Genomic DNA, 115,343 nt, shown 5'->3' with positions numbered 1-115,343 from the left:
TGCGCTGGCCGCCAACATCCTCGGTCAGTTTGTTGATCATATTGTACGGCATATTCACCGTCTTGCGACTGAGGATATGCTCGAACAAATGCGAGAAACCGGAGCGGCCCTCTGGGTCATGCTTGGAGCCAACCTTGTACCACAGCGATGTCGTGACATTCGCCGTCGTGTTGTCTGGCAGGGCAATCACGGTCAGGCCGTTATCGAGCTGCCAGCGGGTGTATTCAATCTTCGGGGCAGAGAGCGTTGGAGCCGCCTGCGCGCCGTCACCGGAATGGTCATCGGCAAAGGCGGGCGCGCCCATGGCCAGAGCAGCGGTTGCAACGCTGGCAAGAATAGTGCGGCGAAATGTCTGAGTGATCATGCTTTCAGTCCCCAATCGTGAAAGTTGTTGGGCACCGTTAAAGCGTTCTTAGCGCGCGAGCTCAAGCAATGATCGTAGGCTCGCTCGCCGAAGGGTTGAGAATCATCGACCTGCGTCGTTGGCGAGCCGCTTGAGGATATCCATTGCCTCGACGCGACTGTCCCATGGGACAAACAGATGATCATGGTGAAACGCCGCGACGACATTGCAAGAGATACCAGCCCCCGCGAGTGCCGAGGATACAGCGGCAGTCAGGCCAACGCCTTCCAGATCAGAGTGAACTTGCAAGGTAATGCGCGCGAACTCTGGGTTAACACCATCATGCAAATCGCGATCATCACCAGGCCGAATCTGCGTCACTCCATCCTTTTCAGTAACAATGGGAGACAGAAGACGTAACGTCCCAGTTGGTACGATGAATGTGACGCCTTCATCCTCTTGGATCATAGCGAAAGGATCATCTATCGATGCGCCAAGGCCATCTTCTGGCTTGAGACTAACGAAACTATATGATCCCTCCGAAAGAAGCGGATCCATGCCAGCCAGCATCGCGGCCAAATCGCTGACAGGCCCTTCCGTCACAGGATATATTTCGACAGATCGCTATTGCCAGCCAGCTCGGTCAGGCGGCCGCGCACATATTCGGCATCGATTGTGATAGTCTCGCCTTGGTGCTCTTCGGCCTCAAAGCTGATCTCTTCGAGCAGTTTTTCCATCACGGTTTGCAAACGCCGTGCACCGATATTCTCGACGCTCTCATTCACTTGCGCAGCGATCTTAGCGATTTCGCTGACCGCATCATCCTTGAAGTCCAAGGTGACATCTTCTGTGCCGATCAGCGCGCGATATTGCTCGACCAGATTGGCCTTGGTCTCACCCAGAATGCGCACAAAGTCCTCTTCGGTCAGCGCGCGCAGCTCGACCCGGATCGGCAAGCGCCCCTGCAATTCAGGCAGCATGTCCGATGGCTTGGCAAGATGAAACGCGCCGCTGGCGATAAACAGCACGTGATCGGTTTTCATCGGGCCATATTTGGTGCTGACCGTCGTTCCCTCGATCAGCGGCAAAAGGTCACGCTGCACGCCCTCTCGGCTGACGGAGCCGCCGCGCACATCAGAGACGGCGATCTTGTCGATCTCGTCGAGGAACACGATCCCGTTGGTTTCCGCATTGCGCAAAGCCGTTTGCGCAACATCGTCATCATCGAGCCGCTTGTCCGCCTCTTCATCGACAAGCTTATCCCACGCCTCTGGCACGCGCATTTTCCGGCGTTTCGTTGGCGTTTTGCCGAGCGCTTTGCCCATCATGTCCGACAGGTCGATCATGCCCATATTGCCGCCCATATTGCCCATATCAAACGGCATGTTGGGCGCCTCGGTCACGTCGATTTCGACCTCTACTTCGTTCATCGCGTCTTGAATGATGCGCTGGCGGAAGCTCTCGCGGGTCGCCTCTGAGGCGTTGTCGCCGACCAAAGCGTTGAGCAGGCGCTCCATCGCCGCATCAGAAGCGGCTTCGCGCACGGCCTCGCGCTCGGCGCTCTTTTTCAAGCCTGATTGCTTCTTCGGCGAGATCGCGCGCAATCTGCTCCACATCGCGGCCAACATAGCCGACCTCGGTGAACTTGGTCGCCTCGATCTTCACGAATGGCGCTTCAGCCAGCTTCGCGAGCCGCATGGCTGATCTCCGTTTTACCGCAGCCAGTTGGCCCGATCATCAGGATGTTCTTTGGCGTCACCTCATCGCGCAAATCCGCGTTCAGCCTCTGCCTGCGCCAGCGATTGCGCAGCGCGACCGCAACGGCGCGCTTGGCGTCCTTTTGGCCAATGATATGCTCATCGAGCGCAGCAACAATTGCCTTGGGTGTAAGATTGTCTGTCATGATTATCCGTTAGGAAGAAAGAGGAAGCTCAGCGGTCAGCGAGCTCAAACCGTTTCGAGTGTCACATTGCCATTGGTGAAGACGCAAATGTCCGCCGCCACGGCCATTGCCTTGGTCGCGATTTGCTCCGCATCGCTCTCATAATCAGCCAGCGCTTTAGCCGCGGCGAGCGCATAATTGCCGCCCGACCCAATCGCCGCGATGCCGCCTTCCGGCTCCAGCACGTCGCCATTGCCGGTCAGCACCAGCAAGGTCTCGCTGTCCGCAACGATCATCAAGGCTTCAAGATTGCGTAGGTATTTGTCCGTCCGCCAATCCTTGGCGAGCTCGACTGCGGAGCGCAGCAATTGGCCGGAATATTGCTCCAGCTTTTTCTCTAGCCGCTCAAACAGAGTGAAGGCATCGGCGGTCGCACCTGCAAAGCCAGCGACGACCTTGCCGCCCTCACCGATCCGGCGAACCTTGCGCGCATTGGGTTTCATCACGGTGTTGCCCATGGAAACCTGGCCATCGCCCGCGATGACAATTTTGCCATCGCGCTTCACGCCAACAATGGTGGTGCCGTGCCACTGGGTCAGGCCGTGGCTCGCCGTATCGTTACTCATGGCAAGCGATATGGGCGCTCAAATCCGGCAATCAAGCAAGCGCTACTGCGGGCCGCCCGGCCCAACGCCGGAGCCAACCGTGCCGATATTGCCGAACAGGTCTTCTAGGAAACCGCGCTCGCGGCCCAGGGTCGGCGTCTTATCGCCATCCGGCGTCAGGAAGACGACTTGATCCAGCCCGGCATTCTCAACCGACGCCACATTGCCCTCAGCATCGAATTTCACCGCAAGAACGGAATGCTGGCGAATGCGCGGGCGCACCAATGGGCGGCGGCCCGTGACACTGGAGACATAATACCAGGTTGGCTCGCCATATTGACTGGTGAAGCTTGGGCGACCCAGCGTGCCTTCAACAGAGCGCTGATTATCAATTCCAGGTTGAACCGATTGCAGCAGGACATTGTCGACAACATAGCCGCGCGTTTCCTGGATGGACGAGCACCCGGCCAAGGTTAAGCCAGCGCCAGCCACCAAAGCGAGCACTCGGCTCTTGCGCCAGAGTTTTGCGCGTCCTGCTCGATCAAGCCTGTTCATTGCGTCTGCCGTTCCTTCATTTCGCTCAATATCAGCGAGGGGCATCTATTGCCCGCGCCGCACCGTATCCTATATCGCGTGACACTGGGCTTTAAGGCCCTCGTTCATGCCTTGCAACGCCGCTGTCGATTGCAGCTGGGGTGAATTGGTTGAATTCTGGCTGAATGCGGCAGAGATTTGTGCCCGCGAGGCTGAACTTTGAGGCGAAAGGGCCCTTAATGTCATTCCTATCGAAACTGCTGGGGACCGCGCCTGATCCGCGTGAGAAAGTGCGCCCGCTGTGGCACCGCGTGATCGAGCTTGCGCGCGAGCCAAGCTATTATTCGGAATGCGGTGTCGATGACAGCGTGGATGGCCGGTTCGACATGATCACCGCTGTGCTGAGCGTCGTGATCCTGCGCGTGGAGGCCGCGGAAATGCGCAGCGAAAGCGCTCTGCTGGCCGAGCTGTTCGTTGAGGACATGGAGGGGCAATTGCGCGAATTTGGCGTCAACGATGTGGTCGTGGGCAAACGCGTTGGCAAACTGATGGGCGTGCTCGGCGGCCGTCTGGGCGCGTATCGCAGCGCCTTTGGCGAAGGCGATTCTGCCAAAATTACGGACGCTGTCGCGCGCAATGTGACCTTTTTGGAAGGCCGCGATGAAGCGGCATCAGCCGCCTGTGTTTCGGGCAAGCTGCAAGAGCTCTCCGTTCGATTGGCGGCGCTGAGCGATGAGCAAGTGATCAAGGCGCAAGGTGTAACATGAGCACGCCGGAACTCAGCCGCATGGTCAAGGTCCGGCCTCTGCCTGCGAAGCCTATCGTGGTTGAGGCAGAAGAGGCCGAAAGAGCGGCGCTCGCGAGCCGGTTTGCGCTGGCCAGCATCTCGTCCCTTATCGCCGAAATATCTCTGGAAGGTGCCGCGACCGGCGGAGTGCGCGCCAATGGAGCCATGCGTGCACAATTCATGCAGATATGCGCCATATCGGGCGAAGAATTTCCGGTTGAAGTGAGCGAGGAGATTGCGCTCAAATTTGTCGATGCGGAGACAACCCGCGCAGCCCTCGCCGATGCGACTGAAGACCTCGAGATCGAATTGTCAGACGAAGACCTCGACGAGATTGAATATTCAGGCGACGCCTTTGATCTGGGCGAAGCAGTCGCGCAAAGTCTGGGCCTCGCAATTGATCCATACGCCGAAGGACCAAACGCCGATGCCGTGCGCGCCAAGGCGGGCATCGTTGCAGAAGGCGAGCCATCCGGGCCGCTCGCCGAAGCGCTAAGAGCGCTGAAAATGGACTGAGATTCCGACGGAAATTTGCATCGCAATACGCTTAGTCCTAGACCGCAGATGGGTCGACATTGCTTGGGGGTATCATTGACGGCTAATCCGCGCTCCGAACGCTTTTTCTTGAACATCACTGTGCTGATGATCGTCTTGATCTTTGCAGGCTTCGGCGCATCTGCCCTTTATCTTCCAGAGTTTCCATTTCCGCCCTCACCCCTGATAACCTTTCATGGCATCATCACGCTCAGTTGGTTTTTAGTCACTGCGGGCCAAGCACGGTTGATCGGCACTGCGAATTTTGATCTTCACAAAAAACTGGGTCAGACCAGCATCGTTTTGGTGATCATGATCGTTGTGACTGGTATCTTCGCGGTTAGATCTGTCGTCTCCAACCCGTCGACTTCGATCGGTGGTATGACACCAGCGGGTTCGGCCATCTTTCCGACCATGGATTTGCTGGGCTTCATCGTGTTTTACGCGCTGGCTCTGTGGAACCGCAGTAAAGGGGCTGCACACAAACGTCTTATGGTGCTGGCAGGGCTGATGATGCTGCCACCGGCTACCGCGCGCCTGGGTCTCACGACAGGGTTTGAGCCCCGACCGGGCGTGGCGGCTCTGGCGATTTCAGGTTCTTTCTTGGTCTATGACTGGAAGACACGAGGTCGCCCCCATTGGGCCAGCGTGCTTGGCTTTGTGGTCGCCGTTGGCGGCGCTCCCTTGAGGTTTATCGTTGGCCCATCGGATGGTTGGGCACGAATTGCCGAAGCGATCTATGGCTAGCTCTGTGCGCCGACCTTCCACGGATTGAAGAACAGCTCTTCCACTGGGACATCGAAATAGGCCGCCAAGCGGTACGCCATCGGCAGTGAGGGATCGTATTTGTCGGCCTCCACCGCGATGATCGTCTGGCGCGAAACCTCCAGAGCCTCGGCAAGGTCAGCTTGATTGAGGCCTCGCCCTTTGCGCAGATCGCGCAGGCAGTTTTTCATTCTGCCGCGCCCCGGCCGCGGAATTTCCAGACGAGCCAGACAATCAGCATTCCGGCAAACTCAGCGCCGAATACATATCCCGCGCCCATACTCATTTCACTATGCCGACCGGTCATCACCACCAGCGTGATCAGCATGACTGCCGCGCCGATATTTCCGCCCCACCACCAGCTGATCAGTTGACCTTGTTGCTGCAGGTCATCGGTTTTTTGCCACCACAGCCAGGACGCGAAAGCAACGACGCCAGCAACCCCAAACAAAGCGGGCAGGACAAGCTCTGGGTTATCAACGCCGCCAGTCGCCGGCACGGTTCTTCCGATTATGAAACCCGCAACCAGAGCGGTTCCAAAAGCCAAAGCAGCCGTCAGCCAAAACATCTTGCGGTACGTCATTTACGCATTCCTCTCTTGCGGCGATAATGTATAAACCTTTTAACATTTCTCTGAAAATGTCAAACTCTTTTAACATTCCGTAAGTCGGCAAACAAAAAGCCCCGCAGAATTGTCTGCGAGGCTCTGTGATGTTTGGGTTGGTTTGAACCGATCAGAACGGGATGTCGTCGTCGAGGTCATCGTAGCCTCCGCCGCCGCCAGCGTTCCCGCCGCCTTGATTGCCCCCGCCGGAGCCGCCGCCACCTTGGTTCCAGCCGCCGCCTCCGGAACCGCCGCCTTGGCCGCCTCCTTGACCACCGCCGCCGCCATAGCCGCCGCCTGAGCGACCACCACCACCGCCGCCTTCGCCGCGGCCGTCGAGCATGGTCAGCGTGCCGTCAAAACCGCGCAGCACCACTTCGGTGGAATAGCGATCATTGCCCGACTGGTCCTGCCATTTGCGAGTCTGGAGCTTGCCCTCGATAAAGACTTTTGAGCCCTTCTTGAGGTAGTTTTCGACCACGTTGACGAGGCCTTCGGAGAAAATCGCGACAGTGTGCCACTCGGTCTTTTCCTGACGCTCACCCGTGTTACGATCTTTCCAGGTTTCGCTGGTCGCGATACGCAGATTGGCAACCTTGCCGCCATTTTGGAAACTGCGAATTTCGGGGTCAGCGCCCAAATTGCCGATCAGCATTACTTTGTTGAGCGAACCCGCCATGTCTTGAAACCCTTTGCTTGTGTTGCCTGAGAACGCGGTAATGCCCGCGGCCCGTGTTTGCGATTCCCTATTGTCATAAGCGAGCAGGCAAGCAGAGGCGAGCGCTGAACGCGCTTATCCACCTCCATCTTGGCGGTAACCTTATGTGCTTGGGTAACGCAGGCGGCCGAGGAAGCGGGACAGGCTGAACGTCTCGCGCTCTCCGCCGAGAAACTTAGCCTTGGCTTTTTCAAACTTCATGACGCCATCAATGCGGCGATCAAGGAAGGCGTAGGTTGCCTCTTTGCCTTCGCTGTCATCATTGACAAAGACAGCCAATGTCGCGCTGTAGATCCCGGCCAGGATCGTGCGCTTGGTGTAGTGGTTGTAATCGGTCGCGGTGTCGCCAGCGAGCCGCCACATCAAATCCGCTGAATTCCAGCCGATCTTGAGCGATGCCGGGGCATTGTGCGGCATAGCCATGATCGAAAGCGCCCGGCGCAGAGCCTCATCGAGCCCATCAACCGCCTTTAAGCGAAACGCGACGAGTTCACGAATGCGCTCACGAATTTTCAATTCAGCCAGCTTTTCAGCGGGCCATTCCGCTTCCATCTGCGCGTCGATATTCTCGATCCACGCTGAGATCATGTCCATCGCGCCGCCAGGATAGGCCAGCTTTGCAACATCTGGATCAGCCCCCGCCATGTCGGCAGCGGCCAGCAATGCCGTCTCGTTCCAGCCATCGAAGATAGCCGAAGCTGCGATATCTGGAGCCAGTGCAACGCGCAGCTCATCCAGGGTCATGTCAGAAAAATCGGTCATATCAGAAAGAAGGCCCGTAATTGCGATCCGTTCCCTTTTCTTGGCGTTCTTTATCGGCGCGCGTGAATTCTGCGAGGATTGCACTGTTGGAATTCATGAGCTCAACATAGTCCCGTGCGGAGCGGCCGGAATTGTCATTGCGGTCGGGATCAGCGCCCTTGTCGAGCAGCAAACGGATGACCGCAGTGTCACGCCGATGCACAGCGGCGATCAGCGGGGTTTCACCTGCACGGTCGCTCACATCGACCTGCGCGCCGCGCTTGATCAGCTCCTCCACTCCATCAACAAAGCCAAGCGTGGTGGCCATTTGCAGCGGGGTTACACCCTTTTTATCGCGGATATTGGGATTGGCCCCGCGCTGCAGCAGGAAGCGCACCCAAACGGTGTCGCGGCGGGCAACCACAATGTGCAGTCCCGTCTCGCCAGAGGTGATGTCGCGGCTGTTGACGATGGTCGTGCCCGGCTCATTCAGGAAAGCCGTCGCCGCATCGCCGTCGCGGTCTTTTACCGCTTTCAGAAACTCAAATCCGTCGGAAAAACCCTGTGCAGCCGCCGCAGCGTAGTCAATACCGTACCGCTTAGCCCCAAGGCTGCTGCTCCGCCGCAAGCCAATACCGCCGCAGCGCCAACACTGCGCAAAAATGAGCGCCCCAAGCTTCTATCCTTTCACATTTCCTGCCAGATCATTATTGAGGGCGCAGATAAGCGGAGCCCCAATGCTTCGATCCTTTTGAACTAAGCTCAGTTAGCAGACCATGAACCAGCGCGCCAACACCTTGAAGCCAGCCCCACGTTTTTTCGCGAGCCTCGCGCTTGCCGCCAGCCTGGCTTTGGCGGGCTGCTCTGGCATGCCAAACGCCGCAGAAGAAGCCGCGGAACCGCCGCTCGCTGGCGCAGATATTGGCGGCTCGTTCGAGCTGATCAGCTCCACCGGGGAAACCGTGCGCTGGGCGGACTTTGATGGGCAATACCGGATCGTCTATTTCGGCTTTGCCTTTTGCCCGGACATCTGCCCGACCGATGTGCAGCGCATGGTCCAGGGGCTTGGCCAGTTTGCCGATAGCTCGCCGGAGCGCGCAGACAATATCCAGCCGATCTTTATCTCGGTCGATACAGAGCGCGATACGCCGGAGATCGTTGGCGAATTTGCCTCGGCCTTTTCTGATGATTTGATTGGCCTCACCGGCAGCGCTGAACAGGTCAAAACGGCGGCGGACAATTTCCGCATCTTTTATGAGCGCGGTGAAGACACGCCGGGCGGCGGATATCTGATCAACCATTCGACCATCACATACCTGTTTGGCCCCAATGGCGAGCCGCTTGCTACTCTGCCAACCGATCAAGGGCCAGAGGCGGTCGCAGCAGAACTCGACAAATGGGTGAGCTAAGGGACGAATTTTGGACGCTTAAGCTCGCAGAGCTTAAGCGCGCCGAATGGGAAGCCCTTTGCGATGGCTGCGGGCGCTGCTGCCTGCATAAGATCGAAGACGCTGACACGGGCGAGATCACGGACACTAACGTGGCCTGCAAATTGCTCGATTGCGACAGCGCGCAGTGCAGCGACTATCGCAACCGCAAGGCTTTCGTGCCCGATTGCCTGCGCTTAACGCTCAAGATCGTGGAAGATGTGCCCTGGCTGCCCTCGACCTGCGCCTATCGGATGCGGGCGGAAGGACGCGATTTGCCCGAATGGCACTATCTGATCAGCGGCGACCGCGAAACGGTAAAGCATGCCGGTGTGTCCGTGGCTGGCCGGGTGGTGAGCGAGAATGACGCTGGCCCGCTCGAACATCACATCGTCGAATGGGGCGAGGGTGTGGGCGGCTCGCCTTTCGTAAAGGCGGCACCATGATTGATTGGCTGCGCCGCGCAGAGACCGATAAGCCTGTCACCCACGAGATTGAGCTGGGCGATCAAACCTTGCCGATTGCGCTCAGGCGCATGAAGAACGCCAAGCGGCTGACTTTGCGCCTCGCGCCCGATGGTAGCGAAGTGCGCATCAGCATGCCAGCATGGGCGCGCACGGGCGAGGCGCTCAATTTCGCACGCTCGCGCACCGAATGGCTGACCGAGCAATTGGCGCGCATCCCGCGCCGCTGTGCGCCTCAGCCCGGCGGTGAAATCCTGTTTCGCGGGGAGCCACTCGTCGTCGAGTGGTCGCAGGATGCCCCGCGCCGCCCCCGCAAAATGGGCGATCAGATCCAGATTGGCGGGCCGGAAAACGCGCTGGAGAAGCGCCTTAAGAGCTGGCTCGAGCGCGAGGCTCTGGCGCTGTTCGAACAGGATGTGTCGGACTATTGCGAGCGCGCTGACCTGGCAAAAGTGCCCGTTGGCCTGTCGCGCGCGCAAAAACGCTGGGGCAGTTGCTCTGAGAAAAGCCAAATTCGGATCAATTGGCGATTGGTGCAGGCGCCAGACTTTGTCCGGCGCTCAGTCGCCGCGCATGAAGTCACCCATCTGGTCCATTTCGATCACAGCCCGGCATTCTACGCGCTGCTCGATGATCTTTATGAAGAGGACATCAGCCGCGCTGATCGCTGGTTAAAGGAACAGGGCCGCACCCTCTATGCCAGCTTTGGCTAGGGCGAGCGCTCGCTCAAAAGCACCACTGGCATAGCTCCCATTTGCGCCCTATATTACCGCCATGCTGTCGAAATCACGTTTCAATCCAAAGGCCGGCATTGCAGACTTCTGGTCGGAGTTTCGCAAGCCCAACCCCTATCGCTGGCCGATCCTGTTCGTGTCTTCGATGCCTTTCGCGCTGATCATGCTGTGGGCCACATCCGAAACCGCCTATATGCCGCCAGAGCGCCCAAGCGTGACCTACATCACCAGCTTCGCGCCGGATCGCACGGACGACGAAATCATCGCCTCCAACGAGGAAAATCAGGCCGCCAAGGACGCGCGCGCGGCCCGCATCGCGGAATATGAGCAACGCAAACGCGATGCCTATAAGGCTTTGGGCGCAGCGAGCGGTTTCGACGTTGAAGAAATGGAGCGCCAAGCAGAAGCGGACCGCGCCGCAGAGGCCGCCGAAGCGGCACGCCTCGAGGCGCTTTCCTCCCGCAACGAGCAAACATCGGCGGTGAGCAGCGAAAGCGAAGCGCCATAACTTTGCGGGCCGCACATTCCGACGATGTCTGGATGGAGGCCGCCGCACGGCTGTCTGCCCGCGCTCGCCCGCTCAGCCGCCCCAACCCCGGTGTCGCCGCGCTGGTCGTGCGCGATGACCGGCTGATTGCTCGCGGTTGGACACAGCCGGGCGGCCGTCCACATGCAGAGGCGCATGCCCTATCCACTCTAAGCTCAGACGGCGCGAATGGCGCGACCATTTACGTCACATTGGAGCCATGCGCTCACAAATCAGAGCGCGGGCCATCCTGCGCAGACTTGCTCGCCTCCGCTCAGCCAGCGCGGGTTGTCATCGGACAGACTGACCCTGATCCGCGCACCGCAGGCGCTGGTACGGACCGCCTGCGCACAGCCGGGATCGAAGTGACCGTGCTTGACCATGGGGGCGCGCAGCGCAGCCTCGCTGGCTATTTGACGCGGGCGGGGCTCAACCGTCCCTATGTGACGCTGAAGCTCGCTATGTCATTGGATGGATGCATCGCGCTGGACGATGGGACCAGCCAATGGATCACTGGCGAAGCTTCCCGCGCCCATGTTCATGCTCAGCGCGCTCGCAATGATGCGATACTAGTTGGTGGAGGCACATGGCGCGCGGATCAACCGCGCCTCAATGTTCGCCTGCCCGGCCTTGAAGCGCGCAGTCCATCGCGCGTCGTGCTGACCCGCCGCGACGCGCCGGAGGGCGTTCAAACCATTGGCGCGCCAAGCGAGATAAGTGCGCTTGAAGGCGTGCAGCATCTCTATGTTGAGGGAGGCTCGCAGACAGCGGCAAGCTTTCTGAAAGAAGACCTCGTTGATGAGCTTCATCTGTACCGCGCGCCCATTATCATCGGCGACGGCCTGCGCGGCCTAGGCGCATTGGAGCTCACTTCGCTGGACGCGGCGCATGGCCGCTGGGCCAGCGCAGATCATCGCCAGCTTGGCAGAGACACGTTCACGTCGTATCTGCGTCAGCGCTAACAAGGAACGCATTCATGTTTACCGGAATTGTTACCGCCATCGGCACGATCCAATCCCTCGACCAGCGCGGCGATCTGCGCGTCCGGATTGCCGCGCCATTGGACCCCGCGCGGATCGACATTGGCGCGTCTATCGCGTGCTCTGGCGTGTGCCTGACGGTGATTGATCGCGGCGGAGAGGTCGGCGACGCCTGGTTTGATGTGGACGTCTCAGGCGAGACCGTATCCTGCACAGTCCGAGACATGTGGACCGAGGGTCGCACACTCAACATCGAGCCAAGCCTGCGCGTTGGCGACGAGATTGGCGGCCATATCGTGACCGGCCATGTCGATTCGATTGGCGAGGTTGTACTGGCCAAACAGCAGGGCGATTCGTGGAAGGTCGCGATCCGTGCGCGGGCCAGCATGGCGCCCTTTATCGCGGCCAAGGGCTCGATCACAGTGGATGGCGTGTCCCTGACGGTGAATGATGTGCGTGACCGCCAAGACGGTGCCTGCGACTTTGCGCTCAATATCATTCCGCACACCAGCGAGGTCACCACTCTTGGCCAACTGAAAGTGGGGGATCAGGTCAATCTCGAAATTGATGTGCTCGCGCGCTATCTCAAGCGGATGCAGAGCCTGCAAGCGGTCCGCTAGCTTTCGCCAGCTTCGTCGCCACCGTCATCGTCGGACGCATTTGAGACGAGCGGCCCAGAGGCAAAGCTTTCGGCGGTAATTTCATAGACGATGTGGAGCACCCGCCTGCCCTGATATTGGGCGAGCTCAGTGCGACGCGAACGCTCAGCACCAATGTTTTCCAGCGCAATACGCGAGCGGTAATTGGTTTCCCCAACCCGAAAATCGACCCGCGCGACGCTTTCAAAAGCGTGTTCGAGCATCAAACGCTTCATTTCTGGATTGAGGCCGCGCCCCCAATAGCGCGGGGCAAGAAACGTCCAGCCGATCTCAACCGATCCGCCATCCGCTTCGTCATAAGCCTGAAACCGGGTCGAACCAATGATTACATCTTTGGTCTTGTCGATGACGGCCAAAGCCCCGCCTTGCGCCATCGCATCGTCGAAGAACGCGCGGAACACATCCTCGCGCCAGCGATCATGCATCGGGTGCTGTTCCCACACGGCGGGATCAGAGGCGATGGCAAACAGCGCCTCCCAATCCTCTTCGCGCAGGGGCCTTAGGAGAACCCGGTCACCTTCAAGGATTGGCTGACGGTCCATCCCCGAAGCGCCCTTACGCGGTAACGTCAGCAACGGCGGCGATGAACCGGTCGATATTGCCCATGTTGAGGCCAGCGATATTGATCCGGCCAGATCCGGCCATGTAAATCCCATGGTTCTCGCGCAGCATCGCCACTTGCTCCTTACTCACCGGAAGCACGGAGAACAGGCCATTTTGCTGGCCCAGCGGCGTCAGATCGACCCCGCCTGTCTGTCCGGCCTCCGCTAGGCGGGCGCGTACTTGCCGCATCCGCTCGCGCATTGTATCCAGCTCATCGAGCCACAGCCGTGTCAGCTCACCATCGCGCAAGATCTCGCGCACCGCTGAGCCGCCATGATCAGGCGGCATAGACCAGCTTGCCCGTGCCAGCGCATTGGCGTTCGTAAACGCTTTGTCGAGCACGGCCTGATCGTCGGCCATGATGTAAAACGCTCCGACTCGGTCGCGGTACATGCCGAAGTTCTTGTCGCAGCTGTAAGCGATAAAAGCCTCTGGCACTTTCGCCAGCACGCTGCGCAGGCCGACGGCGTCTTCTTCCAAGCCATCACCCAGCCCTTGATAGGCGGTGTCAATGATCGGGAAGATGCCGGTTTCCGCGATGGCATCACCAATCGCATCCCATTGCTCGGCGGTGTATTCCACGCCCGTCGGGTTGTGACAGCAGCCATGCAGAAGAATGCCGGAATTGGGCTGCGCAGAGCGAATGGCCTCTAGCACGCCGTCGATATTCGCGGTGCCATCTGACTTGGCGTGTTCAAACGGAGCAAATTCGAGCTCGATATCGCGAAAGATCTGCGCGTGATTGGGCCAGCTTGGCGTGCCCATATAAAGCCGCTCCAGCCCAGCTTTCTGGGCCAGAGCCGCTGCAAGCCGAACCGCGCCGGTCCCGCCGGGGGTCTGCATCCCAGCGATGCGTCCGCCCATCGTGGCATCATCGCCGAAGATATAGGGCATCAGCGCATTGACGAAGCCCATGTCGCCCTCTGGCCCGAGATAGCTTTTGCTGTCCTGAGTATCGACCAGCCGCTGCTCCGCCGCCTTGATCGCGGCAAACACCGGCGTGTCGCCGTCATCGGTGCGATAGACACCGACACCAAGGTCGATCTTATCGGTGCGACTGTCGTCGGCGTAGAGCTTGATCAGCGCGAGCAGCGCGTCGGGCGATTGGGTTTCGAGTCGATTGAGCATAACGCCATGCGCAATGCCGCGTGGCGAGCGATGCCGCAACCAGCTTTTGCGCTATTGCGCCCGACTTATTTCAGAAGAAATCCTGTTTGGCTTAGAACGGTAGCCAGCGCTGCTTCTTGGAAAACTTCATATAGCCCGCGTTCACGCCAAGCCGCAGGCCAGCGCCGACGCGGATTGGGATCAACACAACGTCGCCTTTGCGCATGTAGCTCGCGTGCATGCCGCCAACGAGATAGGCTTGGCCTTCACCCGCTGGATAGCGCTCGTACAGCTCCTCGGTATCGTGGAGGTTGTAGACCAGTACGAAGGTGTTGCCCGCATTGGCGCCCGCATCAAAACCGATCGATGGCCCAGTCCAATAGACTTTGCGCTCACCTTCGATCTTGTGGTGCAATGTGCCTGAACCATAACGCGCGCCAACGATGAACGCGCCGCCAGCCTCGCGGCCGATGATATAGCCGTTGGGCTCGCCCTGTTTCTTAAGCAAGTCTTCAATCAGTCCGGCCAGGCCCTCTGCGCCTTTACCAAATACGCCTTCAGCCGCGCCGATCAGATCATCTTCGCCGTAAGTGTCGGCATTGACCGCTTGGATCGATGGATCAGCGCCAACCTCACCGGCAGCATCTGGGTTCGACCATTCAGGAGCCGTCTGCGTATCAGTGGAATATGTCGCGAACTCATCATCAAAGGTCGGCTGCGCTGGCTGCGATGCAGGAGATGAAACGCCCCACTGCGTCGAAGTGCCATTACTCGCTGGCACCGGCACCGGCGCATTGCTGCCTGTCGCTGCGGCGCTGGCAGAGTCCAAATCGCCATCGATTGGCGCAAGATCGGCCTGGGCCGAGGCATCATAGGCCTCATCAGGATCGAATGTTTCCACCCCTTGGGCAGCCAAAGGGGCGCTCAAAAGCGCGATGCTTCCCGCAAATGCGAGACCTGTCCGGGTGATCAGCTGCTGTAAAACCATCAGGTTTAACCTTCCTATTGCCGTTTTCAGGCCTGTTCAGGGCCAAGCAGAGTCCTTTGCTGCACGTCCGACAATTGCCCGGCGATGAATCGAATCGAAAACACGATGAACCGAATCGATTTCCGGATGGATCGCGCAAATAGGGCGGTTTAGCGCTCGCCTCATATGCATATTCACGGCGCGAGCCCGCCTGCGCCCCCCAATAGATCCGCCCTATCCGCTGCCCCTCGCCAATTTTTTGAAAAGAGGTACCTTGCCGCTGGCAATCGCCGCGCCTATAGCGCGCCTTCGCAGCGAAAACGCAGTGCGAGCGTTGCGGAGACGTGGGTGAGTGGCTGAAACCAGTTCCCTGCTAAGGAACCATACCTACTACGGGTATCGAGGGTTCGAATCCCTCCGTCTCCGCCACCCTTCTTGTAAGTGCCTGAATAGGTTCTATCTGAGGGATATTGTCGATCTCAGTGTGGACCTCTTGGTACACATTTGGTTCGGTAGATATGAGTTAGACGGCTCGCTATCTGCCAAGACAGGACCGACTGAGACGACACACCGTGTTGGCCACCGACTAATTGTCACAAGGTCCACAGGTTGCCCCAGTGAGGCAGGCAGACCGTCTTCCAAAATTGAACATACGATCCGTTGAGGCCGCACAAATGCGTGCTCCTTATCTGATGCGGCGATCATCCGCGTTCTATTTCAGAATACGGGTGCCCGCTGACTTGGTGGACCGAGTGGGGTCAGTCGAATTGCGTCGCGCTCTTGGGCCGATGGGATTCCACGATGCCCGCGCATTGGCGTCTCGCTTAGGATCGAAAACACGGAAGGTTTTTGTGATTATGAGACAACTAGATGACTTGACGGAAAACGAAGTTGCCAATCTTATCAGGGATTGCTTCAGCGAACTAAAGACACGGGTTGATAAGCCATATGAAATCCGCACTCAGGAACCTTGGGCGGAACGAGAAGAGCAAAAAGATATCTCTTCTGAACATGCCGAAGCACTCCTGCGCCAAGTTGATCAGGGTAAGTTTGAACCCTCTGTCGCCGATATTGTGCAGAGGGTCGCTGGCGCTAACAAAATCAAGCTGGACGCTGCTCAGTCCGACCGGCTCAGAGTGCTGTCAGAGGGAGTGGCACGTGCCTTAGTCGAAGCAGAAAGGTGCTTCCAATATAGGCTTGATGATGGTGTGACACCGTACGAGCCCAACGACCCTCTCTTTGCGTCAAACCAAAGGTGCGTCGCGGAGAATATCGGGCTGACGTTAGATGAGTTGATCGCCGCCTACATGAGAGCCCACAAGGATGCTTGGAGGCCAAAGACCTACCAAACACACGCTCCCAAATTGAAACTTTTATCTGATTACCTAGGCGGTGATCGTCTCGTGGAGGGTATTACGCGCAAAGACTTCATCTCGTACCCCGAAGACCTCAAAAAGCTGAGACGCAACCACTTCACACTCCCAGCCGCTAACTTCCAATCGCGCCAGACTGAGAACCCCGAGGCCCAGATTGAAGCGAGCACTGCCAAAGGAATTTTGGCCAGAACGACCGGGTTATTCAGTTGGGCATTCCAGAAGGGCTACATATCAACGAACCCGGCAGAGAAACTAACGATAATCGGGCCTAAAGTTCAGAAGGAGTTCAGCCGCCGTAGGCCGTTCAAAAAGGAGGAAATCGAAAAGCTATTCTCATCGCCGATGTACAACGGATGCCTTTCATACAGCCGCCGCCATGACCCCGGTGACAAGCTGATAAAGGACGATCAGTACTGGCTTCCAATACTTGCCTATTACACTGGCGCGAGGATGGCGGAATTGATCCAATTGCATCTCTCTGACGTATGTTTGGATCACGAGCATCCTCACATATCGATAACCGAAAAAGGCGGTGGGAAGCCCGGAAACCCAGACTTCAAACACGTAAAGTCCAACGCTGGCATCCGCGATATTCCGCTCCATCCTGATCTAGAAGCGATTGGATTTTGGGACTTTGTCAATTCTCAGATGAAGGCGGGGCGATCAAAGAAGCGTCTATTCTTCAGGATCGCATACGGATCGGATGGCTTACCTTCGACCGCATATTCGAAGCGGTTTGGACGCATGCTCGATAAGATCGGTCTTGATGATGAGGGGCTGGTTTTTCATTCGTTTCGTCACACTATGATGGACGCGCTTAGGAATAGCGGAACTTCGAAATTCGTGGTGGATCGGATCATTGGGCACAGCGATCCATCCGCAGCGGGCGAGTATGGAGAGGGCGTAAATCTCGAGGTACTGACCAAGGCAATCGCCAAAGTCGAATTACCGTTGCGGCTCCCCTCGCTTTTGCAGGAGACTTAATAACGGCAGCTAAGGGATGCGCTTGTTCTGTTGCATGAATCAAAGCGCATCCCTATCACGTTGAGCGTGGCCACGGCGGGCGAGGTACTACGAGATTCCGGTTAAGTTTCACGATGGGAATTTCCATTCCTATAACAAGGTGCAAGCGCTAGCGAAGCCTAAGCCATCGCCTGAGCTATTTCCGACAGTTCAAGAGTTATCGAATGGATGGACAGTAAGGGTTTCTGTCCCTCAGCCCGACAAACTCAAACTCATAATAGATATCACGCCTGAGATATACGGGCCGAAGGCACCTTCCGGTTTAGCGGTTGCTCAGTGGGTCGAACACACCGGCACGTATCTAAAAAACCAACCATTCAATTCTCAGCACATAAAGAGCAAGTACTTCCATAACCCAGAGCCTTGGTATCATTCTGTCGATATGGGCATGGGAAAGCGAGAGGCGAACGTACGTTTCGAGTTCAAGCGAGGCACAAAGAAATTGCCACCGCAGATGTGGCTTACTATGAACCCTCGAAAGGTCGGGCCGGAAGGCTTCAAGACGTTGGTAGCGATCTTAGCAGATGTCTCGGGACCCTTCTCAGTTAAACCCCTTTTGCAGTCCGCTAAATTTACGATGCTCGACGTGGCCGTAGATATAGTGGGCTTGCAGGTATCAGACTTGGTAATCTGGTCAAAAAATGTTGGGAAACGGCAGCACTTTGTCGGAGCCGATGATGTCCTTGAGACCATTAATCTCCACCGCAAGCCCTACAAGTCGAAGCCCGCAGGCAACGTCTTTTTGAAGGCTTATGATCGCCGTCGAGAGCGTATCCATGCGGGAAAGAAACCACCGTTTGGTAAGGGTAATGTATCTCGTGTCGAGGTAACGAAGCAGCCGAAGAAACCTTACAACTCCCTTAAGTCGCTTCCTGATTACAATGACCCATTCAAGGATTTGAGGGTTGGATTTGTTTTTGACCAAACCCAAATGACCAAAGAATGGCTAAACTATCATTCTTTGAGACGTACGCTCAGTGCCAAGGCGGCAAGCACCATGCTATACCTAGATGAAGAGCAAAGAACCGCATTTGAGAAGGCTCTGACAGCTCCTAAGAACCCATTGGTTTCGAGCAACGTGAATTGGTTGGGCTGGTCTGAGGGCCTCAAGAGAACAGGTCTCATTCATCTTTTGGATGAGATCGCGTGAACAAAAAACCTCATAAAATCCAAAGACCGGAAAACTAGCATGGCGACAATTCCTACCTCATCTGGTGACGGTCAAAACGGATACGAGAGAGCCATTGTCACCTTCATCGACATTTTGGGTTTTCGATCACTTCTTGAGACCCGAGATGCGCAAGAGATACTCGAGGTTTTGCAGCTTCTTCGAGACTATACACGGGGAGATGGCCACGAAGATTCAAGCCCCCAACGATCAGATGAGATCAGGCTTTACAGTCAGTCCTTTTCCGAATCTGTTTCTGATGCAGTCGTTCGCGTCAGAACCATTGAGACTCAATCACGGGATGGGCCATTTCTTTACGAATTGTTGAATTTGATGCACGCACAAATAGAGTGCCTCAATCGCGGAATACTGGTGCGAGGGGGACTTACCATAGGCCCCATTCATGTTGGCCTCTCTGGCGAAGGGCCAATCTTCGGGCCGGGCATGGTAAGGGCCTACGAGATCGAGCAGGCTGAAGCTCTCTACCCACGCATCATGATTGATGAGGTGGCTATCAGAATGTTTCTCGAAGAACCCGATCTTTGGCAACATGGCCAGTTTGATGTGAACGATCTGAAAATGGCTCGACGCTACATCGCCGTGGACCAAGACGGATCGTATTTCTTAGACTACCTCTCTGCTGCCGATGCTGCTGAATTTGACAATGGTGAAATTGGACGATTTTCCTTTTTAATGACCCATCGTGATCTAATTTTACGGGAGCTCGATTCGGCACAAGGCAGAGCTAGGCGAAAGCTAATCTGGTTGGCGAATTACCATAACAACTTCATCCATGATTTGCAGACTAGGTACGACATAGATGATGCCAACGGTGCGTTTGAGGCCGTGATGGAAGTTACTCCTGCCGAACTTTTTTCAGACCTTGTGATTGAGAGTAGTTGGTTGGACCTGAGAGATCGACTTGCAGGACTTGTAGCGTCTTGATTCAAGTAGCCACATAGCCAGTCTGCTGATTTGACGAGGACGCATCAATTCTGGCTGTACATTACACCTAACTAAAGCCATGATTTAACAGACAAACCAACCAACACAGGTTATCTGCGATTTTAATCGGCTATCTGAGGGTTTCGACCGGGAAACAGCAAATATCGGGATTAGGGCTAGAAGCACAACGAACCAGCATCGAAAACTACGCGGCGCAGATCGGAGAAACGGTCGATCAATTTTTTGTCGAAGCTGAGTCCGGGAAGAAGAAAAATCGACCAGAACTTCAAGCAGCCCTTTTTGCGTGTAAACGCAACAAGGCGACGCTGATCATCGCAAAGCTGGACAGGCTCGCCCGCAACGTTGCTTTCGTCTCGTCGCTAATGGAGTCCGGCGTCGAGTTTATTGCTGTCGATGCGCCATATGCGAATAAGCTCATGCTTCACATTTTATCCGCTTTTGCCGAGCACGAACGGGAAGTGATTTCGGAGCGCACCAAAGCAGCTCTAGCAACGGCGAAGGAGCGCGGAGTTGTATTGGGGTCCCACGGAAAGGTTCTGGCTAGGACAAATCGTGAAGCTGCATTGCAACACGCTTCGAAGGTTAGTCCCTATGTTGAGGCCGCGAAGGCTTCGGGGGCTAAGACGTTGGCGGATATAGCCCAGTACCTTAGCGAGAATGGCGTTCAAACAGCCTCGGGAGGCCAATGGCATCCGATGACGGTGCGTAGAGTACTTGTGCGCCTCAAGGGCAAGGGGCTCTCAGGGACTTCGGGAACGTGATTGGAGGGCCGCGGAAACGACCCCTTCGACGAAGACCAGTTGTTCGTCGCTCAAGCGGGAGAGTCTTGCTGTCAGTCTGTTAAGGACCGGACGATCAGTCGCTCCAACCTGAATCTGATCGGTGAATAGCGCCGCCGCATCGATATCCAAGGCTTTGGCTAACCTGTAGATCGTGGGGAAACGAGCGCCGGTCGATCCAGTCTCGATCCTCGAAATCATGTCAGGACTAAGGTCTGCCTTGATCGCCAAAGCCTCTTGCGTCAGCCCTGCATGCTTTCTGTGCGCTGCAAGCAGATTACCGAATCTATCCATCAGTTCTTGCATGTGACCTCCGGCACCCGGATTGGTCACATTCGATTCAACGCGGCAGTGAAGCTACTTGCGAATTTTTTAAAAAGGGGAAACCATTTGCAATCAATTGCAATACGAGTTTAGATTTTTCCTGAAACTGTTTCGGGGAAATAACGATGAGACTGATAGTTAGCTGTTTGTGCCTAGCTCTAATCGGATGCGGGCCGAGCCTGCAGGAGATCAAGAATGAGGTCGCAGAAGACACCGCTAGGCAGTATCAGATTGTGAAATCCAAGGGCGGAAACCGAACCGACTTGTGCGTGCAGGCTGGGCTAGTTGCAGCAGCCTATCTACAGGCCGAAAACTCTTCCAAGTATGAAACCTGGAAAACACAAGAGCAGATAGATTGCGCTGCTGCGCGGCTTGGAGTCCAATGAACGAAACCCCCAGCAGAATGTAATTTCGGCTGTCCAGAGAGTCGCCAAAAAGTTAGGCTTCGATGCAATCAAAGCATTGGAGTTATTATGTTATTTACCATTGGATACTCTAACCGATCCCTGCCAGAATTCACGCGAGAGCTTGAAAAGAGGTCGATCACACGCCTCGTGGATGTGCGTTCAAGGCCCTGGTCACGCAACCCGAACTTCAATCGAAAAGCCATAGAGAAGTGGTCAGAGCGGCTTGGTATTCATTACCGCTTCGAAGGGGACATTCTCGGGGGCGACCACGTCCCAGAACGGACTGAGGCAGATGTCCAGCAAGCTGTTCAGCGAATTGTATTAAGCGCCGCGAATGAACCCCTCGCAATAATGTGCGCTGAAGGTGATCCTGCAACCTGTCACAGGACGTGGGAGATTGCTGTTAGGTTGCTTTCAGAACATCAGATTGATCCTGTGAGCATCCTCCGAGACGGTACAGAAGAGCCTTCTTCCAAGAGCCTTCAACGGGTCTCCCAGAAGAATTTACCTGCCCACGCCCCCCGGTACCTCAGCGGGCAACAGTCCTTGCTCTAAGGCGCCTTCTAGGAGGCCTCAGATTGCAAACTTTTCGGCTCACAAATGCCAATCGTGGTAAAATAGGCTGCACAACGGATTTTGGTGAAAACCTCAGAATCCTGCGGGACACGTGGTAAATGGTTTGCAGAAACTGTTGAATTAGACCCTGACGTCCTGCGATTAACTACACTGGAAAATCACAGCGAGATGACAAGCATGGGCGGCTGCAAACGTTCCAGTGTGAGCGACGAGCTTGCGAAAAACGCTTTAAATTTGAACTGAATTTTTCGCGGGAGCAGTGCATTGAGCCTTGGTATCAAACAGACTGGGGTTCACATAGCTGCCCGTGGCGAAACTGCTTCGACCATCATTACTCTACGAGACAGGATCAGAGAGCAAGTGACATGGAGCCTTCTCCGCGTTTCTAGGCGCGATTTGCCTGGTCATGCTTCCCAATACCTCAGTTGCCAAAGTTTGAAGTTCTAGGCCAAGAAATCTGGCGCTTTCGAGAACGAAATCAGAGAACCAAAACGACCAATCATGGTTAAAATGGCTGCACAACGGATTTTGCAAAAAATGGCGGAAATTCGGGCCAGATCGCGCCTGCAATTTGCAGAAACTGTTGATCCACACCTCTATATTTTGCAATTTCGTGCAGCACTCGGGGGTCTGCTGATTGGCTGACAATGCGAGCGGCTTTGGCGTCTAGCATCGCTCCAAATATCTCTGATCCACGCAATTGTTAGAGACGCTTGGAGCCATCAAGAGTCAGGTATTTGCCTGAGTCAGTCACTTTGCTAGGTGATAGGAATATTGAATTGCTGAAAAGGGGATCGTGCGACTGTGACGGTGCTAGCAGGCCAGCAAGTTAAGGATCGTCGATTTGTCAGAACTGCCGTTCAAAGAGCTCGATGGCCTCTCTCTTCTTCGAGGCCTACCAAACCCGAAGCCGCAACCAGTCGACAAGCGAGGCTATGGTGAATTGGCAAGCCTCTACACTGCGTTCAGTCTCGAGTTTGCCAACGATCTTTTATCGAAGTTTGCAGCACTCGGGCAAACAAGAATACTTGATCCTTTCGGGGGGATGGGCACCGTTGGTGAGGCGGGAAGAAGCCTCCCACTAGAAATTGCATTGAACGACATAAGCCCATTTGCTTCGCTATCTGGGAGGTTCCGGACGAGCCAACTCGACGCGCTCTATCAAGCTCTTGATCGCGTTAAAGCAATCGACTTCGACGTGTCTTCCGGCGATGAAAGAGAAGTCTTTCTAAAAGCAGTTCGGGAAGTCGGCGCCTCAGAAGAACCCGTGCTCACTTGGATTGGTTTGACAAAAGACGGTGAAAATCAGGCCGAGATGCTAGCCACACATCTGCTTTGCCTGATCCGAATAGAAACCCATCGAAGCAATCGTGGCTCAAATCCAACTTGGACTAAGAAGGCAAGCGGGGAGGCAATTCCTCGAGATCATCTCGAAAATGCGAGATTATTGGTGCTTGATAAGGCCGCTTCTTATGTTTCTAGTCTTCCGGAAACTCACTCGGATTTTAAGGTCTACCACACCTGTGGTGATGTGTCGGACCCACAATTAGTTGATGGCAAGTTCGACGCAATTCTGACTTCGCCTCCATACCCAAATCGCACCGACTACATCCGTCACTATCTACCAGCTACGGAACTACTGGTTGGCGGTGACGAAGCTGCCGAAAGACGCCTGAGAGAGGATCAAATCGGTACCCCACTTATAAGAAAGGAAGTTCCCAATCCGCCGCTCCCGGAAAGCGTTGTGAACATTATCGATAGGATTGGAGCACATGATAGCTACGCATCAGCGAGCTACTATGTGAAAGGCTATCAGTTCTATTTTGCCGATATGGACCGAGCACTCCGCAATTTTCATCGCTGGCTTAAGGACGGTGGCAAAGCGGTGATTGTGGTACAGGATGCCTACTACAAAGATATTCGGATTCCCGTGGCGGACCTATTGATCGACTTGGCTAAAGTTGCCGGGCTCACGTTGGATGAGCGGATAGATTTCAAGGTAAAGCAGGCCCTTTCAAATCTCAGTGCGCATGCACGCAAATCTGCGCCCAAGAAACACGTGCAGGAAACCTGCTTTGTTTTGAGAAAGGGCTAGTAGAAGGCCTTCTGAAATTGAGGCTCATTGAGCCAGGGGTACTTCGGGTCACTCAACTTTCTGCAGAACGAGTTCATTGGACAGCCTTCGGTGCACAGCTTCTGAATGTCATCAGGAAGTTCATAGCTGTTACCGGGATGACAGTAAGCTTTTGCCAGCTCATCGTCTAATTCCTCGATGCAAATTGCACGACCAATTTGCCATTCGAGATAGTTGAGTGTCGCAGCGTCCAGTTTGGCATACAACGCTGTTTGCCTCATGGCATCATCAACCGCTTCGCGAACCAGCCTCACCAATCGGTCACGCGTTGGTTCTCGCGGTCCAGACAACTTCTCCCTGACCCACTCATCCTCGGTAGATACACGTCCTGTTCGCAGATAAAGGCGGATCAAATGATACTCGACTGCAGGCTTTAGGTTCTCGGGGTCGTTAAAGAGGATGACCTTTTCTCTAAAGAGATCATGCGCCAAAACTCGAGGTTTCTTCTCGAAGGGATCACCAGTGAAAGCCTCGATCTTTGATGCAAAGTCGTAGAAGCCATCAGGCCCTTCTAAAAATGCGTTGGCCAACCTTTGTTCAGCCGCATTCCTGTCTGGCATCAACTCTTTGAGCTTGCTCGCTGTATTCCTGAGGATTCTCGCCCGCTCAGTTGCTCGCACCCTTTCCTGCTTGGGGTAGCTCGCTAACAAATCAGTGATCTGAGCAGATGTTACTGCTGAAATTTCGTCAAGTCTGTCGTAGGTGTTCGGAAACAATAACGAGGCCATGGCCGACTGCATGACGTCCCAGTTCATTTGGTGGCAAACTGAGATGAATAGTGCTTTGAAGACGAACTGATCCACCTTCGGTTCGTGCGCCCATGGTTCGATCACGGACGCCGGTTGATACTCCTTAAGCTTCTGAGCCGCCTCGAAGCAGCTAATTGGATCAACCTTAAAAGGCTGACCCGATAAGGCTTTGCTTAAAGTCATTTCTTAATGTGACCAAGGGCTGGGATTTTGCTGTTCAGGTAGGCCTCTCTCTCTTCCGTCATTGGTGTGTCCCAGTCGACGCGCTCCACAACTTGGAAGCCAGCATCCTCCAAGGCAGCAATCTTCTTTGGGTTGCGCGAACCAATCACCAGCTTCTCTCCTCCAAAAACCAGTCGCAGTGCGTCCACGTGATTGGAAAAGTTCCGGGGTTCGGGATCACATTCCAATTCCATGAATGCCTCGGCTGTATCAATTCCCTTGGTTTCTTGCAGTGCGATTGCTTCTAGCTTCTTCGCAATGCCAAGGCCACGCCCCTCTTCCCAAGCGTACGTAATGATGCCGCCTTGTTCGCAAACAGCTTTGACCGCTGCATCAAGCTGGACACCACAATCGCAGTCGAGAGCGCGCAGCCCCTCACCAAACACGCACGAAGATTGAAACCTAACCACCGGAACACGAGGAACATACGTCGAGGTGACTACCAACAAGTCGCCATCAGGCAATTGCGCTAGCTGAACCAGAACTTCACCGTGGGCTGTCGGAATTGTAATCGCAGGTCGGCTAGAAATTTGCGGCCATGCTTTAGCCTTTTTGCTGCTGCTCACGGGAAAACCTTTGCTGAATAATGCGTAACTGCTATTCGTTTTATAGTAATCGGAATGTGCATTATTCAGTCCAGGATCAAGGCTTGAAGAAATTAATCCATGACTGATGCCTCACCAATTTTGAGTTTCATGGATAGAGACCAGCTGTGGGGACGGGATCAAATCACGACTGAGCTGTTTGAGGCCTATGAGAATGGTCACAGGATATTTGGCATTGAATGTGTCTCCGGAGACGGACAATCTGAGTTTCTTGAGCAGTTTGCTCGGAAGCTTCAGGAGGAACGCGGCCCTGACCCGATTATCTTGGCAGGCGGTCTGGATGGCACGGAGGCAGAGTTAATCGCAAGCCTCTATAAGTCTCTCACAGAAGTCCCGTGTACATTTGATCAAAGGTTTGATGAAGCTGCGAAGAAGTTCGTCGCCAAATTACCTCTTGATCTCAGGAGATTAGCGGGAGCGATGATGAAGGATATTGCTAAGGCTGTTACTCTTGGAGCATTGGACGATACCATCAACCAACTCTCCGATCTCGGGTCCGGTGTCGATAGTGATCCAGACCCATTCGATGATCTATTGGCTGAGGCAAGCGCCAACAAGCGCAGATTGATCGCTAAAGCTCTCGAATTCGTAAGTGATTTGGGAAAACCGCTTTGTATTGTGGTTGAAGACTTTCAGCTTTTGGATGCATCCGCAGCGGATTTTTTGCGCACTCTTCTGCGATCCAAGCCTTCGAGTTGCGTTCTCATGATTGCAGCGAACGTTGAAGAACCGCGCACTGCGGATTGGCCAAAGATGAAGCAGGGCATCGAGCTTAGACCGGGATTGGTTGTTCAGTTGCCAGAGATTGATCGGGCCGAGCTCAGCCTGTGGTTTCAAAGCGTCATGAGCAGAGAGCCTTCGGGCGAGGAAATCGAGCGGCTGCTGGAAAGCTCTAACGGTGGTCGCCCCGTTTACGTCAGCTGGGTTCTAGAGGCATGGCATAAAGAAGGAGCGCTCCCTCATATTCCCGATCTTCTGGAGGTCGTATTGCGGAGAAAGCGAAATGGAATGTGTGATGACGCGAGGCTGCTTGGAGACCTACTCTCGTTATTGCCCGGCAGCGTCGCGGTGCCAATCGACTTACTCGGTTCGGCGCTTGCCCTCAATGGATTGGACCTGCAAAAAGCCTTGGATGACGCCTCAGCGCGAGGGCTGCTCAAGCAGGTTGAACAGCGTGTCAAATTTGGCCATTCTAGTTATGCGAGACCGTGGCTTTCCGAGATTGATCAAACGAAGCACACTGAACTTCGCATAATATGGTATAAGGCGTTTATGGAGATTGGTTTCGCGCCTAACGTTGCAAGAACACCGGGCCTCATTCCGATGCTGGCTCGCGATATTGTTAGAGAACAATCAAGCGAGGAAGTAGCTAATTTGGCTGACCAATTGGAGGCTTTGGGGCTCAAAGAAGACAGCCTGATTTTGCATGATTTATCGTATCCGAAAGCCAACGATCAGGATGAGGGAGGCAGCAAGCAATGATTGATCATGCTTTGTCCGCTGCTCGGCTTAATCTCGAACTCGGTCGATACAACGATGCAATTGAGCCTCTTCGTGTGTTCGAGCGACGCGCCGAGAAGCAAGCCGATCTATTGCTCGAAGCTCACCTACTGAGGATGAGACTTGCTCTTAGGATGAACGAGTACGAGCTCCTTTGGGAGCTATCGAACAAGATCGCAGAGGAAGCTCCTGATAATATCGCAGCGCAATTCAAGCGCGAACGCATACTGAATACGGCACTTCGGGATCATGGCGATACTGAAGGACTGCCTGCCTCGATTGATCGATTGCTATCGCTACAAGAGCAATTGCCGAATGGAGGCGGATCGGCCTTTCATCGCGCTCTATCGAGGTCGCTGGTCAAGGTTGGCGATATTGAGGGTGCTCTCGAAAGCTCGAAAAAGGGATTAGAGCTTGCGAATGATGAGAACGACATACGTGCAATCGGTAACGCTAGTTTGGCACTCGCCGAAGCGCTGCGCTACGCACACAAAGAAAATCAATCTGTAGAGCATTACTGGACAGGAGTAGAGATCGGTCGCGATATTGGAAACCGAGACAGTGAACTCTGGTGCTGGCTTGGCTTGGCTTGCGCCCATCTTCAAGTCGGAGAGCGCGAAAAGGCAGAGAGTGCATTGGATATGGCGCGAGAATTGACTACCGATCCGGGCTTTAAGCATCCTCTAGAAGAAGCGCACGTTGGATTGGTCCAAGCACTAGCAAGGGTGCTCTCAAAGTCACCTGTGACCCTTCAGGATGTGCTGCGACCGTATGCTGACTTGGGCATCGGTTGGCCGGAGGAGTTTCTCTCAGAAACACAAAACAAGGGTGAATTGCCAAGAGCAATTCCGATTTAGTCTCGCCTGCCAAGTAAGGCGGAATACTTCGCCAAGAGACTTTGAGATACCACCTCAATCGAATTGTCATTCACGATCTCAATTGTGGCTGGTGCCGTCCTCCAATGGACCTCGGTTTCGTGATCCACACTCAAGCCAAGTTTTCGGAGTGGCTTTCTAAGCCAAGCCAGCCTTCGAACAATTCTCTCAGCCTTAGTTGGTACAATTCCAAGATCGGGTCGGACGACCCGCGCTATCTTTCCTCCCGCGTCCAAGATTGCATTGAAGTCCTCAGGAAATCGCAGGTCATCAACGATGACGTTTTGAACACCATCCTGCCTCAGTTCAGCTAGCCTTCTCTTAAGATGGTCTGCCCAGATGCTTTTGGAGATCATCTCGCGCCCCCAATCGGTGCCCAATGTTTGCATCGCAAATCGAGGAGATTTCCCAGCGAGTTTCGCGGAACTCTCGGCGCGTATTTTAGGCGGACCTTGTAGTTCGACATCGCTCAAGCCAAAAGCTCCCAGCATGTCTTTGATTGGTTGCCCCATATGCAGCCGACAAAAGCCACTTCCCTTCACTAGCTCTTCCGCGATAGTTGTTTTGCCTGCGCCTGACGCTCCAACCAATCCGATGAGTTTCCATTCGTGCTCTATTGGCATACAAGTTCCTTATAGGCCTTTCTAGTATTGGACCCTACTAGGGTCCGCTAAAGAAGGCTTTGAAGCTTGCTTCACCATTTTTTGGACAACCGTCTGCTAAGTTTTGCGCACTGGCAAACCTATAGAGCTGCATAGCTAGCGCCTTCGGTCATACTGTCTTCAATCACTTATCCGTAGGTCCACATTTCTGGTCATATGCCGGTACACAGAGTTCGACAGCGATTGATTGTGTACAAACAATTTCAACGAGTTAAGGTTCCTACAATGGCCGAACTACACTCCCTCCGTCTCCGCCACCTACACCATCCCAAGAGATCCCAGAAAATCCCTGAAAGCCTCAGAATTCTGCGGTTTTTCGGACTTGCAATGGAATCTCTAGTTCTTATTTTGTTCTAACCCTTCCCACACTTTCTACCCACTACTGTGGGAGCAGATGTGGGAAGAGAACCAGGATGGATGGCTATGGGAAAACTTTCCGCCGCTCAGATTCGAGCTCTCACTAAACCGGGCCGCTACATGGATGGCGATGGCCTGTCGCTGCTGCTCACCGCCCCAAAAAAGGGGTATTGGGTGCTGCGCGCGACCATAAACGGGCGCCGAAGGGACATCGGCCTAGGGCCACTAGACTTAGTTACATTGGCTGAAGCCCGCGAACTCGCGATCGACATGCGCCGCGATATTCAGCGAGGCATTGATCCGATCGAAGAGCGCAAGCGCCAGAAAATCGAGATTCTAACCTTTAAGGAAGCTGCGACGAAGGTTCACTCTGAGCAAAAGGCGACCTGGAAAAATGGGAAGCATCAGGATCAATGGATCAATACACTCGAAACCTATGCCTTCCCGAAGCTTGGCGACAGACTCGTTAACGACATCGAGGGACCGCTTATCCGTGAAGTGCTTCTCGATTTCTGGCTAGAAAAGCCAGAGACGGCTCGACGGGTAAAGCAACGGATAGGCGTTGTGCTGGATTGGGCATACGCAAACGGAATGCGCGCGACCGAAGCGCCAATGCGCTCGCTGAGCCGCGCACTGCCACGACAGCCGAAGCAGGACGGTCATTTCGCTGCGATGCCCTATGAGGATGTCCCAACTTTCTTGAAGCATCTGCACGAGCGAACGAGTGTCGCAAGGCTCGCGCTTGAGTTCCTGATACTGACTGCCTCTCGATCGGGCGAAGTGCGGGGTGCTAAGTGGGCGGAGATCAATCTGGACGCAAAACTCTGGACTGTCCCTGCGGAGCGGATGAAGATTGGAAAGGAACACGTGGTCCCGCTGACCGATGCGGCAATCGACGCGCTCGAACGTGCCAAACCTTATTACGCCGAATGCAGCGATCTGGTCTTCCCCGGTCGCAACGTCTTGCGCCCGATGTCCGACATGACGCTGCTCAAGATCCTGCGTTACGCGAAGCTACCCTTCACGGTGCACGGCTTTCGATCTGCGTTCCGAGATTGGGCCGCCGAGAAGACTAGCTACCCCGGCGAAGTGGCAGAAGCGCCACTAGCGCACACGGTCAGTAACAAAGTGGAGGCCGCCTATCGCCGCACCAACTACCTGGACAAACGACGCGAGCTGATGCGCGAGTGGTCGGATTTCTGCGTTGGAAGGTAAAGAAGCGCTCTCATGAGCACGGCGGCTTTGCGCCCCAATACAAGACGTAGCGATGCGTAACCTTAGTTCCCGAAAGCGGACACTCTCCAAGGTTATTCCGACCAAGAAGAAAGAACATGACTTACTCATGTCGCGGGACGCGCGCTACCTTTGTCAATGTAAGCACTGGCCGCTCTAACAGCGAACGGCGATCGGGTTTGGGATAACCTGTCAGCCACATGGGCCAATCCGTGCGAGTCGGGTCGATTAGCGTTATAGCGTTCTATCCCGATCAACTTAAAGGCATGAGCAGAGTTATGAGGTTCACCGAGACCGGCCCGGATATTCCATCGCACCTGCTCAATCAGCAGATGCAGGGCAATGTGGTCTTCTTTTGTGGGGCGGGCGTTTCAATGCCCGCCGGTCTTGATAGCTTCTGGCAACTTACCGATCGAATTGTTACTGCTCTGGATGCCACGCGAGCGCGGAAGCGGCTCGACGAAGACTGGGATTTTGATCGCATCTTCTATCTTCTCGAAAGAGATTTTGACCGATCGGAAATCGATCGCGAGATATTCAAGGCGCTTGGCGAAATTCGGGCAAAGACCCTCGCAAACCATCGGGCAATTCTATCGCTTTCGAAAGGTGCGGCGGGATCCACACAGCTTGTCACGACGAACTTCGACACATTATTCGAGCGAGCGGGATGTAAGGGTCCGCTCATCGTTCCACCCAACCTGCCTGACCTGAACATCAACCGAGCAGTTGATGGCCTTGTCTATTTGCATGGCCGCTTGGCCGACCCGGAACGAGGGGAATCGCCTAGCTATGTGATCAGCAGCGCGGACTTTGGCAGAGCATACCTAGCGGAGGGATGGGCTACTCGCTTCGTAAAAGACCTGCGAGAGCGGCACACCTTGGTATTCCTTGGCTACAGCGCCGAAGACCCGCCGATGCGCTACTTGCTTGAAGGGCTGAACAATCGGAAAGGTGTGGTCTATGATAATCCTGTCTATGCGTTCGCGCCGGATGGTGATCAGAGCATCTTGGAAGCGTGGCAAGATCGCGGCGTTACACCGATCGAATACAATGCATCGAACCGCCATGCCAATCTATGGAGAACGATACATCAGTGGGCCGCGGCAGCCGAGGATTCCGACCAATGGGCTCAAAGTCTTGTTGTTAAGGCTCAGAGAGGACCGCGTTCATTGCTTCCCCACGAGCGGGGACAAGTCGTGGAGCTTGTGGGCAGCAGTAAAGGCGCTGCGGCGTTTGCGAACGCCGACCCCTCCATCACCTCGGAGTGGGTCAGCGTCTTCGATCCGAATGCGAGATATGGTCAACCCAAGAGAACTGGTTGGGGTGGCGATGCGATAGAGGTCGATCCATTAGAGCTCTATGGCCTGGACTCTGACACGCCTAGGCCAGCAAAATCGACTAACAGGCTTTATGATGAGCACGTCGAGAACGCGCTGGCTCCCAAATCAGACGACGAGACCCCGTCAGGTGTTCCCACGTTACACGGGCAGATGACTCCATATCGATTACCGCTGTCTCCAAGACTGCATCATCTCGCTCGTTGGTTCGGCGCGGTATCACATGAGCCCCCGGCGATCTGGTGGGCATCTGGATGGAAAGGGCTAAGCCCGCATCTCCTATGGTTCGTAGCCCGTCGCCTGCGTGATCGACATGGCGAGAAGTACCCTGATGAGGCTAGTCACTTCTGGACACTTTACCTAGAGCACGCGGAAACACAGACTTTTGATGAAGCTGAGTTCCGCTGGTTTGAGTTCGAAGGTCTTGTCAAAACTTTGGGATGGAATGGTCAGAGCCTTCGTTATCTGGAGCGATGTCTGCAGCCCACAGTGGTGGCAGAAAGGCCTTACATCGGTGCTGCCTGGCCGACCAAGCGTGATTGGAGTGAAGTCAAGCTGCGCAATGTCACCCAATTGAAGGTCAGAGTTCTCGACCGCCACAATACCGATCTCAAAATCCCAGGTGTGTCCGTCGTCAGAACATTTGGCACAAGTCACAGCTTAGATTAGCGGAGCGTCTGCCTCGTCTTGTTGGTTGATATTAGGCGGCCAGCTTGCGGTGTTGCAAGCGCCGATGTTGGATAGTCTTTCTTTTGGTCCTTTCTCGCTGCTTGATGATGGCCTCCACTCTACCGAAGTAGGCATCGGCAGGCGTAACGTTGTCCAAGCTCTCGTGATAACGCTGGTGGTTGTAATGCTCGACGAACGCGTCGATCTGGTTTTCTAGATCGCCAGGCAGGAAGTAGTTTTCTAGCAGGATGCGGTTCTTCAAGGTTTGGTGCCAGCGCTCGATCTTACCCTGCGTCTGAGGATGGAAGGGCGCACCACGAACGTGGCTCATGTCATTCGTCTTGATGTAATCGGCTAACTCTTCGGCGATGTAGCTGGGACCATTATCGCTCAGCAGTCTCGGTCTGTGCTTGATGCTGGCAGATGCGCAACCAGAGGCTTCTAGCGCCATATCCAGCGTCTCGGTCACATCCTCAGCCCGCATCGTGCTGCACAGCTTCCATGCGATGATGTAGCGCGAGTAGTCATCGAGCACGGTCGATAGATAGACCCATCCCCAACCGATAATCTTGAAGTAGGTAAAGTCTGTCTGCCACATCTCGTTCACGCGAGTGGTTGGAGTGTGGAACCGGTCAGCAGCCTTGATCACAGTATAGGCTGGACTGGTGATGAGATCATGAGCCTTCAGCAGGCGGTAGACGCTCGCTTCAGACACGAAGTAGCGCTTCTCATCGGTAAACCGCACAGCCAGCTCGCGCGGGCTGAGCTCAGAGTGCTCCAGCGCCAGCTCGATGATCTGGTGATGGATATGCGAAGGGATGCGGTTCCACACCCGGCTTGGGGCTGACGGTCTATCTGCAAGCGCTTCAGGCCCGCCTTCCAGATAACGGTCATACCAGCGGTAGAACGTCCGGCGCGCCACACCCAACCGATCCAACGTCTGCTTGGCTGGCTGATGAGCTTGTTCGACGAGCCTGATGATCTCCAACTTCTCAGATGCAGGATACCTCATTCTTCGTCTCCCCCATCCGCGATCATGCTTTTTTTGAGCAGACGGTTCTCAAGCGTGAGATCGGCAACGCATTCCTTCAGATCACGGGCCTCATGCCGCAGATCCTTCACCTCGTCTGTGGTTGCAGATCGCGCCGTATCCCCAGCAAGCCTGCGCTTGCCTGCTTCCATAAACTCCTTTGACCAGGTGTAATATAGGCTCTGCGCAATGCCTTCCTTGCGGCACAGCTCAGCGATGCTGTCATCGCCGCGCAGACCCTCCAGCACGATCCGGATCTTCTCCTCGGCAGAGAACTGCCGCCGTGTCTTCCTGCGGATGTCTTTTACTACCCGCTCAGCACTCGCCTTAGAATTTGAATGTTTGTTTCTCATCTTCGTTCCTTCGTCACTGCGACGAGAAACAAACACTCCTTAAACCTCAACCCCTAATCTGTGCCATAGGTGCTGAAGGGGAACAGTCGATCGAGAGTTCGCCTACCTTGCGCTCGTCCCACCAGACCACAAGCGTATCCAGAATTGGCAGCGTCACTCCGCCTCATCCTTCTTGGGCGCGACCGCTCGACCCGCTATCACGATCCCGTCAGGCCGCTTGATTTGCAATTCACAACCAAGTGCGGCGAGAACATCGAGCACTTTGCCCATCTGGACGGTTACCTTCCCTCGCTCCAGTTCAACGAGGAAGCGCAAGCCGACGCCGCTTGCAGCAGCCAACTCGTCCTGGCGCAGACTAAGCTCCTTGCGTTCGTCGCGAATGATTTGGCCGATAGTGGCAACATCGAGCATCAGCATTACCTTTCCCGAACGGGGAATATATGCGGATATTGGATCGATTTCAAGGGAATTTTCCCGAAAGGGATATTTCGTGCTCGAAGAACGGCTATAGAGGGCACGCTTTCCCGTACGGGACATATTCTACGTCTCCAAAATTTTGTGATACTCAGCCAAAAGCTACTCAAAATCGGAGGCTCAAATCGCAATTCAGGGAAGCCGGGGAGCAATTGTGGTAAAGAGCCCTACAGACGCCCCGCATTCCCCTTAAACCACAAGTGGTTGCATCAGCCTACTTGCCACCTCCGTCTCCGCCACCTTCTTTCAGGAATGTTGAAACAGGCCGCGCAGCGATGTTCGCACGCTGGCGATGCCCTTCGTCATTGAGTGACGGTTGCGGGGCTCGCCTTTTCTCGCGCTTCGCTTTCCAAGACCTTGCTCAGCTCGCCCACACTCATCGGCTGGCCAAACAGAAAACCTTGGACCGCATCGGCGCCTACGCGCTTGGCAACCAGCAGGTCGACCTCGCTCTCAATCCCCTCAAGCAAGCATTCCACACCCAAGGTACGCGCCATACCCGCCAGCGAGAAAAGGACCTTCTCCGTCATAGGATCGCCGGAGTTTTCCATCAGCGACCGGTCCACTTTCAGCTTTTCAATCGGCAGGCGCCGCAAATAGCTGAAGTTGGAATAGCCGGTGCCAAAATCATCCAAAGCGATGGAGAAGCCCATTTCGGATAGGCGCTTGAGATTGGTGGTCGCCTTGTCGAGATCGATCATCATCGCTGTCTCGGTCACTTCAAATTCGACCAAGGTCGGGTCAATTTTGAACTCGCGGGCCATGTCGATGATCTGATCAATGCTCGGGTCGCTGATCAGATCATGGCAGGACAGATTGATTGCGATTGGCACTGGGGCAGCCCACAGGGACAGCGTGCGGAACGCCTGTTCGACCACGGTCAAAGTGATCTGGGTGATCAGGCCGCTTTCTTCGGCGACCTTGATGAATTTGCTCGGCTCGACATCGCCAATGATCGGGCTCGACCAGCGCGCCAAAGCTTCCGCCCTGACAATCCGGTTTTGGCGCAGGTCCACTTGCGGCTGGTATAGCAGCTCAATCTCATCCGGCAGGCTGGCAAAGCGCAGCGCCTGCTCGACCTTATAGCGCTCATCCGCCTGCTTCGCGTGAGCCGCAGTAAAGACGACCGAACGGTTCTTGCCCTGCTTCTTGGCCGCCATCAAAGCGTAATCGGCCTCGTTGATTTGCGACCGCGCGCCTTGGGTCAAATCCATCATCTTGCAGCCCATTGATCCCGAAATCCGCACATAGCGCCCTTCGATCACATAGGATTTGGCAAGCTCTTCAAGCAGCTCATCGCACCAAGCCTTGATGACTGGCTCGTCCCCGCTGGATTTCAGGATGATGTTGAACTCATCACCGCCCATCCGGCTGACATGCGCCGTTTCGCCGCAATGCGCGCTGAGCCGGTTGGAGACTTCCTTCAGCAGCAAATCGCCGACCAAATGGCCATGCACATCGTTGACCGCTTTGAAACCATCAAGATCAACCAAGATCAGCCAGAGGTTTTGAACCGGCGCCCGTGGATCGTCCCGGCTCTCTTTTGCGTGGCGGGTGACTTCGTGTTTAGATTTACGCAGCGCCTCAAAGAAAGCGCGCCGGTTGGGCAGGCCAGTGAGGCTGTCAGAGAGCGACTTGTGCCTTAGGCTCTCACCAACCACTCGGGCCTCTTCCAGCTGATCTTCCGCATCGAGCTTTGCCGTGGCGATGTAAGTGATCGCCTTGCGCAGGTAATAAGTGATCGAGACCGATGCCATGATCGCGCCAAATATCAAGAAGCCATAGGTCGCCTGATCACCCGCTCCGATCCGCGGGACGTAGGTGAGAAACGCGAGGCATGAAAAGACGATCGAAAGCACGGATTGCCGGGTGCTGACGCTGGCCAGAGCGAACAGCATGACCAAGATCACAAAGTAAACGAGCTTTTCTGGCTCGAACATCAAATTGAGCGCGAGCATCACGTTCGCAACGACGAGGAAGTTCATTGCCACGAGCATGCGCTCAAGTGCCTTGAACCCGACCGGTCGGCGTAGTCGCACAAATCCCGCGATGCCAATGGCAGCCGTAAATGATGCCACACCCACAACGGAAAATAGATCAAACCCCTGATAATACCCAAAATTTGTAGGGAGGAGCAGGATGTAATACGCGGCAAATACCGCGAAATAGCCGCGAATAATCGGCCTATAGATCTCCTGCACCGCCACAGCAGTGTTGGATTTCATCTTAGCTGATAGCTTCGCCATTGGCGTTTACGCTCCAAGATCGAAGGAAACCCAATAGATGCAACTGGTTAAGGCGAAGTAAGCATTGGCCCGCAAATTCTTCGACTGCGTTTTCATGGAACTGTGAAATTTACGTCATTAAAACAGTGCTCAAGAGCGCATTAATTGTCTGGCTTAAGCATCGTGCTCTTTGCGCGCCAATTCATGCAGCCAATCGGCATGGCGGGGGGCTTGCTTTGTCTCTGACCACTCATCCAGCATCAGCGGAGCAACCCGTTTCAGCTCCGCATATTGCTCTTCCGTGCCGATGTCAGCGGCGAGTTCAACGCGGTGACCATTGGGATCGAAGAAATAGATCGACTTGAAAATGCCGTGGTGCGTCGGGCCGAGCACGTCTATTCCTTGCGCCTCAACATGCTGCTTAGCCTCGAGCAATTCAGCTTCGCTGCTGACCCGGAAGGCCAAATGCTGGACCCAGGCCGGCGTGTTCTCGTCGCGGCCCATATCGGGCTGATTCGGCAGCTCAAAAAACGCCAGGATATTGCCATTCCCCGCATCGAGGAAGACATGCATGTACGGATCGTAATCGCCGGTCGATGGGACATGGTCCTCAGCAAAAGCTGTGGTGTATTCCATGCCCATAACGCGGGCGTACCATTCGACCGTCTCTTTGGCGTCCTTGCAGCGATAGGCCACATGATGGACGCCGCCGAGTTTCACGGGATGCGAGTTACCGGCCGCGCTCATTCAGCCGGCTCTTTCTCTACATCCAGAACACCGCGCGCGACCTGATCGCGCTCAATGCTCTCAAACAGAGCTTTGAAATTACCCTCGCCAAAACCGTCTTTGTAGTCACCCACGCGCTGGATGAATTCGAAGAAGACCGGGCCAATGCGCGGTTCTGCAAAGATCTGGAGAAGCAGCCGAGGGCTGCCGCCTTCGGTCGTTCCATCGAGCAATATTCCGCGCGACTTGAGCGCCGCTTCGTCTTGACCGTGGCCCGGCAGGCGTTCCGACAGCATCTGATAATATGTCTCAGGCGGGGCAGTCATGAACGGCACATCCAGCTGCTTAAGACGGTCCCAACACGCAACCAGATCATCACAAATCAGGGCAATGTGCTGAATGCCTTCGCCGTTATATTCGCGTAGGTATTCCTCGATCTGTCCCTTGCCGTTTTCGCCTTCCTCATTGAGCGGAATGCGGATTTTGCCATCAGGTGCTGTAAGCGCCTTCGAAGTGAGGCCGGTATATTCGCCCTTGATGTCGAAATAACGGATTTCCTGGAAGTTGAAGAGCTTCTCATAGAAATCGGCCCAATAGGCCATCCGCCCGCCATAGACATTGTGCGTCAAGTGATCGATCAGCTGGAAGCCGCAGCCTTCTGGATGCTTTTCGACGCCGGGAAGATATTCAAAGTCGATGTCGTAAATGGACAGACCTTCGCCCGCGTCATCAGCATAGCGATCGATCAGATAGAGGATTGATCCGCCAATCCCGCGAATGGCCGGAATGCTGAGCTCCATCGGGCCAGGCGCATTGGCAACAGGCTCTGCGCCCTGCTCCAAAACATGCTCATAAGCAGCGGCGGCATCACGCACACGAAAACCCATGCCGCAAGCGCCAGGGCCGTGCTCACGCGCAAAGTACCAAGCAGCGCTGCGCGGCTCATAATTCACAATCAGATTGATGCCGCCCTGACGCCACAGATCGACATCTTTAGAGCGGTGGGTTGCCACATGGGTAAAGCCCATGGCTTCAAAAACAGGCTCCAGCACGCCTTTTTCAGGGGCGCAGAACTCAACAAACTCAAAGCCATCAAGGCCAGCCGGGTTGTCGAACAGATCAGTTGGATGCTTGGTCATGTGCGCGCCTACTCAAGGGTTAATTGGTTACGTTTGTAACTAAATACGCTGTTCGCAGGGATTTGTCAAAGGGCAAACGCACCGATTTTGAATGGATCGCTTGGGGCTGCCGACCACCAAGCAACGCTAAACAACACGCCCAATATTGCGCCTGCGCTCGTCCTGAGTGATGGCCAGTTTTACGCCGAACGGCTGCCCACCGAGAAAGGCCTTCGCGGTTGCCTCATCGCTGAGGTCCGCATTGCCGCTCACCCGCTCGCCATCAGCATTCCGACCCAGCCAGATGGCATCACTGCCGGTTTTGGAATGATTGATGGTGTAGGTTTCGACTGTCGCGCTGTCGAAAGGTCCCGCGCCGCGCGGCACCGCATTTGTGGCCATGGGCAGTTTTTCAAACCGGTCACCATCTGACCAATCTGCCGGGTCCGTAGAATAGACTCCGGTCGCATATTTGCTCATCCAGCCGCCGTTCGCGCCCACCAAAGCGTATGCTCCGCGATTGCTGCGCACGCGCTGCACCGCTTCGCAAATAGCGTGGGCGGAGTAATTGTTTCCCGCCCCGCCAAAGAACGGTAGCCCGCCGGTCAGCGTCAGGCCGCGCGGATCATCATGCGCGATGCCAAAATGCTCGCATTGGTTGAACACCGGGATCGCAAAGCAGGAGTAGAAATCGAGGAATTGCATCTCTGCCATGCTTTTGCCTGCGCGGGCCAAGGCCGCTTGGGCGCTGGCGATGGAGGCGGGATTGGCCGACAGATCGGGGCGCTGAGACAGCTCCAGCTCAGTCGCCGATGAGACCGCATGGATGTGCACCCATTGATCTTCGGGCACGCCCAACTCGCGCGCTTTACCTGCACTGGCGATGATGATGGCAGCCGCCTGGTTCACTTGATCCCGCGCCACCGTCATCCGCGCATAGGGCTCTGCCACAATCCGATTTCGCTCGGTGATCGTCGCCAGTTCTTCGGCGCTGCGCTCCTTGGGGGCCGCTGCGTGCGGATTGCTCGCAGCGACTTTCGTGAAGGGCGCAAACAATTCGCCAATCTCGCGGCGATATTCATCCAGGCTCTTGCCTGTTTTGGCGCGCCGCGCATTCTCAGCCAAAGCGTAGAGCGGGATCGCTCCGGTCGCGCCATGCGCGAACAGGCCCAGTTCCATAAGCCCGTCATTGCCGAACCCGCGATCTTCCAGCTGGCCGCCAATTTCCTCCGACCAGTCCGGCTTCTCTCCTTTTGCCGCCAAAGCCAGCACGGTGGAAATCGCCTCTGATCCCACGATTGCCGCGCAGTCCGACTTGCCCTCGGCAATGTCACGCGCAAATTCGCCAACCAAATGCTGGTTGTATTGCCCGCCAGTGGTCGAGAGGATGGCGCGTTCCGGGTTCGCGCCCACACGCTTTGCAAAGCTGCGCGGGACGTTGTCGGATCCGCCAAATGGCGGCTTTCGATCAGGGCGCGAGATTTCAAACGCGCGGATCGCCGCGAGCGTATCGATTGCCGCGGCCACATTGCCGCTCGCCCCGCTATCGGCAATCGCCGCAGCCAGAGCCCTTCCGCCCAGGTCCATGTAAGAGAGCGCTTCATAACCCGCTTGCTGGACCTGTTCGGAATATTGGCTAGGCGCCGATGATGACCGGCGTGTTGTCGGCAATGGTCACGGGCGGATCAATCGACGAAGTCGGTGACGCGCTCGACGATGATGGCTGGCGCCATACCGCCGGCTGCACACATCGTGACGAGGCCGTAGCGCTTATCTTGGCGCTCCAGCTCATCAACCACGGTGCCAATCAGGATTGATCCAGTTGCGCCGATCGGGTGACCGAGCGCGATAGAGCCGCCGTTCACATTGACCTTGTCCCAATCGAGCTCAAGGTCGCGGACGAACTTGGCCGCCACAACCGCAAACGCCTCATTGATTTCAAACAGATCAATATCGTCTTTGGTCAGGCCAGCCTTTTCCAGAACCTTCTTGGCCGCTGGCACCGGCGCATTCAGCATCAGCGTTGGATCATCGCCCATATTCGCTGTCGCAACGATGCGTGCACGCGGCTTCAGGCCGTTTTTCTGGGCGTAGTCCTTGCTCGCAACCAGAACCGCCGCCGCACCATCGACCACGCCAGAGCTGTTGCCTGCATGGTGGAAGTGCTCGATCTCAAGATCAGGGTATTTCTGATTGATCAGACCGCGAAAGGTTGTGCCATTCGCATCCAGAGGGACATCGGCGATTTTTGCAAAGGCAGGCTGCAGCTCGCTTAGCCCCTCCAGTGTTGTCTCTGGACGCGGGTACTCATCTTTCGCCAGCAAGACATTGCCCGCTTCATCCGTCACCGGAACAACGGACGCTTCAAATTTGCCCGCTTCAATCGCCGCGGCGGCGCGCTGCTGAGAGCGGTAGCCAACTTCGTCAAGCTCCTGGCGGGTAAAGCCTTCCATGCTGGCAATCGCATCGCCGCAAATGCCCTGGTGCGATTGCGGGTGAACGCTCTGCAGGCGCTCATTATAGCTGCCCATCATCGGCGGCTTGATCCCGGCCTTCATCTTCTCCTGCATCATCGCAGCGGTCAGGCTCATCATCTCTGTGCCGCCGGCAACCACGCAATCTTCCATGCCGCTCATCACTTGAGCAGCCGCCAGGCTGACAGAGGTAATGCCGCCGCCGCAGAAGCGGTCGAGCGTCGTACCGCTAGAGGTTATGTCATAGCCCGCATCGAGCGCAGCCATACGGCCAAGGTCGCCAGCCTGCATGCCGTCTTGAGTCGAAACCGACCAGATCACATCATCGACGGTGCTGGTGTCGAGGCTGTTGCGGTCCTTGATTGCCCGCATCACGGTCGCCGCCAGATGCTGCGGATGTTCCGCCGCCAGAGCGCCTTTGCCTTGCTTGCCAATTCCGCGCGGGGTGCGAACCGCATCGATGATATATGCCTCAGCCATGATTTCCTCTTCCACTTATCCAAATTGCAGTTGACGTGTCCGTAAACCGCCTGCACCACTGACACAAGAATTCAGTTTCAAATCGAAATGGCAAAATGAATAGCCATTGAAAAAAGTGGAGAGAGCGAATGAGCGAAGGCGCAACAAGGGAAGTGCTGACCGAGGAACGCGATGGCGTTTTGATCATGACGATCAACCGGCCAGAAGCCAAAAATGCGATGACGAAAGCGGCATCCGAAGCGATTGCCGCAGCGCTCGATCGGCTCGACGCGGAAGACCACCTGCGCGTTGGCATCATCACTGGTGTGGGCGGCACGTTCTGCTCCGGCATGGATCTCAAAGGCTTCCTGCGCGGCGAAACCCCGAGCGTGCCTGGCCGCGGATTTGGCGGGCTCACGGAAAAAGGCCCGGCCAAGCCGCTGATCGCCGCTGTTGAAGGCTATGCGCTTGCCGGCGGTATGGAGCTGATGATTTCCTGTGATCTGATCGTTGCGCACAAGGACGCAAAATTCGGCATTCCAGAGGCGAAGCGCGGCCTCGTCGCCGCAGCGGGCGGCCTCATCAAACTGCCAACCATGATCCCGCCAAAGGTTGCGATGGAATTGGCGCTAACCGGTGAGTTCATCGGAACAGAGCGCGCCTACGAACTCGGCCTGCTCAACCATGTGACTGATGGCCCCGCGCTCGAGGCGGCGTTGGAACTGGCCAAGAAGATCACGGCCAATGGACCGCTCGCGGTCAAGGTTTCGAAGCAAATCGTCGCCGAATCGCGTCTTTGGGCTGATGACGAGCGCTGGAAAGAACAAGCCAAGCTGATGGGACCCATCTTCGTATCCGAAGACGCCCGCGAAGGCGCAGCCGCCTTTGCCGAGAAGCGCGCCCCGAACTGGAAGGGTAAGTAGAAGATGTCAGTCATCAATGTAGCGCAGCCGGAATTCATGGAAGACGAAGAGATTTCGATCTTCGCTGATGCGGTGGGCAAATTTTATCAGCAGCACGCCCCGGAAAAGCGCGTTCTAAAATGGCGCGAAGACGGTCAGGTTGAGCGTGAATTCTGGAATGAGGCTGGCGAAGCGGGTCTGCTCGGTGTCTCTGTGCCAGAGGAATATGGCGGGCACGGCGGCGATTTCCGCCATGACATCGTGGTGCTTGACCAGCAGGCAAAGCACGGCGTCGAAGGTTTCGCCGCTAGCCTGCATAACACTGTGATCCTGCCCTATCTCGTTCGCCACGGCACCGAGGAGCAGAAGAAGAAATATCTGCCCAAGCTGGTGACCGGCGAACTGGTCAGCGCGATTGCGATGACCGAGCCGGGCGTTGGTTCGGACCTGCAAGGCATCACGACGACGGCGCTCAAAGATGGCAATGGCTACCGCATCAATGGCGCGAAAACCTACATCTCCAGCGGTCAGACAGCCGACTTCATTATCGTTGTCGCCAAGACCGATCCGAATGAGCGCGCCAAGGGGATCTCGCTGATGCTGCTCGAAACGGAGGGCGCAGAAGGGTTCGAGCGGGGCAAGAAACTCGACAAGATCGGGATGGATGCAGCCGACACTTCAGAGCTGTTCTTTGACGATGTGTTCGTGCCAGCGGAAAATGTGCTCGGCGGGGTTGAGGGCAAGGGCTTTTACCAGCTGATGGGCGAGCTGCCTCAGGAACGCCTCATCATTGCGATGGGCGCGATGACCGGCATCGAAAAGGCGCTCGAGACCACGATGGAATTCGTCAAGGACCGCAAAGCCTTTGGCCAAACGATCTGGGATTTCCAGAACACGCAGTTTGTGATGGCTGAACTGGCCGCGCGCAGCACTGCGGCGCGGGTCTTCGTCAACCATTGCATCGCCCAGCATCTGAAGGGCGAGCTCGATGTGCCGACCGCCTGCATGGCCAAACTCATGGTCACAGAGCTGCAGGGTGAAGTGGTCGACAAATGCCTGCAGTTCCACGGCGGTGCTGGCTTCATCAATGACTATCCGATTGCCCGCATGTACCGCGATTGCCGCATCACGCGGATCTTTGGCGGTTCAAACGAAGTGATGAAAATGGTGATCGCGCGCGGGATGTAGGTTCGCGTCACGATACCGCGCCACCCGCACCCTCCACCCTTCCACCCGGATCCTATCCGACAGTGTTCCGGGTGGAAGGGTGGAGGGTGCGGGTGGCTTGGCCCATAGAAAACCAACACACAACAAAAAGGGGCGGCTCGCTTGTGCGGACCGCCCCTTCTCTTTGCCCTCTCCCAAAGGCAAGCCGCCGCTAGGCGGACCTGGTGATGATGTGAGCCTTAGAACTTGCCCCGAACGGTCACACCATATGTTGCTGGCTCTTGCGCGAATGCAGAGCGTGATGACCCGCGCAGCACGGTGTTAAATGTCACACCGCGTGTCACTTCGTCGGTCACGTTCACGCCCCAAACTTCGACCGTCCAGCTCTCATCTTGAGCACCAATGCCAACCCGCAGATTGACCTTGGTGTTGCTGTCCTGAACATCGAACGGCACCAGCGGCGCTGCATCAACGGCGGCTTGAATGTCGCCGCCAAAGCCCGCGATGATCGCCGCGCTTGGCACGGTGGTCGCTTGCGTTGATGTCCGGCGATCGCTCTCTGTCCGGATCTGGCCAGAGAAGAAACCGCGCAGATTGCTACCGATATCCCGGTCGTAGTTGACGCCAGCAATGGCCACGATATCCGGCGCATTGGTGAGCGAGTTTCCGCACAGCGAGGTGACGTTGGCATTTGGCACGCCGCCATCGCAATCACCCGGATAGCGAGCGTCTGTCACTGTCAGGCCAGCGTTGAAGGTCAGCTCCGCAGTAGGCCGGATCACCGATTCAATCTCAACACCTGAGGAAATCGCCCGGTCAACATTGAAGGTGGTGAACTGAGCGCCGGTAAACTCCAGAACCTGGAAGTTTGAGAACTCCTCGACAAAGCCAGCCACGTTGAGCGTGACCGCATCGTCCAGGAATTGCGCCTTCACACCAACTTCATAGGCGTCGACTTCTTCCGAGAGGAAGGTTGGATCAGCGCCGCCAGCATTCGCCGTGATATCGAGGTTGATACCGCCCGACTTATAGCCATGCGTAAAGCTGGCATAGGCCGTGACCGGTGCATCAAATTGATACGCGATCTTACCAGTGTAGATCAGCTCGCTATCGCTGAATGGCACTTCGAATTCCCGTGGCAGCGGGAATGCAATCGCGTCATTACCAATCGCAGGCGCGGTGAATGCGAAACAGCCCGTTCCCAGCACACTACCAACGAGGGCTGGCCCCACGGTTGCCGCAATCGTTGGCACGCCGCCCAGTAATGTCAGGCAAGTCGGATTGTTAATCGCGGTTTGTTGGAAACCGCCCGTCTTGCTCTCATCCGAATAACGCAGACCCAAAGTCAGGCTGAGGTTGTCAGTGACGTCGAGCGTGTTGTGGGTGAAGATCGACCAGCTTTCGCTGCTCTGAGCATAGACGTTGGTTGCCGTCGTACCATTTGGGCTGATGCCGTTACCATTGGGAATGCCGTCCACAATAAGGTCGGTAAGCAGCGTGAGCGGCGCTGGGCCCAATGCCCCGCCGAACAGTCCGGCAATCTGCAGATCGTAGTCCGCACCGAGTGAGAAATCGATGTCGGAATCAATCGATTCATCTGAGTAGTAGCCGCCGATGAGCCAGCTCAATGCGCCGTCAAATGCCTCGCCTTGAAGACGCAGCTCAGCGGTGAACGTTTCGATATTGGTATCGAGCCGGTCGACATCGAACACGTCTAGGCCAGAGAAGCTGGAATCGTAGTTCTCAGAAGATGAGAAGTCGCGATAAGAACCGATGAAAATGAGGTCAGCATTGTCGCTGATCGGAAATTCGATCTCGCCGACGACACCCCATTGCTCAACACTGGCGAGCGGAACGCGGCTGGCCGTTGCAACGCGATTGTCGATCGCGCGCTGAGCAGCGGTTACGTCAAACGGCTGAGTGGCTGGAAGCGGTGTTGCCATACCGGCCCGTGCCGGTCCTCCCACACCAGTGACCGCGCCTTCGAAAGCTGTGTTCGCAAGCACTTCAATCGCTGCGCAGCATTGGTTTTCACTCTCGGTGTAATCGAAGATCAAGCGAGCGCTGACGCCGCCTTCGCTCTCATAGCCGAGCTGACCGCGAATAAGGAATTGATCGATCGTGTTCGAGATCGCCGATCTGCGCGCCGGTCGCATCGATAATATCGACTGTCCCATCACGCTGACGATAAGCGCCCGTTAGGCGAACCGCGAGTGTGTCTTCAATGATCGGCGCGTTGACCGCACCCTGCACATTGATGAGGTCAAAATTGCCGTAAGTGCCATTCACAAAGCCGCCGAACTCATTGAGATCGGGGCGGCGGGTTGTGATGTTGAGTGCACCAGCCGAGGTGTTGCGGCCAAACAGAGTGCCCTGCGGACCGCGCAGAACCTCAACCCGCTCAATATCGACAAATTCACCAAGCGCGATGCCCGGACGCGATTGATAGGCACCGTCAACGAAGATGCCGACCGCGCTTTCAAAGCCGATGTTGTTGGACGTTGTACCCACGCCGCGAATCCGCAGCACGACCGAGCCCGATGCGATCTGCGCATTGGATGTCGAGAAGCTGGGCGAAACCTGCGTGATGTTTTGAACATTGACGACGCCCTGCTTATCAAGCTGTTCGGGCGTGACCGCAGTAACCGCGATTGGAATGTCTTGGACATCTTCGGCTCGGCGGGTAGCGGTCACGATAATCACATTATCGCGGGCCGTTTCCTCCGCATCCGTTTCAGTGTCTTGGGCCAAGGCTGGTTGAGCCAAAATGCTCGTCGCCATTAGGCCAGCCGCGTATACTGCGAACTTATTCGTCATAGGTTTCCTCTCCAACAAACCGATGTCTTATTTTTATGGATCGCAGACTAGTCACGCGCGGATTCAATTCGCAAGGGCGTGACGTGAGTTCTCCCAAATTGATGCAAAAATGCAACATATTGTGCTGCAGCGCAGCAAATGTGCGGGTTTTGCTGCGCGTGCGAAATATCCTTGCGGGTTAGCCGGAATTAGTCCGCATGGGCGCTAGGCCCGTTTTGCGCAGTATTAGAAGCCGTAGCGCAGGCCAAACCACACGGTGCGCGGCACGCCCAGATCAATCGCGCCGTTCGAGATTGCGGGTCACGATCTCTTCATCCAGCAAGTTCTCACCGCGCAGTACAGCTGAGAACTCGCCCGCAATCGGCATTTGGAAAAACGCATCCAAAGTGGTCGCGGCGGGAAGCGAGGTGGTTTCCTGATCGTCTTCGAACTGAGCGCCAGTGTGGCGCAGAGTGCCTGCCAGCCGCCAGCCATCCGCTGGCTCCCACGCCAGCGTAGCGGAGAAGGCAAGCTCTGGCGTTTGCGGAGGGCGATTGCCATCGAGCGCGATGGATGCGCCCGAACTGGCGATCTCAGCATCGGTGTAGGCCAGCGAGCCATTAAAGCTCACCTGACCAAATTCGAGCCCCAGCGCAGCCTCAATCCCCTGCGCTTCTATGGCTGGCAGATTTTGCCGTTGCCGCAGGGTTGGCGTGAGCGTGACGTTGGCAATCGCGTTCTCAACCTGATTGTCAAACGCGGTCAGAGCCAGGCTGACATTGTCATTGGGCCGCCAATCGAGACCAATCTCAAACCCTTCGAGCCGCTCATTTTCGAGCGCTGCATTGGCCTGCGTCACCACCGGGAAAATGACAAACGGCCGGTAGAGCTCGTTCAACGTTGGCAGCCGCAAACCGGTGTATGCCGCTGCGCGCAGGCCGAGGCCGCCGCCGAGATCATAGGATGCGCCAGCGCGCCACGAGAGCGTCCAGTCGCTGCGATCCGGCGCGATTGTTTCGCTGACCAAGGCGCCGCTGGCATCAACCGCGCGGAAGAAACCGTCGGAGATTACTGTGCGGTCTGCGCGCAAGCCGCCCGTCAGCAGCAGCGCGCCGATTTGCCAATCATCCTCGACAAACAGGCCGAGATCGCTGTTGGTGCCGCCCGCACGGCGGCGTTCCCGCAAATTGCCAGTAAAGGCGCTGAATGCCTCCTCCAGCAGTTCGCCATCAGAGCGTCGATAGTCGACGCCCAGCCGGACATTGTGACCGCCGCCAACCGGGGGGCGCACTTCGATCTTGCCGCCAAGCCCGGTTGAGGGCGTATTGCGTTGATCAAGCACGCGCACAAAGCGGGTGGAGCTGATCACGATATTGGAAAAATTGCGCGCCTGAACATAGGCCAGCGCATCAAACTGCCAGTCACCCCGGCCCACGAAGCGGATGCTCGCGTCCTGACCTTCGCTGGTCGAATCAGCACCATCAAAACGCAAAGTGCGCGCATCATCAAAGACCTGCACCCGCGCCTGCAATTCGACGTCATCCGTCAAAGGCGCTGCAGCTCGCACACCCACGCTCCAGCTATCGAACGCGGCGCGCGCCGTTGCGGGGACGCGTTGATCCTGAGGCGTAGTGAAGAAGCCCTGCCCTCCGTCCCAGCGGCCGCTCACCACAGCAAAGCCAGAGCCGAGATTTGCGCCAAGGCTGGCGCTCGCCTCTGTTTCCTCGCGGTCGTTCACCAGCAGGCTGGCATTGACCGAGCCGAGCGTATCGAGGCTGGCGCTTTCAAGCTCAATCGTGCCCGCCAGCGCGCCAGCGCCAAACGGACCAGAGCCGCCGCCGCGTGTCACCCGAACATGGCCCAATTGCTCCGGCGCGATGGAACTCAGCGGAACGAAACCGAAAAACGGATCGGTGATCGGCACGCCGTCAAGCACCACCAAGGCGCGGCTGGTCGCATTGCCGCCCAGCGCCCTTAAAGTAACGCCCTGCGCACTGGGATTGGAGGAGCGGCTGTCAGAACGGCGGAATTGCTGGAACCCGGCGACATTGCGCAGCGCATCTTCGATCCGGCCAGAGCCAGTGGCGATGATCGCATCACGGTCAATCTCGCTGGTTGCATAGACACCGGTGGAGGCTGCCTGCTCCAGCCCTTCCCCTGTGACGACAATCACATTGTCATCGCCATCAGGATCAGATCCTTGGCCTTGAGCATAAAGCGGAGCGGATAAAACGAGGGGGAGAGCGGCCGACAGCGACCATCGTATTTTCAACATGGGCCGCCGCTTAGACGAACCCCGTTCGCAAGTCAGTTGCAAAATGCAATCGTGACTCGCTTTTGCATCCATCGTGTGCTTACTTCCACACCAAGAGGAGAGAGAAGACGATGCTGGCGACTGCACCAGAGGTTGATGTACTGATCGTTGGCGCCGGAATTTCCGGCATCGGCATGGCGGCGCACATGAAAATGAAGTCGCCGCATCACTCCTATGCGATCGTCGAACAGCGCGACAATTTGGGCGGGACTTGGGATCTGTTCCGCTATCCCGGCATTCGCTCTGACAGCGATATGCACACGCTCGGCTTTGATTTTGAGCCGTGGCGGCATGAGAAAAGCATCGCCGACGCGCCGTCGATCCTCGAATATCTCAACCGGATCGCCGATGAGCGCGGCATTCGCCAGCACATCCGCTTTGGTCACAAGGTGATCTCTGCCGATTTCCGCGATGATGAAGCGCGCTGGCATGTCGAGCTGGAGAAGTCCGACGGCACGCGCACCCGCATCACTGCGAACTTCCTCTACCTTGGCTCTGGCTATTACGACTATGATGAGCCGTTCGACCCCGGATTTGATCTGGGCGAATTCGAAGGCCAGGTTCTGCACCCGCAATTCTGGCCAGAGGACTTAGACTACACCGGCAAACGCGTGGTTGTGATCGGCTCCGGCGCGACAGCGGTAACGATTGTCCCAAGCATGGCGGACAAAGCCGCGCATGTGACCATGCTCCAGCGCACGCCAACCTGGATGGCGTCTCAGCCTGCGAAGGATTGGTTCGCCAACACTCTTCGCAAGTTTCTGCCAGCAGGCCTCGCCTACCGGATCACCCGGTTCAAAAACATCCGCATGCAGGATTTCGTCTTCAAAACGGCGCGAAAGAAGCCGGAGAAAGTTAAAGACGCGCTGCATAAGAAGATCGAGAAAGCGCTCGGCCCAAATTACGACAAGGCCAGCTTCACCCCGCCCTATGACCCATGGGATCAGCGCCTGTGCCTAGTGCCTGACGATGATCTGTTTGCGGCGATGAATGCAGGTAAGGCTGCGGTTGTCACTGGCCATATTTCGAAGTTTGAGAAAGGCGGGGTACGCCTGAAATCAGGGGAGCTAATCGAGGCGGATATCGTCGTCACAGCGACCGGGCTCAAGCTCGCCGTCGCAGGCAAGATCGCGCTCAGCCAGAACGGCGTCCCCACCGATCTCAGCCAACGCTTTTATTATAAAGGCTGCATGTTCTCGAACCTGCCCAACCTTGCGGTGGTGTTCGGCTATCTCAATGCCAGCTGGACGCTGAGGGCGGACATCAATTCCGATTACATCTGCCGCCTGCTAAACCACATGCGCAAGACCGGTACGACGATAGCCGCTCCAGTCCTCACTCCAGAGGCCGAAGCCACCTTGGAAGAGGACGATATTTTCGACTTCTCCAGCGGCTATATTCAGCGCGGCAAGCACATCATGCCAAAAAATGCGGCCGAATACCCATGGCGGCTCAATCAGGAATATGTGCTCGACCGCAAACGCATGGCGAGCGATCCGCTCGACGATGGCTGGCTGAAGTTCAGCAATGCCAGCGAAGAAGCGGGCGCAGCCGGCGGCGAGCTAGAAGCAGCGGAATAGGCACGCCATTCAGGCGCGCAAACGCTTGAGGTCAAAGCAAGAGTGACCTAGGCCGTAAACTCATAATTCCCACGGTCGAGGTTTGAGTCAAAATGGCCCAGTACAAGGAAGACAGTCGCCGGAATATGTCAATCTTTCAAGACTTTCTGACGCAGGAATGGGCCATTTTGGCCAACTCCCGCAGGGACGCCCCAATGGCTTTGCTCTCACTTCGAAAGCCGCTTGGAAAGGCGGTAAGCCTTCCCGGCGCGACTTCCGAAGCGATAGCTGCGCCATTGAGGCGCCTCGATCGCGGGAATTATGAGTTTACGGCCTAACCTCCTGCCCATGACCACATCGGACAAAATCTGGACCGCGGGCCTCGTCATTATTGGCGATGAAATCCTCTCCGGCCGCACCCAAGACAAGAACATCGCGCAGGTCGCATCCTGGCTGCAGGTGCAAGGCATTCGTCTGGCAGAGGTGCGCGTGGTGCCCGATGTCGAGGACACAATCGTCGAGGCGGTCAACGCTCTGCGCGCGGACAACGACTATCTCTTCACCACCGGCGGCATTGGCCCGACGCATGACGACATCACCGTCGATGCAGTGGCCAAGGCGCTCGGCGTGCCGGTCGTCATCAATGAAGAAGCGCGCGCGCTGCTGACCCGCTATTATGAAGACAAGGGCGGCATCAATGAAGGCCGCCTGCGCATGGCCCGCGTGCCCGAGGGCGCTGAACTGATCCCCAATCGCATGTCTGGCGCGCCCGGTATCCGGCGCGGCAATGTGATCCTGATGGCGGGCGTTCCGCACATCGCCGCTGGCATGCTCGATGCACTCACCGGCAAGCTGGAAGGCGGCGCGCCGTTGATCACGGAAACCGTCGGCTGCTGGATCGCGGAAAGCGAAGTTGCAAACCTGCTGATCGAGGTCGAACACGCGCACGAGGGATGCCAGATCGGCTCCTACCCCTTCTTTCGCGAAGGCAAAGTAGGCGCCAATTTCGTCCTGCGCTCGACGGAAAAAGACACGCTCAAATCTGCTGTAGATTCGCTGTGCGATGGGCTAGCAACAAGCGGCTATGATTTCACGCCGGGCGGTATTTAACCAGAAATCGGCAAAGATTGGCGCGTCCTTACAAGGAATCGCCGTTATTTCTATTTCGAACAAAAGAAAATTGCGTCATCTTCTCCTTGCCTAAGCAAAGGGGAGATTGTGAGATGCCTAACCCATCACCTTCCGTCATTACCGCACTTGCGCCGAGTAATGTGCGACCCTTGGGAAAGACTGCTGATGGCCATCCGGTTGTGCGCGTGGAAGCGGGGCCAGATGGCGAGCGCGCGGACTATATCATAGGCGACACCGGCGCGGTCGCGCTCGAAGGCGAGGCGATCAACCGGGCTGAGGCCAATTCCATCCAGGTGGATGACAATTTGATCGAAGTCGTGGCTCAGCGCCGCGCCAGCTTTGAACATGCCTATGTCGAGGCCCTGTTTGGCGGCGCCCCGCCCAGCGGCACAATCGAAGACGTCGTCAACAATGCGATGCGCTGGATCGCGATCCTGCCCGACAGCACGCGCGTGGATGTAAAACGCGGTCTATTCCTGCTAGAGCTGTGGCTGCGGCGCAGCTTCACCGAGCTTTCCATTGCAGAGCGGCAGCAGCGCCTGACGGACAAGATTGCCGAGGCTGACTTTGGCATCATCCGCTCGCTCGGACGGCTGAGGACGGTGTTCTACTCCGCCTATTATCAGCAACCGGGCAGCTGGAACGGGATCGGTTTCGTCCCGCCGCAATCGCGCGCCAATGCAAAGCCATTTGCAGATACCGATGATCTCACTTGCAGCAATCTGGCCGATACTGAGGATTGCGACTGGCTGGTGATCGGCTCGGGTGCGGGCGGAGCCGCCGCAGCCGCCGCGCTCGCGGCCAAGGGCGACAGCGTCCTGATCATCGAAAAGGGTGATTATTGGTCAACGGCGGAGATCCGCCACCGAGACGCAGAGCAATATGCTGGCATGTATATTGGCGGCGGGCTGATGACCTCCAGCAACCGCGAAATTGCGATCCTTCAGGCCGAATGCATTGGCGGATCATCGCTGGTGAACAATGGCATTTGCTTCCGCCCTGATCAGCCCAATCCGCATCCGCGCACGCAAGATGTGATCCAGCATTGGAAGGACGAATTCGGCGTTGATGTGAACGCGGGCGGGAAACTAACCGCGGCGTTTGACCATTTGTGGAACCGGCTGGGCATTGCAGAGATCCCCGAGGAAATCTCCGGATCCAACGGCGCGCATCTGCGCAATGCTTGGAACGCGTTTAAGGCACAGGGTCATGGCCGCGCCGACGATGCCAACGTCGAGGCCGCCCGGTTTGAGAAGAACTATGGCCACAAGACCCCGCAGCACGATCGGTCTTGCTGGGGCTGCGGCTATTGCAATTCTGGCTGCCCCTATGATCGCAAGAGCTCCGTCGTTCAGACCCTGCTGAAAGACGCATTGGGAGCGGGCGCGCGCATTGCGGAGAACACCGCTGCCTTTCGCATCAATATTGGCTGGAACCTGCACAACAAGCCGGTGAAATCGGTTGAGGCGCGGCAGAACGGTCGCCATGTGCGCATTCGCCCGGCCAAGGGCGCAATTATCGCCGCTGGCACAGGCGCGTCCTCTGCCCTGATGGAGCGATTCAACTTTGCCGATATTGGCGAGCAGATTGCCTGCAATCTCGCCTGCCCGGTGATCGCCAAAATGCCGCATGCGGTGAACAGCTGGGACGGGGTGCAAATGGGCACCTATGTCGATCGCGGTGATCACCTGATCGAGAGCTGGTTCCACCCGCCTGCAACATTCTCAGCCTCGATGGGCGGATGGTTCGGCGAATATGTCCGCCGGATGGAATCCTATTCAAACCTCGTTTGCCTCGGCATCCTCATGCCTGTCAGCGATATGGGCGAGGTGAAAGGCGGGCATTTCCGCGTGAAGCTGAAACGCAAGCACCGCGAGCAATTGCGCGGCTTTGTGGTTGATGCCGTAAAGATGCATTTCGCCGGTGGAGCAGAAGAGGTTTACCTTCCCACCTCCAGCAATGTTACCGTGCGGCCAGGCGATGATATTGAGGCTCTGGTCGAGCAACACCTCAAGGACGGGCACGACTTCATCGTCAGCACATCCCACCCACAAGGCGGCAATGTCATGGGATCAAATCCCAACCGCTCTGTGGTGGGCGCAGACCTGAAGGTGCACGGCACGGGCAACCTCTATGTCGCCGATGCGAGCGTCTTCCCCTCCTCCATCCGGATCAACGCGCAGATGTTTACCATGGCGATGGCGCATTCTGCCTTCGCATAGCGAGATTATGGCGTGGGTCGCTCAAACGACCCTTTAACCCTTTTTCGCTATCCCGCAGGCGCGATGACGCAGGCATTTATCACCATTGATACCGAGTATTCCTCGGGGCTGTTCACCGGCGCGGATAAGGCTGCGCGCGAAGACAATTTTGCGCGCTCCATCGCCTGCATCACTCCAGATGGCCCGGCGGGGATCACCCACAAGCTGGCCAAATTTGCCGAGCACGATGTGAAGGCGGTGTTTTTCGTCGATCCGATGCCCGCGATGATCTGGGGCATTGCCGCGATTGAAGATGTGGTCGGACCGATCATAGAGGCTGGTCAGGATGTTCAGCTGCATTGCCACACCGAATGGCTGGAATTGGCCGAGGACAAGGCTGTCCTAAAAGACCGCACGGGCGCCAATATCAAAGACTTCACCTTCGAGGAACAATGCCAGCTGCTCGAATATGCACGCGATGTCCTGATCGCCGCGGGCGCGCCCAAACCGGTCGCCTTTAGAGCCGGCAATTACGGCGCGAACAACGACACATTGCGGGCGCTGGCCGCCATTGGCATCCGCTATGACAGCAGCCACTGTCCCGCTTTGGTGGAGAGCGGCCCGTGCGAGATTACGCTGACTGAGCGCGACCGCTCACCAATGCTGCACGAGGGCATCATCGAAGTGCCCGTGGGCGCGATTGCGACCATCACCGGCGGATTGCGCCACGCTCAAATAACCGCGCTTTCGCTGGGCGAAATGACCGCCGCATTGCGCTATGCGCGCAGCACCAATCAGCCCAGCTTCACGCTGGTGACGCACAGTTTTGAGCTGGTCAATCGCAGCAAGATGACGCTGAACCGGGTCGTGAACGCGCGGTTTGAGGGGCTATGCGAAGCGCTCGCGGACATGGAGGGCGTGACCACCGGCAACTACCGTGCCACCCCGCCGCTGCACGGTTCAGCCTCCAACCCGCTGCCATCCGATCCGCTGCCCGCGAACCCGCTGCGCACAGGCTGGCGTCTGGCGGAGCAGCTCGCTTCCAACACGCTTTACGGCTCGCTTTGATGACAAGCGCTAGCACCTCGATTGACTTCACCGTCGGCTCGCGGCGGCTGCTGTCCGTTGGCCGAGAGCTGTCGACCTGGGCCTTTGCCTTGCAAGATGTGCTCGCGGCCGATGACGCGCCCCTAAGCGCCCCGCAGTCTGGACCGGACGGGGTGCGTGTCCTCTCTGCACCGCGTTCCGCCGTACCCGCGATCCGGGCGCAATTTCCGCTGCATCTGATCGGCGGGCGGCAGGATTATCAGCGCCACTATATCGATATGCGCCCCGCGATCTGCCCAAGCTATGAGGATTACCTCGCCCGCTTTTCCGGCAAGACCCGCTCGACGCTTCGGCGCAAGCAGCGCAAGCTGGCGAGCGAAGCCGGAGAGAGCTTCGCCATTACAGAGCACCGCACTGCGCAAGAGGTTGCGGCGTTCCTGAAAGCCGCACTGCCTTTGTCGGCCATGACCTATCAAGCGCGCCTGCTTGATGCTGGCCTGCCAGAGACACCCGAGGCGCATGCAGAGATGCTCGCCAAGGCTGAGGCAGGCGAAATGCGCTGCTATCTGCTGCACGCTGGCAGCAACGCGATTGCTTACCTCGCGCTGCCGATAACTGGCGAGACATTGGTCTATGCGCATCTCGGATATGACCCGGATTGGTCGCGCTGGTCACCGGGCACCGTGCTGCAAATGGAGGCGTTGGAGCGGCTATTCGCTGAACAGCGCTTTGCTTACTTCGACTTCACCGAAGGCACCGGCTCGCACAAAGCCATGTTCGGCACTGACAGCGCAGATTGCGCAAGCTTCGTTTTGCTAGAGCCAACGCTGGCCAACCGCGCTCTGCTTAGTGGACGAGCAGGCTTCGACAATCTGGTCGCTGGCACGAAGAGCCTGGCTGCTCGCACAGGTGCGCTCGGCAAAATGCGCGGCTTGCTAAGGGCCTAGATGCAAAAAGGGCCGGAAGCGTCAGCTCCCAGCCCCTTTTAGTGGCTTTTTCGTAAGATCATTCGGTAGCGAAGCTACCGCAAGCGTGACCACGCGCTAGGCCGGTTAGGCCGCGCCCGCGCAGGTGCGAGCGCAGCTCGATAACCGTGAGCGAAAGTTACGCGCCTTCGATTTCCGCGAAGTCGATCTTAACGCCTGGGCCCATGGTCGAGGTCAGAGTGACCTTCTTCACATATTTGCCCTTCGCGCCGGTTGGCTTGGCTTTGACAATCGCTTGCGTCAGCGCTTCAAAGTTTGCCTTCAGCGCATCGTCAGAGAACGACAGCTTGCCAATGCCGGTGTGGACGATGCCCATCTTCTCAACGCGGAACTCAACCTGGCCGCCCTTGGCGTCCTTAACGGCTTGCTCAACGTTTGGAGTGACGGTGCCCAGCTTCGGGTTTGGCATCAGGCCCTTTGGACCCAGAACCTTACCGAGGCGGCCAACAACGCCCATCATGTCCGGGGTCGCGATGATCCGGTCATAGTCAAGATTGCCAGCTTGCATGTCTTCCATGAGGTCTTCAGCGCCAACCTTGTCAGCGCCAGCGGCCGTGGCCTTATCCGCATTGTCGCCGCGCGCAAACACAGCAACTTTCACGTCTTTACCAGTGCCTGATGGCAGCGAAACCATGCCGCGAACCATTTGGTCAGCGTGGCGTGGGTCAACGCCCAAGTTCATCGCGATTTCGACGGTTTCGTCGAACTTCTTAGACGCATGCTCGCGCAGGGTCTTGATCGCGTCGTCAACGCCGTAGAGCTTTTCTGAATCGAGCTCAGCGCGCAGTTTTTGATTTTTTGTAAGCTTCGCCATGATCAGCCCTCCACCACTTCGAGGCCCATCGAACGAGCAGAGCCCGCGATGATCTTCACAGCCTGGTCAATATCGTTCGCGTTGAGGTCAGCCATTTTCGCCTCAGCGATTTCCTTCAGCGCGCTGGTCTTGATCGAGCCAGCGACAACCTTGCCCGGCTCGCCAGAGCCCTTCTTCAGCTTCGCGGCCTTCTTGATGAAGTAAGATGCTGGCGGGGTTTTGGTGGTGAAGGTGAACGAGCGATCCGCATAAACCGTGATGGTGGTTGGGATCGGAGCGTTCTTCTCAAGGTCCTGTGTCGCGGCGTTAAACGCCTTACAGAATTCCATGATGTTTACGCCGCGCTGACCCAAAGCTGGGCCGATTGGCGGTGATGGGTTTGCTGTACCAGCTGGAACTTGCAGCTTGATATAGCCTTCAATTTTCTTGGCCACGTAGGGCCTCCTTTCACACTGTCAGATGCGCGTTTCAGCTCACCTGCATGTTAAGCGGTCAAACAGCCCATTTGCATGAGCCTCCCGCACGAGATTTCCGCCAGCAATGCTGGGGAAGCGGGCGCAATAGCCATGCGCGCCCAAAATGCAAGCAAATTGCTGCTTTTCGCAGGTCACCAACGCAGCTGCTGCAGGCCATGAGGCCGCGCACATGACAGTTAGCCCACATTGGGTGCGTTTCTACACTTTACGAAATCGCAACCAATGCACGAATAAGTGCCTGTGATAATTACTTAGTAATCGGGGGCAACAATGCTGCGAGTAGCAATCCAAGTCAAAGAACTCATCTCTACAAACGTTACGAGCGCATTGGATTCAATGTCCAGCTCTGCAAAAACTCTTCACAAATTGCAGCGCGAAATTGAAGAAGCGATCATTACCCTCGAAGGCGAGCGGACTAAGACTGACCGTAAGCTCAGTCGCTCGAAAGCCACATTGACTCAAATGGAACTGCGCGAGGCTGACTGGACTGACAAAGCCAAAACAGCGATGGACCATGGACGCGAGGATCTTGCCCGCCAAGCATTGCTAGCTCGTGAAGATGGCCGACTAACGATCGCCACAACCAAGGAAGAAGTCGCTCAGGCTGAAGATGACCTCAAAGAGATCAATTCAGCGATCAAAGAGCTTGAAGTGAAACGCGAAGAAACCCGTGAGCGCGCCAAGGCTCAATTGGCCGCCGATGCCGAGAATTGCGGTTCACCGGTCCCCGGTGCCAGCTCTGCAGAACGCCATCTGGATCGCATTTCGCAAATGGAAAGGCGCGTTGATTTCGCGACCGAAGACAGCGCCGAAGCCCGTTCAAACGCAGGCGTAGACCGGGAAATCGAAGAACTGCGGCGCGCGAGCAATATCGACGCCGAACTAGCCACCATGAAAAAGCCCGCTGCAAAATCATCTGCAAAGCGCGGCGGCAAGAAAGCCAAGTAGGCTGGTCAATCTGCACCGCGCAGACGCGCCAATTCCGCGCGCGGGGTTTTCATACCCTTGGTTCGGCTGGTGAGGTGGTACCTGCGGCATAGCTCGCAGCGATAGGCGCGCAGCTTAAACGGGGCAGCCTCGGCGGCTGCCTCGGCCTCATCGACAGAAGCAAATCGCGCCTTCTTGCGGCAGATGGAAAGCTTGGTCTTCACAGAAGGCGCTTTGATCGCCTCTAGTGCAACGACAACAAGCTACTTGACCAGTTCAACCTGTTCAAAGTCGAGCTCAACCGGGGTTGCCCGGCCAAAGATCGAGACGGAGACCTTGACCTTCGCTTTGTCGAAGTCGAGCTCTTCCACCACGCCGTTGAAGCTGGCGAATGGGCCGTCGAGCACTTTGACGCTGTCGCCAATTTCGTAATCGACGCTGACCTGCTGCTTGGGCGCAGCCTTCGCTTCTTCGACGCCGCCGAAATAGCGTGCGGCCTCTTTTTCGCTGATCGGTTGCGGCTTGTTGTTATTGCCAAGAAAGCCGGTGACCTTCGGGGTGTTCTTGACGAGGTGATAAATGTCGTCATTCATCCGCAGCTTTGCCAGAACATAGCCCGGCATAAACTTGCGCTCGACCTGAACCTTCTTGCCGCGTTTCACTTCGGTGATGGTCTCGGTCGGCACTTCGACTTCCTCAACGCCCTCGGACAAGCCAAGCCGCTCAGCCTCAGAGATGATCGCCTCTTTGACCTTGTTTTCGAAGCCCGAATAAGCGTGGATGATGTACCAGCGCGCCATGATTAATCCCTAGAAAGTCGAAAATGAACCGGTGAGCCAAGCGGGAGGTGATCCTCGCCGCGAGGCCAAATTATGCGAGTGTGAGCAGCCAGCTGACGATAGCGCTGAACACAGAATCAACACCGAGGAAGAACAGCGACAGAATCACCATCATGATAAAGACGAAGATCGCGGTGCGGATCGTCTCTTCACGCGTCGGCCACACAACCTTGCTGGTCTCAGACCGAACCTGGTTCATGAACTCAGCGGGTGATGTTCTGCTCTTTTTCTCTTCGGCCATAATGCTAAGCCTTATCGTCCTTGAATACTCTCGCGGGTCTTTCCGCCATAGACTTTCAGGTAGGGTTCTACGCCGCCCCGGACAAGGTCCGGGAGGGGCTGGTCTGATTATCAATGTCTGAAAGACGGCTGCGTGCTTACTCGCGAGCCGCAGCAATAGCAAGCGCTCTCAATGGCGAAATCCGATTTCGGAGCCCGCTCAGACGAGGAAAGTTAAAAAGCTAGCCAAGGCGCAGGCACCGCTCTAGCGTGCGCCGCTTCATGCCTAGGGGATTACCCCGGGCATTCGCTACAAATACAATTCCTTGGGGGATCGCCGAATCATGGCAGCAACAGACACCGGATCGATGAGTTTGATCGATCGCGTCACCAATGTTTCAGACTTCATCTGGGGCGGCACGTGGAACGGCGAGCAAGTCTTGCAGATCGCGGGTCAGCCAGTTCCGCCGATGACGATCATCTTGCTGGGCATTGGCCTTTACATCATGTTCGGCCTTCGGTTCTTCCCGATCCGCCAATTGGGCAGCTCTTTCAAAGGCCTGTTCAAAAGCCGCAAAGGCGAAGGCGAGGGAGAGATTTCTCCATTTGCTGCACTGTCCACCGCGCTATCGGGCCAAGTCGGCACGGGTAACCTTGCCGGTGTGGCAACCGCCATCGCGCTGGGCGGACCGGGCGCGATTTTCTGGATGTGGGTGACCGCGCTGATCGGTATGGCGCTGGCATTTGCGGAGGGCTCGCTTGCGATCCGGTACCGCGAAAAGACCAGCGACGGCGTCTATCGCGGCGGCCCGATGAGCTACATTATGATGGGGCTGGGGCCGAAATACACGTGGCTCGCGATCTTCTTCTGTATCGGCACCTTGTTCTCTGCGCTGGTGACCGGCAACTCGATCCAGGCCAATGCGGTCGCGGATGGCCTTAACGAGCTTTTCGGCATCGAAGAAGCCATTGGCGGCGCGATTGTCGCCATCGCGGTATTCATCGTGATCATCGGCGGGATTAAGTCGATCGGCGGCGTCGCTGAGAAGATCATCCCGTTTATGGCTGGTGCCTATATCATCATGGCGATTGTCGCGCTGATGCTGAACATTGGCGACATTCCAGCGACCTTTGGCCTGATCTTCCACGGTGCGTTTAACCCGCAGGCGGCAACCGGCGGCTTTGCTGGCGCAGCGATTATGCTCGCGATCAGGGCCGGTGTTGCGCGCGGGCTGTTCTCTAACGAGGCAGGCCAGGGTTCGACCCCAATCGCTCACGCGGTGGCTCAAACCAACGATCCGCAGCAGCAAGGCCGGATGGCTATGCTGGGCACCTTCATTGATACGATCGTGATCTGCACCATGACCGCACTGGTGATCCTGACGGTGCAAGGCGACTTCACTGGCGACGGTGTCGCGGTGGCTCATGCATGGAATTCGGACCTCGAAGGCTTTGCCATGACGTCCGGCGCTTTTGCCGCAGCCTTCCCGCTTGAGATCGCAAGCATCCCAATCGGAACGCTGATCGCATCGACGGCGCTGATCCTGTTTGTGTTCACCACCCTGCTCACCTGGAGCTATTACGGCGAACGCGCGATCACCTTCATCTATGACCGTATCCCCGGCTCGACCCGGGGCGGTGAGAAGATCCTGCACATGATCTGGCGCGTTGTGTGGTGCGTTGTGATCTATCTCGGCAGCACGCTTGACCTGACTTTGGTCTGGCGTCTCGGTGATATCTCAAACGCGGCGATGGCCTTGCCGAACCTCTTGGCTTTGGTCTTGCTTTCGGGCGTGGTGTTCAAGCTTGCTCAAGGCGACAAGACCGCAGGCAAAGATTACCGGGCCGACACACCGGAAGAGCCTGAAGAATACTAAGGATAACGTCGGCTCAACCAGTGCGGCCTCAACCTTTCACCAAAACCATGAAGGGCCGGTCTGCCAGGTACAGACCGGCCCTTTTAGGGTATGAGACAGTTGGAGTTCTCGGACCGCATCAAAGCGGCCCCTGGTTCAGCGTCTGAAAAACAAGCGAACAAAGCGTTCGCCCGCGCTCGGCTCATCATAATCCATCGGGCGGATGGGGCCGTGCTTTTTCCGCCGCAGCAGTTCATCAGTGTATGGTCTAGGGCTAGACCAATGATCTCGCTTGCTGCCGTTTGGGCTGACTACACCTGACAGACGCCTCTCCATGAATAGCTCCATGCTGCTGGCCCACCGAGATGGTCATCACGCCGGGCCGGGTTCCATATGGCTCAAAGTCGTTCGCAAGGAACAACCGCTCAAGTACGGTGTACCCCCAATTGACCCGCGAATAATTGTCGGAACGCGACAATCTGATTGGCAGGCCGATTTTCAGTGGCGAGTTGGGTCACTGCGCGGCCAGCGGGGACAGCGACCGCGCACAGGCAAAGCGCACTCGAATCGGCGGCGGTCTTTTCGAATGTAGGGAAAATGGCAGGGGCACAGAGACTCGAACTCTGGACCTTCGGTTTTGGAGACCGACGCTCTACCAACTGAGCTACGCCCCTGCATGGGCGGGCTGCGCATTAGATCAGCAAATCGCGATAGGCAACACAAGATCAACATACTTATGGTGAGGCCGCGTGTCATCCTGCTATAGGCGGGCGCGATATGCACTCGCCCTTCCCCCCACCGATCCCGCCCGACATGCTGCTGCTGGCCTATCAAAGCGGCATTTTTCCGATGGCGGACCGGCGCGATGACCCCGATGTGTTTTGGGTCGAGCCACGCGAACGGGCGATTGTCCCGCTCGATACGTTTCGCATGTCGAAATCTTTGCGCAAGACGGTGCGCCAGGATCGCTTTACCGTCACGCTTAACCGCGATTTCGCCGCCGTGATGGAGGCCTGCGCCGCGCCGCGACCGGGCCATCCGGAAAGCTGGATCAGCGAGCGGATCATTGCCAGCTACAAAGAGCTGCACGCGCATGGATCAGCGCATTCGATCGAATGCTGGATCATGCCAGAGGACGAAGACGACGGCAGCGTGCCAGTGCTCGCAGGCGGGCTTTATGGTGTGTCGTTTGACCGGGTGTTCTGCGGGGAAAGCATGTTTTCGCGCGCCGACAATGCCAGCAAGGTCGCGCTCACATGGCTCGTCGCGCTGCTGCGGCACGCGGGATATGAACTGCTCGACTGCCAGTTCATGACCGACCATCTCGCTTCACTGGGCGCGGTCGAAATGCCTCAGTCAGACTATCTGAAACTGGTTGAGCAAGCGCGCGAGGCGCCGCCACGGCTCAGTCTCAATCAAGCGTTTAGAGAGTTCGCCGATCACGGCGTTCATTCCCCAGCTCACTCTTCGCCAGGAAAGGCCATTGCGCAGTCTTTGACCCAGACGTCATAGACCGGGTGCTCGACCACATTCAGGCTGGGCGAATTTTTGAACAGCCAGCCGGAAAAGACCGTCCCAAAATCATCTGAGCCGCGCTCTTGCACCAGCACCTGGACAAAGGCGCCGGTTTCCTGCGGCATTTCCCATGGAGCGGTGCGCTCGCACGCCTGAAGGCGGATCACGACCGGTCCGGAACGGCGGGTCTCACCGGGCTTAATCTCAAAATCCTGGCTGACATTGTTGCGCTTGTTCAGCAGGCCAATGGTCGCCACGCGCTCGGTCATCGGGGTTGCGCCCTCGACTTCCTCAACGTCGATTTCGGAAACTTCCGAGCCTTCTAGGCCCTCGGGCACTTCGGTTGCGCGGGCGGCTGGCCCGGCTTCAGGAGCGCTGCTGTCGCATGCAGCCAAGGCCAGCGCCAAGACGGGAATGAAGGCCGCGCGCATCAGGCTCACCCCTCCGGGGTCCACGCCTCGTAATCTCCGACAGCGCGGGCGCGTTTGCCGCCCTTTTCCAGCGCGCCTTGCGGGCGATACGCTTCGGCCGTGCCGGTAGCATTCGGGGTGTAATCCGCTTCCCAGATCTTGGCCGGGGGCAGATTGCTCTCTGGCACGTCATCAAACGAGCCGTGCAGCCAGCCATGCCATTCTGAAGGCACCCGGCTGGAATCGTTCGCGCCGTTGTAGATGACCCAGCGCCGCTCGCGGCTGATGTTGGAACCATCAGGCTTGCCATCCGCGCGCGGGTTCTTGCTCTGGCGATAATATTTATTGCCCTGCGCATCTGTGCCCACGTGCTCGCCATTGCGGCCTGACCACAGAAGCGTGCCGATGGTGGCGCCGTCCCACCAAGTGAAGATTTTTCCGAATAATCCCATGGGCGAAGCGATTAGTATGATTCGAGGCTGGCTTCAAGCGCCAGAGCACGCGGATTTGGGCATTCTCGCAGCCACCTGCGCGGCGGCCGCAGCGGGCGCTACTCGGGGAGCTTGTAGGTAACGAGGTCGCCCGGCTTGATCCCCAGCTCTTCTGACAGGCCCGCACGCACTTCAAACACGGCGCTGGCGATCCCTTTCGAAGGCACCGATTCGAGCGAATAGGGCACAGTGTTGGCCGCAATATTGCTGATCCGGCCATCGGTCCCGATGAAGATGATGTCGAGCGAGAGCGGTGTGTTCTTCATCCAAAAGCTGCGCTGCTCTGGCGGATAAGACGGGAACAGCATCGCCTCGTCATCGCCCAGCTCGGTGCGGAACATCAGTCCGCGCGCTTGCTCTTGCGGGGTGATGGCCAGCTCTGTGTTGAACACATGCGTGCCAGATGCGCTTTCGATGGTGACATCGATCACCTGTAGCGTTGAGACCGGATGATAGCGCGGAGCCTCTCGGGTCACGACAGTCGCATCCGCGCCGCTGCTGGCCGTTTGGCTGCCCGCTGCCTCTGGCCCGGCCTCTGCTGGAGAACATGCGGCCAGCATGGCTGCAAGCACGAACGCGGCGGATTTCACCACAGCCCCCGCCCGCGGGGCCAAATTCCCCGCTCTCGTCTTCCTCGTCCTGCGCCTCGGCTAACCATTGTTCGATCTCTTCCTCGTTTTCAGCGCTGATAATAAAGCGCGCGGCGGCGAAGTCATGCCCGCCTCTTAGCATTGCTGCAATCTGCTTTTCGCGCAGCTTGGGGTCCATGTCTTTCTGGCAAAACGGGCCAAAGCGGCGTTTCTTTGCGAGCAATATCGCGGCATGCCGTGCCGCTGCCTCGCTCGGCGTCTGATCGCTGCGCACGCCCTCTTCAATGCCTGCCGCATACAGCGCTTGATCGACCCGCCGCGCGCCAAGGCCGCGCGCCATCATATCGCGGCTCTTTGCCTTGGCGTAGGCCGCATCATCAACATAGCCGAGCTCAATCAGCCGTTCGACAATAGCGCGCACATCGAGCCGGGGCGATGCGCCGTCTTCATCGTCTTCGGACCCCGCGACCCCGCGTTCGCGAATCTTGCGCGCCAGATAGGCCTCAAGTTTCGCCCCACTGGTCGCAAAGCGAGCGACATAAGAAAGTGCCAAATCACGCAAGGAAGTTTCGTCGAGCGGACGGCGTTTACGGCTCGCTCGGTCGTTTCTTGCGCCCTTCCTAGCGCCGGGCGACGAGAACGCTTTGGTATCTTTTGAAACCATCTTGCCTTATTCGTGCCACACTCGTTATCAAATACCTAAGTGTGAAGCGTGTTGGATATGATGTCCAGCGCGTAACGCAGACGGGATTTGGCGTGCTGTGCCGCGCTGTAACTGACGGGTTTCGCTAGAAAATTATGACCGACGCCGCATTGACGCCGACGCCGAATGATTGCGAATTGCCGCGCATCAGAGCGCAGTTCGAGACGTTCAACGACGCCATTGACTACGCTGCGAAGAGCCAAAAGGGCCTCAACTTCCATGATATGCGTGGACAATTAGAGCGCGTTTATCCCTATTCTGAGCTTCGCGAAGACGCTCTTGTCATGGCCCGCCGCCTCATCGCGAGCGGAATTGGCAAGGAAGATCGCATTGCGCTGATCGCGGAAACCGGGCCGGACTTTGCCGCTCTGTTTTGCGCCTGCGTCTATGTTGGCGCGTGGCCCGTGCCATTGCCGCTGCCGACCAGCTTTGGCGGCAAGGAAAGCTTCATCGATCAGCTCGCTGTGCAATTAAGCAGCTCCGATCCGAAGATCCTGATCTACCCAGAAGAAATCGCTGAAATGGCAAGCGCTGCGGCGGATCGCCAAGATTGCGCCAGCGAAAGCTATGAGGATTTCGCAAAACGCGAGGCTCCCGAATGCGAGCTACCCAAGGCTGATCCAGAAGACATTTGCTATCTGCAATACTCCTCTGGCTCGACCCGTTTCCCAACCGGGGTAGCGGTGACGCACCGCGCGCTGCTGCACAATCTCTATGGCCATTCCACCAGCATGCAGCTGGGCGAAAACGAGCGCTGCGTCAGCTGGCTGCCGTGGTATCATGATATGGGTCTGGTCGGCTGTTTCCTATCGCTGATCGCCAATCAGGTCTCCGGCGATTATCTGAAGCCAGACGCCTTTGCCCGCCGCCCGCTGGCATGGCTCGACGTGATCAGCCGCAATAAAGGCGGCACACTCTCTTACTCACCGACCTTTGGCTATGACATTTGCGCGCGCCGCATTTCCAGCCAGAGCAATGTGGCGGAACGTTTTGACCTCTCGCGCTGGCGCGTCGCTGGCAATGGTGCGGACATGATCCGCCCGGATGTGATGCAAAGCTTCGTCAACGCCTTTGCCGACGCTGGGTTTAAGGCGAGCGCCTTTACCCCGTCATACGGCCTGGCCGAGGCGGTTCTGGCGGTCACCGTGATGCCGCCGGGCGAAGGCATTCGCGTCGAGCTGGTCGAGGAAGAGCGCCTGTCGGGCACCCCGCGCGATATCTCGCGCCCGGCCCGCTACCGCGCGATCGTCAATTGCGGCAAGACCCTGCCCGATATGGAGGTCGAAATTCGCGGCGAAGATGGCCACGCGCGCGGCGATCATCAAATCGGCAAAGTCTGGTGCCGCGGCCCCAGCGTCATGCACTCCTATTTCCGCAATGAAGAAGCGACCGAGGATTGCCTCGTTGATGGCTGGCTCGACACCGGCGATATGGGATATTTGGCAGATGGCTATTTGTTCATCGTCGGCCGCGCCAAAGACATGATCATCATCAATGGCAAGAACCACTGGCCGCAGGATATCGAATGGGCGGTTGAGCAGCTGCCCGGCTTCAACCACGGCGATATCGCCGCGTTCTCGATTGAAACCGACAATGGCGAGGAAGCGCCCGCTGTGCTGGTGCATTGCCGCGTCTCTGACCCGGCGGAGCGCATTCACTTGCGCGAGCAGATCGCCGACAAGGTCCGCTCGGTCACCGGCATGAGCTGCGTCGTGGAACTGGTGCCGCCGCGCACTCTGCCGCGCACCTCTTCTGGCAAGCTCAGCCGGGCGAAGGCGAAGAAGCTGTACCTGTCAGGCGAGATTGTCCCGCTGGAACTGGCGGCGTAGTTTTTTGAGTTTGAGCTGCGGCTCAAACCTACTCAGACAAATCAGCCCAGCGCGCGCGTACGGAGCCTGAGCTCGCCTCAACGCGGGCCTGCAAGCCGTTCTCTGCCATCAGCTCTGCCGTGCGAGCGGCGTTTTCCGCATTGCCAGTGATCACCACGGGCACATCAAGCCTTTGCCCCGCCCATGCGGCGACGAGCAGCGCATTCATGCCCGCGACCGTCGGCTCGCCTTCGTCAAATTCGACAATGTCCGGCAAGCGTCCCATTGGCGGCAGCAGCTCGATCGTCCATTCCGGCTCAGTCGCGGCAATCCGCTGCTCCAACGTGCGATAGGCGGACAGAGACGCGCCTTCGAGCCGCTGCGCACGCACCATTGCCTTGCGCCGGGTGCGGTCTACCAAGACGTCTTCCGCCGGAACGCCCGCGACCAGCGCCAATCGCTGAGCAAGATTTTCCGCGCGCGCACTGGCGGCGGCCTCTTCATTGGCGCGGGTGGCGGAGATTTCAGCCTCTTCAGCGGCGCTGGCGCTGGTGCCGACTTGGTACTGCGTCAGTGTCAGTTCGACCGGACGCCCGAGCTAAGCTCATCAAAGCGCGCTCAACATCTGTTTCCGCATCGGCGCGCAGGCGCGGCGTTAGGACGGTGGCATTCACGCCTAGCCCTTCGCCGCCAAACTCAATCTCCATTTCGCTGAGGCGTGAACGGTCATCAAAGGTCTCGACGATCTCGCTGCGTACGATCCGCTGAGCATTGGCCTCCCACGCGATCTGGCTGAGCGAGAGGCCCAGCGGCACCGCGAGAGCCATAAAGACCACCGCCACCATCAGGTTTTGAAAATAGGTTTGTCGCTGGCTGAGCGCGTGGCGGAAACCATAGAGGCGCGCCATCGCCCAGGCGACCAGCGCAATCGTGATAAGGTTGGTGACATAGAGCAGCAGCGCGCCGGAGAAGACCGTCCAGTTGGTGGTCGCCAAGCCAAATCCAACCACCGCGAGCGGCGGCATCAAGGCGGTCGCAATCGCCACGCCCACAATCGTGCCTTCGCGCCCGCGGATCATCGCATAAGCGCCCGCGAGCGCAGAAAACAGCGCGACCATCAGGTCAAACAGGTTGGGCCGGGTGCGCGCTGCGATCTCTGGCGTGATCGTCTGGATGGGTGAGAAAAACACGATCAGCGCGCACAGCGCCACCGCCATCACACTGCCCCAGGCGAGGCTGCGCGCGGATTGTTTCAGCCACTCATAATCGCCAATCGCCAGAGCAAAGCCGAGGCCCATAATTGGCCCCATCAGCGGAGAGAGCAACATCGCGCCGATCACAACCGCTGGTGAGGACAGCAGCAGGCCGAGGATCGCGATCCCGCCGCTCATCGCGGTCATAAACAGATAGCGTTCCGAAAGCGCGCAATCCTCGCGCCGCTTCTCAATCACGCTCGATTGCTGGACCGTGCCCACGACGTCTTCGAGCCACCAGCGCCGCCAGCTGAACAGAACGCGCGAAAAGCTGGATTTGGACGGGATCGGATCGGGGTGGCCGGTCGCCTTGGAGGCCGCAGACGTGCCCGCAGCCGATGAGGCCGCCGCCATGGCCGAGCCCTGCCCTGTGTTGCGCGCGGTATCCTGGTCCTCGCCCAAGTCCGCCTTGCGATCCCCATCATTGCTCATGATTATGTCCGTGTCTTTCTGTGCTCACACCAATCCGGTTACGCGGAAACGCGCGCAAACAAAAGCATGCTTGCAAAACCCCGCCTTTCAAGCGGCCATCGCCTACGCGCTTTTGGATGGACGCATGCCCGGCGATAAGGCACTATCTTGAATAGTGTGTCTTAGATTACTAATACAGTAAGAGAGATACAGCCAGTTCAAGCCGCTGCCACCAGCAAATAGGCTGGCGTAAGCCACGACTTCAGGGAGTTGAAGAAGCCCGATGAATACGACGGAAACCAAGACCAAGACGGCCACCGATTTTGAATTGAGCCCGCCGGATCCCGTGCCAGCGGTTGCGCCTGAAAAGGCCGCAGGCCTGGTGCCGGTCGATGAGGAAAAGAAGTCCAAGCTCGATGAGAAAGTCGATGGCTTTGTGACGGAACTCGTCGCTGAGGACGCCAATTCGCCGGCCTTTGGCGAGAAGGTCGATCAGATCACCCGCATGGGGCAGGAGCAAATCCGCGCCGCCGCCGCAATGTCCAATCGCTTCCTTGATCGCCCCGTGCGCTCAATGGACGGCGATGGCACCGTTGGCGCCGATCTGGCGGAATTGCGCCGCACCGTCGAAGACCTCGATCCGGGCCGCAAGGGCAAGCTGCTGGCACCGCGCAAGCTGTTTGGCATCATCCCGTTCGGCAATAAGCTTCAGAACTATTTTGACAGCTACACGTCCTCGCAGGGTCACATTCAAGCCATCCTGGAGCGGCTGTCCTCCGGCAAGAAAGAGCTGCATGAGGACAATGCAGCGATTGATGTCGAGCGGCAGAAGCTGTGGGCGGCGATGGGCGAGCTGGAGCAGATGATCCACATCGCCAAGAAGCTCGATGAGAAGCTTGAGGCGAAAGCCGATGAGCTGGATGCGACCGATCCCGCCAAGGCAAAAGCCCTGCGCGAGAGCGCCTTGTTCTATGTGCGCCAACGCACGCAGGACCTGCTGACGCAAATGGCGGTCAGCGTTCAGGGCTATCTCAGCCTCGATCTGGTGAAGAAGAACAATGTCGAGCTGGTGAAAGGCGTCGACCGCGCCAGCACCACCACCGTTGGCGCATTGCGCACGGCGGTGACGGTGGCTCAGGCGATGACCAACCAGCGGCTTGTGCTGGGCCAGATCACTGCGCTCAACCAGACCACCAGCGATATTATCGATTCCACCAGCACGCTGCTGCGCGAGCAGACCGGCCAAATCCACGAGCAAGCCGCCTCCAGCACCATTCCGCTGGAAACGCTGCAACGCGCGTTCCAGAACATCTATGACACGATGGACGAGGTCGACGAGTTCAAGGTGAAGGCGCTGGCCAGCATGAAGCAAACCGTCACCGTTCTGACCGATGAGGTTGAGAAGTCGAAAGGCTATATCGCCCGGGCTGAGGGTCAATCGCAGGCGGCAGCTAAGGTCGCCTCTGAGCCGTCACTGCTGGCGCTGGATAGCTAAGGCTGGCGATGCAAGACACCACCACACAATCGGACCAAATCCTGAGCGCGGCGGGCAAAAGCCTGCAAGTGCAGCGCGAAGGCGGCACGCACCGGCCCGGCGATTCCATCGGCAAGGGGTCAGCGGGCGCAAAGCGCAAGAATTGGCTGAAGCGCGCCAAATACTTTGCAGGTGCGATCCTGACGATTTTGGTCACGGCATCAATCGCTGGGGTGGTGCTGGATGGCATCGGCTTTACCGGCGTGATGATGGCGGCGCTTGCTGTAATGGCGGCAGCCTTCGTGTTCGGAAACTACCCCAAAGTCAAAGTGCCAAAACGCACTGAGCTCAAGCAAGGCGAGCCTAAGCAAATGGTCGCCCGCACCGAGCTGTGGCTGGAGGCTCAGCGTCCCGCTCTGCCTGCACCAGCAGTAAAGCTGGTCGATCAGCTCGGCGTTCAATTGGACGCGCTTGGGCTGCAATTGGAAACGGTCGATCAATCCCATCCCAGCGTCGCCGAAGTGCGCGAGCTGGTGGGCGAATACATCCCAGAGACGATCGACAATTACCGCAAGATCCCGGAGCATTTGCGCCGCGAAGATCATGTCGGCAAATCGGCTGATGACCGCCTCGCTGATAGCCTCGGCAAAATCAGCGGCGAGCTGGACCGCGTGACCCGCCGCCTCGCCGAAGGCGCGCTTGACGATCTGGCGATCAAGGACCGCTATCTCGAATACCGTTATGGCGGGGCCGAAGCGCTAGAGGACACACCAAAATGAGAATTGCCTTGCCGCACGAATTGGGGCGCGAGGAAGTTCGCCGCCGCATGCACGAACATGCCGGTGAGATTGGCGGGTTCTTCCCCGAAGGCATGGCAGAGGTCGAAACATCCTGGCCGCATGAAGACCGAATGGACCTGCAAGTCAGCGTATTTGGCCACAGCGTCACCGGTTTTGTAGAAATCGAAGACACACAAGCAATCATTGAATTTGAATTGCCAATGATTTTGAGCATGGCCAAGCCATTGATTGAGAAAGCTGTTCGTAAAGAAGGCGGCCGACTGCTTGAAAAGCGCTAAATTCGTACATTTACTTAGTTGAATTAATAAGACCGAAGTGAAAACTGCGCTTTATTTGGTCCAGATTGGATGGATCGTTTAAGCTACATGTTTGCGCCAATGATGACTTCCTGCCATTAGCATGACCGCTGCGCCCATTTTATGGTGAATGGCGCAGCTGCGACGGGGAGCATTGGTTATCGAGCAGCCTAGCGATAGTAGAAATCTACGGGCAATCCTGCGCGAGGCGACGGCCCACACGCATGACCAGCTTGATGAGGCGATGCGCGCGGCCACTGGCTGGACCACCACCGCCCATTACGCCGCCTTTCTTAGCCTGCAACATGCTGCGCGGCGCCCCGTAGAAGATTGGCTGGATGCCCACGCTCCCGAAGGGCTTTGCCCGCCCCCGCAATCTCCTTTGATCGCCGCTGACTTGGACGCGCTGCGTGTCGAGCTTCCTGCAAGGGCATCGAATTTCGAACTCAACATCGCCGGACCTCATGCAAAGGCCAGCATTCTGGGCGTCGCTTGGGTGCTGGCTGGATCATCCTTGGGCAACCGCGCGATCCTGCACGAACTGCGCCGCAATGGGCATGACGATTGGCCGAGCGCCTTTCTGGGCGATGACGCCATGCTCGCCTTTTGGAACGCGATGCGGCCCGGGATAGAGGCACCGACCAGCGCAGAGGCGGCCAATGCGGCGACTGAGGCCGCGCAAGCGACATTTGCGCATTTCATCGCTGTTGCAAAACCTTCCGCTGGGACCAAGCCGGAACAGGGCAGCGGCGTACTGACATGCGACCCAGAAACGCCCCCGATGCTCGATGAGGCTGGCGCAGACGATACACTGATACCATCCGAAGACTGCGCCAATGAGAGCCGCCAGGCTGGCTCAACACCCAAGACGACGAAAGAGCCAGTATGAGCTTCTCCGCAACTAAGCAGGAATTGACCGAATGCGACCGCGAGGCGATCCACCACATCGCCGCTGTGCAGCCCTTAGGCGGACTGATCGCGCTCAATTCCGATTGGTACATTGCGCATCGCTCGGCCAATTGCGCTGAGCTCTTGGGGCTTGAGAAGAACCCGGAGCCGGGCGAGGAGCTTGCCGCGATTTTTCAGCCGCGCGCGCTTGAAATCCTGCGCGACGGGATTGGCCGCGTCACACAGGTCGATCAAGTGGAGCGGCTGTTTGGCGTTCGCCTGAGCGCAGGCGGCGAGCTGTTTGATATCGCGCTGCACTCCAGCGGCCCGAAGATCATTATCGAATTTGAGCGGCACGAGGCTGATAAATACACCGAGCACTTGGCGCTGATCGGGCCGCTTGTCTCTAAACTGGAGCCGCTGCGCGAAGTGCAAACGCTGTGTGACCACGCGGCAAAGTTGGTGCGCGAAATGCTCGGCTATGACCGGGTGATGGTTTACCGTTTCCATAATGACGGCAGCGGCGAGGTTGTGTCCGAGGAAAAGCGTAGCGACCTTGAGCCGTTCCTGGGGCTTAGGTATCCGCGCGCCGATATCCCGCAGCAGGCAAGAGAACTGTTCCGGCGCAATCGCTTCCGCATAATCAGCGACACTAAGGCGGAACCAGTGCCGATTGAGCCTGAGGTGGCCGTAACGGGCGAACCGCTCGATCTATCCATGAGTGTGCTGCGCGCGCATTCGCGCATGCACATGAAATATCTCGTCAATATGGGCGTAGATGCGTCATTCTCGATCGCCATCGTGCGGCAGGGCAAGCTGTGGGGGCTGATTTCTGGCCACCATTGTTCGCCGCGCGTGCTCGGCATTCTCACTGCGAACCGTGGCAGAGATGTTCTCACAAATGTTCTCGCTGATGCTCGACCGGATTCTGATCGATGAGGCGGAGCAAGTGCGCAAGCGCGGGCAGGCGCTGCACGATCAATTGATGGTGCGTCTGGCTGGAGGCGCGTCGCTCAGCCAGAACCTGCCGATGCTGCATGAGCTGCTTAAGAACGTCATCCCGCATGATGGCTCATCCGTGATGGTCGACGGGGTCTACACCTCCAACGGGATCGCGCCGAGTGAAAAGCAGTTTCGCTCGCTTCTGCCTGCGCTCAACAGCGCGGCAATCAGCACAATCATCTCCACCCATACGCTCAAAGACGAGATCCCGGCCGCGAAGGAATTGCAGGATGTGGTTGGCGGGGCGCTGTTCCTGCCGATCTCGCGTGCGCCGCGCGATTTTCTGGTGCTGTGGCGCAAACCCCTATCAAGGATAGTGACCTGGGCGGGCGATCCCGAAAAGGCGAAAGCTGCCAAGGGTGAACGCTTGGAGCCTCGCGGCAGCTTTGCGGCTTGGCGCAGCGAGATTGAGGGCACCAGCGAGGAATGGAGCGAGCCAGAGCTGCAAATCGCCGAAAGCCTGCGGGTGACGCTGCTCGAAGTGGTCCTGCGCATGACAGACGAGGTTGCGCGCGAGCGAACCCGGGCGCAGGAACAACAAGAGCTGCTCATCTCAGAGCTCAATCACCGCGTGCGCAATATCCTCAATCTGATCCGCAGCCTGGTGAACCAGTCTCAACATGACGCCAGCAGCATCATTGATTTCAGCCATATCATTGGCGGCCGGATCAATGCGCTGGCCAGCGCGCATGACAATATCACGCGTGAGAATTGGGCGCCCGCGCCGCTGTCCGCTTTGCTGAAGACAGAGCTGCAGGCCTATCTCAACGAGAAACGCGACCGGCTGATGCTGAACGGTGAGGAAGTCCTGATCAAGCCAGAGGCCTACACCGTGCTGGCGCTGGTGGTGCATGAACTCGTCACCAATTCGGCCAAATATGGCAGCCTGTGCGACAGCCATGGCAAGCTCTCAATTGACCTCGACCACACCACAAGCGGCGATCTGGAAATTCACTGGAGGGAACAAGATGGGCCGCCGGTAAAGCCGCCAACGCGGCGCGGGTTTGGCTCGACCATTATTGAGCGCTCGATCCCCTATGAGCTGAAGGGTGAGGCCGACGTCCGCTTCAAGCTCACCGGGTTAGAGGCAAAATTCTTGATCCCAGCGCACTTTATCGCGCGGGCAGAAGCGCAGTCTGATGAATATGTGACCGAGGAGGAACGCAAGATTGCGGCGGCCAAGGCGGCGCAGCTCGCGAAATTGCCCAAATCGGTTCTGCTGGTGGAAGACAGCATGATCATCGCACTCGACACTGAGGAAAGCCTCAAACGCCTGGGCGTGGAGCATGTTGCGGTGGCGAGCAGTGTCGATGGCGCGATGAGGGAGCTCAATAAGCGTCGCCCTGACTTTGCGATCCTCGATTTCAACCTCGGCACCGAGTCCAGCGCCCCAGTCGCCACCGCCCTACGCGAGGCCGGCGTGCCGTTTGTGCTCGCAACTGGCTATGGCGAGATGGAAAATCAGCTGGATGAAATCGGCGCTGATGGGCTCTTGCGCAAACCCTATGGCCGCGAAGATATCAGCCATGTGCTTGGGGTGAGCGAGGCCTAAACTGGACGACGCACGCCTAAGCCTGCTTTGCGCTCACCAGCAAGGTCACTTCGGCAGCTGAAAAGTCGAACAGTTCAAGACTGCTTGCGACCACGCATTCGCCCGCTTTGGCGCGGGTGTCTCCCGCATCATTTGCCACCTCGGCGCCCCACGTGACCTCGCCCTCAATCGGCAGCACCAGGATCGGTCCGCCCAGAGCTGCGCAAGTTGCTGCATCCGGTGCGCCTTCGACCCGGTCGACCCGGAAATGCGGCGCATCAAACAAGACCTGACCGCGCGCCGCGACTGTGCCCTTATGGCTGGCCTCGTACTGGCCGCAGCTCGCAACCGCCATCGCGCGCTCCAAATGCAGCTCTCGCGGGCGGCCATAATCATACAGGCGGAAAGTGGTGTCGCTGTTCTGCTGCACTTCGATCAGCTTCAAGCCAGGTCCGATTGCATGGACCGTTCCCGCTGGCAGAAAGAACAGATCGCCAGCCTTCGCCTCATACCAGGTGAGCAGGCCTTCAATCTCGCCGCTGATCGCGGCCTCTTTCATTTGCTCAGATGTGACCAGCTCTTCAAAGCCAATCGCCAGCTTTGCGCCCGGCTCTGCATCGAGCACCAGCCAGCATTCGTCTTTGCCCGCTTCATCACCCTGAGCATCATCATCGCCCGGGTGCACCTGAACCGACAATTTCTCGCTGGTGAAAAGGTATTTGACCAGCAGCTGCTCGAGCTTCTGGCGGCGGCTCAAACCACACCTCACCCACCAGCATGGGTCGGCCATCAGGCCCCTTGCTGCGCGCGACCGCGCGGCGATCAAAGGGCGCTGGCAGATTGGTCCGCCCCCACACTTTCTCGACCCGGCGCGTGGCCAGCTTGCGTGCGAAACGCTCCGGCTTTGGCCCGGCTTTCGTGGTCTCTGGATTAGGGCTCATTGCTCATTCGGTCCTGAGAGTGTGCCGACCTTTTGCGCCCCATCGCGCGTGGTCACCAAGACCTCGTCGCCATCGACGATGATGCACACATCTTCAAGGCCGATTGCCGAAATGCGCGGCCCATCGCTGATCGCGAGAACGTTCTTGCAATTGGCAAGCTCGCTGTTTTCCGGTGCGACATTACCGCTCGCCTCGCCTTGCAGCGCATCTTGCAAAGCGGCCCAATTGCCAATGTCGGACCACCCCATATCGGCGGGCACCATTGCCGCGCGGGCGGTGTTTTCCATCACCGCATAATCGACCGACTCTCCGGTGATCGCTGCGAAGGCTTCGCTCGACGGATTGAACCGCGCGCCATCTTCGCGGCCATCGTCGGCAGCGCGGCGAACCAGCGCCGCCATATCGGGGCGATGCTGCGCCAGTTCATCCAGAAACGCGCCTGCACGGAAGGCAAAGATGCCGCCATTCCAGCTGTATTCCCCGCTTTCGAGATAGGCCTGCGCGGTCGTCAAATCCGGCTTTTCGACAAAGCGCTCAATCGCGAAACCGCCCGGTAAGGCCTCGCCGCGCTTGAGGTAGCCATAGCCCGTTTCAGGGCGATCCGCCGCGATCCCGAAGGAGACGAGGTAATCGTTCTCGGCCAGCTCAGCAGCAGCACGGGCCGCTGCGCAAAAGGCGGAAGTATCCGCGATGTGATGGTCACTCGGACACACCAGCATGATTGCCGCCGGATCCAGCCGCTCCGCCGCCAATGCGATGGCCGGGGCCGTGTTGCGCGCGGCGGGTTCAATGATCAGCTTCGCGGTGCATGACATGCCCGCCAATTGCTGCTCGACCAGATCGGCATGCGCCTCGCCCGCCACGATCATGGGCGCTGCAAACTGGCTGGCGTCGCTGGTCCGCTCAATCGCCTGCTGAAACAAGGTCGTCTCGCCGATCAGCGGCAGAAACGGCTTCGGTCTATCACGTCGGCTAACCGGCCACAGCCGGGTGCCCGCGCCGCCGCACAAGATAACAGGGTGGATTTTGGCTGAGGTCATTGTGTGGGCGGCTTAACTCGGGAGGGACTAACGATGGGTAACCGGAACATTAGAACCACCTTTGCCGCCAATAAAACGGCGCTGCAACAGGATTGCCATTGGCATCCTGCGCGGGTCGGAAACCCAGCCTGCCCTCTACCAGCTGGCAAGTGATGCGGTCGGCCTCTGGATCGGGGCTCGCGCGGTAGACGAAGCAATTGCGCGCCCGTCCATCGGTCCCGACCGTCACCTTCACAATCACTTCGGTGCCCCGGCGCGCTTTGCGCCCACCCTCTGGAACTGGGTAATCGCGCGCATTGTTGATCGAGCCGGAGATATGCACCGGCTTGCTGACCGCAATGCCGCCTTGCCCGCCGCCCTGGTTACCGCTGCCCGTACCAAGGCCGCTCCCCGCTGCGCCGGTGCCGTCACCGGTTTCGCGCGCGCCGGAATTGACCGCCGTGCCAGTAGAGGAGGCGCGCGGCTGAGGCCGGTCTTGCTTGACGGGGACCTTTGGCGTGGGCGCGGTGACAGGTTTTGGCACCGCCTGACGCCCGGGATCGCCTTGCGCGCCTTCATCAGGCTGCGGCTCGTTTTCAGGTGGCGGAGGGTCCGGCGGGGCGGTGATCGTCACCGAAAAGGTGGAGACCACGCTGCGCTCAACCGATGCAGTCAGATCCGGAGCGAAGGCGCGCGCAAGCCCGTAAAGCGCCGCCACATGGAGCAGCACAATCAGCACCAGCAATGGCCAACGCGGCCGAGCGGCGACGCGCCGCATAACTAGCTTTTGCCATATCCTCCCCGCTGTCCTTTGCGCCTTTAAGTATTTGCCCGCATCTCACGTCGAACGCGGCGGTATGCTCTATACGCCATTGTTCAAGGGTTAGCGATGGAGTGCAAGCCACGTGCACGCAGTACAACCCCAAGAGCCAGCCCGTCTGGCTTGCTTTGCAATCGGTGCGATCGACCGCCGCAGCGCGATTGGCGCGGCGATCGGCTTTGTCGTGTTTGCAGCGCTTGCGATCATCAGCCTTGAATTGTCGCGATTTGGCGGCGCGCTCGCCAAGATTTGGCTCCCCAATGCGGTTGCGGTCGCGTTCCTGCTGCGCGCGCGATTGAACAATGAAATCCTGTTTTTGGCCGCGATCTTTGTGTCGGGCTTTATCGGCAATTACAGCGCTGAATTCCCGCTCTACCAACCGCTTGTGTTCGCGGCGGCCAATATCGTCGACATTGCGATAATCGTCTCGCTCGTCAGGCTCGCCTGCGGGATGCGGCCTGACATGACCAATCTGGAGCATCTGGCCAAGATTGTCCTGATCGGCGGGCTGGTCGGCCCGTTACTATCTGCTCTCGTCGCGGTGCTCGCCATGGTGCCCAATATGGCGGCCATGGCGGATACGGTCCAAACATGGTTCCTCACCGACAGCCTGGGAATGGTGCTGATCGTGCCAACAGCCTTGCTGCTGCATGATGCCATCGGAAATTTTCAGCGACCCACCAATTCGCAATTGGTCGAGCGATCGGTCATGCTGGTGGCGGGCTGTGGATGCACGTTCCTCGTGTTCTACCAGCCCAGCTATCCGCTGCTGTTCCTGATCCCTCCGATCACTTTGCTGCACGCGTTTCGCTTGGGCAGCACAGGTACTGCGATCTTCGTCGCCTTGCTCGCCTTTGTCGCTATGGCCATGACCTGGAGCGGTTACGGCCCGATTGCTGCGGCGGGTGCAAGCCCTCAAATGCAGGCGCATTTGCTGCAGGCCTTTGTCGCGGCAAACTTCCTCACCGGCCTGCCCGTCGCGGTCATTTTGGCTGGGCGAGAGCGGATGATGGAGGAGCTGGAACAGGGCAAGCGCGAGCTCGCTCTTTTGGCGGAGAACACGACCGATGCGCTGATGTGTTTCGACCTTCAGGGCCGCTGCACCTATGCCTCGCCATCGGTTGCGAGCGTTATGGCTGAGCCGCCAGAGAGCTTTATCGGCAAGCGCCCAAGCGAGCGGACCCATGAAGATTCTCGCGATGTCATCTCTAAGGCGCAAGAGCGCCTCATCACCGGGGTCAGCACGCAGGAGCGCTTCACCTATCGGCGATTTTGGGACAGTGACGACGGCATGCCGGTGTTTATCGAGGCGGAATGCGCGATTGCCTTCAGCCCGGAAACCGGGGAGCGCGAAGGCATTGTAGTCTCGGCTCGCAATGTCACCGAGCGGGTTGAGCTGGAACTCCTGCTGACCCGCGCCCGGCGCAAGGCGGAGCACGCGGCCCGGGCAAAATCAGAATTTCTCGCCAATATGAGCCACGAAATTCGCACCCCCATGAACGGCGTGCTCGGCTTTGCTGAGCTGACGCTGCAAAATGAACTCGATCCAGACCAGCGCCGCAATGTCGACCTGATTGTCCAATCGGGCCGCTCCATGATGCTGCTGCTCAACGATATCCTCGATTTCTCCAAGATTGAAGCCGGTCAGATCAGCATCGACAAACAGGCGCTCGACCTCGACGCGACACTGGAGGAATGCACCGCCCTCCACCGCCCAAGCGCGGAGAAAAAGGGCCTGGAGCTGCATTTTGAAAGCGAAGCAGACGAACCATGGGTGACAACCGATGGCCTAAGGGTGCGGCAAATCGTTCTCAACCTCATCGCCAATGCGATCAAATTCACCGAATTCGGCCGCGTGACCGTCAGCTACCGGATTGAGAACGGCCGGATCCTCGTTCAAGTGCTCGACACTGGGATCGGGATCAGTCCTAAGCGCCTAAGCAGTATATTCAAGCCGTTCACGCAAGGGGAAAGCACGACGGCGCGGCGATTTGGCGGGACCGGACTTGGCCTCTCGATCAGCCGCCAACTCGCAGAATTGCTGGGCGGCACTCTCGAGGTTGAGAGCGAGCCCGGGCGCGGATCCTGTTTCACATTGACCCTGCCATTCTCCAAAGCGCAGCCCTTGCCTGCGCTGGATTCCACCTTCGAACCGCCAGAGCCAGAGCAGCTGCCGCGCGGATCGCGGATCTTGCTGGCCGAAGATCACGATGTGAACCGCCTGCTGGTCACCGAAATGCTGGAGCAATGCGGCCAGAATGTCTCAATCGCGCATGACGGCAACGAAGCGATCGCAATGGTGATCGATGCGTTCCTGCGCGGTGATCCCTATGACCTTGTGCTAATGGATGTGCAGATGCCGGGCTGCGATGGCTATGCCGCCACCCGCGCGATCCGCGGCGAAGGGATTGGCGGTGACATCCTGCCGATCATCGCGCTCACCGCCAATGTGTTTCCCGAAGACATCACGGCTGCGCGCGAGTCCGGCATGCAAGCGCACCTCGCCAAACCGCTGCAATTCGGGAAATTAGCCCGCGCGCTTCAGCGCTGGCTGCCAACCCGGATTGTCGAGGACTGTTCTTCGGAGGAATACCAGGACGATTCCCTACCGCAGGCTCTTGCGGACACTCAAAGCAGAACCGCGAACGATCCGGAGCCGACGCCAAGCTCTCAGGTGATCGACTTTCCCGCCCCGCCAGGCGAGCAATTCCATTCGCATTCGCCCACGCTGATTGAGCGCTGGGAGACCCGCCGCGAGGAGGCCCTCGAAGCGCTGAGAACCGCGCTTAACCTCGGCGGCTTTGATCAGGAGCAAAAAGAAGAGGTTATGCGGCTGCTGCACAAGCTGGCCGGTACCGCCGCCATGTTTGGCGAGGCGGAACTGGGCGACAGAGCCGCCATGCTGGAGCAAGCGCTGCGCGGTGAGTTTGATCCTGCGGTGCAGCTCAACCTGCTGCGCGATGTCCTTAGCATCGCAGAAGACCGAGACCACACCGAAGCCCGAAGCAGCAGCTCCAACGGCTAACCCCGCCCCAAACGCAAACGGCGGAGCCCGCAAAGGCCCCGCCGCTCGTTTAGCTAGTCAGTTAGCGACGAATTAGAATTCGTAGCGTGCTCCGATCTGAATGCGCCATGCAGACGGATTGATCGCGATGAAGTTCTGATCATCCGGGTTGAAGCCGCCGATCACATAGCGACCTTGGCTGTCAACGCCGCCTACGACCAGACGATCATCTGGATCAGTGCTGTCGGGATCATCAATGTTAAGACCAGCATCTACAACATCGACGAGACCATTGAAACCGCCGCGCGAACGCAGGATGTTCCAACCGCTGTCGAGCAGATTGAGGAAGTTAGAGAAGTCAGCGAACAGCTCAATGCGGTCATCTTTGATACCAGTCAGGCTGCCAAGGAACGGCAGTTCCTGGCTGACCCGCAAGTCCATATCAAAATGCCAATCATTCCGGCAGGTGTTCCGGCGGATGGTCTGGCCAGGTGTGAAACCGCAACCTGATTCTTCAACATATTGCAATGTTGCCTCAGCAGCCTCAGCCTGTGCAGCCTGCACTGCAGCCAATTGAGTTACTGAGAAGCCTTGCCCGCTGAAATCGGAAAGGTTCGCATCGGCAGCGCCCGTTGGAACATAAAGCAGAGCGTTGTCATTGCCTGAAGACGAGTCAGCAAACACGCCGCCGCCATCGAAGGTCAAGCTGTATGGACGACCTTCACGAGCGCGGAAGAAGAAGCCGAGGCTAGTATCGTAACCCTCAAAGAATTCCTCGCGGAAGTTAACCGCCGCAGTGAAGTTGTGACGGGTCTCGGTGGTCGCTGTCGACACTACCGGATTCTGACGGTCAAACGCTGCGGTAACGTCAAACGACGAGGTCGCCGTTGAAGACTGATTGTTACGTGCGTTGTTTGAGTCCGTGAAGGCATAGCCAATGTTCACCCTGGTCGAACCGCCTTCTGTGAACACGCCGCTTTCGAAAGTCTTGCTCAAGACGATCGAAGCTGAGTGCGACGTCGAGCTGCCGTCATTGGTCAGCTGGATGTTGTCATCACGGCGGGTGTTAAAGCAATCTGCGGTAACACCGGTGTAGACTGGCGGGGTGCCGCCATTGCCCTGAAGAACCGCATTACAACCAGCGACAGTCGAGTCGATCGCCGCATAGATCGGACGGCCATCAACGGTGAAACCGCCATTGGTGCGGATGTCCGGGGTCTGTGACAGATCAACAAAGTTCAACGCATTATTGAACTTGGAGTAGATGTAATCGAGCTGAAGGTTCCAATTGCCGAAGAAGCCTGTTTCGGCACCAATAGTGGTTTGGAAGGCCAGGCTCGCACGAGTTACCGTCGGAACCTTGAAGTCCGGATCAGTTGATTGCACATCGGCTAGACCCGCCTCTGCCGAAGCGACACCTGCGTCGATTGCGCATTGCGGAATCCCTGTAAACTGGCCGCCGCTCAGAACGCTAATCTGGCCCGTTGCCGGATCGGTAACGAGGTCAGCCGCATCACAATCAAAGGTGTCTCCATTGGCGCTGGAGAAACCATTGTTCGAGAAGGCATTGGAGAAATAGACAACCGGGTCGCCGCCTGAGAAGATCCCAACACCGCCAGTTAGACGACTGTTCGAGAGGAACCCGTCATTGTCGAATTCGTAAGTTGCCGAAAGACGCGGCAAAATAACCGGCTCAAGACGGCCAAATGAGTTGGCATTGGTGAAACCGTACCGATCGAGGAAATTCGGGTTGGCCCGTGGCGCGTCGCCATCATAAAGCTGAGCACGGATACCAGCATTGACCGTCAATTGATCCGTCGCTTGCCACTCATCCTGAGCATATACGGAGTATATCTGGCGGCTGAACAAAGCAGCTGCATTGTTAATATCGGCCCCTGGTGCAGATGCGATAGTCGCGCCGCCAAGCGCTCCACCATTTACCAAGTCATCCGCGCCAGCGAAAACGCTTGAGAAGAAACCAGGTGCAACCAAACCGTTCTCGAAATCATCGAGATCTTCGAAGAAGATTGTGCCAGTCGCGTTGATGGCGAACAAGTTGAACACTTCAAGATCATTGATCTCAGCGCCAATTTTGAATTGGTGATCACCGGCATCCACATTCATCTGGAAGCGGGCCTGATCAATCTTAGTGTCGAGCTGGTTAGCAGAGCGGAAGATGCCCGGACCAGTGCTCAAAATACCGTTCTGATCGGTTACACCGCCACTAGAAACAGCAGTGCCATCTGGCAATACGCCAACAGCAAGGCGCACGGTCGGATTGTCCGACTGTGCTTCACCAAAGCCAACTGGACCTTGAATGTCGCCCACTTCGGCGCGGCTCACGCGGAGCTCGGTCGAAACCATATCGCTCCACTCAGAATAAAGACGCACCGAGTAGTAATCCGAGACCGTGCCTTCGTCTTCAAAGCTGCTAAAGCCGGTCAAGTTCTGGCCACCGAAATCGCTCTCGATGTTAGTCTCTTCGAGACGTTGATAGGTTGCTTCAAGACGGTGATCATCATTGATGATGGCATCGAGACGACCGAAGTAACGCACGTTGCCTTCGGCCAAAGCGGTCGGGTATCCACCGACGTCCTGTCCGTAAACGCGCTGAGCAATTTCTGCGAACCGATCAAACTGGGCTTGGCTAACAAAGTCAGCTTCGTTGGTGAAGCCGCCGCCAGCCGGGCCAAAGTTGTTGCCTTGGCCAAGGTCGACTTCTTCGTAGCCAAGCGAGAAGAACAGGCGATCTTTGATGATAGGGCCAGACAATGTTGCGCCCCAGCGCTTCTCTTCGTTCCCGGTCAGTGAGAGGCCGTCAATATTGTCAGCAAACAGGCCGCCATCAAAATAAGTGATGAAGGCGGAGCCGCTGAATTCGTTGCCGCCAGATTTGGTGACCACGTTGACCAGACAGCCAGTGAATTCTGAGTACTCAACATCAAAAGGAGCGAACTCAACCGAGACTTGCTCGACCACGTCGAAAGGCAGTGGGAGCGAGTTACGAGCGGCGAACGGCGTGCCGTTCAGACCAAACGTGTCTGACTGGACGATGCCGTCAACCGTGAAAGTGTTGGTACGGTCGTTGCCGCCGAGGCAGGAAATACGATCAACATCGTTGCTCGCCTCAAGGCTAACGCGCGGGTCAATGCGGATGATGTCGCGAACGTCGCGGGTGATCGATGGGAAAGCTTCGAGCGTTTGCGTGTCGAAGGCTGTGCCTGGGCCAACTGCGAGTTGGGTCACGCCAGCGCGGGCGCCGGTCACGATGATCACATTGTCGGTGCCGCCAGCTGCGCTTGCTTCGAGAGTGAAGCGGAAGGCGGTGTTGCCGGAAATGCTGGTGAAGACGTCTTCAACCGTCTGACCTTCATAGCCAGGTGCGGTGACAGTGACGGTGTACGGGCCACCGGGCGGCAGTGAGCCGACGCGGAAATTGCCGTCTGCGCCTGCGGTAACGTCACGGACGGAGCCGGTGCGCGTATCGGTGATGGTTGCGGTCGCGCCTGGAAGCGCGTTGCCGTTTACGTCGATCACCGAGCCTTCGATGCCGGAGGTGATGCTTTGCGCGGCGGCTGGCGCTGCGATGGTTGCGGCGGCCGAGAGGCTTACGACGCTCGCTGCCAAAAGATACTTGAGTTTCATTAGTAGAGTCCCCTGATCACAGTGGATGGATGTGAACACGCCCCCATTAGGGCCGTTGCGGGACGCTAAAAAGACCGATTTGTGACAAATCCGTTACGCTATCCACTGCTCGGCTGGCAGAGCGCGATCAGAACAGAGTTTTCCACCGCAGGACTCGCGGATTCCTGCAGGTTAGCGGACCGGTGTTGCTGCAGCGCAACAAAATATTAGATTCGTGATGGTTTCGGTCAGTTGAGGGCTGATCAGGCCAGATTGATCTCGCGCAGACGCTGCATCAGGAAGTCATGCGCGGAAATTGGCTCTGCAGGCGCCGAGTCGCTTGATCCGTCGGCGCAGCTCGCCAGCGGCTCGATCAGGTAATCGGGCCGAAAATGCAGGAAAAACGGCATGGAATAGCGCGACCTTTGCGCCGCCGGTCCGCGCGGGTTCACCACCCGGTGCGTGGTTGAGCGCAGGCGGCCATTCGTCAGCCGCTCCAGCATATCGCCGACATTGATGACCAGCGCGCCCTCAGGCACGTCAATCGCCTTCCACTCGCCTGCTTTGGTTAGCAGTTCGAGCCCGGCCTCTTCAGCGCCCAGCAGCAGGGTGATGGTGTTGATATCGCCATGCGCAGCCGCGCGGATCGCGCCCTCTGGCGCATCGGGGCCGAGCGGCGGATAATGCAGCAAGCGCATCACGGAATTGCCGTCCTCCACCGTCGCTGCAAAGAAGTCCTGCGGCAGCTCCAGATGCAGCGCAATCGCCTCCAGCGCGCGTCCGCCCGCCTCTTCGAACGCGGCGTAGAGCTCGCTGAAGGTGTCCTCAAACCCGCCCACTTCGGCAGGCCAGACGTTCGGCCCCATAAACTCGGCCAACGGATGATCCGCGGGTAGGCCCCGGCCAACGTGCCAGAATTCCTTGAGGTCATGGACGCTCGCATCCTTGGCCTTTTCCGTGCCGAACGGAGTGTAGCCGCGCGCGCCGCCTCCGCCTTCGATCTTGTAAGCCCGCTTGACGTCTTCGGGCAGCGCAAAGAACTCTTTGGACAGCGCCTCAGCACGGTCGATCAGTTCCTGCGGAATGCCATGATTGCGCACCACGGCGAAACCATATTCGGCAAAGCTGCGGCCAAGCGCGTCAGAGATGGTCTCCAGCGGCTGAGCGAGCGAGACGATTGCGATATCGGGGGCGGTGTCAGTCATGGCTTAGTACGTAATACCTATGCTGCGATTGTTCCAGCCTACAGCGGCAAGAACAGGCCAGCCAGCGCCGCGCTCATCAGGTTTGCAAGACTCCCAGCGGCCAGCGCCTTGAGGCCCAGCTTCGCAATCACCGGGCGCTGGTTCGGAGCCAAGCCGCCCGTCACCGCCATCTGGATCGCGATGGAGGAGAAGTTCGCAAACCCGCACAGGGCAAAGGTGACAACTGCGCGGCTGCGCTCGGTCAGGCCTTCGACTGCGCCCAGTTCAATAAAGGCGACAAATTCGTTGAGCACGATCTTGGTACCAAACAATCCGCCCGCAATCTGCGCCTGATCCCAATCCGAAATCCCGATCAGGAACATCACCGGCGCGAACAGGTAGCCAAGCAATTGCTGGAACGAGATATCAGGATAGCCAAACCAGGCGCCGACCCCGCCGAGTAGACCATTGGCCAGCGCAACCAGCGCGACAAACACCATCACCATCGCGCCCACGGCCACGGCCAGCTTTACGCCCGTGGTGGTGCCTTGCGCCGCCGCCTCGATGATATTGGCGGGCTTCTCCCCCTCTTCAAAGGTCTCTGACACGGTCGCATCGGCGATCAGCGCGTCATGCGCCGCCGCCTCTTCCGGATCATCCGGCATGATGATCTTCGCCATCAGAATGCCGCCCGGTGCCGACATAAACGCCGCCGCCAGCAAGTAAGGCACCGCCTCATCGCCCAGGAAGGACGCATAGGCAGCGAGGATCGTGCCCGCGACCCCAGCCATGCCGACGCACATCAAAGTGAACAATCGCGATGGTGGCAGAGCGGCGAGGTAAGGCCGCACGACCAGCGGGCTTTCCGATTGGCCGACAAAGATGTTCGCCGCGCTGCCCAGCGCCTCAACCTTGCTGATCCCGGTCAACCAGCCAATCGCCCCGCCCAGCCAGCGCACCAGCCGCTGCATAATGCCAAGGTAATAGAGGATCGAAACCAGCGCCGCGAAGAACACAATCACCGGCAAGGCCGCGATCAGGAACGTGTTGGCAAAGGGATTGCTATCCATCGGGCCAAACAAGGTCTCAATCCCCTGCACAGAATAGCTGAGCAAGGCGATCACGCCGTTCGACATAAATTCAATCGCGCTAACGCCAAAATCCGTGCGCAGCACCAGCAGCGCCATCAGCGCCTGAAGCGCAAAGGCGGCGCCAACCACGCGCAGTTTGATGCGCTTTTTCCCATTGGACAGCAGAAAGGCGATGGCCAGGATCGCAGCGATCCCGATGAGGCTCATGACAAATGGCGGCATGTTTAAGCGCGAGGCTCCCCTAAATGCGCGTGTCTCGCGCAAACAACAGGCGCGCCGCGATCTCTCGGCACGCGAGAGGGAACCTTGCCGCTTGCGCGCAAACAGTCAATTCTCGCGAGTGTGAGAGGCGTTGATAGCGCGCCCGCCATCGCTTTTCTTTTGCGCCCGCGCGACTTAAGCCTTGCCCATGAACACAGCGACACCGGCGCAGGCCCCATCCACCAGCGAAACCTCCCCAGCCCCCAGCGCGGCCGGCATGATACAAATGCCGCGCGGGCTGTTTGTCTATCTGATGCTGTATGGCGGGATGACGGTGCTGGCGGGCGTGCTGGCGTTTAAGCAAGTGCAATTGTGGCCGACCGATCTGGCCGTGGAATCGGGCATTTTCGCATTTCTCATTCTGGTCGTGATTTCCAGCACAGTGTCGCAGCTCTATGGTCAGAAATACGCGACCCGGATCGTCTGGCTGGGGTTTGTGCCGCTGCTGATCGCCAGCGTGCTGATGCAATTGGTGCTGGCACTACCACCCTCGGTGGAAATGCTGAGCGGGCGTGCAGACGACCTTGCCGCGTTTGAGCGGGTGCACAACACCGTATGGCGCGTATGGGCGGCTAGCCCGGCGGCTTACATCGTCTCGCTGCTGCTCAATATCTGGATTTTTGACCGGCTGCGCGGCAGCGGAGAGGCCAGCACGATAGGCCTGATGATCCGCGGCGCGGTGGCCTCTGCGCTCAGCCAGGCGGTGGATTCGGTGATCTTCATCACCCTCGCCTTCTACGGCCTGTTCCCGATTATGGACCTGCTGATCGGACAAGTGATCGCCAAAGTGGCGCTGTCGATTGTGCTGGTACCGTTCCTGATCACCGGCGGCGTGCGCCTGGCGAAGTGGCTCGATGCGCGGGGTTGAGGTTGGTGTTGCGGGGGCGTGTTTAGTTTTTGTGTTTCGTAGCCGCATCCGCGGCTACGTCCTCGCTAGGCGCGCAGCAAAGCTGCGCCCGCTGCGGGCGCCCGGTCGGGCTTGCGGCGCTGCGCGCCGTGCTCCGCGACCAAGCAAGATACAATGCGCTAAGACGCCTGGAGCCAGCCAATTGGCTTGGAATGGATCGAGGCCGCAGGCCTCGCAAGGGCGCATGCCCGCCCGCAGCGATGCGCCTGTAGGGCGCGTGAGCGAGGAAAGCCAAGGCGGCGGATGCCGCCGCCTAGCGCTTGAGGCCTAAAACAAAAAAGACGTCACCCTGAACTTAGTTGTGCTGTGCACAGCTGCGCTTCCAGGGCCCATCTCCTGTGCGACCAACAAGGCACGGAACCGGCGATGGATGCTGAACTAAATTCAGCATGACGAGATTGTGAAGAGAGCACTTGAGCTCCCAAACGAAACAGTAAGAAAGATCCTCTAATGACCGTTCCATGAGTAGAGACATGAACATGCGCGAAGTTTTGATCTTGCCCATCCGCCTCGCACTCATTGCGATCGCCGGCCTATCGCTTGCCTCCTGCGGTGATGATCGTTTTCCGGACTACAGCTATAAGATGACGGTCCATGTCGGGGGTGAGCAATTCGCCTCTGTCCGCCACGTTGAAGTCACCGAAGGCTCTATCGTCACACGCCGCGTTACCGGCGAGGCTGTGATTATCGATCACCCTAACGGGCGTACGTATTACGCATTGCTCTCTCGCCCCGAAAATCCTGACTATGTCAAGTTTGCCGCCGGGATGGCGCTGCGTGATCATGTTGCAGGGGCTGAAGCCAAAAGCGAGGTCGAAAAGGCCTTTGACGAATATGACGAGAACCGGGGCGTGCAGGATAGCTTTGGCGATGCGGCGGAGTTTTTACAGGCGATGGTGAAGGTCGAGGGGGCGAAAGACTTGCCCCGCACAATCCCGGCAACGCGCAACAGGCCGCCAATGCAAGCATGGCCGATGTTTGTGACCTTTAGCAATTCTGATGATCCCAAGACGGTGCGCGAGGTTTCGCCAGAGAGCCTCGGGGTGGAACGCATCACGATCGAGATCACCGATGAAAATGTGACTGAGGGAATTGAGGGGCGGTTGCCTTCCTACGGCCCGGAAAGCGGTTTCGATAGTTGGTATCGCGATTTGCCGTTCAAGGACCGTCGTCGGATTTCAAAAGATGCTTTCATTACAGGATTTGACTTATGAATCGTGATCTCTTTCTCGCGATCCTGGCACTTGATTGCCGCAATCAACGTTCAGCCTAGAAGAAGTGAGCAATACTCCGGTCCAGTGGCCACGAAACGATGCCGCAATAGCGAATTCTCATTCGAAGACGTCATGCTGAACTCGTTTCAGCATCCATCGCCGCGCGTTAACGCAGATGTTCGTTCTGAGGATGGACCCTGAACCAAGTTCAGGGTGACGAATAACTTCGCGAACCTCGTCACCCCAGCGCACGCTGGGGTCTAGGGCGGCTCAGTGCAACTCAATGCCGCCTGAGAACCCACCTTCCGCTGGGATGACGGCGCGCGATATCGGACATCGAGCGAGTTTTCCTACTTGAGGACGGCTGGCTATGTCCGGCCTATGCTTTCGCTTCCCGCACTCCAACCTCCAACTAATCGACTAAATCGATCAATCAGCCCCTCTGTGATCGATTGGTTTTTCGCCCCAAGACTGTGTTCCATCCGTTCCAAGCGTGCTTCACCAGCGACGAGTGGAATGGCCATCAAGCGCTCCGGCGCGGGCGCGCTACTCGGTCAGGAACTGCGGGGTCAGCCGCTTGTTCGAGGCTTGCTCATAGGCATAGCCCGCCTTCAGCAGCAGGCCCTCCGACCACTTGCCCGCGTAGAAGCTGATCCCAATCGGCAGGCCCTCGATCCCGCCCATCGGCACCGTCAGGTGCGGATAGCCAGAGGTCGCAGGCAGCCAGCTCGCGCTGGGCCCGGAGAACGTGTCGCCATCACCCAGAGTAGAGCGCCATGCGGGCCCCAGCGTCGGCGAGACCAGCACGGCCACGTCGTTCTCGCGCAGCAGCCGGTCGATGCCCTGAGCGCCCGCGATCCGCTTGGTCGTCTTGAGCGCCTCCAGATAGCGCGGATCGGTGAGACCCGCCTGAGCCTGCGCCTGCTCGAACAGCTCCTGGCCGAAATGCGGCATCTCAACCTCGGCATTGGCCGTGTTGTAGGCGATGAGATCGGCCAGAGTGCGGGTGGTCACGGCCTTCGGCGTGGTGGCGAGATAGGCGTTGAGATCGGCCTTGAACTCGGTCAGCAGGATCAGGAACTCCGCCTCGCCCAGCGCCTCTTGGTCAGCGTCGGAGATGCCGCGATCCGGGATCTCGACCAGCACCGCGCCCTGCGCCTCCATCACGGCGAGAGCGGCGTCGAACTGCTCTATGATCGCGGGGTTGTCACCCACCTGGCTTCGCATCACGCCGATCCGCATGCCCTTGAGGCCGTCGGCGCTCAGCCCGGCGGTGTAGTCGCTTGCCTGCGCATCCGCCTCTGCGGTCGCGGCGTCATCCGGGTCGGTGCCGGCCATCGCGGTGAGCATCATCGCGGCGTCCATCACGCTGCGCGTCATCGGCCCGGCGGTGTCCTGAGTGTGGCTGATCGGGACGACATGGGTGCGCGAGACGAGCCCGACGGTCGGCTTCAGACCGACCACGCCATTGGCGGAGGACGGGCACATGATCGAGCCGTCGGTCTCTGTGCCGATCGTGCCCGCAGCCAGCGCCGCGGCCATGGCAGAGCCGCTGCCGCTGGAGGAGCCGCAGGAGTTGAACGGCAATCGGTGCGGGTTCTTGACGAGCCCGGCGACCGAGGTCCAGCCGCTGGTGGAGTTCGTCGAGCGGAAGTTCGCCCATTGCGAGAGATTGGTCTTGCCCAGAATTATCGCGCCAGCATCCTTGAGGCGGCGGATGAGCGGCGCATCGCGGTCGGTCACATTGTCGCTGAGCGCAGTGGAGCCAGCGGTGGTGGGCACGGGGCCAGCGACCTCGATGTTGTCCTTCACCAGCAGAGGGATGCCGTGGAGGCTGCCCAGCTCCTCGCCATCGCAGCGCGCGGCATCGCTCGCCTGCGCAAGCTCCAACGCATCGGGCATCAGCGAGAGGACGGCATTGAGCTGAGGCCCGCCATCGGCATCGTCGAGCTGTTCGATGCGCGCGAGATAGGCGGCGGTAATCGCCTCGCTAGAGGTCTCTCCCGCCTCCAGCATGCGCGCGAGATCAGCCAAGGAATGGTCCTCAACATTGCCGAGACTGGCACTGGCCGCGGCGAGCTCTGGCACGGCGCAGCCGCCCGACCCGAAAGTGGTGCCAATCGCATCACACGCCGTCAGCGACGCACATGCCGCCACGCTCAAAACCAGTCTACGCAGCATCCATCACCTCATCGTTCATCACACAGCCCAAACCACAAAGGGCGGAGCAGTGTGGTAACTGCCCCGCCCCTTGGTGTCACTGTTTGCGTGCGCTTAATAGGTTGCGCGTGCGCCCAAGAAGAAGAACGTGCCAACCGGGCTGACCGGGAACGCTTGCTCTGTCACGAATGGGTTGCGATCAAACACGTTGTTGACGCCGCCATAGATGTCGACCGTGTCATTCAAATCATAAGTGAATGAGATGTCATGAATGAACGCATCGCTCGAAAGGCCGTTTTCCGGCGTATAGAAATTCTGCCCACCGTTGCCGACGACATCCTCAATCTCAACAGCACGAAGCCCCTGACTGTCGAGATAGGTGGTCGACCAAGTCAAACGCAATTTAGACCATTCCCAGGTTAGCGATGCACGACCAGCCCACTCGGGCCGTTGCAACTCGCCTAGCTCAGGATCCACCAAGGTTTGGTCGCTGGGATCAAAGAAATCATCAAGTTTATCGACCCAAGTCCCACTCGCATTAATCGTGAAACCATGATCTCCAAGATCAAAACTGTATTGCGCAACAGCTTCAATACCAGCTGTTTCGCGACGCGCAAAGTTGAGCAAAACCTGCTCCAGTCCAGTAAATCCACCTGTCGTAGGATTGCGCTCAATCAGAGGGCAGAACTGATTGTCGATGCTCGCGCTGTCCACGCAATTATCAACAATATCCTGTGCGCTTACATTGTTGATCGCATCTTCGATTTCAATGTTGTAATAATCAATGCTAAGTATCAGGCCGGAAAGGAAGCGCGGTGTGATCTGCGCGCCGATTGTCCAAGTTGTGGCGGTTTCTACATCGAGATCAGGATTGCCAGCTTGGGTTCCGGAAAAGCGTGCGGTGAGCGGATCTACGTAGCTGTAGGAAGCATTGCCTAAGGTCGGATCGAAGCCGTTAGTGCCAAGCCCCGCAAAGAATGCAGTACAATTGGCTTGGCGCAGCGACCTAGCCGCCGCATCGTCAATACCGTTTAGTACGTTGACATCGCATGGATCGACAGGACGGAAAAAGGCGCCTTGGGCCGGATCGAACAGCTCGTTGATGTTGGGAGCCCGAACCGCCTGAGCATAGGTTGCACGGAATAAGATGTCCTCCGTTGGGGCATAGAGACCGCCGACATTCCAAGTAAAGTTTCCGCCCGATGTGGAGTAGTCGGCGTATCGTGCCGCTCCACTTATCTCAAGAACTTCCGCGAATGGGACGTTTGCTAGCAGGGGCAGACGAACCTCGCCGAAGAGTTCGAAAACGGTGAATTCGCCCCCTGCATTGGCTGTTTCAGTCGCCGGGTCAAATACCAATGAGTTTTGGTCGTCACGCAAATCTCCAACGAAGTCTCCCGCATTCCCAATGTCAGTTGAAACAGGCAAGATCCCCAAGATCAATGGATCAAAGGTCGAACGACTAACCTCTTCGCGGAATTCAAACCCGCCAGCAAAACCGATGGGTCCTCCAGGCAGCTCCAGAAAGGCGCCGGTATTGCCCGTAAACACCGCGTTGAAAACCAATTGTTCGAGTTCGAATTCGTTGACCGTCGTGGTGGTGATGAAGTCGATCGCATCTTGGCTGATCGCACCGACACCACCGAGAATGTTTGCGGGCCGACACTGTCCATCACCGGGGTTGAAGGTCAAAAAGCCCGGGCTACCCGCAGGAATGCCGAACGGCGTTGTGGCCGGTGCTGTCGGATCAATGTCGGACCGGCAAATAGCATTACCAGCTGCATCGGTCGTTACATCAATGGCTGCAAAAAAGCGGTCTGTGATAACCCGGTTCGCATCATTAACTGTAAGGTCGAATTTGCCGTAATTACCACTGATCTCATAGCTCAAGTGATCTGTGATATCACCGCGCAAGCCAGCGACGAAACGCAAAGTTTCGGTCTCGTTGCGATTACGGTTGGGGCCAAGATCCGCAGGATCTCGGGTGATATAGAAGCCCTCTTCAACGCCGTCTCCAAAGAAAAGAGGAGCAACGAACTGCTCTAACTCAGGCGTGATGAACGGATTATCCGCGCGGATCGTCAACAGATCATAGAAGGTGTTGGGCTGCGCCTGAAATTCTGCGCTTGTTGAAACGTACTTGCCTTCAAAAAACAGCTCAGCTTCCGATGAGATCTCATACTTGAAATTGACGTTTACTGACCATCGCTCAGTCTCTGGGATGAGTGAATTGACGTCAAAGTTATTCGGAATGCCATCGCCGCCAAACTGGTTGAACAATCCGGTGATTGCACCATCTTCGTAGACCGAAAGAGACCCATCATCGTTAATCACAGCGCAGCCGCCAGCCAAGCCGAAAGCGCCTGGGTTGAAAGTGCTATTGAAACCGACAGACGACTCCAGACAATCAGCAATGCCATTACCATTGATGTCAGGCCCATCACTCAAACCGATGTCACCCGGCGCCACAATGCCGCCAGCAGACGACAACGAGAACCGCGGATCACCTGCGATTAGTCGGCCAGATGCATTAGCAGCGCGATCAATCAAAAGCTGTTCTGCGGCCGTTGGCGTAAAGCTGAGATCGGTAGTAGGAATTACGCCACCGATAATCGCGCCATCGGACAAGAAGTTTGGTGTGTCCGTCCCCAGCTCACCGGTTTGGAACAAACGAGCTGGATTGGTCTGATCGTCAAACAATCCATTGTTTCGGGAAAACGCACGTTCGCCGAATTGCAATTCATCATTGCGTGCATATTCGCCTGAAATAGTGAAATTGCCGCGCCCATCGGCGAAGTTTGCCCCCCAAGTCAGGTCGCCATTGATCCGCCATGTGTCGCCGCGCGACGCTAGACCGCCTTGGACATTGCCTTCAAACCCATCGAAATCGTCACGCAGGACAAAGTTGACAACACCTGTCACGGCGTCGGCACCATAGATAGAGGATGCGCCGCCAGTGAGAGTTTCGACCCGCTCAATCAGGGCAGTCGGGATGGAGTTAATATCAACCGCTTGTTGACCTGCAACGCCAGCTACATGGCGCCTTCCGTTGACCAGAACTAGCGTTCGATTGGCACCCAAGCCGCGAAGATTGAGGGTCGACTGGCCAACCGCAAGGTCACCTGAAAACAAGCCATCGATTGACCCTTCTGACGACGTCGAAGTCGAAAGCGCAGGAATATCGCGCAGCACGTCCACCACGTCGGATGTACCAGCCTGCGTCAGCTCTTCAGCGTCGAGCGCCAAGATCGGAGCCGCTGAACCAATGTTCGGGTCGCGAGCGATGCGCGAACCTGTAACAACAATGACCTGCTCTTCTTCAGCCGTCTCTTCGTCCGGTGCAGATTGCGCGTGAGCGGCAAATGGCACCATGCTGGTGGCGGCGAGGAGCAGTGCGTGACCTGAAAGTTTAAAGCTGCGCATAAAATTCCCTGTGTTTTATGTTCTCTTCCCACGAGAAAACTTGCTGCAACGCAGCATAGTGTCAAGTCGGTATGACAGGATCGGCACCTGAAAGACGGTCCCAAACGCAGTTTTGTTGCAAAAATGCACGCATCGGCCTGTGTATGCGCTCGTGAAGCAACGATTTCGTGTATTATGCGTGTTCTGGTCAGATTGTGCAGGCGCGAGGTGGCCTGCCTCTTATCGCTACTCAGACTTGTACACCTCGCCCTGCTTCATGACGAAAGTCACGTTTTCGAGCAGCGAGATATCCTCCAGAGGATTGCCGCGCACCGCGATGATATCGCCTGACGCACCCGTCTTGATCATACCGATATTACCTTTTTGCCCCAAGGCATCGGCCGCATTGTATGTCGCTGCCCGCAACGCCTCGGCGGAGGTCATGCCAAATCGTACCATGCGCGAGAGCTGCTTTGCATTGTCGCCATGCGGATAGACCCCAGCATCAGTGCCCAGCACCATTTTCACACCGGCCTCGTGAGCGCGGCGGAAATTCTCGCGCTGCGTCTGGCCCGTCATCCGCTCTTTCTCGAGGCTTTCGGGCAATATACCCGCAGCCTCTCCTTCGCCCAAGATGAACTCGGTCACATAGATGTCCATCGATAGGAAAGCGCCGCTTTCCTTAGCCAACCTGATGCCTTCGTCATCGATGAAGCTGGCATGCTCAATCGTATCGACGCCCGCCTTCAGGGCATTGATGATGCCCTCGGTTCCGTGGGCATGGCTGGCGACTTTCATCCCGTGGCTGTGCGCCTCTTGGGTGAGCGCGGTTAGCTCCTCCAGAGTGTATTGCGGCGCACCAACCTTTGTGCCTTTGGACAGGACACCGCCGGTCGAGCAGGTCTTGATCAAATCCGCGCCAAACTTGCGGTTCTTGCGGACTTTGGAACGCGCGGCCCACGGGCCATCCGCCACGCCTTCGCCGGTTGCCTCATACTCAGGCGGTAGGAGGTTGTTGTCTGAGCAATGCCCGCCGGTAATCCCAATCGGAGGGCCAGAGACAAACATGCGAGGTCCAGGCACATCACCCTCCGCAATCGCATCGCGCAATGCGACATCACCAAAACTGCCCGCGCCAACATTACGCACCGTCGTAAAGCCAGCCATCAGCGTGGTCTCGGCATTCACCACGCCCGTGATCGTCGCGCGCTCATCAGAGATCGCGAGCCTGCGATACCCGTGTGTATCAGAGTCGCTTGTGAGGTGAACATGCATGTCGATCAGGCCGGGCAAAATGGTCATATCGCCGAGATCAATGACCTCATCAGCCTCTGCGGAGACCGTTTCGCTAAATGTAACCCCCGTGATCACGCCGTCGGTGATTGTGATCACCGGGTCATCGAGCAACCGCCCGCTTTCGACATCGACCATGCTGTCCGCCTTGACGACAACAGTCTCCGCCAAGAGGGCAGTTGAGCTAAGGAGCAATGACGAAGCGAGAGCGATAACCGGCAGTTTCAAGCGAATTCCCCTTGTTGCATTGCAGCGAAAGCTAGCAGCTTTAGGGCACGCGGCAAGTGGCAAGCATCCTCCCGGATCAGCCAACAAGACGTTCGCCTCCGCGACAGATCATTTAGTTGACTTTTTGTCCACTTGTGGTCCTAATCCCCTTTGGTTGGATGAGGAAACTGCGGTGGCATTGACGAAGCGGATTGTTCTGGGCCTTGGCGGTCTTTTGGCGGTGCTTGCGCTGGCTGTGTTCGCTTGGGTGAGCTGGCCCATTTCGGTTGACCGCAGCGCGCCTGATCCGGCTCTGACCTATCTCAATGGCAAGGATGAGACTGACGTAGAGCTTCGCGAAGCTTACTTTGAGCGTGAGGGCGCGGCGCTGCATTACATCGAGGGCGGTGAGGGAGAGACGGTGGTATTCCTCCATGGCTTTCCGTCCTTCTGGTTCTCATTACTGCGGCAGGTCGATGATTTCAAAGGGGATTACCGCGTTGTCGCGGTCGATGGGCTTGGAGCGGGTCAGTCCGATGCTCCAGGCGATGTTGAAAGCTACAAGCTCGAAGCGATGGCGGCGCATCTGGAGGCGCTGATCGACCATTTGGGAGCGGAGAAAGTTCACTTGGTCGGCCACGATTGGGGCTCTGCCTTTGCCATCGGCTTTGCCCAGCGTAACCCTGACCGGGTGCTGTCGGTAACCGGCCTCAGCGCACCGCCCATGAACGCCAGCCTCCATGCGCTTGAGCAAGACGAGAGTGCGCGCGCAACCGCCAGCTATGTCGAGCGCTTCAAATCCGCCAACCCAGCTTTGCTCGTCGCGCTGAGCACTGATGAGACGATTTACAACGGCGCCTACCGTCCTCTGGTGGACGCTGAGAAGCTGACGCAGGAAGAGGGGGCTTTGTTTAGCCAAGGCACCAGCGATCCCAAACGGACCAATGCGCATATCAATTGGTACCGCGCGAATGCCCCGCATCCAGACGAAATTACCGAGGGCGACTTCTGGCCATCGCGCAATGCTCTGGTGAGTATGCCCGCGCTCTATATTTGGGGCGAGGATGATCAGATATTCAACCAAAGCGCGATTGACCGCCTGATTGAACTCTCTGATGACCCCACCTTGCTGATGTTTCCAGACGTAGGGCATTGGCCGCACGTCCGAATGGCACCTGAAGTCAACTTAGCGATACGCGAGCATATTGCGCGGGCTTCTGAAGCAAGCGCTGCGCAGGAAGCGCGTTAGTCCTCCAGCGCGTAGGCGATCACATAGCCGCCCTTGCCATCGCGCGGGCTTTGCGAGTCAATGTACTCATTGGTCGCCGGATCGCGCGGATAACGCCATGTTGGATTGGGCACTGTGACAATCACATATTGCTTGCCGCTCTGCTGTGAACGGTATGTCATCGGGGTCGCGAGGCCATTGCCGGGCAGATCCGATTCCCACTTTTCCTCGCCCGTACGCACATCAAAGGCGCGCACTTTGGCGTCCATGGTGGAGCTGAGGAACGTCAGCCCGCCGCGCGTTGTCAGCGTACCTGCGCGAACCGCAGTGCCGACATCGTAAGGTATGCCCGACCGCAGGCCGAAAGGGCCGGACTGGCTCATATCGCCAGCAGGGCGGCTCCAAAGCAGCTCCTTGGTGTTGAGGTCGATCACTGCAATGCGCGACCACGGCGGCTCAAAACACGGCACCTGAGTGCCGAGCCGCGACATAAAGGGCGCGGGATAACCATAGGCCTTGATCTGACGGATATCGTATGGGTCATCAGGATCTGCATCGCCGAGCGGCGGCATAGGGTCGTCTTCAGACATGCGAACGGCAGGGTGACTTTCGCCGAGCAGAAGCGCAGCAAGAGGCCCCGCTTCTGCCACTTGCTCCGGTGTGACCATCACCAGCCGGTGGGCGAGCATCATTGGTGCGGCCACCAGCAAGCCATTGTCTGCGTCCACCGACACGCTGCCCCAATTAAAGCCGCCAAAATTGCCGGGATAGAGCATGGTGCCGGTGTTGGTGATGCCGGTCGCGAGCGAAGGGGGCGTGTACATCCCCTCATAGTCCATCGTGCGATATTCGATCCGGCACGCCATCTGATCAATTGGGGTCAGGCCCCACATGTCCTTCTCGAAGCGATACGGATGGAAGTTAGGCAGCGGCGAGACCGGCTGGGTTGCGGCCAAGCGCTCGCCTTCGATCTCGCTTGTGCTTGGCACGGGCTTTTCTTCGATCGGATGGACCGGTGATCCGTCGCGGCGATCGAGCAGGAAGATATCGCCCATCTTGGTCGGCACAGCCACCGACGGGACCAGCTCCCCATCACGCTCAACATCGACCAGCACCGGCTGGGCGGGCATGTCGTAATCCCACACGTCATGGTGAACGATCTGGTACTTCCAGCGCGCCTGCCCTGTGGCGGCATCAATCGCCACGACTGAGGAGGAATATTCCTCGTCAAAGTCTCTGCGAGCGCCGCCGAAATAATCCGGCGAAGGATTGCCGGTCGGGGCGTAAATCAGACCCAGTTCCGCATCATAGCTCATGATTGACCAGACGTTCGGCGTGCCCGGCGTGTAGGTCTCGCCCTCTGCTGGCAGCCCATTATTACCGGGATTTCCGAGATCCCATGCCCATGTCAGCTCGCCCGTCATCGCATCGAATGCGCGCACCACGCCGGAGGGCAAGCCAAGGTTCTGAGAGTCAGCGACCTGGCCGCCGATAACGAGGTTATTGCCTGCCACGAGAGGCGATGACGTCACCCAATATTCGAACCTCTCATGATCTCCCATGCCTTCCCACAGGTCGACGACCCCGCCATCACCAAAATCGGAGCACAGCTCGCCCGTATCGGCATCAACGGCGATGATTGTCGCATCGACGGTGGAGGTGACCACGCGCTTGGCGCATTGGCCCGCATAGCCTTCAGGCGCTTCGTGATAGCCTACGCCCCGGCAGGTGCGGGCATATTGGTTTTCCATCGGGGGCTGGATCCCATGATCATAGCGCCAGATTTCCGCACCGGTCGCATCATCGAGCGCGATCATCACATTGCGAGCGGCGCACAGATAGAGCCTGCCATCGACATTGAGCGGAGTGGCCTTGAAGTCTTCTTCCACGCCAGTCCGGTAACGCCAGACCTCTTTCAGGCCGCCGACCGTTTCGACATTGATGTCTTCAACGGTTGCAAAGCGGGTTCCGCCTGCGGTGTTGCCATAGTGGCGCCAGTCGTCCGATGCGGCGATCTGATCATCGGAACGGACAGTCCCTTGGCTGTTTTGATCGTAGCTTTGCAGTCCGGCGACGAGCAGTGCGGCAACTGATGCTGCGGCAGGAGCGCCCATCCACCAGCGGTTGAAAGTGATCTCTGGCGCGGCTGCTTCTGCGTTCTTTGCTTTGCGGTTCAAAGAGGTCTTGTACCACGGCGTGAGGAACCAAAGGCCAAGGCCGAGCCACATCGCCAAGCGCGGCAGCAATCCGAGCAGGTGCAGCTCAGCTTCGAACAGCGACCAAATCAGCGTCACGCCGAGCAGCAGCGCATAGAGCTTCGCCGCCTTTACGCTCCTTCTGATAAGAAGCACCGTGACCGCCAGAACGGTTAGGCCAGCTAAGATGTAATAGAAGCTGCCGCCGAGGTAGACGAGAAAGCCGCCCCCTGCGGTCAGCAACAAGCCCACAAGGGCGAAGATAATGATGAAGAGCCAATGCAGAACGTTGGAGATCGTCATGTTTCAATTCCTGTCGTTTTGCATTGGCTAGATTTGTGATCTGTTAGAGCGGAAAGACACTCGCACCGCCATCGAGAACGACGCCTTGGCCGGTCATGAAGTCGCTCTGGCGCGATGCCAGAAATACCGCGATACCTTCCATGTCTTCCAATTCGCCGATCCGGCCGATTGCAGAGCGGCGATGGGCCGCGTCCTGGAACGCCTGACTGGTATCAAGTGACATTTCAGTCTCGATAAAGCCCGGCATGATCGCATTCACTCGAATGCCTGCCTGACCAAGCTCCACGCCCAAGGCTTGAACCAGACCAATGACGGCCGCCTTCGTGGTCGAATAGCCAGCAGCGCCGCCGCTGCCTGCGCGCGCGGCAATGGAAGAGGTCACGATGAGACGGCCTGGGATCTTCTGTGCAAGCATATGCTCGGTCACTGGCGCCCATGTTTGCACAACGCTCATCAGATTGAGGTCAATCGCATTGAGCCAGGCCTGACGCCCAACCTGGTGTGACATACCCCTAAATCCAGCGCCGCCAGCATTGGCAAAACAGCTATCGACTTTCTCGAACCGCTCCAGCGTTTGCGCGAATGCCGCGGCGATGCTGGCTTCATCGGTTACATCGCATTGGAACGCCTCGACGTCGCCGCCCATTTCGCGCAGTTCGGCAATCGCCTCGGTGTTCTTGGCCTCGTTGCGGCCCCAGACGGCAACCTTGGCACCGCACTTTACCAGGCCGCGGCAATAAGCGAGGCCTAGTCCTCCGTTTCCGCCGGTTACGATGGAAACGTGATCGCTTAGATCGAACATATTAAACCCCTTTACTCAATCCCGTTGTTCTTGAAATTTCGCGACGAGACGAGCGCATCAGTGGGCGCAGTTTGCAGCCCAATCAGATTGCCATCTGGGTCTCGCCCGAACATGATTTCTCCGCCGTCCATGGGCCCGGGTTCTGTCACCACGGTCCCGCCGGCTTTGACAAACAGCTCGCGGGCGGCCGCCATATCGGACACGTCGAGCACGATCATATTATAGCCAAAGGCATCAATCGGACGCGGTGTCTCGCGGTCTTCGGTTGGGTGGCTGTGGAACTCAAACATCTCCAGCTCCAGATTGCGGATCTGGAACCATGCGGCCTCGCCTTCGCCGCCGTCGAGCCCGCCAACCTTGTCACTCTTTTCCCCGCCCATGCGGAAGAACGGCCATTGGCCAAAGCGGCGCGGTTCTGGCTGGCCTAGCAGGACAGAATAAAACCCGATCAGACGGTCAATATCAGGCGTGGCAAGCGACACGTGCCGAATGCGATATTTGTTTTTCGGTGGGGTCGGCAGATCGAGCTGAGCTATGTCGACCTCTTCGATCTCGGCGATCAAACCATCAAAGTCGCGTGAGTATCCGTAATACACCGGATTTTTCGGGTTGAGCTGCTGCAATTCGCGGTCACCCAAATATTGAGCGCCGCCAGCCAGAAATTTGTCATAGGCCTGTGTTTCTTGGTCGACCTGATAGCAGACATGCATGATGCCGGGCCCTTGAACGTCCATGTGGGGCGTCGCCTTGGCCTCTTCAGACTGATTGGCGAAGGACATGAAGCGCACTTGTGCATTTACGCTGCGCATCATCCGAGTCTCTGCTTCAACGCCGTCTCTACCGACGACTTGATCGAACAATGGATTCTCTCGGATCGGCGCATCGTCGACCACCGCGAGGTCGACCGAAGCGCTGTAAAGCTCAGCCGTTTTGTCGAGGTCGCTGACGCTCGCTCCAACGTAGCTGACACCTTTGATCACCGAGTCGTCTGGCAGTTCAGAGGTTTGCGGCCCACCGCAAGCTGCGAGCAGAAATGCAGCGCCGAGCGTGACTGTAGAGAGTTTCATATTCGCCTTTCGAGCCGTCAAAAATCAGCTTGCTGGCTTTGCAAGCTGCTGCATGGACTAAGGGTTAAATACACTCCAAGTCAACAAAATGATGGAATTTGCTTGAATGCGGGCGAATTTTCCATCATCAAAGCCCCACAAGTGGAAAATAATACCACTTATATATGGGAGGGATTTATGCAGGACTCGAGCCGCAAGCTGCTTGCAGGCATTAGTTTTTTGGCGTTTTCGATCGCGGGCGCTCCAGCGCTGGCTCAGGATGCCGAGTCGCCCACTGATGATGCTTTTGACGGCAATTCAATCGTGGTCACTGCATCAAAGCGTCAGGCCACGCTGCAGGAAACGCCGATCGCAGTTTCAGTGACAACCGCTGAAGAGATCGAGGATGCACAAGTTCGCGATTTGCTCGATATCCAGACCTTGGTTCCATCCCTGCGGGTCAGCCAGTCTAGTCTTTCTTCCAACGTGAACTTCATCATCCGCGGATTTGGCAACGGCGCCGCCAACCCTGGCATTGAGCCTTCTGTTGGCGTGTTCGTTGATGGGGTCTATCGCAGCCGTGCGGGCTCGCAGATATCTGACCTGCCCGACCTCCAGCGCGTCGAAGTTCTGAACGGTCCGCAATCAACCCTTTTCGGTAAGAACGCTTCGGCTGGGATTATCAGCGTTGTCACACGCGAGCCGCAATTTGAATTCGGTGGGAGCGCAGAGCTCTCTTACGGAAATTTCGACGCGATTGTAGCAAAGGCCAACATCACTGGACCAATCAGTGAGACTGTCGCCTTTAGCATTGGGGGCACTCTCAATCGCCGCGATGGATACATCGAAGACTTCATCATTGATCAGGATATCAACGACCGGGATCGCTGGGGCGTTCGCGGACAATTGCTGTTTAAGCCTAGCACTGACCTCAGCTTTCGTTTGATTGCCGATTACGATGAAATTGATGAGGTTTGCTGCGGAGCGACCAATGTTGTCGATGGTCCAGTCGGCGGTCTGGTAAGAGCGCTAGGCGGGCAATTTGTCGCTGATGAGCCTCTGTCCTTGCAAAGCACAGTGAACTTCGCGCCAACGAACCGCCTCAAAAACTATGGCCTGTCTCTTCAAGTTGATTGGGCGTTGAGCAATATTGACGTGACTGGGATCGGTTCTTATCGACGCACAGACTCGTTTGTTAACCAGGACAGCGATTTCACCAGTCTCAATTCGATCGGAACCAACATCAATGAGGTGGACCTAGAAACCATTACAGGTGAAGTCAGGGTTGCGTCTGATTTTGATGGACCGCTAAATTTCCTTGTGGGCGGTTTCTTCTTTCATGAAGAAATCGATCAAACCTCAGACTTCGGTAACGGTGAGGGGTTTCTTCTTTTCGCCAATGCAGTCACCGGCGGCGCTTACAGCGCGCTTGAGCCGACTTTGCGCGCGCTGGTTCCCGGTATTCCCGAAGGCCAATTTGGTGGAGTGGGCCAAGGACGCAACCTCGGTTATGCTTACGAAAACACGGCCTTTTCAGTTTTTGGCCAGATCGACTTGGCGATCACTGATGATCTGACCTTCACAGTCGGTGCCAACTACACCGACGACGAGAAAGAGGCCGTCTCAAACAATGTGAGCACCGATGTGTTCTCAAGCATTGACTTAGTCCAGGCGGGTTTCAATGCCGCAATCTTCCAAGGCGCAACACCTGATCAAGCATCGGTCTTGGCTTCAAATCCGGCAACCAACCCGTTTCTCGCTTTACGGGGTCTGCAATTCAATCCGCCTTATCTCAATTTTCCCAATGCGGTTGAAGACGGGCGGACAAGCGACACCGATCTCGCCTACACCTTCCGCCTCGCCTATGATGCGTCAGACAACCTCAGCGTCTATGCGACCTATGCGACAGGATTTAAGGCATCATCCTTCAATCTCTCGAACGACAGCTCAGCCTTTTGCAGCGGATTTCATTCCAGGTTCGCCTTTCCAGTCTCCTGCGCCAGCCGCGTCTCCAATCCGCGACGCTGGCTTAGCGGTTGCAAACCTGACCACAGGTTCGCGCTTTGCGGGGCCGGAGGAATCGGAGGTCTACGAACTCGGTGTGAAGGGCCAATGGGACGGCTTCTCGTTCAATCTCGCGATCTTCGACCAGACCCTCGAAGGGTTCCAGGCGAACGTCTTCACTGGCACTGGCTTCATCCTTGGTAACGCCGAAGAACAATCGGTTCGGGGCTTTGAACTCGACACTAGGATCTCACCCATACCAGAGCTGACTTTTACCGCAGGGATTACCTATTTGGATTCCGTGTTCGATACATTCACGGGCGGAACGGCGTTGTCACCAGCCTTTACGATTGTTCCAGCAGACCTCAGCGGCGAAAGGCCATCCGGTGTTCCAGAATGGTCTGTCGTTGTTGGTGGCACTTACACGGCGGATCTGGGCAACGATAACTCACTAAGCTTCCATGCCGACTATTTGACGGAAAGCAATGTTGAGATTGTCAACGGTGTTTCTGACTTCAAGCGCGCCGTTGAAACGCTCAACGCCTCGGTTACGCTAGGTCTTACAAACGGCATCGAGTTTTCAATTTGGGGACGCAACCTGACCGATGCAGCATATCTGAACATCGTCTCTCCGGCAGTTGGGCAACCTGGATCGCTGGTTGGCTTCCGCAACCAGCCACGCACTTACGGCGGTCTTGTTCGCTTTAAGTTCTGACCCGTTCGACGCTGACCCACTAAAGAGGGGCGCAGTGACTAGCTGTCTTTGCGCCCTTTCTTTTTTCCCTCGCTTGATTGGGACTTGGCGCTGCTAGGCCACTTCAGTTTTTGCTTCGCACCCAGCGCATCATATTTAACCCCGATCACTCCACCTAGGATCATGGCGACTGTGATGTCTTCAACGGTCTGGCGGTCTGCGCCGCTCTTGATCAAATATTGCCCCGCCGCAGCTGGCAGACCAAAGGAAATCTCTGTGCTGGCGGTCGCGATCTCCATCGAGATACCAAATGTCTCAGATGTCAGCTCTGCAAAATATTGGACCGCTGGTTCCCGCCGAAAATGCGTTGGGTCCTGCGCGCCTGCGATATTGGGATAGGCTTGTAGACGCTCAATGATCAGCCCGCGATCCTCGATGTAACGCAAATACGCCTTGGTGACGTTGCGCACCAGTTCCTCATAGGTCTCCACCCCTTTGGAGGCTTGGAGCTGTGTGTCGCGCAGGTGCTTGAATTCTTGGTCCAGCAAATCTCGCAAGAGCTCAATCAGGCTGCCGAAATAGCGGTACATTAGGGTCTTGCTGACCTCAGCATGTTGCCCAATGCTCTCCAGAGAAAGCTCTGCTGTGCCTTTTTCCGCGATCAGCTCAGCCGCGCTATCGAGAATCATCGCGCGCCGAGTTTCCCGGCTGAAACAGCCGGCTTGCCTGTTTTGAACTGTCGACACTCATCGGCAAAATTGCCTCTTCCCATCCGCTAATCGAACCCTTGACGCCTTTTGAAGCGAATGGAGCACCTCGCGCAAGTTGAATCGCGAATGACCCGCAAAGATCGGATGCAGAGGATTTAGGCGCAGTCAATCAACCGCTCAATTGCTAAGCCCATTTGCACCGCATCAGAATTGCTAGCCATGAGCTACTGAAGCTCAGGCGCAACTCCGCCTGTGGCCCAAGTGTGGCATTTCACATTTTTGGTGAAGTTGGGCATTTCGAACCCAAAGAGCCAATCACCCAGTCTCAAACAGATTGTCGTCGGAATTGCGGTCGACATATTTGTTGTAGGGGTCGATCCCCACATAGGTCGGCTGCTTGTCGGTGATGATCCGAATTTTCTGCTCTCCGCTTTTGACCGGCTTGCGCTCCATCAGCAGCACGTTCGATTTATCGAACGCCCCGAGCCCCGGCCGAGCGGTAAACGCGCCCACTTCGATCTGGTCCGCCAGAGGTGCTTCTGTCTCTGCGCCTTCGCCGTCGGCATAGAATTTGGCTGCGCTGACGGTGATTACGGTTTCCCATGAACCATCGGGCAGTTCTTTGCTTTCGGCCTCTTCAACCTTGAGGTCATACAGCGTGATCTTGCGGAGCAGATCCTCGACCAGCTGGCGCTCTTCATCGTTCCGCGCGAGGCTTTCAAAGCCTTCCACCAGATCGGTTGAGATCGCATAGGGAGGGCCCTTAAAGCGATAGCGATCAAGCAGCTCTGACAGCATCACATTGACGCGGTCTTCACCCAGCCTGTCCTGGAGCAGATACATGACCACAGCGCCTTTGCGGTAATGGATGTAGCCTTGGTTCTCGACTTGGACCAGCGGCAGTTCTTCAATCGCTTCGCCGCCGCGTGATGTCAGGTAATTGTCGAGTTCGAATTTGAGGAAGCGCCGCATTTGGTCTTCCCCATAGATCTCCTTCATCACCATCATGGCCGAATATTGCGCCATGGTTTCGACCATGATCGTCCCGCCTTGCTGGTTGGCGCTGATGATCTGGTGCGCCCAATATTGGTGAGCGACCTCGTGGGCGACAACATAGGTCACTGCATCAATGTCACCCTCATCAGCGTAATCGGCGACAAAGCCTATGCTTTCCGAATAGGGCATCGTGCCAGCGAAAGCCTGCGCAAAGCTGGCGTAGCCGGGAAATTCGATGATGCGTGCATGCGGGAATTGATACGGGCCCAAATTCGCCCGGTAGTAATCAAGCGATTTCTCAAGAGCATTGAGCATGCGCTCTACATTGGTGTCGTGCGTCTCGTGATAATAGACCTGAAGCTCAACGCCATCGACATTGCGGGTCGCAATTTCATAGTCCGCAGACTGAATGGAGAAGAACGAGAGGATTGGGCTCTCTGAAACGAAACGCGCGGTGCGCCTGCCCCCTTCGACCTCGTCCGAAACGCGCACGCCCGGCGCAATGGGCGTCTGCCCTGCATCGGTTGTGACCGTAATGTCAGCTGTGACCCAATCGGCCCCGACATAGTTCTCTTGCCTCGATGCCTCGTCCCCGAGCGGCGCAGGGCGCAGCTCTGATGGCAGGTCATATTCCCGGCGGGTCGCCCGGTCTTGCAGCAGGCCCGAACGGTTCATGCCGATTTGCGGCGCGAATTCGGAATTGTTGAGGAAGGTGCCGTTCTTCACGAGGCGCGTGTCGTTCCCTCTTGCACGGATACCGCGTTGCCAGCGCCTAGTCTCAAAAGTCAGCTCGCTGGTCGCCCCGGGCGCCAAGGGTTCATCGAACCGATAGATACGGTGCTTGAACTTCTCGTCATTGGTCTCGAGCGTAGCGCCCGCCACCTCAATGCCCAGGATTTCGGCATCTGCATCTGGCAGACGCACATGCAGCTGCTCAATCACCTCGTCAGTGTCATTGAGGATAGCGTAGCGTCCCCTCGCCTCCATCCGGATCTCTTCAGGAAAAAGATCCACCTCTAGGCTGACTTGTGTGACGGCTAAGCTGCACAAGAGTTTCGTACTGGAGGTACTTCTTCTCATATTCAGCAAGCGTCGCCTCATTGTCGTCGCTCGTCCGGTACTGCTCCACCCGGTTCATCTGGTTGAACAGATATCCGCCAGTAACAGCAGCGAGCAGGACGCCAACGCCCAACACGGCACCCGCAGGCGATTTTAGGCCTTCGGGCAGACGTTTGAGGCGCGGCTTCAACGCAGCGTCAGCGCCGCGACGCCAGAGCAGATGAGCGAGCACCGCAAGGATCAGTGCAAAGGCGCCCCAATAGAGCCTGAGCCCCCAACCAAGAGCATCGCCCACGGCGTTTCCGTTGATGTCGGAAACCGGATTTCCGCCCGTCGAACCGTAGAGATAAAGCGGGTGCTCAAAGCCCAGGTTCGACAGCACAAGCTGCGCCACGATGTAGATCACCATGATCCCCCAACCGACGAACTTGTTCGGGCTGAGCGCCTGCACGAAGACCGCAAGGATCGCAGTGATCAGCATATTGATCGACAGCGGCAATAGGTACCAATCGAAATACTTGCCAATCTCTGGCGTGACCCCGCGGAAGGACTGGATAAGGACGGCTGACACGACGCTGGCCAGAAGTGCGGTGAACAAGACAACGCCGACAGCGATCGTCTTTGGCACCATATAGCTCCACCCGGGGACCGAGGTGGAATCAATCAGCTCGTGCATTTTGCGATCGCGATCGCGCCAGACCAGCTCACCAGCGTAATAGATTGCGATGATAACCGGGATAATGCCGAAGCCGCCCTGCAGGATAGGAATGACCGTAAATGTCAGCGGCCGACTGGGCGTGCCATAAAGCTGATTGCCGAGGAGCAAAGCGCCCGTTGTATTGAACAGGCCAACGAGGATCAGAACGAAAAACGCCGGGTGTTTGATGACCTGCGCGACCTCAAACCGGGTCCGGGTGATCAATCGCGCCCATGCGCTCTTCTCTGGACGCAGGGCTGGAAGAGTTTCGACAATGCGCGGCTCAACCTTGGCGAGCTTAGCTTGCTTTTTCGCTTCCCGGCGGAGCTTGCGCTTAGAGACGCCTTTCTCTGTGAAGCTGAAACGCCAATAGGCAAGGACCAGCATCACCAATGCAAAGCCGATCCAGATGATGCGATTGGCCAGCAATCCGCCCTCTAGCGCGGGTACAAGCACGTTGGATTCCGCCGCGGTCCAATAGCGTGTGGCATTGGCAAGTGCGCCAAGGCCAAACGGCTCAAACAATGCCGCTGTATCCTGCAGGTCTGGCCGCCCTTGAACTGCCGAAATCAGAACGGTCCAAAGGACCAGGAACGCTACAACCGCGACATAGGTGTACATCATCGACCGGGTCATGGTCGCGACTGCGAAGAACAGCGCGCAGACCATGAACATGCCCGGCAGTGCGAACACGAAATAGGCGCTGGCGTAGTACGATAGCTTGTTCGGCCCGAGGGTCTCAGGATCAACCCAGGGCATGAGCGAACCGAGCCAGATCGCCAGCGGTACAGTCGCAAATGCGAGAGCCGCAGCTAAGAAAGCGCCCGAAAATCGCCCAAGCAAATAGTCGAATTTCCCGACCCGCGTTGAACGGACCATTGGGCCAAAGCCGCTTTCATCATCGCGCACGATCACATTCGCCACAAATGCGGTGGAGACGAACATGAAAAATACGGTCAAAATCAGGTGTGTCTGGATGATCGCGAGCGGGCTGTTGGCGTTGACATTGCCGCCGCTACCAATCTGAATGTCACTGCTGGTGGCAGCGCCAAACGTCAGCAAAAAGAATATGATAGCGGCAACCCAGAATACCGGATTGCGCAGCTGATAGCGCAATTCGAACGCGGTGATCTTACCGAACATTCCGGTTCTCCTCAGGCCGCAGCAGAAGCAGCAGGAACATCACGGCGCGAATGCGCGAGGGTCGAGAAATAGACATCCTCAAGCCCACCGTCGATGCTCGCAAAACCGTCCCCCGGATCATTGTCTGACAGGATATGGACAATGGTCCGTCCGGCAAAAAGGCGGGTCGAGATCACTTCGTATTGCTCCCGAACCTTATCGAGATCAGAGCGGTCAATCGTCTTGGCCCAGACTGTGCCGCGCGCCCTATCGATCAGATCTTTTGGCGCGCCCTCAAGCTTGATTTCCCCCTGCACGATCACCGCCATGTTCGGGCAAAGGTCCGATACATCCTCAACAATATGGGTCGAGAGGATAACCACCACGTTCTCGCCGATTTCGGCGAGCAGGTTGAGGAATCGGTTGCGCTCTTCCGGGTCCAGCCCGGCGGTCGGCTCGTCAACGATGATAAGCTGAGGGTTGCCAATCAAAGCCTGAGCAATGCCAAAGCGTTGCCGCATGCCGCCGGAAAAGCCAGCGATAGCCTTCTTGCGCACGTCCCAAAGGTTTGTTTGCGCAAGCAGCGTTTCGACGGTGTCTTTGCGCTCAGAGGAAGACGCCACGCCCTTCAGCACAGCCATATGGTCAAGCATGTCGTAGGCCGAAACGCGCGGATACACGCCAAAGTCTTGAGGCAAATAGCCAAGCGTCTCGCGCAGCTTTTCAGGCGCCGCGAGCACGTCGATATCGCCAAATTTGATCGTGCCCTCGCTCGGCGTTTGCAGCGTCGCAACAGTCCGCATCAGCGTACTCTTACCCGCACCATTGGGACCCAGCAGGCCAAACATCCCATTTGGTATGGTCAGCGATACATTGTTAAGGGCCCGCGTCCCGTTTCCATAAACATGGGTGACGCCGTTCAGCTCGAGCATAATACAATCCCTCCGTTTGGCAGAGGGGTATCAGGGTGTAATACATTGATAAAGCACCTCGGTCGAAAAATATGTGCTGTTCGACCGAGCGGCATTTTTCGCCTTGCGCCGCTCGCGACCTTCCATCTCGACTGGCGCACGCAAAAACTCTTCCGCCAGCTTCCGCTTTCACCCTCAATTTCAGTTACGATTCGACGGCTCGAAGTGGCTAACAACTCGCAATTGCCGATATTATGTTGGTGATCTCAGCCAAGCTGAAAAAGCGGTGCTCCGCTACCGGTGCCTCAAGCCCCAAAACTGAATGCCCTACCTCCATATTCGCTATCTATTCTGCACGCATTAAGGTTGCACGGGCTGAATGCGAACCGACCTCTCAGGGCGAGGCAAAATCGGGATGAGCGGATATCGGACTATACAGAATGCAGATAGCGAGGGGGCTAGCTGAATTCTATTCTCAGTGGCAGATGATAAAGGCCACTCCAATGACCTCGATAAGCTTTTCGACCTCGTCCGTTTCCTATCAGAGCACCAATGTGCCCTCGACGGGCTTCCGCTCTAGCGATCCCGCACTAGCCAATTTTCAAGCCCGCACGGCTGATCTCGCAACGCGAGACCCGCAGGCCTTCGCGGCGGTTCTGTCGCAGGCGTTCGGCTCAAAGCTATCGCCCGAGCTTCAATTTGAGCTGACGCGGCAGGCACAAGACGGTGTTCTGCCGATGCCTGCCGAATTGAGGTTTGTGGATGAGGCAACCTTGGGCGGCGCACTTGGGGCTTATAGCGCGGTGAATGGCGGCACCATCTACCTAAACGAGCAGTTACGAAATGACCCCGCCGCCATGCAGGCTGTGCTGGCGCAAGAGATCGGGCATCATCTGGACGCCGTTTTAGGCGGTCCCGACGCAGTGGGCGACGAGGGCCGTGCATTTGCGGCAGGTCTTGAGCGGGGTGGCCCGCTGTCCGAGGCGGAACTGGCGCTCACTATCTCTGTACCCGATCACGGAGTGATCACGGTGGGCGGCCGACAAATCGATGTTGAGTTCGCTCTCCCGGCTGTGCTGGTATGGCTGGGTCAGGGGGCAGCGCAGACCGTGCCCGATGCGGTGATCGGCACTATACTCGCCCAATTGACCGGTATTCCCTATACGTGGGTCGATCGACTGGTCGACTTCGGCCTTAACCTCATTCCCGGCGCCTAGCCAGCTCGACACCGCGAAGAAGCTGGGGAAAATTGGCGAAGCGATTGACACTATCATTGACGCGGCAAGATTGGGCGATCGGCTACCGCGTGGACTTGTTGGCCGGGCTGATGGTTTAATCAATGATATTCGTCGATCCTGGGGGCAATTTCAGGAGCAAGTGCTCGCAGGTGATTTTAACCGCGCAAGGGCGACGTGGGGCGCACTGATCGGTAAAATTCGTGAATTGCAGGTGGCAGGCCGCATCGCAGATTTAGGCGGCACACTGGTCGACATCAACAAAACCTTCCCCATTCCCGGAGGCCGGCGAGAGTTCGATGTGATTTTCCAACAGGGGAACGGGACGGTGTTCGCCGAAGTCAAAACGGGCGGAGCGACCCTTCTGAACCGAGGCAGCGACCGGTTCCAGCGTACTTTCGACAACTTCGTCGCACAGCGCGACTTCGCCGTTTCACAAGGGGCCAGCTATCGTCTCTACGCCGACGACTTCTCGAACGACATGGTAAGGGCACTGCGCGAGGCAGGCATCGACTTTGTGCAAAGTGGAACCATCTTGCGTTAAGTGACCACGTCGCTAGTTCCATCCGTACATGGCCAATCTCTATCCAATTCGCCCCTTGTGGCCACAAACTCAACACGCGCTGCGCCCACTTGTGTTGCCGCTGCTCAGCGCTCTGGGCGAAGTGCCGTGGGTAGTTCGCGCGGTCTTGGCAGACGGTCAGCACGGATTTGCCACCCCAATGGCCGCTGCAAAATTCCTTACTTCGCGGGCTTCTCCTATCAACGCGGTTAGCTTTCAGCTCAGCGCCACTGTAGAAATCCAGTGCGAGCCGGGCCTGATCGGGAGCTTTGGGCATGTAGGTATGGACCCGCTGATTCATCTCAGAAAGCAAGACAGCGAGCGGATCGCTCAAGAATTTCGCCGATTTGGTGCAGCGCTAATTGAGATTGGCGCGCGCGCGGTCTGGTTTGGTGCGTTTAGATCAGACCATGATGACGTAATGGGCGGTGAAGACGCGCTGCGATCAGCGATGATGAGTATGCACCCCGCTGATCCGCTTCCACTTTCACTGGTTGACCACGTGAGCTGGCTGATGATGTGGCCTGATGGAAGAAAGGTCGACCTGACGGCGACCCTGCCACCGCAAGCCAATCCAACCGGGGTCATGCGCCTTGATAACTCACCTTGGTGGACACGAACCGAAGGCTGAAGTCTAGGCATACCTGCATAACAGGTTAGAGTATTTGGCACGACTTAGGACAAGTCAGCTTTATTTTTACAGATTGCGTTTAACAAATTAGCAAATTCAGCAGAGCCGTCTCTTTCCTCTTCATGTCATGATCGAACGTCCGCAATGGGTCATGAATGGAACGGCGGCTTTGCTCACTGCGAATGCCAAGAGCAGACAGTCCGCAATCGGCCCAGTTTCTATAACGAATAGATGAGGTATCTCCCGACACGATGCAGCCAGAGGTGCCAAAGCTACCGATCATGCAACCGGATCACCGTGAGGAATGCATCGCCATAGGCATCCAGCTTCTTCGCCCCGACGCCAGGCAATTCGCTTAGCGCGTCGCGGGTCTGAGGCTTAAACCCGGCCATGTCGCGCAGCACGGAATCGTGGAAGATCACGTAAGGTGGGACCTGATTTTCCTTCGCCAGATCGCGGCGCAATTCGCGCAAGGCATCGAATAGCGGATCGCCGACCGGGTTGAGCGCCTGGCTCGAGCCGGATTTGCGCCGCTTCCCGCCAACCCTTTTGGGCGGGATGACCAGATCCAGCGGCTGCTCTCCCTTGAGGTAACCACGCGCCTCCGGTCCCAGCATTAAGCCGCCATGTTCCGTCGGCATCAATGCGCCGCGTACCAACAGTGCTCGGTGAACTGGCTTGAGCAAGGCAGCCTCCTCACCTTCGACTATACCAAATACCGACAGCGTCTCGTGCCCCTGCGTTCGGCTGCGCTCACTGGATTGGCCGGTTAGAATGCTCTCGATGTACCCTGACCCATAAGTCTGCCGCGTGCGCGCCACCGCTGAGAGGTACTTTTGCGCGGCAATCGTCGCATCAACAGCGCGGGCTGGTTCCAAGCAATTGTCGCAATTGCCGCAGGTTTGAGCAGGTTGCTCTCCGAAGTGACGCAGCAGGATGGCGCGCCGGCACCCACCGGTTTCAACCAAAGCGCCGAGGGCTGACAATCGCGTCCGCTCTCCTGTCTGCCTGACCTCCTCGACATCGGTGACACGCATGCGCGCCCTTGCGAAATCGTCCGCTCCCCAAAACATATGCGCCGCTGCGGGGTCGCCGTCACGCCCGGCGCGGCCCGTTTCCTGATAATAGGCCTCGATCGATTTCGGCAAACCTGCATGGGCGACAAACCGCACGTCCGGCTTGTCTATACCCATGCCAAAGGCGACCGTGGCGCAGATCACCATGTTTTCGCTTTCGACGAAGGCTGCTTGGTTCGCTGCGCGAATGTCGGCAGTCAGTCCGGCGTGGTAACAACGCACTTCGCGTGTTCCGTCAGACAGCGCCTTGGACAGCCTTTCAGTCGCTGCACGGGTTTGAGTGTAGATGATCCCGGGTCCGGAATTCTCGGCCAGAAGGCGTCGCAACTGCTGCGTCAGCTGGTCGCGCGGGCGGATCGCATAGCGGATGTTGGGGCGATCGAATCCGGCGACGATCAACCCTTCCGGCGCAATCCCAAGCTGCGTCAGTATGTCTGAACGGGTGTGGGCGTCCGCCGTCGCCGTCAGAGCCAGCCGCGGCACATGGGCGAACTGGTCCATGAGCGGGCGCAGCAGCCGGTAGTCGGGCCGGAAATCGTGGCCCCATTCAGACACGCAATGCGCCTCATCGATTGCGAATAGAGATATCTGACACTGCGAAAGCAGCTCCCGAAAATGGGACTGGCTTGCCCGTTCTGGCGCGACATACAGCAGATCGAGCTCACCCGCGCGCAGCCGAGATACCGTTTCGGCGCGGTTCTCATCTGCGCTGGTCAGGGTGGCCGCGCGGATGCCGTTTGCGCCGGCGCTGCGCAGTTGATCGTGCATCAGCGCGATGAGCGGACTGATAACAATGCAGGTGCCATCCAGCATTGTGGCGGGCAGCTGGTAGGTGAGCGACTTACCAGCCCCGGTCGGCATCACCGCAAGCGTCGAATGCCCACCCATGATCCGATCCACCACCTGCTGCTGAACGCCGCGGAAGGAGTGGAATCCAAAGACCTCGTGCAGCTTATGCAGCGACTCCGGCCCTGCCGGTGAACCGAGTTCGCCTCGATCCGGCGGAGTTTGCTGATCTGGAGGGCAATTTGGGGAGTTGCCAATTTCGGTGGTCATAGCGCCCGTCATGCCAGAACTCTTTTAGCGAGAGAAGCGCTGGTCCTCCCCAAAGCGCAAAGCTTGTGGGCGCGGGCGCGACCGGAATTGCCAATTAGTGTCACAAACGCGACAGCAGCTTACGACCCAAAAGTGGGCATTGAAGTTACCTTTTCATCATCGAGCTCTGATCTGGACATTCCCTCTTCCCCTACCAGAGGTATGCGTAGAGGCCAATGAGGATGGCGATGGTGATGGTGGCGAGCGTGTTGAACAGCGCGCTGGTGGCAAAGGCGATGTCGCCCAGCTTGACGGTCTGCTCTTCATCGGGTGCCGCCGTCATACGTGAGACGATGGCAGCTGCAACCAAGCCAACCAGGAACACGATCCAGATCCGCACCACAAACGGCAGATCAGGCAGAACCGAGTTGACGATGATGTTGAGCGCAACCGATCCGATCAGCGCGGTAAAGGCGCTTAGCCGCATTGGCCCGTTTGTCAAAGAAGCCGAGCAAGAACACGATCACAACGCCCGGCGCGATATAGCCGGTGTATTCCTGAACCGTCTGGAACGCACTTTCAAAGCCGCCGAGGAACGGCCGGGCCAGAACCAGCGCCAGCGCCATTGCGGTGAAGGCTGCGACGCGGCCAACGGTCACATAATGCTGCTCGGTCTCATCGGGCTTCACGCTGCGATAGAGGTCCATGGTGAAGATGGTCGAGATCGAGTTCATCATCGAGGCAAGCGAGCTCACCACCGCTGCGATTAGGGCTGCAAACACCAGACCGCGCAGGCCAGCGGGCGCAAAGCCCATCAGCTCGCCGTAAGTGCGGTCTGAACGCTCAGCCAGAGCCGCGCCATCAAGCGCGCCTTGCTGAGCCAGAATGACCGCCGCAATGCCCGGGATCACCACGATAAACGGCACAACCAGTTTTAGGAAAGCAGCAAAGGCTAAGCCCTTTTGCGCCTCGCCCAGGCTCTCTGCCCCAAGCGCGCGCTGGATGATGTACTGGTTAAAGCCCCAATAGCTGAAGTGCAGCACCCACAGCCCGCCCAGTAGCGTCCAGATGCCGGGAAGATCGTTGTAAGCCGGATGATCATTATCGAGGATCATCTCAAAGTGCCCTGGCATCTCGCCCGCTAGATAGCTGAGCCCGCCCAGCGCGCCGTCCGCTGGTAGCGCATCAAGCGCAAACCAGGTGATCGCAAAGCCGCCCAGGATCAGGATCACAACCTGGATGATATCCGTCAGCGCCACCGCCTTCAGCCCGCCATAGAGCGAATAGAGCGCGGCAAACGCCGCCAGCGCCGCCATCGATGTGAGCACGCCCCAGCCGGTCAGGCTCTCCACCGCAAGGCCGCCCAGCCACAGCACGGTGGTGAGGTTGACCGCCGTATACAACGCGACCCAGAACACGCTCATCAGCGTCTTCACGCCGCTGCCATAGCGCTGCTCGAGGAACTGCGGCATCGTATAAATGCGCCGCTTCAAAAAGATCGGGAGGAAGTATTTCGCAACGATGATCAGAACCAGCGCCGCCTGCCATTCATAGGCCGCGATCGCCATGCCCACGGCAAAGCCCTGGCCCGACTGCCCGATGATCTGTTCGGCTGAAATGTTCGATGCAATCAGCGAGGCACCAATCGCCCACCACGGCAAAGCGCGGCTTAGCCAAAAAGTAATCCTCAGTGTTCTTATCGCGCCCCTTAGGCTCGCGGCTAACCGCCAAGGCTATCCCCAGCAACGCCACCGCATACCCAACAATGATCACTATATCGATCGTCTCAAGCGTCACAAAAATGTCTCCCTCAAGCGCAGGCTTACCCCACGTCTTTGATTATTCTCTCCTGCCGCGTGTTCACCGCGTAACAGGCCCAGCGTGTCGCTGGCGTTCTAGTTCGCCTTCACGCATCAGCGCCTCAAAACGAGCACTGCGTTCCTTCCGGCAGCTCTTGCCGCATGATCTGCGATATGCTGATCTGCAAAGGCGCTTCGCTCGCAATGGTTAGGCTTCCGCCGGGAGACGCCAGACACGCCTCCGTCAGCACCATCTCACGCCAGCCCTTTTCTGCCGCAATGGTTAGCCCCTCAGTAATGTCAGCCGAGGGTCCGGTTCCGCTCACTGCCGTGACGCTGCCTGCCGGAGCGACTGCGATATTGTATGTAATTAGAAATGCGCCTTTACCCTCTCCGGACAGTGTCAGCGCGCTGTTCGGGCCAAAGGTAATTTCGCGTGCATCTTCTTGACGATCCTTGTCGATCCCACGCGCTACGATCCCGCCCGCTGCACCGCGTAAATTGGGTAAATCTGTGCCTCCTGCGCTTGCGCTGGAGCCCGCAGCTAACCGGCCATTGAAGTACCATTCTGAAGCCGCGCCATTGCTTAGGAACGCGCAGTCTTCACTCAAGTTTGCCAGAGGCGCTGTATCACTCAAGCTTCGTCCGCTACCCAAAGCAAACAAGGCGCCTTCAGGCGCATTTAGGGGTTCGCCTTCGCATGCCGCGGGCCAGCTAAACGATAGCCGGCCAGTCGCCTCGCGCGAGCCGAACAATACGTCGGCTACGCCCGCACCTTCACTGCCGGGCAACCATGAGGCGACAAAAGCATCTGCAGCATTGATCTCTCGGTTCATCCACAATGGACGACCGGACAGGAACACTGCAACCGCCGGAATGCCATCGGCGTTGAATTTCCGCAGCA

101 protein-coding genes, 2 tRNA genes and 4 pseudogenes (1 of these 107 running past the window's edge) are annotated in these 115,343 nt (G+C 57.4%); 48 read left to right on the top strand and 59 right to left on the bottom strand.

The window, feature by feature from the left end; all coding sequences use genetic code 11:
- The 5 genes and pseudogenes from AC0V6U_RS00535 to AC0V6U_RS00515 all read right to left on the bottom strand — a co-directional run.
- A protein-coding gene (locus AC0V6U_RS00535) for a M16 family metallopeptidase (RefSeq protein WP_472644304.1) crosses the window boundary here: on the bottom strand, nt 1-364 show its start. 2,273 nt of this gene lie to the left of the window's left edge; 364 of the gene's 2,637 nt are visible here — the first part of the coding sequence; its start codon is at nt 362-364; its stop codon lies beyond the left edge, outside the window.
- Nucleotides 365-466: 102 nt separating this feature from the next.
- Entirely contained in the window at nt 467-946 is a 480-nt protein-coding gene (locus tag AC0V6U_RS00530; RefSeq protein ID WP_472644303.1) for an ACT domain-containing protein, read from the bottom strand.
- A pseudogene (hslU, locus tag AC0V6U_RS00525) lies at nt 943-2,246 on the bottom strand (ATP-dependent protease ATPase subunit HslU). Before hslU ends, AC0V6U_RS00530 begins: the two are co-directional and overlap by 4 nt.
- 44 nt (nt 2,247-2,290) lie before the next feature.
- Nucleotides 2,291-2,851, bottom strand: a complete 561-nt coding sequence (gene hslV, locus AC0V6U_RS00520) for an ATP-dependent protease subunit HslV (protein WP_472644302.1) — start codon at nt 2,849-2,851, stop codon at nt 2,291-2,293.
- 42 nt (nt 2,852-2,893) lie between these two features.
- Nucleotides 2,894-3,385, bottom strand: coding sequence for an outer membrane protein assembly factor BamE (locus AC0V6U_RS00515; protein WP_472644301.1), 492 nt, complete (start codon nt 3,383-3,385; stop codon nt 2,894-2,896).
- Nucleotides 3,386-3,603: 218 nt separating this feature from the next.
- Between AC0V6U_RS00515 and AC0V6U_RS00510 the strand changes: the two genes are divergently transcribed.
- The 3 genes from AC0V6U_RS00510 to AC0V6U_RS00500 all read left to right on the top strand — a co-directional run bounded on the left by AC0V6U_RS00510 (nt 3,604) and on the right by AC0V6U_RS00500 (nt 5,432).
- Entirely contained in the window at nt 3,604-4,131 is a 528-nt protein-coding gene (locus AC0V6U_RS00510; RefSeq protein ID WP_486169334.1) for a ubiquinol-cytochrome C chaperone family protein, read from the top strand.
- Nucleotides 4,128-4,667: a YceD family protein gene (locus AC0V6U_RS00505; RefSeq protein ID WP_472644299.1), complete on the top strand. Its 540-nt coding sequence runs from the start codon at nt 4,128-4,130 to the stop codon at nt 4,665-4,667. The genes AC0V6U_RS00510 and AC0V6U_RS00505 overlap by 4 nt, the downstream gene beginning before the upstream one ends.
- 120 nt (nt 4,668-4,787) lie before the next feature.
- Nucleotides 4,788-5,432, top strand: a complete 645-nt coding sequence (locus AC0V6U_RS00500) for a hypothetical protein (RefSeq protein ID WP_486169333.1) — start codon at nt 4,788-4,790, stop codon at nt 5,430-5,432.
- Here AC0V6U_RS00500 and AC0V6U_RS00495 read toward each other — a convergent pair.
- The 5 genes from AC0V6U_RS00495 to AC0V6U_RS00475 form a co-directional block, all read right to left on the bottom strand.
- Entirely contained in the window at nt 5,429-5,641 is a 213-nt protein-coding gene (locus AC0V6U_RS00495) for a helix-turn-helix transcriptional regulator (RefSeq protein ID WP_472644297.1), read from the bottom strand. The genes AC0V6U_RS00500 and AC0V6U_RS00495 overlap by 4 nt on opposite strands.
- Nucleotides 5,638-6,033: a hypothetical protein gene (locus tag AC0V6U_RS00490; RefSeq protein ID WP_472644296.1), complete on the bottom strand. Its 396-nt coding sequence runs from the start codon at nt 6,031-6,033 to the stop codon at nt 5,638-5,640. The genes AC0V6U_RS00495 and AC0V6U_RS00490 overlap by 4 nt, the downstream gene beginning before the upstream one ends.
- Before the next feature lie 151 nt (nt 6,034-6,184).
- The gene (gene ssb, locus AC0V6U_RS00485; RefSeq protein WP_472644295.1) at nt 6,185-6,733 is read right to left on the bottom strand and encodes a single-stranded DNA-binding protein; all 549 of its coding nucleotides are present in this window, start codon (nt 6,731-6,733) and stop codon (nt 6,185-6,187) included.
- 141 nt (nt 6,734-6,874) lie between these two features.
- Nucleotides 6,875-7,534, bottom strand: coding sequence for a COQ9 family protein (locus tag AC0V6U_RS00480; protein WP_472644294.1), 660 nt, complete (start codon nt 7,532-7,534; stop codon nt 6,875-6,877).
- Between the two features lies 1 nt (nt 7,535).
- Nucleotides 7,536-8,141, bottom strand: coding sequence for an ankyrin repeat domain-containing protein (locus tag AC0V6U_RS00475; RefSeq protein ID WP_472644293.1), 606 nt, complete (start codon nt 8,139-8,141; stop codon nt 7,536-7,538).
- Nucleotides 8,142-8,289: 148 nt separating this feature from the next.
- Between AC0V6U_RS00475 and AC0V6U_RS00470 the strand changes: the two genes are divergently transcribed.
- The 6 genes from AC0V6U_RS00470 (at nt 8,290) to AC0V6U_RS00445 (ending at nt 12,264) form a co-directional block, all read left to right on the top strand.
- Nucleotides 8,290-8,922 (top strand): SCO family protein, encoded by a 633-nt coding sequence (locus AC0V6U_RS00470; protein ID WP_486169332.1) that lies wholly within the window; start codon nt 8,290-8,292, stop codon nt 8,920-8,922.
- A complete protein-coding gene (locus tag AC0V6U_RS00465; RefSeq protein WP_472644291.1) occupies nt 8,910-9,386 on the top strand; it encodes a YcgN family cysteine cluster protein in 477 nt (158 codons plus the stop codon). Before AC0V6U_RS00470 ends, AC0V6U_RS00465 begins: the two co-directional genes overlap by 13 nt.
- The gene (locus AC0V6U_RS00460) at nt 9,383-10,117 is read left to right on the top strand and encodes a M48 family metallopeptidase (RefSeq protein ID WP_472644290.1); all 735 of its coding nucleotides are present in this window, start codon (nt 9,383-9,385) and stop codon (nt 10,115-10,117) included. The genes AC0V6U_RS00465 and AC0V6U_RS00460 overlap by 4 nt, the downstream gene beginning before the upstream one ends.
- Before the next feature lie 61 nt (nt 10,118-10,178).
- Complete coding sequence (locus AC0V6U_RS00455; RefSeq protein ID WP_472644289.1) at nt 10,179-10,646, top strand: hypothetical protein; 468 nt, start codon at nt 10,179-10,181, stop codon at nt 10,644-10,646.
- 32 nt (nt 10,647-10,678) lie between these two features.
- Nucleotides 10,679-11,626, top strand: a complete 948-nt coding sequence (gene ribD / locus AC0V6U_RS00450; protein ID WP_472645800.1) for a bifunctional diaminohydroxyphosphoribosylaminopyrimidine deaminase/5-amino-6-(5-phosphoribosylamino)uracil reductase RibD — start codon at nt 10,679-10,681, stop codon at nt 11,624-11,626.
- A 14-nt stretch (nt 11,627-11,640) separates the two neighbouring features.
- Nucleotides 11,641-12,264 carry a riboflavin synthase gene (locus AC0V6U_RS00445; RefSeq protein ID WP_472644288.1) on the top strand — a complete coding sequence of 208 codons (624 nt, stop codon included), beginning with the start codon at nt 11,641-11,643 and terminating at the stop codon, nt 12,262-12,264.
- Here AC0V6U_RS00445 and AC0V6U_RS00440 read toward each other — a convergent pair.
- The 3 genes from AC0V6U_RS00440 to AC0V6U_RS00430 form a co-directional block, all read right to left on the bottom strand.
- Nucleotides 12,261-12,845, bottom strand: coding sequence for a GNAT family N-acetyltransferase (locus tag AC0V6U_RS00440; RefSeq protein ID WP_472644287.1), 585 nt, complete (start codon nt 12,843-12,845; stop codon nt 12,261-12,263). The two genes, AC0V6U_RS00445 and AC0V6U_RS00440, sit on opposite strands and share 4 nt — an antisense overlap.
- A gap of 13 nt (nt 12,846-12,858) precedes the next feature.
- Nucleotides 12,859-14,034, bottom strand: a complete 1,176-nt coding sequence (locus AC0V6U_RS00435; protein ID WP_472644286.1) for an amino acid aminotransferase — start codon at nt 14,032-14,034, stop codon at nt 12,859-12,861.
- Between the two features lie 91 nt (nt 14,035-14,125).
- Nucleotides 14,126-15,001 (bottom strand): EipA family protein, encoded by an 876-nt coding sequence (locus AC0V6U_RS00430; protein ID WP_472644285.1) that lies wholly within the window; start codon nt 14,999-15,001, stop codon nt 14,126-14,128.
- Between the two features lie 317 nt (nt 15,002-15,318).
- Here AC0V6U_RS00430 and AC0V6U_RS00425 point away from each other — a divergent pair.
- The 6 genes and pseudogenes from AC0V6U_RS00425 (at nt 15,319) to AC0V6U_RS00400 (ending at nt 20,274) form a co-directional block, all read left to right on the top strand.
- Nucleotides 15,319-15,409 (top strand) — tRNA-Ser (locus AC0V6U_RS00425).
- A 245-nt stretch (nt 15,410-15,654) separates the two neighbouring features.
- Nucleotides 15,655-15,831, top strand: a pseudogene (locus AC0V6U_RS00420) (DUF6538 domain-containing protein); the annotation flags it as partial.
- A gap of 6 nt (nt 15,832-15,837) precedes the next feature.
- Nucleotides 15,838-17,340 (top strand): site-specific integrase, encoded by a 1,503-nt coding sequence (locus AC0V6U_RS00415; RefSeq protein ID WP_472645799.1) that lies wholly within the window; start codon nt 15,838-15,840, stop codon nt 17,338-17,340.
- A gap of 139 nt (nt 17,341-17,479) precedes the next feature.
- The gene (locus AC0V6U_RS00410; RefSeq protein ID WP_472644284.1) at nt 17,480-18,529 is read left to right on the top strand and encodes a hypothetical protein; all 1,050 of its coding nucleotides are present in this window, start codon (nt 17,480-17,482) and stop codon (nt 18,527-18,529) included.
- 39 nt (nt 18,530-18,568) lie between these two features.
- Nucleotides 18,569-19,492 (top strand): hypothetical protein, encoded by a 924-nt coding sequence (locus tag AC0V6U_RS00405; RefSeq protein WP_472644283.1) that lies wholly within the window; start codon nt 18,569-18,571, stop codon nt 19,490-19,492.
- A 119-nt stretch (nt 19,493-19,611) separates the two neighbouring features.
- Nucleotides 19,612-20,274: a recombinase family protein gene (locus tag AC0V6U_RS00400; RefSeq protein ID WP_472645798.1), complete on the top strand. Its 663-nt coding sequence runs from the start codon at nt 19,612-19,614 to the stop codon at nt 20,272-20,274.
- Here AC0V6U_RS00400 and AC0V6U_RS00395 read toward each other — a convergent pair.
- Entirely contained in the window at nt 20,254-20,586 is a 333-nt protein-coding gene (locus AC0V6U_RS00395; protein WP_486169532.1) for a helix-turn-helix domain-containing protein, read from the bottom strand. The genes AC0V6U_RS00400 and AC0V6U_RS00395 overlap by 21 nt on opposite strands.
- 503 nt (nt 20,587-21,089) lie before the next feature.
- Between AC0V6U_RS00395 and AC0V6U_RS00390 the strand changes: the two genes are divergently transcribed.
- The 3 genes from AC0V6U_RS00390 to AC0V6U_RS00380 all read left to right on the top strand — a co-directional run bounded on the left by AC0V6U_RS00390 (nt 21,090) and on the right by AC0V6U_RS00380 (nt 23,694).
- Nucleotides 21,090-21,578 (top strand): DUF488 domain-containing protein, encoded by a 489-nt coding sequence (locus AC0V6U_RS00390; RefSeq protein ID WP_472644281.1) that lies wholly within the window; start codon nt 21,090-21,092, stop codon nt 21,576-21,578.
- A gap of 522 nt (nt 21,579-22,100) precedes the next feature.
- Nucleotides 22,101-22,244 (top strand): hypothetical protein, encoded by a 144-nt coding sequence (locus AC0V6U_RS00385; protein ID WP_472644280.1) that lies wholly within the window; start codon nt 22,101-22,103, stop codon nt 22,242-22,244.
- Between the two features lie 199 nt (nt 22,245-22,443).
- Nucleotides 22,444-23,694 carry a hypothetical protein gene (locus tag AC0V6U_RS00380; RefSeq protein WP_472644279.1) on the top strand — a complete coding sequence of 417 codons (1,251 nt, stop codon included), beginning with the start codon at nt 22,444-22,446 and terminating at the stop codon, nt 23,692-23,694.
- Here AC0V6U_RS00380 and AC0V6U_RS00375 read toward each other — a convergent pair.
- Both AC0V6U_RS00375 and AC0V6U_RS00370 read right to left on the bottom strand, forming a co-directional pair.
- Nucleotides 23,691-24,665, bottom strand: a complete 975-nt coding sequence (locus tag AC0V6U_RS00375; RefSeq protein WP_472644278.1) for a hypothetical protein — start codon at nt 24,663-24,665, stop codon at nt 23,691-23,693. The two genes, AC0V6U_RS00380 and AC0V6U_RS00375, sit on opposite strands and share 4 nt — an antisense overlap.
- Nucleotides 24,662-25,270 carry a GTP cyclohydrolase II gene (locus AC0V6U_RS00370; RefSeq protein WP_472644277.1) on the bottom strand — a complete coding sequence of 203 codons (609 nt, stop codon included), beginning with the start codon at nt 25,268-25,270 and terminating at the stop codon, nt 24,662-24,664. Before AC0V6U_RS00370 ends, AC0V6U_RS00375 begins: the two co-directional genes overlap by 4 nt.
- 99 nt (nt 25,271-25,369) lie before the next feature.
- Between AC0V6U_RS00370 and AC0V6U_RS00365 the strand changes: the two genes are divergently transcribed.
- Together AC0V6U_RS00365 and AC0V6U_RS00360 are read left to right on the top strand one after the other, a co-directional pair.
- The gene (locus AC0V6U_RS00365) at nt 25,370-26,791 is read left to right on the top strand and encodes an ATP-binding protein (protein ID WP_472644276.1); all 1,422 of its coding nucleotides are present in this window, start codon (nt 25,370-25,372) and stop codon (nt 26,789-26,791) included.
- Nucleotides 26,788-27,666, top strand: a complete 879-nt coding sequence (locus tag AC0V6U_RS00360; protein ID WP_472644275.1) for a tetratricopeptide repeat protein — start codon at nt 26,788-26,790, stop codon at nt 27,664-27,666. Before AC0V6U_RS00365 ends, AC0V6U_RS00360 begins: the two co-directional genes overlap by 4 nt.
- Here the strand turns inward: AC0V6U_RS00360 and AC0V6U_RS00355 are convergent.
- Nucleotides 27,663-28,307, bottom strand: a complete 645-nt coding sequence (locus tag AC0V6U_RS00355) for a deoxynucleotide monophosphate kinase family protein (RefSeq protein WP_472644274.1) — start codon at nt 28,305-28,307, stop codon at nt 27,663-27,665. The two genes, AC0V6U_RS00360 and AC0V6U_RS00355, sit on opposite strands and share 4 nt — an antisense overlap.
- A 456-nt stretch (nt 28,308-28,763) precedes the next feature.
- Here AC0V6U_RS00355 and AC0V6U_RS00350 point away from each other — a divergent pair, with 456 nt between their 5' ends.
- Both AC0V6U_RS00350 and AC0V6U_RS00345 read left to right on the top strand, forming a co-directional pair.
- Nucleotides 28,764-29,918, top strand: a complete 1,155-nt coding sequence (locus AC0V6U_RS00350) for a tyrosine-type recombinase/integrase (RefSeq protein ID WP_486169331.1) — start codon at nt 28,764-28,766, stop codon at nt 29,916-29,918.
- Nucleotides 29,919-30,214: 296 nt separating this feature from the next.
- Nucleotides 30,215-31,942 (top strand): SIR2 family protein, encoded by a 1,728-nt coding sequence (locus AC0V6U_RS00345; protein ID WP_472644272.1) that lies wholly within the window; start codon nt 30,215-30,217, stop codon nt 31,940-31,942.
- A 31-nt stretch (nt 31,943-31,973) separates the two neighbouring features.
- Here the strand turns inward: AC0V6U_RS00345 and AC0V6U_RS00340 are convergent.
- From AC0V6U_RS00340 to AC0V6U_RS00310, 7 genes are all read right to left on the bottom strand, one after another.
- A protein-coding gene (locus AC0V6U_RS00340; protein WP_472644271.1) for an IS3 family transposase occupies nt 31,974-33,325 on the bottom strand; the annotation gives its coding sequence in 2 pieces (ribosomal slippage) (nt 31,974-32,989 and nt 32,989-33,325; 1,353 coding nt in all).
- A 153-nt stretch (nt 33,326-33,478) separates the two neighbouring features.
- The gene (locus AC0V6U_RS00335) at nt 33,479-33,742 is read right to left on the bottom strand and encodes a type II toxin-antitoxin system Y4mF family antitoxin (RefSeq protein ID WP_486169330.1); all 264 of its coding nucleotides are present in this window, start codon (nt 33,740-33,742) and stop codon (nt 33,479-33,481) included.
- Nucleotides 33,743-34,101: 359 nt separating this feature from the next.
- A complete protein-coding gene (locus tag AC0V6U_RS00330) occupies nt 34,102-35,796 on the bottom strand; it encodes a putative bifunctional diguanylate cyclase/phosphodiesterase (protein ID WP_472644269.1) in 1,695 nt (564 codons plus the stop codon).
- A gap of 402 nt (nt 35,797-36,198) precedes the next feature.
- Nucleotides 36,199-36,771 carry a VOC family protein gene (locus AC0V6U_RS00325; protein ID WP_472644268.1) on the bottom strand — a complete coding sequence of 191 codons (573 nt, stop codon included), beginning with the start codon at nt 36,769-36,771 and terminating at the stop codon, nt 36,199-36,201.
- Nucleotides 36,768-37,889, bottom strand: coding sequence for a 4-hydroxyphenylpyruvate dioxygenase (gene hppD / locus AC0V6U_RS00320; protein WP_472644267.1), 1,122 nt, complete (start codon nt 37,887-37,889; stop codon nt 36,768-36,770). Before hppD ends, AC0V6U_RS00325 begins: the two co-directional genes overlap by 4 nt.
- Nucleotides 37,890-38,015: 126 nt before the next feature.
- Nucleotides 38,016-39,455, bottom strand: coding sequence for an acetyl-CoA acetyltransferase (locus AC0V6U_RS00315; RefSeq protein WP_486169329.1), 1,440 nt, complete (start codon nt 39,453-39,455; stop codon nt 38,016-38,018).
- Between the two features lie 98 nt (nt 39,456-39,553).
- On the bottom strand, nt 39,554-40,822 hold the full coding sequence (locus AC0V6U_RS00310; RefSeq protein WP_472644265.1) for an acetyl-CoA C-acetyltransferase: 1,269 nt from the start codon (nt 40,820-40,822) through the stop codon (nt 39,554-39,556).
- Between the two features lie 128 nt (nt 40,823-40,950).
- On the opposite strand from AC0V6U_RS00310, the gene AC0V6U_RS00305 reads away from it, so the two are divergent.
- Nucleotides 40,951-41,724 carry a crotonase/enoyl-CoA hydratase family protein gene (locus tag AC0V6U_RS00305; protein ID WP_472644264.1) on the top strand — a complete coding sequence of 258 codons (774 nt, stop codon included), beginning with the start codon at nt 40,951-40,953 and terminating at the stop codon, nt 41,722-41,724.
- Between the two features lie 3 nt (nt 41,725-41,727).
- Nucleotides 41,728-42,891, top strand: a complete 1,164-nt coding sequence (locus AC0V6U_RS00300; protein WP_472644263.1) for an acyl-CoA dehydrogenase family protein — start codon at nt 41,728-41,730, stop codon at nt 42,889-42,891.
- A 218-nt stretch (nt 42,892-43,109) separates the two neighbouring features.
- Here the strand turns inward: AC0V6U_RS00300 and AC0V6U_RS00295 are convergent, their stop codons facing one another.
- The 3 genes and pseudogenes from AC0V6U_RS00295 to AC0V6U_RS00285 form a co-directional block, all read right to left on the bottom strand.
- Nucleotides 43,110-45,026, bottom strand: a complete 1,917-nt coding sequence (locus tag AC0V6U_RS00295) for a TonB-dependent receptor domain-containing protein (protein WP_486169328.1) — start codon at nt 45,024-45,026, stop codon at nt 43,110-43,112.
- Nucleotides 44,953-45,687 (bottom strand): TonB-dependent receptor, encoded by a 735-nt coding sequence (locus AC0V6U_RS00290; protein WP_472644261.1) that lies wholly within the window; start codon nt 45,685-45,687, stop codon nt 44,953-44,955. The genes AC0V6U_RS00295 and AC0V6U_RS00290 overlap by 74 nt, the downstream gene beginning before the upstream one ends.
- A 225-nt stretch (nt 45,688-45,912) precedes the next feature.
- Nucleotides 45,913-47,941, bottom strand: a pseudogene (locus AC0V6U_RS00285) (TonB-dependent receptor plug domain-containing protein).
- 110 nt (nt 47,942-48,051) lie between these two features.
- Here AC0V6U_RS00285 and AC0V6U_RS00280 point away from each other — a divergent pair.
- The 5 genes from AC0V6U_RS00280 to AC0V6U_RS00260 all read left to right on the top strand — a co-directional run bounded on the left by AC0V6U_RS00280 (nt 48,052) and on the right by AC0V6U_RS00260 (nt 54,865).
- The gene (locus AC0V6U_RS00280) at nt 48,052-49,560 is read left to right on the top strand and encodes a flavin-containing monooxygenase (protein ID WP_472644260.1); all 1,509 of its coding nucleotides are present in this window, start codon (nt 48,052-48,054) and stop codon (nt 49,558-49,560) included.
- A gap of 327 nt (nt 49,561-49,887) precedes the next feature.
- On the top strand, nt 49,888-50,649 hold the full coding sequence (locus tag AC0V6U_RS00275) for a competence/damage-inducible protein A (protein ID WP_472645797.1): 762 nt from the start codon (nt 49,888-49,890) through the stop codon (nt 50,647-50,649).
- A gap of 170 nt (nt 50,650-50,819) precedes the next feature.
- Nucleotides 50,820-52,892 carry a GMC family oxidoreductase gene (locus tag AC0V6U_RS00270; protein WP_472644259.1) on the top strand — a complete coding sequence of 691 codons (2,073 nt, stop codon included), beginning with the start codon at nt 50,820-50,822 and terminating at the stop codon, nt 52,890-52,892.
- Between the two features lie 63 nt (nt 52,893-52,955).
- Entirely contained in the window at nt 52,956-53,939 is a 984-nt protein-coding gene (locus AC0V6U_RS00265; protein WP_472644258.1) for a polysaccharide deacetylase family protein, read from the top strand.
- On the top strand, nt 53,939-54,865 hold the full coding sequence (locus AC0V6U_RS00260) for a GNAT family N-acetyltransferase (RefSeq protein WP_472644257.1): 927 nt from the start codon (nt 53,939-53,941) through the stop codon (nt 54,863-54,865). The genes AC0V6U_RS00265 and AC0V6U_RS00260 overlap by 1 nt, the downstream gene beginning before the upstream one ends.
- Nucleotides 54,866-55,022: 157 nt before the next feature.
- Here the strand turns inward: AC0V6U_RS00260 and rplA are convergent, their stop codons facing one another.
- Nucleotides 55,023-55,718 (bottom strand): 50S ribosomal protein L1, encoded by a 696-nt coding sequence (gene rplA / locus AC0V6U_RS00255; RefSeq protein ID WP_472644256.1) that lies wholly within the window; start codon nt 55,716-55,718, stop codon nt 55,023-55,025.
- 2 nt (nt 55,719-55,720) lie between these two features.
- Nucleotides 55,721-56,152, bottom strand: coding sequence for a 50S ribosomal protein L11 (gene rplK, locus AC0V6U_RS00250; protein ID WP_472644255.1), 432 nt, complete (start codon nt 56,150-56,152; stop codon nt 55,721-55,723).
- A gap of 312 nt (nt 56,153-56,464) precedes the next feature.
- Here rplK and AC0V6U_RS00245 point away from each other — a divergent pair, with 312 nt between their 5' ends.
- The gene (locus AC0V6U_RS00245; RefSeq protein ID WP_472644254.1) at nt 56,465-57,142 is read left to right on the top strand and encodes a PspA/IM30 family protein; all 678 of its coding nucleotides are present in this window, start codon (nt 56,465-56,467) and stop codon (nt 57,140-57,142) included.
- 5 nt (nt 57,143-57,147) lie between these two features.
- On the opposite strand, the gene AC0V6U_RS00240 is transcribed toward AC0V6U_RS00245, so the two are convergent.
- From AC0V6U_RS00240 to secE, 3 genes are all read right to left on the bottom strand, one after another.
- Entirely contained in the window at nt 57,148-57,345 is a 198-nt protein-coding gene (locus AC0V6U_RS00240) for a hypothetical protein (protein WP_472644253.1), read from the bottom strand.
- A gap of 39 nt (nt 57,346-57,384) precedes the next feature.
- The gene (gene nusG, locus AC0V6U_RS00235; protein WP_472644252.1) at nt 57,385-57,921 is read right to left on the bottom strand and encodes a transcription termination/antitermination protein NusG; all 537 of its coding nucleotides are present in this window, start codon (nt 57,919-57,921) and stop codon (nt 57,385-57,387) included.
- Nucleotides 57,922-57,991: 70 nt separating this feature from the next.
- Nucleotides 57,992-58,201, bottom strand: coding sequence for a preprotein translocase subunit SecE (gene secE / locus AC0V6U_RS00230; RefSeq protein ID WP_472644251.1), 210 nt, complete (start codon nt 58,199-58,201; stop codon nt 57,992-57,994).
- 322 nt (nt 58,202-58,523) lie between these two features.
- On the opposite strand from secE, the gene AC0V6U_RS00225 reads away from it, so the two are divergent.
- The gene (locus AC0V6U_RS00225) at nt 58,524-60,056 is read left to right on the top strand and encodes an alanine/glycine:cation symporter family protein (RefSeq protein ID WP_472644250.1); all 1,533 of its coding nucleotides are present in this window, start codon (nt 58,524-58,526) and stop codon (nt 60,054-60,056) included.
- A gap of 577 nt (nt 60,057-60,633) precedes the next feature.
- Here AC0V6U_RS00225 and AC0V6U_RS00220 read toward each other — a convergent pair.
- Nucleotides 60,634-60,709: transfer RNA gene (locus AC0V6U_RS00220), tRNA-Trp, on the bottom strand.
- A gap of 103 nt (nt 60,710-60,812) precedes the next feature.
- On the opposite strand from AC0V6U_RS00220, the gene aat reads away from it, so the two are divergent.
- Nucleotides 60,813-61,547: a leucyl/phenylalanyl-tRNA--protein transferase gene (gene aat, locus AC0V6U_RS00215; protein ID WP_472644249.1), complete on the top strand. Its 735-nt coding sequence runs from the start codon at nt 60,813-60,815 to the stop codon at nt 61,545-61,547.
- Here the strand turns inward: aat and AC0V6U_RS00210 are convergent.
- From AC0V6U_RS00210 to AC0V6U_RS00195, 4 genes are all read right to left on the bottom strand, one after another.
- Nucleotides 61,496-61,981 carry a DUF2155 domain-containing protein gene (locus tag AC0V6U_RS00210; RefSeq protein ID WP_472644248.1) on the bottom strand — a complete coding sequence of 162 codons (486 nt, stop codon included), beginning with the start codon at nt 61,979-61,981 and terminating at the stop codon, nt 61,496-61,498. The two genes, aat and AC0V6U_RS00210, sit on opposite strands and share 52 nt — an antisense overlap.
- 5 nt (nt 61,982-61,986) lie before the next feature.
- Nucleotides 61,987-62,412, bottom strand: coding sequence for an NADH:ubiquinone oxidoreductase subunit NDUFA12 (locus tag AC0V6U_RS00205; RefSeq protein WP_472644247.1), 426 nt, complete (start codon nt 62,410-62,412; stop codon nt 61,987-61,989).
- Between the two features lie 98 nt (nt 62,413-62,510).
- A complete protein-coding gene (locus AC0V6U_RS00200) occupies nt 62,511-62,792 on the bottom strand; it encodes a DUF192 domain-containing protein (protein ID WP_472644246.1) in 282 nt (93 codons plus the stop codon).
- On the bottom strand, nt 62,767-63,603 hold the full coding sequence (locus AC0V6U_RS00195) for a regulatory protein RecX (RefSeq protein WP_472644245.1): 837 nt from the start codon (nt 63,601-63,603) through the stop codon (nt 62,767-62,769). Before AC0V6U_RS00195 ends, AC0V6U_RS00200 begins: the two co-directional genes overlap by 26 nt.
- A gap of 236 nt (nt 63,604-63,839) precedes the next feature.
- Between AC0V6U_RS00195 and AC0V6U_RS00190 the strand changes: the two genes are divergently transcribed.
- Nucleotides 63,840-65,573 carry a fatty acyl-AMP ligase gene (locus tag AC0V6U_RS00190; RefSeq protein ID WP_472644244.1) on the top strand — a complete coding sequence of 578 codons (1,734 nt, stop codon included), beginning with the start codon at nt 63,840-63,842 and terminating at the stop codon, nt 65,571-65,573.
- 28 nt (nt 65,574-65,601) lie between these two features.
- Here the strand turns inward: AC0V6U_RS00190 and AC0V6U_RS00185 are convergent, their stop codons facing one another.
- Both AC0V6U_RS00185 and AC0V6U_RS00180 read right to left on the bottom strand, forming a co-directional pair.
- A complete protein-coding gene (locus AC0V6U_RS00185) occupies nt 65,602-66,009 on the bottom strand; it encodes a hypothetical protein (RefSeq protein WP_472644243.1) in 408 nt (135 codons plus the stop codon).
- 76 nt (nt 66,010-66,085) lie between these two features.
- Nucleotides 66,086-67,237: a TIGR00341 family protein gene (locus AC0V6U_RS00180; RefSeq protein WP_472644242.1), complete on the bottom strand. Its 1,152-nt coding sequence runs from the start codon at nt 67,235-67,237 to the stop codon at nt 66,086-66,088.
- A gap of 262 nt (nt 67,238-67,499) precedes the next feature.
- Here AC0V6U_RS00180 and AC0V6U_RS00175 point away from each other — a divergent pair, with 262 nt between their 5' ends.
- The 6 genes from AC0V6U_RS00175 (at nt 67,500) to AC0V6U_RS00150 (ending at nt 73,228) form a co-directional block, all read left to right on the top strand.
- Nucleotides 67,500-68,711 (top strand): toxic anion resistance protein, encoded by a 1,212-nt coding sequence (locus AC0V6U_RS00175; protein WP_472644241.1) that lies wholly within the window; start codon nt 67,500-67,502, stop codon nt 68,709-68,711.
- Between the two features lie 8 nt (nt 68,712-68,719).
- Nucleotides 68,720-69,469, top strand: coding sequence for a hypothetical protein (locus AC0V6U_RS00170; RefSeq protein WP_472644240.1), 750 nt, complete (start codon nt 68,720-68,722; stop codon nt 69,467-69,469).
- On the top strand, nt 69,466-69,768 hold the full coding sequence (locus AC0V6U_RS00165; RefSeq protein WP_472644239.1) for a polyhydroxyalkanoic acid system family protein: 303 nt from the start codon (nt 69,466-69,468) through the stop codon (nt 69,766-69,768). The genes AC0V6U_RS00170 and AC0V6U_RS00165 overlap by 4 nt, the downstream gene beginning before the upstream one ends.
- Nucleotides 69,769-69,916: 148 nt before the next feature.
- Nucleotides 69,917-70,675 (top strand): biliverdin-producing heme oxygenase, encoded by a 759-nt coding sequence (locus tag AC0V6U_RS00160; protein ID WP_472644238.1) that lies wholly within the window; start codon nt 69,917-69,919, stop codon nt 70,673-70,675.
- A complete protein-coding gene (locus tag AC0V6U_RS00155; protein ID WP_472644237.1) occupies nt 70,672-71,613 on the top strand; it encodes a GAF domain-containing protein in 942 nt (313 codons plus the stop codon). Before AC0V6U_RS00160 ends, AC0V6U_RS00155 begins: the two co-directional genes overlap by 4 nt.
- A complete protein-coding gene (locus AC0V6U_RS00150) occupies nt 71,576-73,228 on the top strand; it encodes an HWE histidine kinase domain-containing protein (protein WP_486169327.1) in 1,653 nt (550 codons plus the stop codon). The genes AC0V6U_RS00155 and AC0V6U_RS00150 overlap by 38 nt, the downstream gene beginning before the upstream one ends.
- Before the next feature lie 16 nt (nt 73,229-73,244).
- Here AC0V6U_RS00150 and AC0V6U_RS00145 read toward each other — a convergent pair whose 3' ends face one another.
- From AC0V6U_RS00145 to AC0V6U_RS00135, 3 genes are all read right to left on the bottom strand, one after another.
- Nucleotides 73,245-73,997 carry a class I mannose-6-phosphate isomerase gene (locus tag AC0V6U_RS00145; RefSeq protein ID WP_472644236.1) on the bottom strand — a complete coding sequence of 251 codons (753 nt, stop codon included), beginning with the start codon at nt 73,995-73,997 and terminating at the stop codon, nt 73,245-73,247.
- Nucleotides 73,998-74,144: 147 nt separating this feature from the next.
- A complete protein-coding gene (locus AC0V6U_RS00140) occupies nt 74,145-75,188 on the bottom strand; it encodes a mannose-1-phosphate guanylyltransferase (protein WP_472644235.1) in 1,044 nt (347 codons plus the stop codon).
- A gap of 49 nt (nt 75,189-75,237) precedes the next feature.
- Nucleotides 75,238-75,945: an energy transducer TonB gene (locus AC0V6U_RS00135; protein WP_472644234.1), complete on the bottom strand. Its 708-nt coding sequence runs from the start codon at nt 75,943-75,945 to the stop codon at nt 75,238-75,240.
- 127 nt (nt 75,946-76,072) lie between these two features.
- Here AC0V6U_RS00135 and AC0V6U_RS00130 point away from each other — a divergent pair, with 127 nt between their 5' ends.
- Complete coding sequence (locus tag AC0V6U_RS00130; protein WP_472644233.1) at nt 76,073-79,012, top strand: ATP-binding protein; 2,940 nt, start codon at nt 76,073-76,075, stop codon at nt 79,010-79,012.
- Between the two features lie 72 nt (nt 79,013-79,084).
- On the opposite strand, the gene AC0V6U_RS00125 is transcribed toward AC0V6U_RS00130, so the two are convergent.
- From AC0V6U_RS00125 to AC0V6U_RS00115, 3 genes are all read right to left on the bottom strand, one after another.
- Nucleotides 79,085-82,636: a TonB-dependent receptor gene (locus tag AC0V6U_RS00125; RefSeq protein ID WP_472644232.1), complete on the bottom strand. Its 3,552-nt coding sequence runs from the start codon at nt 82,634-82,636 to the stop codon at nt 79,085-79,087.
- 242 nt (nt 82,637-82,878) lie between these two features.
- Nucleotides 82,879-83,820, bottom strand: coding sequence for an isopenicillin N synthase family dioxygenase (locus AC0V6U_RS00120; protein ID WP_472644231.1), 942 nt, complete (start codon nt 83,818-83,820; stop codon nt 82,879-82,881).
- 38 nt (nt 83,821-83,858) lie between these two features.
- Complete coding sequence (locus AC0V6U_RS00115) at nt 83,859-85,112, bottom strand: NupC/NupG family nucleoside CNT transporter (RefSeq protein ID WP_472644230.1); 1,254 nt, start codon at nt 85,110-85,112, stop codon at nt 83,859-83,861.
- A 187-nt stretch (nt 85,113-85,299) separates the two neighbouring features.
- Here AC0V6U_RS00115 and AC0V6U_RS00110 point away from each other — a divergent pair, with 187 nt between their 5' ends.
- Together AC0V6U_RS00110 and AC0V6U_RS00105 are read left to right on the top strand one after the other, a co-directional pair.
- Nucleotides 85,300-86,019, top strand: coding sequence for a queuosine precursor transporter (locus AC0V6U_RS00110; RefSeq protein ID WP_472644229.1), 720 nt, complete (start codon nt 85,300-85,302; stop codon nt 86,017-86,019).
- Between the two features lie 500 nt (nt 86,020-86,519).
- Nucleotides 86,520-87,272 carry a hypothetical protein gene (locus AC0V6U_RS00105; RefSeq protein ID WP_472644228.1) on the top strand — a complete coding sequence of 251 codons (753 nt, stop codon included), beginning with the start codon at nt 86,520-86,522 and terminating at the stop codon, nt 87,270-87,272.
- A gap of 546 nt (nt 87,273-87,818) precedes the next feature.
- On the opposite strand, the gene AC0V6U_RS00100 is transcribed toward AC0V6U_RS00105, so the two are convergent.
- From AC0V6U_RS00100 to AC0V6U_RS00090, 3 genes are all read right to left on the bottom strand, one after another.
- Entirely contained in the window at nt 87,819-89,453 is a 1,635-nt protein-coding gene (locus AC0V6U_RS00100) for an amidase (protein ID WP_472644227.1), read from the bottom strand.
- A 93-nt stretch (nt 89,454-89,546) separates the two neighbouring features.
- Nucleotides 89,547-92,855, bottom strand: a complete 3,309-nt coding sequence (locus tag AC0V6U_RS00095) for a TonB-dependent receptor domain-containing protein (protein ID WP_486169326.1) — start codon at nt 92,853-92,855, stop codon at nt 89,547-89,549.
- A gap of 225 nt (nt 92,856-93,080) precedes the next feature.
- Nucleotides 93,081-94,355 carry a Xaa-Pro dipeptidase gene (locus AC0V6U_RS00090; protein ID WP_472644226.1) on the bottom strand — a complete coding sequence of 425 codons (1,275 nt, stop codon included), beginning with the start codon at nt 94,353-94,355 and terminating at the stop codon, nt 93,081-93,083.
- Between the two features lie 172 nt (nt 94,356-94,527).
- Here AC0V6U_RS00090 and AC0V6U_RS00085 point away from each other — a divergent pair, with 172 nt between their 5' ends.
- Entirely contained in the window at nt 94,528-95,583 is a 1,056-nt protein-coding gene (locus tag AC0V6U_RS00085; RefSeq protein ID WP_472644225.1) for an alpha/beta fold hydrolase, read from the top strand.
- Here the strand turns inward: AC0V6U_RS00085 and AC0V6U_RS00080 are convergent.
- Genes AC0V6U_RS00080 through AC0V6U_RS00070 form a run of 3 tightly spaced genes read right to left on the bottom strand, consistent with a single transcriptional unit; the run spans nt 95,580 to nt 99,929 of the window.
- On the bottom strand, nt 95,580-98,060 hold the full coding sequence (locus tag AC0V6U_RS00080) for an outer membrane protein assembly factor BamB family protein (protein ID WP_472644224.1): 2,481 nt from the start codon (nt 98,058-98,060) through the stop codon (nt 95,580-95,582). The genes AC0V6U_RS00085 and AC0V6U_RS00080 overlap by 4 nt on opposite strands.
- A 43-nt stretch (nt 98,061-98,103) precedes the next feature.
- Nucleotides 98,104-98,862, bottom strand: a complete 759-nt coding sequence (locus tag AC0V6U_RS00075; protein ID WP_472644223.1) for an SDR family NAD(P)-dependent oxidoreductase — start codon at nt 98,860-98,862, stop codon at nt 98,104-98,106.
- Between the two features lie 11 nt (nt 98,863-98,873).
- Nucleotides 98,874-99,929 (bottom strand): VOC family protein, encoded by a 1,056-nt coding sequence (locus AC0V6U_RS00070; RefSeq protein WP_472644222.1) that lies wholly within the window; start codon nt 99,927-99,929, stop codon nt 98,874-98,876.
- Between the two features lie 177 nt (nt 99,930-100,106).
- On the opposite strand from AC0V6U_RS00070, the pseudogene AC0V6U_RS00065 reads away from it, so the two are divergent.
- Nucleotides 100,107-101,789: pseudogene (locus AC0V6U_RS00065) on the top strand (TonB-dependent receptor); the annotation flags it as partial.
- Nucleotides 101,713-102,627, top strand: a complete 915-nt coding sequence (locus tag AC0V6U_RS00060; protein ID WP_472644221.1) for a TonB-dependent receptor domain-containing protein — start codon at nt 101,713-101,715, stop codon at nt 102,625-102,627. The pseudogene AC0V6U_RS00065 and the gene AC0V6U_RS00060, both read left to right, overlap by 77 nt.
- Before the next feature lie 38 nt (nt 102,628-102,665).
- On the opposite strand, the gene AC0V6U_RS00055 is transcribed toward AC0V6U_RS00060, so the two are convergent.
- From AC0V6U_RS00055 to AC0V6U_RS00040, 4 genes are all read right to left on the bottom strand, one after another.
- Nucleotides 102,666-103,295 (bottom strand): TetR/AcrR family transcriptional regulator, encoded by a 630-nt coding sequence (locus AC0V6U_RS00055; RefSeq protein ID WP_472644220.1) that lies wholly within the window; start codon nt 103,293-103,295, stop codon nt 102,666-102,668.
- A 336-nt stretch (nt 103,296-103,631) separates the two neighbouring features.
- The gene (locus AC0V6U_RS00050; protein WP_472644219.1) at nt 103,632-105,326 is read right to left on the bottom strand and encodes a M1 family aminopeptidase; all 1,695 of its coding nucleotides are present in this window, start codon (nt 105,324-105,326) and stop codon (nt 103,632-103,634) included.
- Nucleotides 105,310-107,211, bottom strand: a complete 1,902-nt coding sequence (locus AC0V6U_RS00045) for an ABC transporter permease (protein WP_472644218.1) — start codon at nt 107,209-107,211, stop codon at nt 105,310-105,312. The genes AC0V6U_RS00050 and AC0V6U_RS00045 overlap by 17 nt, the downstream gene beginning before the upstream one ends.
- A gap of 11 nt (nt 107,212-107,222) precedes the next feature.
- The gene (locus AC0V6U_RS00040; protein WP_472644217.1) at nt 107,223-108,122 is read right to left on the bottom strand and encodes an ABC transporter ATP-binding protein; all 900 of its coding nucleotides are present in this window, start codon (nt 108,120-108,122) and stop codon (nt 107,223-107,225) included.
- A gap of 482 nt (nt 108,123-108,604) precedes the next feature.
- On the opposite strand from AC0V6U_RS00040, the gene AC0V6U_RS00035 reads away from it, so the two are divergent.
- The 3 genes from AC0V6U_RS00035 to AC0V6U_RS00025 all read left to right on the top strand — a co-directional run bounded on the left by AC0V6U_RS00035 (nt 108,605) and on the right by AC0V6U_RS00025 (nt 110,529).
- Nucleotides 108,605-109,318, top strand: a complete 714-nt coding sequence (locus AC0V6U_RS00035) for a hypothetical protein (RefSeq protein WP_472644216.1) — start codon at nt 108,605-108,607, stop codon at nt 109,316-109,318.
- Between the two features lie 70 nt (nt 109,319-109,388).
- Nucleotides 109,389-109,880 (top strand): hypothetical protein, encoded by a 492-nt coding sequence (locus AC0V6U_RS00030; RefSeq protein WP_472644215.1) that lies wholly within the window; start codon nt 109,389-109,391, stop codon nt 109,878-109,880.
- Between the two features lie 301 nt (nt 109,881-110,181).
- Entirely contained in the window at nt 110,182-110,529 is a 348-nt protein-coding gene (locus tag AC0V6U_RS00025) for a hypothetical protein (RefSeq protein WP_486169325.1), read from the top strand.
- Nucleotides 110,530-110,801: 272 nt separating this feature from the next.
- Here the strand turns inward: AC0V6U_RS00025 and recQ are convergent, their stop codons facing one another.
- From recQ to AC0V6U_RS00005, 4 genes are all read right to left on the bottom strand, one after another.
- Nucleotides 110,802-112,673: a DNA helicase RecQ gene (gene recQ, locus AC0V6U_RS00020; RefSeq protein WP_472644213.1), complete on the bottom strand. Its 1,872-nt coding sequence runs from the start codon at nt 112,671-112,673 to the stop codon at nt 110,802-110,804.
- A gap of 178 nt (nt 112,674-112,851) precedes the next feature.
- Nucleotides 112,852-113,127, bottom strand: a complete 276-nt coding sequence (locus tag AC0V6U_RS00015) for a hypothetical protein (RefSeq protein ID WP_472644212.1) — start codon at nt 113,125-113,127, stop codon at nt 112,852-112,854.
- Nucleotides 113,054-114,301: a sodium:solute symporter family transporter gene (locus tag AC0V6U_RS00010; protein ID WP_472644211.1), complete on the bottom strand. Its 1,248-nt coding sequence runs from the start codon at nt 114,299-114,301 to the stop codon at nt 113,054-113,056. Before AC0V6U_RS00010 ends, AC0V6U_RS00015 begins: the two co-directional genes overlap by 74 nt.
- A 260-nt stretch (nt 114,302-114,561) precedes the next feature.
- Nucleotides 114,562-115,343 (bottom strand): glycoside hydrolase family 3 C-terminal domain-containing protein (locus AC0V6U_RS00005; RefSeq protein ID WP_486169324.1); only part of this gene is annotated, 782 nt, incomplete at its 5' end.

Source organism: Erythrobacter sp. W36 (assembly GCF_057364935.1).
This window is presented reverse-complemented; position numbering and strand designations above follow the sequence as displayed.

Bases quoted from the DNA above. Each gene is read 5' to 3' on its own strand.
- hslV (WP_472644302.1), bottom strand. From the start codon at position 2,851: ATGAGTAACGATACGGCGAGCCACGGCCTGACCCAGTGGCACGGCACC.
- AC0V6U_RS00515 (WP_472644301.1), bottom strand. From the start codon at position 3,385: ATGAACAGGCTTGATCGAGCAGGACGCGCAAAACTCTGGCGCAAGAGC.
- AC0V6U_RS00510 (WP_486169334.1), top strand. From the start codon at position 3,604: ATGTCATTCCTATCGAAACTGCTGGGGACCGCGCCTGATCCGCGTGAG.
- AC0V6U_RS00505 (WP_472644299.1), top strand. From the start codon at position 4,128: ATGAGCACGCCGGAACTCAGCCGCATGGTCAAGGTCCGGCCTCTGCCT.
- AC0V6U_RS00495 (WP_472644297.1), bottom strand. From the start codon at position 5,641: ATGAAAAACTGCCTGCGCGATCTGCGCAAAGGGCGAGGCCTCAATCAA.
- AC0V6U_RS00490 (WP_472644296.1), bottom strand. From the start codon at position 6,033: ATGACGTACCGCAAGATGTTTTGGCTGACGGCTGCTTTGGCTTTTGGA.
- ssb (WP_472644295.1), bottom strand. From the start codon at position 6,733: ATGGCGGGTTCGCTCAACAAAGTAATGCTGATCGGCAATTTGGGCGCT.
- AC0V6U_RS00480 (WP_472644294.1), bottom strand. From the start codon at position 7,534: ATGACCGATTTTTCTGACATGACCCTGGATGAGCTGCGCGTTGCACTG.
- AC0V6U_RS00470 (WP_486169332.1), top strand. From the start codon at position 8,290: ATGAACCAGCGCGCCAACACCTTGAAGCCAGCCCCACGTTTTTTCGCG.
- AC0V6U_RS00465 (WP_472644291.1), top strand. From the start codon at position 8,910: ATGGGTGAGCTAAGGGACGAATTTTGGACGCTTAAGCTCGCAGAGCTT.
- AC0V6U_RS00460 (WP_472644290.1), top strand. From the start codon at position 9,383: ATGATTGATTGGCTGCGCCGCGCAGAGACCGATAAGCCTGTCACCCAC.
- AC0V6U_RS00455 (WP_472644289.1), top strand. From the start codon at position 10,179: ATGCTGTCGAAATCACGTTTCAATCCAAAGGCCGGCATTGCAGACTTC.
- ribD (WP_472645800.1), top strand. From the start codon at position 10,679: ATGGAGGCCGCCGCACGGCTGTCTGCCCGCGCTCGCCCGCTCAGCCGC.
- AC0V6U_RS00445 (WP_472644288.1), top strand. From the start codon at position 11,641: ATGTTTACCGGAATTGTTACCGCCATCGGCACGATCCAATCCCTCGAC.
- AC0V6U_RS00440 (WP_472644287.1), bottom strand. From the start codon at position 12,845: ATGGACCGTCAGCCAATCCTTGAAGGTGACCGGGTTCTCCTAAGGCCC.
- AC0V6U_RS00435 (WP_472644286.1), bottom strand. From the start codon at position 14,034: ATGCTCAATCGACTCGAAACCCAATCGCCCGACGCGCTGCTCGCGCTG.
- AC0V6U_RS00430 (WP_472644285.1), bottom strand. From the start codon at position 15,001: ATGGTTTTACAGCAGCTGATCACCCGGACAGGTCTCGCATTTGCGGGA.
- AC0V6U_RS00415 (WP_472645799.1), top strand. From the start codon at position 15,838: ATGAGACAACTAGATGACTTGACGGAAAACGAAGTTGCCAATCTTATC.
- AC0V6U_RS00405 (WP_472644283.1), top strand. From the start codon at position 18,569: ATGGCGACAATTCCTACCTCATCTGGTGACGGTCAAAACGGATACGAG.
- AC0V6U_RS00395 (WP_486169532.1), bottom strand. From the start codon at position 20,586: ATGGATAGATTCGGTAATCTGCTTGCAGCGCACAGAAAGCATGCAGGG.
- AC0V6U_RS00390 (WP_472644281.1), top strand. From the start codon at position 21,090: ATGTTATTTACCATTGGATACTCTAACCGATCCCTGCCAGAATTCACG.
- AC0V6U_RS00385 (WP_472644280.1), top strand. From the start codon at position 22,101: ATGGTTAAAATGGCTGCACAACGGATTTTGCAAAAAATGGCGGAAATT.
- AC0V6U_RS00375 (WP_472644278.1), bottom strand. From the start codon at position 24,665: ATGACTTTAAGCAAAGCCTTATCGGGTCAGCCTTTTAAGGTTGATCCA.
- AC0V6U_RS00365 (WP_472644276.1), top strand. From the start codon at position 25,370: ATGACTGATGCCTCACCAATTTTGAGTTTCATGGATAGAGACCAGCTG.
- AC0V6U_RS00360 (WP_472644275.1), top strand. From the start codon at position 26,788: ATGATTGATCATGCTTTGTCCGCTGCTCGGCTTAATCTCGAACTCGGT.
- AC0V6U_RS00355 (WP_472644274.1), bottom strand. From the start codon at position 28,307: ATGCCAATAGAGCACGAATGGAAACTCATCGGATTGGTTGGAGCGTCA.
- AC0V6U_RS00350 (WP_486169331.1), top strand. From the start codon at position 28,764: ATGGCTATGGGAAAACTTTCCGCCGCTCAGATTCGAGCTCTCACTAAA.
- AC0V6U_RS00345 (WP_472644272.1), top strand. From the start codon at position 30,215: ATGAGGTTCACCGAGACCGGCCCGGATATTCCATCGCACCTGCTCAAT.
- AC0V6U_RS00335 (WP_486169330.1), bottom strand. From the start codon at position 33,742: ATGCTGATGCTCGATGTTGCCACTATCGGCCAAATCATTCGCGACGAA.
- AC0V6U_RS00330 (WP_472644269.1), bottom strand. From the start codon at position 35,796: ATGCTCGTGGCAATGAACTTCCTCGTCGTTGCGAACGTGATGCTCGCG.
- AC0V6U_RS00325 (WP_472644268.1), bottom strand. From the start codon at position 36,771: ATGAGCGCGGCCGGTAACTCGCATCCCGTGAAACTCGGCGGCGTCCAT.
- hppD (WP_472644267.1), bottom strand. From the start codon at position 37,889: ATGACCAAGCATCCAACTGATCTGTTCGACAACCCGGCTGGCCTTGAT.
- AC0V6U_RS00315 (WP_486169329.1), bottom strand. From the start codon at position 39,455: ATGGACCTGGGCGGAAGGGCTCTGGCTGCGGCGATTGCCGATAGCGGG.
- AC0V6U_RS00310 (WP_472644265.1), bottom strand. From the start codon at position 40,822: ATGGCTGAGGCATATATCATCGATGCGGTTCGCACCCCGCGCGGAATT.
- AC0V6U_RS00305 (WP_472644264.1), top strand. From the start codon at position 40,951: ATGAGCGAAGGCGCAACAAGGGAAGTGCTGACCGAGGAACGCGATGGC.
- AC0V6U_RS00300 (WP_472644263.1), top strand. From the start codon at position 41,728: ATGTCAGTCATCAATGTAGCGCAGCCGGAATTCATGGAAGACGAAGAG.
- AC0V6U_RS00295 (WP_486169328.1), bottom strand. From the start codon at position 45,026: ATGCGACCGGCGCGCAGATCGGCGATCTCGAACACGATCGATCAATTC.
- AC0V6U_RS00290 (WP_472644261.1), bottom strand. From the start codon at position 45,687: ATGACGAATAAGTTCGCAGTATACGCGGCTGGCCTAATGGCGACGAGC.
- AC0V6U_RS00280 (WP_472644260.1), top strand. From the start codon at position 48,052: ATGCTGGCGACTGCACCAGAGGTTGATGTACTGATCGTTGGCGCCGGA.
- AC0V6U_RS00275 (WP_472645797.1), top strand. From the start codon at position 49,888: ATGACCACATCGGACAAAATCTGGACCGCGGGCCTCGTCATTATTGGC.
- AC0V6U_RS00265 (WP_472644258.1), top strand. From the start codon at position 52,956: ATGACGCAGGCATTTATCACCATTGATACCGAGTATTCCTCGGGGCTG.
- AC0V6U_RS00260 (WP_472644257.1), top strand. From the start codon at position 53,939: ATGACAAGCGCTAGCACCTCGATTGACTTCACCGTCGGCTCGCGGCGG.
- rplA (WP_472644256.1), bottom strand. From the start codon at position 55,718: ATGGCGAAGCTTACAAAAAATCAAAAACTGCGCGCTGAGCTCGATTCA.
- AC0V6U_RS00245 (WP_472644254.1), top strand. From the start codon at position 56,465: ATGCTGCGAGTAGCAATCCAAGTCAAAGAACTCATCTCTACAAACGTT.
- nusG (WP_472644252.1), bottom strand. From the start codon at position 57,921: ATGGCGCGCTGGTACATCATCCACGCTTATTCGGGCTTCGAAAACAAG.
- secE (WP_472644251.1), bottom strand. From the start codon at position 58,201: ATGGCCGAAGAGAAAAAGAGCAGAACATCACCCGCTGAGTTCATGAAC.
- AC0V6U_RS00225 (WP_472644250.1), top strand. From the start codon at position 58,524: ATGGCAGCAACAGACACCGGATCGATGAGTTTGATCGATCGCGTCACC.
- aat (WP_472644249.1), top strand. From the start codon at position 60,813: ATGCACTCGCCCTTCCCCCCACCGATCCCGCCCGACATGCTGCTGCTG.
- AC0V6U_RS00210 (WP_472644248.1), bottom strand. From the start codon at position 61,981: ATGCGCGCGGCCTTCATTCCCGTCTTGGCGCTGGCCTTGGCTGCATGC.
- AC0V6U_RS00205 (WP_472644247.1), bottom strand. From the start codon at position 62,412: ATGGGATTATTCGGAAAAATCTTCACTTGGTGGGACGGCGCCACCATC.
- AC0V6U_RS00200 (WP_472644246.1), bottom strand. From the start codon at position 62,792: ATGTTCCGCACCGAGCTGGGCGATGACGAGGCGATGCTGTTCCCGTCT.
- AC0V6U_RS00190 (WP_472644244.1), top strand. From the start codon at position 63,840: ATGACCGACGCCGCATTGACGCCGACGCCGAATGATTGCGAATTGCCG.
- AC0V6U_RS00180 (WP_472644242.1), bottom strand. From the start codon at position 67,237: ATGAGCAATGATGGGGATCGCAAGGCGGACTTGGGCGAGGACCAGGAT.
- AC0V6U_RS00175 (WP_472644241.1), top strand. From the start codon at position 67,500: ATGAATACGACGGAAACCAAGACCAAGACGGCCACCGATTTTGAATTG.
- AC0V6U_RS00170 (WP_472644240.1), top strand. From the start codon at position 68,720: ATGCAAGACACCACCACACAATCGGACCAAATCCTGAGCGCGGCGGGC.
- AC0V6U_RS00165 (WP_472644239.1), top strand. From the start codon at position 69,466: ATGAGAATTGCCTTGCCGCACGAATTGGGGCGCGAGGAAGTTCGCCGC.
- AC0V6U_RS00160 (WP_472644238.1), top strand. From the start codon at position 69,917: ATGGCGCAGCTGCGACGGGGAGCATTGGTTATCGAGCAGCCTAGCGAT.
- AC0V6U_RS00155 (WP_472644237.1), top strand. From the start codon at position 70,672: ATGAGCTTCTCCGCAACTAAGCAGGAATTGACCGAATGCGACCGCGAG.
- AC0V6U_RS00150 (WP_486169327.1), top strand. From the start codon at position 71,576: ATGTTCTCGCTGATGCTCGACCGGATTCTGATCGATGAGGCGGAGCAA.
- AC0V6U_RS00145 (WP_472644236.1), bottom strand. From the start codon at position 73,997: ATGGCCGACCCATGCTGGTGGGTGAGGTGTGGTTTGAGCCGCCGCCAG.
- AC0V6U_RS00140 (WP_472644235.1), bottom strand. From the start codon at position 75,188: ATGACCTCAGCCAAAATCCACCCTGTTATCTTGTGCGGCGGCGCGGGC.
- AC0V6U_RS00135 (WP_472644234.1), bottom strand. From the start codon at position 75,945: ATGCGGCGCGTCGCCGCTCGGCCGCGTTGGCCATTGCTGGTGCTGATT.
- AC0V6U_RS00125 (WP_472644232.1), bottom strand. From the start codon at position 82,636: ATGAAACTCAAGTATCTTTTGGCAGCGAGCGTCGTAAGCCTCTCGGCC.
- AC0V6U_RS00120 (WP_472644231.1), bottom strand. From the start codon at position 83,820: ATGACTGACACCGCCCCCGATATCGCAATCGTCTCGCTCGCTCAGCCG.
- AC0V6U_RS00115 (WP_472644230.1), bottom strand. From the start codon at position 85,112: ATGCCGCCATTTGTCATGAGCCTCATCGGGATCGCTGCGATCCTGGCC.
- AC0V6U_RS00110 (WP_472644229.1), top strand. From the start codon at position 85,300: ATGAACACAGCGACACCGGCGCAGGCCCCATCCACCAGCGAAACCTCC.
- AC0V6U_RS00105 (WP_472644228.1), top strand. From the start codon at position 86,520: ATGAGTAGAGACATGAACATGCGCGAAGTTTTGATCTTGCCCATCCGC.
- AC0V6U_RS00100 (WP_472644227.1), bottom strand. From the start codon at position 89,453: ATGCTGCGTAGACTGGTTTTGAGCGTGGCGGCATGTGCGTCGCTGACG.
- AC0V6U_RS00095 (WP_486169326.1), bottom strand. From the start codon at position 92,855: ATGCGCAGCTTTAAACTTTCAGGTCACGCACTGCTCCTCGCCGCCACC.
- AC0V6U_RS00080 (WP_472644224.1), bottom strand. From the start codon at position 98,060: ATGACGATCTCCAACGTTCTGCATTGGCTCTTCATCATTATCTTCGCC.
- AC0V6U_RS00075 (WP_472644223.1), bottom strand. From the start codon at position 98,862: ATGTTCGATCTAAGCGATCACGTTTCCATCGTAACCGGCGGAAACGGA.
- AC0V6U_RS00070 (WP_472644222.1), bottom strand. From the start codon at position 99,929: ATGAAACTCTCTACAGTCACGCTCGGCGCTGCATTTCTGCTCGCAGCT.
- AC0V6U_RS00060 (WP_472644221.1), top strand. From the start codon at position 101,713: ATGCGGTTGAAGACGGGCGGACAAGCGACACCGATCTCGCCTACACCT.
- AC0V6U_RS00055 (WP_472644220.1), bottom strand. From the start codon at position 103,295: ATGATTCTCGATAGCGCGGCTGAGCTGATCGCGGAAAAAGGCACAGCA.
- AC0V6U_RS00045 (WP_472644218.1), bottom strand. From the start codon at position 107,211: ATGTTCGGTAAGATCACCGCGTTCGAATTGCGCTATCAGCTGCGCAAT.
- AC0V6U_RS00040 (WP_472644217.1), bottom strand. From the start codon at position 108,122: ATGCTCGAGCTGAACGGCGTCACCCATGTTTATGGAAACGGGACGCGG.
- AC0V6U_RS00035 (WP_472644216.1), top strand. From the start codon at position 108,605: ATGACCTCGATAAGCTTTTCGACCTCGTCCGTTTCCTATCAGAGCACC.
- AC0V6U_RS00025 (WP_486169325.1), top strand. From the start codon at position 110,182: ATGGACCCGCTGATTCATCTCAGAAAGCAAGACAGCGAGCGGATCGCT.
- recQ (WP_472644213.1), bottom strand. From the start codon at position 112,673: ATGACGGGCGCTATGACCACCGAAATTGGCAACTCCCCAAATTGCCCT.
- AC0V6U_RS00015 (WP_472644212.1), bottom strand. From the start codon at position 113,127: ATGCGGCTAAGCGCCTTTACCGCGCTGATCGGATCGGTTGCGCTCAAC.